The sequence below is a fragment of the Arthrobacter halodurans genome (genome assembly GCF_041877255.1).
GTDB lineage: Bacteria > Actinomycetota > Actinomycetes > Actinomycetales > Micrococcaceae > Arthrobacter_N > Arthrobacter_N halodurans.
Genome location: NZ_JBHDLJ010000016.1, coordinates 1 through 91710 on the forward strand (window position 1 = coordinate 1; position 91710 = coordinate 91710).

A 91710-nucleotide genomic window follows, 5' to 3' on the forward strand; every position below is an offset into this window, starting at 1 on the left:
GATCCGCCATCCCCGGCGGACCCGGCGGTTGCGGCGGAACCGCTACCCCCGGGGGAACCGGACGTTGCGGCGGGCGGGCGGGAACCGGCGGAACCGGCGGAACCGGCGGAACCGGGGCCGGGACGGGAACCGGGAGCGGATCCGGTGCCGGGGCGGCAGCGGGGTCCGGGGCGGCAGCGGGGTCCGGCACGGACGCGGGGACCCCGGGGCCGGCCGGGGCGGCCACGGAACCGGAATCCTCCGCGCCGGGGTAGCCGAGCACGGCGAGCACCGCCGCCCAGCGCAGGATCTCCCCGGCCGTCATGTCCGCCAAGCCCGGCGGGACCGGCGGGGCCGCCGGCCGCGCTGAGATGCGGTCCGACGGCTCCGGGGCGTGATCCGGCCGCACAATGGAGCCCGCTGGCGTCAGTCGCGGCGCCGGCGTGGCCCGCCCTGTGGTGGATTCCTCGTCCATGACCCCACGCTACGCCCAGTCACCGACAGAATGGGAACACATCTTCGAACGGGGAACAGTGCCGGCGAATGGGCCCTGTGGATGGAGAGTCCCGCCCGCCCCTACCCGATATCACGCCGCCGGAATCCGAGAAACGCGACCGCGAGAAGGGCCGCCGCGAGCGCGGTCATCGCGAGCACCGGCCCCGCAACGGAGTCTCCGACGCTGGTGTCCGGGACGTGCCACAGCGGACTCAGGCCCATCACCGCATCGGGGAAGCGCAGCATCGGACCCAGCATGCTGATGACGAAGACGGCGACGAGCGCGAACCACGCCACGGAGCGCAGCGAGGGCAGCGCGCCGGCGAAAGCCAACCCGAGGGAGGCGAGGATCCACACCGCGGGCACGGCGGCCAGCGACTGGAGGACCACGGCCCCGACCCCGGCCTCGCCCCCGTTCGCCCGGTTCGCCACCGCCATCGCCACCCCGGCCCCGATCAGCGCCAGAGCCGGCGCCACCAGCGCGGCCACGGCGTACCAGGCCAGCAGGCCCTCCCGCCGGATGGGCGTGGCCAGCAGCGGATCGAGGCGGCCCTGCTGCTCCTCCCCCACGAGCCGCAGACCGAGCTGCACGCCGTGCACGGCCGCAATGAGCGCGATGATCTCGAGCAGCGTGCGGAGGAATTGGAAGGACAGGTCCCCCGCGTCCAGCCCCTGTGCCGCGATGATCGCCGCCAGCTGTGGACTGCCGAGCAGGATCTCGCCGAGCGACGAGGCGACGAGCCCCATGACGGCGCCCATGACCGTCAGTCCCACGATCCAGCTGATCGCCGCCGTGCGCTGTTGCCGCACCACCAGCCCGGGAAGGGTGGCCACGAACCCGCCCCGCTCGGGCCCCGAACGCGGGGGGATGAACCCCATGCCGAAGTCGCGGCGGCCCTGCAGCACGAAGGCCGCTCCGGCCAGGGCGACGCCGGCCGCGGCGCACAGCCACAGCGGCCACGCTGACGCGTCGCCCACGGGCTCCATCTTCTGCACCCACCCGAACGGGGTCCACCACAGGAGGCCCCGGGCGGCCTCCGAGGTGTCGGCGAACGCCCGCAGCAAATAGGCGGCGCCCAGCGTGGCCACCGACAGGATATTCGCCCCGCGCGCGAACGACGCGAGCTGCGAGGCCACCGCCGCCACCCCGGCGAACACGACGCCGGAGCCCGCGTAGGCGCCGCCGAGCAGCACCATGGGCAGGGGGTCGGCGCCCGCGACGACCGCGAGCCCCGCGGCCAGGACTCCGACGGTCACCGAGGCGCCCCACGCCAGGAGCAGCGCCGCGGCCAGCCGGGCATTGCGGCCGACGGGCGCGGCGGCGACGAGCTCGGCCCGCCCTGTGTCCTCCTGGCCCCGCGCATTGCGCGTCACCGCGAGCACGGCCATCAGCGCGGTGAAGAAGCTGCCGAGGACGAACGAGCGCCAGACGGCGAACCCCTCGGCCGTCGTGATGTCCGGGGCCGGCCCGAACAACACGGAGAACGCGGGATTCGACCCCGCGGAGAAGTTCATCGCCACCAGCGTGGCCGGGTCGTCGCGGAAGAGCGCGTCGAAGCCCCACACGGACGTCGCCGGGAGCAGCGGCAGCAGGAGCACCCACGGAAGTATCAGCTTCCAGTCCTGCCTGAGCTGCGCGGCGGCCACCGTCCACAGGCCGGACGGCCTCATGTCCGCCGCCTCCCGTGGCGCTTTTCGCCGTCGCGGCCGGGGGTGTCCGCCGGGCGGTCTCCGTAGTGCCGCAGGAACAGGTCCTCCAGCGACGGCGGCGAGACCTCGAGCGACGTCATTCCAAGCCGCGTCAGCTCGGACAGCACGGTGGCGAGCCGTTCGCCCTCGACGCTGAACTCGACCACGCCGTCGTCGTGCCGGAGGTCCTCGACGCCCGGCACGCGGCCCATCGACGACGCGTCGCCGGTCACCAGCGCCCGCACCCGGGACCGGGCGTGGGTACGCATCTCGTCCAGCGTTCCGGTGTCGACGATCGCCCCCGCGCGGATGATGCTGATGCGGTCGGCCAGCGCCTCGACCTCGGCCAGGATGTGGCTGGACAGCAGCACGGACCGCCCCTTCCCCCGTTCCGCGCGGACCTCCGCGCGGAATTTCGCCTCCATCAGCGGGTCCAGGCCGGAGGTGGGCTCGTCCAGGATCAGGAGTTCGACGTCGGAGGCCAGGGCGGCGACGATCGCCACCTTCTGCCGGTTGCCCTTCGAATACGCCCTCCCCCGCTTGGTCGTATCGAGTTCGAAGGTCTCCACGAGCTCGCGACGGCGGTCCTCGTTGAGCCCCCCGCGGAGCCGCCCGAGCAGGTCGATCGCCTCGCCGCCGGTGAGCGTGGGCCACAGGCTCACGTCACCCGGCACGTACGCGATCCTGCGGTGCAGCGCCACGACGTCCCGCCAGGGGTCCCCGCCCAACAGGCGCACCGTCCCGGCGTTGGCCCGCAACAGGCCCAGCAGGACGCGGATGGTGGTGGACTTGCCGGCGCCGTTCGGTCCCAGGAACCCGTGGACCTCGCCCGGCGCCACCTGGAGCTCCAGCCCGTCCAAGGCCTTGACGCGGCCGAAGGACTTCTCGAGCCCCCGGATGTCGATGACGCTGTCCATGCGCCTAGGGTAATGCCGGGATCCCGGGCGCGACAGGAGTTCGCGCTCCGACTAGGCTGAGCGCATGGATGCTTCGAGACCGCTTGGATACTGGCTCAAACTGGTGGACTCGCTCATTTCCGAGCAGTTCACTGTTTCCCTCGAGGAACACGGCGTCACGCGCCGTCAGTGGCAGCTGCTGAACGTGTTGGCCAAGGGCCCGGCGACCGGGGGCGAGCTCACGGCCGCCCTCGCCCCGTTCTTCGGCGAGCCGCCGGCCGAGGGCGAGCCCACGAGCCCGTCCGAGCACCTGACCGAGCTCGTGGAGTCCGGTTGGGTGCAGGAGGAGGGCCACAACTTCATGCTCACCGAGCGCGGCGCCACCAGCCTGGACCGGCTGACCTCGATCGTGGACACCATGCGCGAGGAGTCGAGCGCCGGCGTCTCCGCCGAGGACTACGCGACCACCGTCCGGTCGCTGCGCCGCATGGCCCTCAACCTCGGCTGGGAAGACCCCGCCGCGAAGGCCCCGTAGATGGCGAAGCACGAGGCGATTCCCGCGGACGTGACCCCGGACGAGGTCTACCACGGGGCCCCCGAGGCGGAGCGCGACCTCGCCGAGGTCCGCGAGATCACGTCGCCCGAGGCGATCGCGCGCTTCTCCGACCGGTCCGACATCCTCCGTGTCGACGGCCGGTACGCGCTGGTCAACGAGTCGATGACGCCGCACGAGGCGATGGTCGCCGACCTGTTGTTCGTGCGCGCGGTGCTCGAGGACGCCGACCTGCCCTACCTCCTGGTGCGCGGAAACGACGCGCGCCCGGTGATCGCGGTGAACTGGGACCACCGCAAGAAGCTGCGGGCGGCGCTGGTGCGGGCCTGCGAGGACGAGCCCTTCTACTCGATCACCGTCGACACCCGCAAGGACAAGGCCCTGCTGGTCGCCGACGGCCGGCTGGGGACCAGCGGCAAGGCCCGGATGTACCGGCTGTACCGACCGCGTGTGGAGCCGGTCGGCGGCCTGCACTACGGCCAGGGCACCGGCGTCCAGATCGAGCTGTGGCGCTGGGGCACCGACGGGAACATCCAGCTGCCCATCGAGAACTCGCTCACCCGCGCGACGGTGCCGGCCGGCGAGGCCGTGCGCGGAACCGTCAGCCGGTTCGGCCTGGAATGGCCGACCATCGAGAACATGTTCGCCGACCACGCGGCGGACATCGGGTTCCCCATCGACATCGTCTTCTCCTGGGTCGACGGCAACAACCCCGAGTACCGGCGCTACCGCGCCTCCTTCATGGACAACGTCGTCGTGGGCGAGGGGGACGACGCCGAGGCACGCTTCCGCCAGATCGACGAGCTGAAGTACGCCCTGCGGAGCATCCACATGTTCGCCCCGTGGATCCGCCACATCTTCATCTGCACCGACTCCGAGGTCCCGGCGTGGCTCGACGCGGGGCACCCGGACGTGACGATCGTTCGTGCCGCCGACCACTTCCGGGATCCGTCGGTCCTCCCGACCTTCAATTCCCAGGCCGTGGAGTCGCAGCTGCAGCACATCGAGGGTCTCTCCGAACACTTCCTGTACTCCAACGACGACATGTTCTTTGGCCGGCCGCTGGGCCCGGACATGTTCTTCTCCCCCGGCGGCATCACCAAGTTCATCGAGGCGCCGACGCGCATCGGACTGGGCGACAACCACCTGGACCGGTCGGGCTTCGAGAACTCGGCGCGCGTCAACCGCCGCCTGCTGCACGACCGGTTCGGCCGCATCACCACGCGGCACCTCGAACACACGGCCGCGCCGCTGCGGCGCAGCGTGCTGCTCGAGATGGAGGAGCTGTTCGCGCCGGAATTCTCGGCGACGGCGGCCAGTCGCTTCCGCGCGAAGGACAACATCTCGGTCACCAACTCGCTCTACCACTACTACGCGCTGCTCACCGGGCGGGCCGTGGCGAAGGTCGGCGCGAAGGTGAAGTACGTGGACACCACCATGTACTCGGGCCTCGACACGCTGGGCAAGATCCTGGCCAAGCGCAACCAGGACTTCTTCTGCCTCAACGACGGCAGCTTCCCCGAGGTCCCGGCCCAGGAGCGGCAGCAGGTCGTGACGGGGTTCCTCCGCAGGTACTTCCCGATCCCGGGCCCGTGGGAAAAGCCGGTGGCCGCGGCGCGCCCCGGCGAGCCGGAGCACGAGGCGGCCTAGGCCACGCTGCGCGCCGACCGCTGGTCGGGGGCCTGGGCCAGCTGGGCCGAGGCGCTGATGGGAGAGGCGGTGGCAGGCGAGGCCGAACCCACCGCCGGCGCGGGCGGGTAGTCGACGCCGCGGCTCGCCAGCTTGGCCGCGACGTCCGCCGGGTCGAACACCTCGCCGACGGCGGCCCCGCCGGCCGCGGGGACGACCGAGTGCACGACCGTGTCCGGAAACACGTGGATCAGGTTGTAGGCCTGGGCCGCGTCACGCCCGCGGGTGCCCCGCACGCCGGTGTCCGGGTCGACAGTGTGCGCGAGGTCCTGCGTGTAGCAGGTCGCCGAGGCGACGGAGACGGGGATGCCGGCGAACATCGCCGTCGTGGAGTAATGCAGGTGGCCGCCGATGATGGCGCGGACGTCCGTGCCGCGCAACACCTCGGCCAGGGCGGCCTGTCCGCGCAGCTCCACAAGCACCGCCAGGGGCTGGATCGTGGGGACCGGCGGGTGGTGCAGGGCCAGGATGGTGCCCTCCGGGGCCGAGAACGCGAGCTCCTTCCGGAGCCAGTCCAGCTGGTGCGCGGCCAGCGCGCCGTGGTGGGACCCGGGGACGGTCGTGTCCAGGGTGATCACCCGCAGGCCGCCCAGCCAGTAGACGCGGTCCAGCGGCTCGCTGCTGCGCCCCTCCTCGAGCAGGACCTCGCGCAGGTTCTCACGGTCGTCGTGGTTGCCCATGGCCCAGATGACCTGCGCCCCCATGCGCTCCGCCGCGGGCTCCACGATCGCGCGGACGCGGGCGTAGGCGTCGGCGTCGCCCGTGTCGGCGATGTCGCCCGTGAAGATCAGGGCCTCGGGGCGGGCGCCGCTGTCCTGGAGTTCGCGGAACACCGCGCGAAGCCGCTCCTCGCTGTCCAGCGTCCCGTGGAGGGGGCGGTTGCCGCCCATCAGATGCGTGTCGCTCAGGTGTACCAGGAAATGCTCCGGGCGGGGATGCTCGGGCCTGATGGTGTCCATGACCAGCTCTCTCGGTTGGGATAGCTATCACTACAACCTATCCAAGCAGACTATCGGTGAACCGGATATGAATTTCACCGGATTGTTGCGGGACCGCCCATGTCAGGACCGCGCCGCCCGCAATGACCGCGAAACACCGCGGCGGTAGGCTGGCCCCATGCGCGAACTACAGGCGAAGATCATCGGGGAAATGGGCGTCCGGCCGCAGATCGACCCGGCGGAGGAGGTGGCCCGCCGGATCGGTTTCCTGAAGGACTACCTCCGGGCCACCGGAACCGCGGGATTCGTGCTGGGCATCTCGGGCGGGCTCGACTCCTCGCTCGCCGCCCGGCTGGCCCAGCTGGCGGTGGAGGAGCTGGCCGCCGAGGGGGTGGAGGCCTCGTTCGTCGCCGTGCGGCTGCCCTACGGCGTCCAGCACGACGAGCACGACGCCCGCGCGGCCCTGGACTTCGTGGAGGCCGACACGGAGTGGACGTACAACATCAAGCCCGGCGTCGACGGCTTCGAGGCCGAGTACCGCGCCTCCACCGGCACCGGGATCTCCGACTTCGGCAAGGGCAACATCAAGGCCCGCCTGCGGATGGTGGCCCAGTACGCGCTGGCCGGCGAGCGCAATTTCCTGGTGGTCGGCACCGACCACGGGGCCGAGTCCGTCACCGGGTTCTTCACCAAGTTCGGCGACGGCGGCGCGGACATCCTTCCGCTGTTCGGCCTGAACAAGCGGCAGAACCGGCAGCTGCTGGAACACCTCGGGGCCCCGGAGCAGCTGTGGAGCAAGGTGCCGACGGCGGACCTCCTCGACGGCACACCCGGCCGCACCGACGAGGACGAGCTCGGGCTGCGCTACGACGACATCGACGACTACCTCGAGGGCCGCGACGTCCCGGACGAGGTCGCCGCGAAGATCGAGCAGAAGTACCTGCGGACCCGCCACAAGCGCACGGTCCCCGTCACCCTCTTCGACGACTGGTGGAGGTAGCGCCGGGCGCCACCCCGCGTCAGGTTCCGGAACGGCCGCGGATGTCGTTGATGATGCCGGAGAAGTCCTGCCCGGCCCCACCCTCCGCGGCGAACCGCTCGTAGATGCGGGCCGCGAGCGGCCCGAGTTCGGCGGAGACCCCGGAGCTTTCCAACGCGCTCAGGGCGAGCCCCAGGTCCTTGGCCATGAGCGCTCCGGCGAATCCGGGCCGGTAGTCGTGGTTGGCCGGACTCGTCGGTACCGGCCCCGGCACGGGGCAGTTCGTGGTGACGGCCCAGCACTGTCCGGACGCGGTGGAGACGACGTCGTAGAGGGCCTGGTGGCTCAGGCCGAGCCTCTCGCCGAGCACGAACGCCTCGCTCGCCGCGATCATCGTCACGCCGAGGATCATGTTGTTGCAGACCTTCGCGGCCTGGCCGGCCCCGTGGTCGCCGCAGTGCACCAGCCGCCCGCCCATGACGTCCAACAGCGGCCGCGCGGCCTCCAGGTCCGCCGGCTCCGCGCCGACCATGAACGTCAGCGTCCCGTTCTCCGCGCCGACGGTGCCGCCGGAGACGGGCGCGTCGACCGACCGGTGGCCGGCGGCGACGGCGAGCGCAGCGGCCTCGCGGGCCTCGTCGACGTTGATGGTGGAGCAGTCCAGGAACAGAGCGCCGGCCGGGGCGGCGTCGAGCAGGCCGGGTTCGCCGACGCCGCGGTACGCGTCCAGCAGGTGGCGGCCGCTGGGAAACATGGTCAGGACCACCGACGCGCCCGCCGCGGCCTCGCCGGCGGTGGCCGCCGTTGCGACGCCGCGCTCCGCGGCCGCCTCCACCGCCGCCGGCACGACGTCGTAGCCCACGACGTCGTAGCCCGCGGCGACGAGGTTGGCGGCCATGGGCATCCCCATGTGGCCGAGGCCGAGGAAGGCCACGCGCCCCGAAGGCGCCGGCATCTAGCTGCCCTCCGGCATCGCGAAGTCGGCGCCCTCGCGCACGCCGGAGGGCCAGCGCGTCGTGACGGTCTTCGTCTTCGTGTAGAAGCGGAACGCGTCCGCCCCGTGCTGGTTGAGGTCGCCGAACCCCGAGGCCTTCCAGCCGCCGAAGGTGTAGTAGGCGATGGGCACCGGGATCGGCACGTTGATGCCGACCATGCCGACGTCGACCCGGCTGGCGAAGTCGCGGGCGGCGTCGCCGTCGCGGGTGAAGATCGCGACGCCGTTGCCGTACCGGTGCTCGCTGGGCAGGCGGAGCGCCTCCTCGTAGTCCGCGGCGCGGACGACCGAGAGCACCGGGCCGAAGATCTCCTCCCGGTAGATCCGCATGTCGGAGGTGACGTGGTCGAAGAGCGTCGGACCCACCCAGAAGCCGTCCGGGTAGCCCTCGACCGTGTGGCCGCGCCCGTCCACCACCAGGGTGGCCCCCTCCGCGACGCCGGCGGCGATGTAGTCCTCGATCCGCTCCTTCGCGGAGGCCGCGACGACGGGACCGAAGTCGGAGTCCGGGTCCATGGAGGCGCCCACCCGCAGCTTCGCGATGCGTTCCCGCAGCCTGTCCACGAGCGACTCCGCGGTCGCCCGCCCCACCGGGACCGCGACGGAGACGGCCATGCAGCGCTCCCCCGCCGAACCGTAGCCGGCGCCGATCAGGGCGTCCGCCGCCATGTCCAGGTCCGCGTCGGGCATGATGACCATGTGGTTCTTGGCGCCGCCGAAGCACTGGGCTCGCTTGCCGTGCGCCGCCGCCGAGGCGTAGATCGACTGCGCGATCGGGGTGGAGCCGACGAAGCCGATGGCCCGGACGCGCTCGTCCTCCAGCAGCGCGTCGACGGCCTCCTTGTCGCCGTTGACCACGTTGAAGACGCCGGCGGGCAGCCCCGCCTCGGTGAAGAGCTCGGCGAGCCGCAGCGGGACGGAGGGGTCCCGCTCGGAGGGCTTGAGGATGAAGGCGTTGCCGGCCGCGATCGCCGGGCCCGCCTTCCACAGCGGGATCATGGCCGGGAAGTTGAACGGGGTGATGCCGGCGACGACGCCGAGCGGCTGGCGCAGCGAGTGCACGTCGATCCCGGCGCCGGCGCTGTCCGAGAATTCCCCCTTGAGCAGGTGGGGCGCTCCCGTGCAGACCTCGACCACCTCGATGCCGCGCTGGATGTCGCCCTGCGCGTCCGCGAACGTCTTGCCGTGCTCGGAGGAGAGGAGCTCGGCGAGCTCGTCCAGGTGCTCGTTGACGAGGTCGACGAACCGGTGCAGGATGCGCGCCCTCCGCTGCGGGTTCGTGGCGGCCCAGGCCTCCTGCGCCGCCGCCGCGTCCTTGATGGCGGCGAGGACCTCCTCGCGGCCGGCCAGCGGAACGCGCGCCTGGACCCGGCCGGTGCACGGGTCGAACACGTCGGAGAACCGGTCCGAGGCGCCGTCGACGTGCCGGCCGCCGACGTAGTGGGAGAGGGTGCGCACCATGGGGACATGCTCCTTCGGGTCGACGCCGTGCTGCCCGGGTGTGAGCCACGCCACGGTCCCGTCCCAAGTTACCCGCACTTCGGGGTCCGTTCCAGCGCGCCCCTTCCCTGCGCCGCGCCAGTTGATAGGTTGGAGGCGTGAAGATCGCCACCTGGAACGTGAACTCCCTCCGCGCCCGAGCAGACCGCGTGGAGGCCTGGCTGCGCCGCACGGACGTCGACGTGCTGGCCATTCAGGAAACCAAGTGCAAGGACGAGAACTTCCCCTGGGAGCTGTTCGAGAACAACGGCTACGAGGTGTGCCACTTCGGGCTGAGCCAGTGGAACGGCGTGGCGATCGCCTCCCGGGTGGGCCTGGACGACGTCGAGCGCACGTTCGCGGACCAGCCGGCGTTCGGCAAGAACGGCAAGGACCCCCTGCAGGAGGCCCGGGCGATCGCCGCGACCTGCGGCGGGGTGCGTGTGTGGAGCCTGTACGTGCCCAACGGGCGCGCCCTGGACGACGAGCACATGCCGTACAAGCTCGCCTGGTTGGACGGGCTGAAGGACGAGGCCGTGCGCTGGCTCACCGCGGAGCCGCGCGCCGAGGTCGCCCTCATGGGCGACTGGAACATCGCGCCGCAGGACGACGACGTCTGGGACATCGACTACTTCCGCTCCGCGGGGCTCACGCACGTGAGCGAGCCGGAGCGGGCCGCGTTCAACGCCTTCCTCGAGGCCGGCTTCGTCGACGTGGTCCGCCCGTACACGCCGGGCCCCGGCGTCTACACATACTGGGACTACACGCAGTTGCGCTTCCCGAAGAAGGAGGGCATGCGGATCGACTTCGTGCTCGGCTCCCCCGCGCTGGCCGAGCGCGTGACCGGCGCCGGCATCGACCGCGAGGAGCGCAAGGGCAAGGGCGCGTCCGATCACGCCCCGGTGGTCGTCGAGCTCGCGGAGCCGGCCTGACCATGGCCCGGGCGACGGGGACGACGCGCCGGCACCTGCCGCCGACGTCGTTCCTGCGCGTCTTCGAGCCCCTGCGGGCCTTCGACGACGACGACCAGCTGCTCATCGCGGCGCAGCGCGGCCTGCCGCGCGCCGAGTTCGAGGAGCGCGCCGCGGCGGAGGCCCTCGGCCGGATCACCCGGCCGGTCTCGGACCCCTTCCCCCACCACGCGCCGGAGCGGTTCCGCGTCCTTCACTACCCGGGGGCGGACGGGCGGACGACCGCGTACTTCTGCCCGGACCAGTTGGCGCTCCGCGCCACCCTGGCGGCGGAACAGCTCGACGGGAGCATGCGCCCGCAGCTGCTGGAGCTCCTGATCCCCGACGTCGCCCGCGAGGCCAACGCGGGCCGGATCGGGCACGAGGACTTCGCGGAGGGCCTGGCCTCGCTGCACACCCGCAGCGCCACGTGGGGCGTGCCCTTCGGCTGGTTCGTGGTGCTGCGCGAGGACGACCACTGCGAGATCGACGAGGACGTCGACGGCATCAACAGCGTGCGGCTCTCCGCCCCCGCGGTCCAGGTCCTGGAGCGCGTCCGCTACGCCGCGGCGTCGCTGGCGGTGAACGCGCCGGAGCTGGACATGCTCGACGAGCTCACGGCCCTGAGCGAATGGCTGCAGCTCTTCCATCCCGAGTCGGTCGTCGAGCTGGACTACGGCCGCGTCGCCGACCTGGTGTGGCCCGACGACTCCCCGCACGACATCCGGCTGGGCATCGAGTCCCTCGCCGAGGGCGACATGCTCGGGGCCGCGGCCTCCTACCGCCGGCTGGCCTCGCGCTGGCTGCGGATCCGCCAGCTGGCCCGCGCGAGCTGAGTGCCTCCCCCGCTGAAACCGTTTACACTTGCTGGTGCCCGCGCCATCCCCGCCCGAAGGAGCCCCATGCCGAAGCACGCACAGACCGCACCCTGGTGGCAGGACGCCGTCATCTACCAGGTGTACCCGCGCTCGTTCGCCGACGCCGACGGCGACGGCATGGGCGACCTGCGGGGCGTCGCGGCCAAGCTGCCGTATCTGGAGCGGCTCGGGGTGGACGCCCTCTGGCTCTCCCCGTTCTACACCTCCCCGCAGGCCGACGCCGGCTACGACGTCGCCGACTACCGCGACGTCGATCCGCTCTTCGGATCGCTGGGCGACTTCGATGCCATGCTCGCCGCGGCGCACGGGCGCGGCATCAAGATCATCGTCGACCTGGTCCCGAACCACACGTCGGACGAGCACGTCTGGTTCGGGGAGGCCCTGGCCGCTGCGCCGGGCTCCCCCGAGCGCGCCCGCTACATCTTCCGCGACGGCTCCGGCGCCGACGGCGAGGAGCCGCCGAACAACTGGCAGTCGATCTTCGGCGGCCCGGCCTGGACACGGGTGACGGAGCCGGACGGCACGCCCGGCCAGTGGTACCTGCACCTGTTCGACACCAAGCAGCCGGACCTCGACTGGGAGAACCCCGAGGTCCGCGAGGAGATGAAGGACGTGCTTCGCTTCTGGCTGGACCGCGGCGTCGACGGCTTCCGGGTGGACGTCGCCCACGGCATGGTCAAGGCCGAGGGGCTCCCCGACTGGTCCGCCAAGGTCGCCATGGTCGCCGGCAACGAGCCCGCCGGGACCGCCGGTGCGCGGGACGACGTCCTGATCACGGAGCCGTCGCTGGACCTGCCCGAGGAGGACGTGTCCGCGGCGACGCCGCCGTACTTCGACCAGGAGGGCGTGCACGCCATCTACGAGGAGTGGAACGCGGTGCTCTCCGAGTACGACGGCGACCGCATGATGGTCGCCGAGGCCTGGGTGGAGCCGATGTCGCGGATCTTCCGCTACGTCCGCCGCGGCGAGATGCAGCAGGCGTTCAACTTCGGTTTCCTGCTGGCCGGCTGGGACGCGGAACGCATCGCGGACAACGTCGCCGAGACGCTGGCCGAGGCCGCCGTCGTCGACGCGCCACCGACCTGGGTCCTGTCCAACCACGACACCGTCCGCCACTCCACGCGCTACGGCCTGAGCGATCCGACGACCTTCCCGAAGGGGATCTCCGCCGAGGACGAGCAGCCCGACGAACGCCTCGGCTGGGCGCGCGGGCGGGCCGCCGCGATGGTGATGCTGGCGCTGCCGGGCTCGGCGTACGTCTACCAGGGAGACGAGCTGTCCCTGCCCGAGCACACGACGCTGCCGGCGGAGGCGCGCCAGGACCCGAGCTTCTTCCGCACCGGCGGCGAGGAGCGCGGCCGCGACGGCTGCCGCGTCCCCATGCCGTGGGTCGCCGACGCCCCGGGCAACGGGTTCGCGGAGGGCACGGAGGCGGCGGCCCCGTGGCTGCCGCAGCCCGACTCCTACGCCACGTACGCCGCGGACCGGCAGGTCGGGGTCCCGGGCTCCACGTACGAGCTGTACCGGGAGCTGCTGGGGATCCGCGCCGAGCGCGGACTCGGGCACGGCATCCTCGCCTGGTCCGCGGAGCACGCCCCCGCGCACGGCCTGCTCGGCTACGCCAACGGCGAGCTGCTGGTTCTGGCGAACATGGGCGTCGCGCCCGTCGAGCTCCCCGGCGACCACCGCGTCGTCGTCGCGAGCCAGGACGAGGCGGTCTTCGAGGGCCAGCTGGCCGCCGATTCCGCCGTCTGGATGCTCCCGCTCTAGCGGACGCGTTCGGCCCGTGACATCCGGGTGCGGGCCCCGGCGGCCAGGTGGAGGACCACCGGGCCGCCGCGGCCCAGCTCCCGGTCCAGGGCCGAGATGATCCCGGAGACGTCCTCGGCGATCCGCGCCGGGGCGGCGCCCTGGCGCGGCTGCACCTTGATGCGCAGGCCGGCGTCGTGGTCCGCCTCCCACGTGCTCGCCGAGACCGAGACGATGTCCGGCCGGCCCGCCAGGGCCGCCTTCACGGCCTGCTCGGGGACGCCCGCGGCGATCTCGACGACGCCGCGCGCGCCGTTGTCGTGGTATTCGCGGGCGAAGATGCCGGTCCGGCCCTTGCCCTGCACGGCGGCCCACCAGAGCATGAGCAGCACCAGGCCGATCAGCGCGACCGTGACAAGGATCCAGAGCCAGGAGTCGCGCTGGCCGGGCAGGGTGGTGTCTTGCAGCAGGCGCGCCCCCGCCTCGCCGACACGGGCGGCGAGTCCCTGCCAGCCCGCAGCGTAGCCGGGGAAGGAGGAGAGCAGCAGGCCGTGCAGCCCCGCCGCGGTGAGCAGGAGGCCGAGCAGGGTCAGGACCGTGCGGTTCACGGTGCGCGGGGTCTGGTTCACTGGCCCACCACCCCGCTCTCCGACACGCGGACCACGACGCGCGGGGCCGGGTCGATCCGGTTGCGGCGCAGCTCGTCCTCGACGGCCGCGCGGACCGCCTCGGGGTCCACGGGAATGCCCGACGTGGGACGCAGCTGCACCTCGGCGAGCGAGCGGGAGACGATCACCATCACCTGCCCCGGCGCGACGGCGGCCTCGGTGCGGGCGCGGCGGGCCAGGGTCGCGGCGATGACCTCGTTGTCCACGACGACGACGGCGCGCGGGTCGGCGATGGCGTGGCGCGCCCGGCGGCCCGGCAGCACGCCCTGGAGCAGGAAGTAGACGCCGAGGGCCAGGACGGCGAGGCTTCCGACGCCGAGCACCAGGGGGTCGGCCGTCTGGGGCAGCCCAGCGAACCATGTCCACCACTGTTCCGGCGAACGGATCCACACGTCCTGGCCCAGCGATTTCATGGATGCCTCGAACATCAGGTAGAGGCACACCGCCGTCACGACCGCCGCGGCGACAATCGACGCCGCGGACCGCGCGGAGTACAACTCGCGGCGCTCCAGGCGCTCGCGCTCCCGCGCCGTCATCCGATGCTCCGGCTGGGCCGCGGGGCGATGCCCGTCACGCGCACGTCGACCCGGCTCACGCTGGCCCCGGTGAGCCGCACGAAGCGATCGCGGACCGCCGCGCGGGAGTCACGCGCGCGCTCCCACACCGTCGGGCGGCCGTCCGGGTGCGCGCCGTCCGCGGCATGCGAGCGGAGGGTCAGCGGCAGGGGCAGGCTGAGGCTCAGCGCCAGGGAGCCGTACTCGTCGTTCAGGGCCACGCGCACGCTCGCGGCGGGGACGGAGAAGACCTCGGAGGCGACAGCGCGGGCGCAGCCGATCAGGGCCTGCGTGCTGACGCGCGTGTGTCCCGCCAGGCGGCGTTCCGCCACGTCCGGTTCGGCCGTGCTCACGACGACGAGCGCCGTCCGGTCAGGGCGTCGCGCAGGCCGCGCAGGTCCAGCCGGCCCTCCAGGACGCGGCCGGCGAGCGCGCCGACGGCCAGGAACAGCGCCATGAGCAGGAAGCCGCCGAACCCGTGGTCCAGGGCGGCCCAGCCGAGCACCGCGGCGACCGCGAGTCCAATCAGGGTGGGGTTCATCGTGGCTCCAGGTGGCTCGCGGTCGGCGGGTGTCCGGCCCCGGGCGCGGCGGGCGCGGGGGTTTCGGGGGCGCGGGGTCCGGGCGCGGGGGCTTCGGGGGCGGGGAGTTCGGGGGTCTGGGCTTCGGGGAGGTGGACGTCGCCGATCTCCACGTTGACCTCGATGACCCGGAGGCCGGTGAGGGATTCCACGGCGCGGTAGACCTCGGACCGCACGTCGTCGGCGATGTGGTGGAGCGGGCGCCCGAAGGTGGCGGTGAGGACCACGTCGACGGCGGCCTCGGTGGCCCCGACCTCGGCGGTCACGCCGGGCGAGGGTTCCGGGCCCGAACCGACCGCGCCGCGGAGCGCGCCGAACGAGCGCGGGCCGCCCACGCCGAGGGCGTGGACTCCCTCGACGGAGCGCGCGGCGGCGGCCGCCACCTTGGCGACGGCGGCCTCGCCGATCGCGGTGGTGCCCGCCGGGCCGACGGCCGGTGGCGCTGCCGGCTCCGGCGGCAGCGCCGTCGGCGTCGGGTTCTGGTGGTCCATCGATGACTGCCTTTCCTGGGAAGGGGCCTCCGTTGATCCACCCTACCGCCGATCAGACACCGAACGTCTGGTTCTGCCGCGGCACGCGGGCCTCCCAACCGAGGCGGCGCCGCACCAGCTGCCGCATGGCCTCGGAAGCCTCCGGTTCGCCGTGGACAAGGAAGGCGTGCGCCGGCGGTGACCGGAACCCGGAGAGCCATCGCAGCAGTTCCTCCGAGTCGCCGTGCGCCGAAAGCATGGAGAGCTCCTGGACGCGGGCGCGGATCGGCACCCATTCCCCGTGGATGCGGGTGTCCCGCTCGCCGCGCAGCAGCTTCCGGCCGCGGGTGCCGGCCGCCTGGAACCCGGCGAAGAGGATCGTGTTGCGCTCCTGCGGGCCGAAGGCCGCCAGGTGGTGCAGCACCCGGCCGCCCGTGGCCATGCCGCTGGCGGAGACGATGACCTTGGGGCTCTGGTCGGCACTGAGGGTCTTCGACCGCGCCGGTTCGCGCACATAGGTGGCCACCCCGAAGGCGTCGCGGCACTCGGCGGGCGTGAGGCGGTGGTCGGCGGGGTGGTCTGCGAAGAGCTCCGTCGCGTTGATGGACATCGGGCTGTCCAGGTAGACGGGGATGCGCCACGGCACCAGTCCCAGCTTCCGGGCCCGCCAGAGGTGGTAGAGCAGGGCCTGGGCCCGACCGACCGCGAAGGAGGGGATGACCACCGTCCCGGCGCGGGCGACGGTCTCCCGGACGACCTCCGCAAGCACCTCCACGGGATCGCCCCCGCCGTGCAGCCGGTCGCCGTAGGTCGACTCCACGACGACCACGTCGGCGTGCTGGACGTCCTCGGGGTCGTGCATGAGCGGATCGCCGTAGCGGCCGAGGTCCCCGGAGAAAACGAAGGTGCGCCCGCCCCACCGCAGCTCCGCGGTCGCCGCCCCGAGGATGTGCCCGGCCCGCCGGTAGGTCAGCCGGGCGCCGACGGGCAACTCCAGCGGCTCGTGGAACGGCACGGTCTCCAGCAGCGTGATCGCGAACTCCGCATCCAGGTGGTTGTAGAGCGGCTCGGCGGGGCGGTGCCGCGTGTGGCCGTAGCGGTTGGCCAGATCCGCGTCCTGCTCCTGCAGGAAGGCGGCGTCGCGCAGGATGAGCGCCGTGACGTCCCGCGTTCCGGCGGTGCAGTAGATCGGTCCGCGAAACCCCTCGCGCACCAGCCGGGGCAGGTAGCCGGTGTGGTCCAGGTGGGCGTGCGTGAGGACGACGGCGTCGATGTCCCGCGCCCGGACCGGGAGGGACTGCCAGTTCTGCTCGCGCAGGTTCTTCAGACCCTGGAACATCCCGCAGTCCACGAGCAGCCGCCGCCCGTCGGCCTCGACGAGGTGCTTGGAGCCGGTCACGGTCCCGGCACCGCCCAGGCAGGTCAACGAAACCATGGCGTCCTCCGCTTCCTCGCTTCACGGACACCACGAATGTACTCCCGGAAGGGGACGCAGACGAGGGCTGGGAGCGGAGGGATCGCAATGTCGCCACACAGCAGAAGAACCCCCCGTTTCCGGGGGGTTCTTCGTTGGTGGCTCCGACCGGCGTCGATCCGGTGACCTTTCGATTTTCAGTCGAACGCTCTACCAACTGAGCTACAGAGCCTGGCATCATCTAGGCGATGATCACCGTGGTCCCCCGTTGCCGGACAACCAAAGCGACCCTGACGGGACTTGAACCCGCGACCTCCGCCGTGACAGGGCGGCGCGCTAACCAACTGCGCTACAGGGCCTAGTTCGCAAGGTTTTTACCCCCGCTCACAAGACCTAAACTTTAGCAGAGTGAATCCCCGCTTGTGAAATCAGGCCTTGCTTGTACCCCCAACGGGATTCGAACCCGTGCCGCCGCCGTGAAAGGGCGGTGTCCTAGGCCGCTAGACGATGGGGGCCAGTACGCCACGCGGAATCTCTCCCGTGTAGTGGACCTCATCCACTATAGGGTACGGCCACCCAACCGCAAAACGGCCCGGGCGGGCGCCGTCTCGGTAGAGTCGGTGCATGGCCTACAGCATGTCCGAGGACGATTTCGAAGCCGCGGTGGTCCGTGCCCTGGACGGGATCCCTCAACCCCTGCGCGACATGATGGACAACGTGGCGCTGTTCATCGAGGACCGCTACGAGCCACTCCCCCACGAGGACCCGGACACCGTGCTGCTGGGCCTGTACGACGGCGTGCCCCTCACCGAGCGCGACCACCAGTGGGCCGCCGGCGCGATGCCCGACCGGATCATCGTCTTCAAGGACTCGATCCTCGAGATCTGCGACACGCCCGGAGACGTCGTCGAGGAGGTCGGGATCACCGTGGTCCACGAGATCGCCCACCACTTCGGCATCGACGACGCCACCCTGCACGAGCTGGGTTGGGGCTGATGGGCGGGCACGACCACGCCGGCCACGGCCACGGGCTCACGGGCGGCACCGCGACGGGCCGCCACCGCCGCCGACTGGCGCTCGTCGTCGCCATCACCCTCGCCGGGGTGGCCGTCCAGCTCGCCGGCGCGTGGCTCTCCGGCTCGCTCGCGCTGCTCGCCGACGCCGGCCACATGCTTTCCGACGCCGCCGGCGTCTCGATCGCGCTCTTCGCCGCGTGGGTCGCGACCCGGCCGGCCACGGCGAAGCGGTCCTTCGGCTGGCAGCGCGCGGAGGTGCTGGCGGCCCTGGCCAACGCGGCGGCGCTGACCGCCGTCGCGATCGTCATCTTCGTCGAGGCCGTGCGCCGGTTCGGGCAGACCCCCGACATCGACACCCCCACCATGCTCGTCGCGGCCTTGGCCGGCGGCGCCGCGAACCTGGCCTGCCTGCTGATCCTCCACGGCGGCCGCCGCGAGAGCCTGAACGTGCGCGGCGCCTACCTCGAGGTCCTCGGCGACCTGCTCGGGTCGGCCGCGGTGGTCGCCGCCGCGGTCGTCATCCTGCTGACCGGGCAGACCGCGGCGGACCCGATCGCCTCGATCGCGATCGCGCTGATGATCCTGCCGCGGGCGTGGTCGCTGATGCGCGAGGTCGTGGACGTGCTCCTGGAGGCGACGCCCCGCGGGGTGGACCTCGACGAGGTCCGCCGACACATCCTCGAGGTGGACGGGGTCACGGACGTGCACGACCTCCACGCCTGGACGATCACCTCGGGGGTTCCCGTCTGTTCCGCGCACGTGGTCCTGGCGCAGGACTCGTTCACCGCGGAGCGCGCGCATGACGTGCTGGACGCATTGCTCGAGTGCCTGGGCGAGCACTTCGACACCGAGCACTGCACCTTCCAGCTGGAGCCCGAGGGCCATGTGCGGCACGAGTCGGCGGGCCACGCCTGAGGCCCGGCGCGGGCTACTCCTCGTCGGTCGGGTCGAAGTCGGCGCGGTCGGCCAGCCGGGGGTCCTCGGCGTCGGGCACGACCATCACCGGCCCCTTCGCGTGGTGCAGGACACCCTGGCTGGTGGAGCCGAGCAGCATCCCCGCGAATCCGCCGCGCCCGCGGGAGCCGGTGACCAGCAGCCGCGCCGCGGCCGACTCGCGGATCAGCACCTCGATCGGCGGCCCGTCGATGACGTCGGACTCCACGACGAGTCCGGGGAAGTGGCTCCGCAGCCAGTTGGACCCCGCCTCCATCTGGCGGCGCACGTCGAACGTCAGCGCCTCCTGGTCCACCGTCGCGGGCATCCAGGCCAGCGAGCCGCTGACCGGCGGCAGGGCGCAAATGATGCGCAGCGGGACGCCGCGGGCCACGGCCTGCTCGGCGGCGACCAGCACCGCGACGCGCGCGCGCTCGGACCCGTCGACGCCGACGACCACGATCTCGCGGCGCGCCGGGGTGCCCGGCGGCGGTTCGGCGACACACAACGGCACGACGACGGTCGGGCACTTCGCGTGGGCCGGCAGGGCGCTGGAGACGGACCCGAGGAGCCGGCCGACGAAGCCGCCGCGGCCGCGCGTGCCGACCACCACGAGGTCCGCCTCCTCGCTGAGCTCCAGCAGGACCCCGGCGGGATCCCCGGACTCCACGCGGGTGCGCACCTCCAGGTCGGGGTCGGTGACGGTGGCGCGGGCCTGCCGCAGGACCTCCGCCGCACCCTCGCGGATGACCTCGTCGTCCAGCGTGGCGTAGCCGGCGTCCATGCTGGAGGCGGCGAAGACCGGGATCGTGTACGCGGTGACGATGTTCAGCGGAACGGACCGCCGCTTGGCCTCCGCCGCGGCCCAGGACAGGGCGCACAGTCCGGCGTCCGAGCCGTCCACCCCCACCACGACGCCGTCGGCGCGTTCGGCGTCCTGGTCCCTGCCGGTCTGCTCGCTCATCCCTGAACGCTCCTTCGGTGTCGGCGGAGTGAAATTGCTTTCATTGTTCACCCTATCCACCCCCCGGACCATGTGGCGGTCGGGGACGGAATAGGCTTTTCCCATGCTAAAACAGGGAAACGCCGTGGACCGTTACTTTAAGATCACGGAACGCGGTTCCAACCTCTCCCGCGAGGTCCGCGGCGGCTTCGCCACCTTCTTCGCGATGAGCTACATCGTCGTCCTCAACCCGCTCATCCTCTCCGGGGCCGACTCCACGGGGGCCGAGCTCGGGATCGACAGGGTCGCCGCCGTCACCGCGCTGGTCGCCGGGGTCATGACGATCCTCATGGGCGCGTGGGCCAAGCACCCGTTCGCGCTGGCCACCGGGCTGGGCGTGAACGCCTTCGTGGCCATCACCGTTGCCACCAACCCGGGCCTGACCTGGCCGGACGTGATGGGCCTGGTGGTCCTCTCCGGGGTGACGATGCTGGTCCTGGTCCTCACCGGATTCCGGACGGCCGTGTTCAACGCCGTTCCGCCGAGCCTCAAGACGGCGATCGTCGTCGGCATCGGCATGTTCATCGCGCTCATCGGCCTGGTCAACGCCGGCTTCGTGCGCCGCATCCCGGACGCCGCCGGCACCACCGTCCCCGTCGGGCTCGGCTTCGACGGCGCGCTGGTCGGCTGGCCGAGCCTCGTGTTCCTGGCCGGCCTGCTGCTGACCATCGCGCTGGTCGTCCGCAAGGTCAAGGGCGCCATCCTCATCGGCATCGTGGCCTCGGCCGTGCTCGCGAACGTGCTGGAGGCCGTGTTCAGGATCGGCCCGAGCTTCGACGCGGCGACCGGCACGGCCAATCCGCAGGGCTGGTCGCTCGTGGTCCCGTCCATGCCGGACTGGAAGCCGCTGGACCTCAGCCTGATCGGCGAGGCCAACGTCTTCGGCGCCTTCGCCCACCTGGGCACCACGGCCGCCCTGCTGCTGGCCTTCGTGATCCTGCTGTCCATCTTCTTCGACGCGATGGGCACCATGGTGGGCCTGGCGAACGAGGCGGGGACCGTGGACGCGGACGGGAACATCCCCAACGTCGACCGCGTGCTGCTGGTCGACTCGCTCGGCGCCATCGCCGGCGGCGGGGCCTCCGTCTCCTCGAACCAGATCTACGTCGAGTCCGGCGCCGGCATCGGCGAGGGCGCGCGCACGGGCGTCGCCTCCATCGTCACCGGTGTCCTGTTCCTGCTGGCGATGTTCCTGACCCCGCTGATCTACCTGGTGCCCTTCGAGGCCGTGGCCCCCGCGCTGGTGGTCGTGGGCTTCATGATGGTCTCCCAGGTGTCCAAGATCGACTGGGACGACTGGGGCCTGGCGCTCCCGGCGTTCCTGACCTTCGTGCTCATGCCGTTCACGTACTCGATCGCCAACGGGATCGGCGCCGGCTTCGTGGCCTACGTCTTCATCCGCGCCATCCAGGGGCGTGCCCGCGAGGTGCACCCGCTGATGTGGGCCGTCGCGGCGGCGTTCCTGCTGTTCTTCAGCATCGGCGTCATCGAGCAGGCGGCCGGCGTCTAGCGCCGCGCCTGAACGGCCACACGCGACGGCGGACGCGGTCCTCCTCGTCGATGTCGTGCAGGCTGATGCCCTTGGTCTCGCGCATCGCCAGCGCGGCGACAATCGTGATGAGGGACGCGCCCAGCAGGTACAGGTTGACGCCCAGGTAGCTCCCGGTCTCCCGCAGGATCGCGGTCGCGATGATCGGGGCCAGCGAGCCCGCGACGATCGAGGTGACCTGGTAGCCCAGGGACACGCCCGAGTAGCGCATGCGCGTGGGGAACATCTCCGCCATGATGGCCGGCTGTCCCGCGTACATCAGGGCGTGGAAGCCCAGCCCGATCACGATCGCGAGGACGATCAGGACGTTGTCCTTGGTCCCGAACATCGGGAAGGCGAAGAAGCCCCAGGTCGCGCCCAGGACCGCGCCGGTGAGGTAGACCGGACGGCGGCCGACGACGTCCGTCAGGCGCCCGGCCAGCGGGACGAAAATGAAGTGCGCCACGTGGGCGATCGCCAGCAGGCCGAGGATGGAGGCCGTTTCGACGCCGAGGCTGCCCAGGTACACGATCGAGAAGCTCACCACGATGTAATAGAGGATGTTCTCCGCGACGCGCAGGCCCATGGCGGTCAGGATGCCCTTGGGGTAGCGGCGGACGACCTCGCCGAGCCCGTAGGACACGGCCTTCGTCTCCGCCACCTCGCGCTTGGCCTCCTCGAAGATCGGGGCCTCGGAGATGCGGGTGCGGATGAAGTAGCCGACGACCACGACGACGGCGGACAGCCAGAACGCCACGCGCCAGCCCCAGCTCAGGAACGCCTCGTCGCTGAGGATGGTGGACATGACCAGCAGCACGACGGTGGCGAGCAGGTTGCCGATCGGCACGGCCGCCTGCGGCCAGGAGGACCAGAAGCCGCGCGACTCGTTCGGGGAGTGCTCGGCGACCAGCAGGACGGCCCCGCCCCATTCGCCGCCGAGGGCCAGACCCTGGACGAAGCGGAGCAGGACCAGCAGCGCCGGGGCCCAATAGCCGATCTGGCCGAACGTCGGCAGGCAGCCCATGAGCACGGTCGCGACGCCGATGAGGATGATGGTGAGCTGCAGCGTGTACTTGCGTCCCAGCTTGTCGCCGAGGTGGCCGAAGACGATGCCGCCCAGCGGGCGGGCAATGAAGCCGACCGCGTAGGTCAGGAACGCCGCGATCACGCCGTCGAGCGGGTTCCCGGTCTTCGGGAAGAACTGCGTGCCGAACACCAGGGCCGCGGCCGAGGCGAAGAGGAAGAAGTCGTACCACTCGACGACCGTCCCGGCCATCGAGGCGCTGACGATCCGCTTGAGTCCGGACTGCTGGTTCTGGGGGTCGTGCGCTGTGCTGCTGGCGCTCATGGATTCTCCTTGGGGGGTGCGAGTGACAGTGGTCACAGAAGGCTTCCCCGAGTATGGTCTATTGAAAAACGCAGAACAAGGCCGATCGTTGCACGCTCCACCTGCAGAAATGCACATCGCGCCACCCAAAGTGAAAGGTCGTTCATGTCATCGCTGGTCAGCGACGGAAGACCCGGCCCCCGCGCGGACGACCTGCTGATCCTCCGCGCCGTCGCCCAGACCGGCCGGTTCTCGACCGCGGCCGAGGAGCTGGACCTGAACCACACCACCGTCTCGCGGCGGATAGCGGCGCTGGAGGGCGCACTCGGCGCCCGCGTGCTGGTCCGCACGGCCGGCGGGTGGGAACTGACCGAGCTCGGGGGGCGCGCCGTCGAGGCCGCGGAGACCGTCGCCGGGGCGCTCGCCGCGGTCGTGTCCGCGCCGGCCGGGGCCTCGGGAGTCTCCGGCGTGGTGCGGATCAGCGCGACGGACGGCATCAGCGCCTATGTCATCTCCCCCACCGTGGCCCGGCTCCGCCGCGCCCACCCGGGGCTGCGCGTGGAGATCGTGGCCGCGACCCGGCGCGCCTCGCAGATCCGCTCCGGGCTGGACGTGGAGGTCGTGGTGGGCCGCCCGCAGGTCCACCGGGCGCGCGCCCTGAGGCTGGGCGACTACCGGCTGGGGCTGTACGCCTCCCGGGCATGGATCGCGGAACACGGCACCCCGGCGACCATGGAGGAGGTCGTGCGCAACCCGCTGGTCTACTTCATCGACTCCATGCTGCAGGTCGACGACCTGGACACGCCGCGCAGGATGCTCCCGGGCATGCGGGACTCGATCAGCTCCACCAACGTCTTCGTCCACGTGGAGGCCACCCGCGCCGGTGGCGGGATCGGCCTGCTGCCGTGCTTCATGGCGTCCCGGCACCCGGACCTCGTGAGGATCCTCCCGGACTTCGGCGAGCGCCTGGCCTATTGGCTCGTGGCCCGGCACGAGACGCTGCGCCAGCCGGCGGTGGCGCTCGTGGTCGAGGCGCTGCGGCGGGCCGTGGAGGAGGCCGCGGACTTCCTGCTCGGCGAGGGACCGAGCCCGTTCCCGCCGCACGCCCCGCGGGACGCGGCCCCCTAGCGCGCGAACGCCCGCGTCGCCGCGTCGTCCCAGTGGTGCGCCGGCACGCCTCCACCCAGAAGCTCGCGCAGCATCGCGGGCCCGGCCGGAATCGGCGCGTTCGATCCGGCGATGACCATGTTGCCGTAGCGCCGCCCCTTGAGCATCGCCGGGTCCGCGACGATCGCGACGTGCTCGAACTCGGCGCCGATCGTCGCGGCCTCCCGCCGGGCGCCCTCCAACCGGGGGCCGTCCCCGCAATTGACGACGTACAGCCCGCCGTCGGACAGCACGCGGGCGGCCTCGCGGGTGAACGCCGCCGTGGTGAGGTCCTCCGGCGTCTTGTCGCCCGCGAAGACGTCCCGGACGATCAGCTCGCGGGTCGCGGACGTCAGCGACGCGAGCACCTCCCCCGCCTCGCCCACGCGCAGCCGCAGCAACGGGGCCCGGGGCAGGTCGAACCACCCGCGCACCAGCCCGGCCAGCTTCCCGTCCAGCTCGACGACGACCTGCCGGGAGTCCGGGTACGCCGCGCAGACCCAGCGGGCCAGGGAACAGGCGCCGCCCCCGAGGTGCAGGGCGCGCAGGCGGCGGGCGGCGCCGTCGTGTTCGCCGCCGTCGTAGGCGCCGGGGGCGAAGCGGGACCTGACCAGGGCGGCGATCCAGCGCATGTACTCGAAATCGAGGCGGCCCGGGTCGGCGAGGTCGACATGCGAGGACGGGACGCCGTTGACCTTGAGGATCCAGCCGGTGTCGCTGTAGGGGTCCCGCTCGAGGGTAGCCGTGCCGGTGTCGATCGGATAGTCGCCGGGCGCCGGGCCCCCGGCGGGCGCGGGGGCGGCCGGCGCGCGGCGGCCCCTAGCCACGGCGGACCATGCGGATCTCGGTCAGCCCCTCCCACGGCCCGTCCAGGGCCTCGGTCGTCCCATCGGGGGCGAAGCCGTGTTTGCGGTAGAACGCCTGGGCCCGCGGGTTCTCCCGCAGGACCCACACAAGCGCCGGCAGGTCGCCGATGGCGGCCCGCATGAGGCGCAGGCCCAGGCCGGTGCCGTACGCCTCCGCGAGGACGTACAGGATCTGCAGCTCGACGCCGACGCCCGTGTCCGAGTCCTCGTCCAGGCCCGGGGTCGCGCCGGCGCATCCGACCACGCGCCCGGCGGGGTCCTCGGCGAGCCAGAACTCGGCGCCGGCGGCCAGCCCGCGGTGCCACCAGTCGATCAGCTGCTCGCGGCGGTCCCGCTCGGCCCGGAAGAAGGACTCGGGCCGCAGGTCGCCGTAGGCCTCGCGCCAGGCGGCGAGCTTCATGTCCAGGACGGCGGGGACGTCCGCCGCGGCGGCGCGGCGGACGGCGTACGGGGATTCGGGGGTGCTCACCCCAGAAGTTTAGTCGGCCTCCGCGCGGCGCAGGGCGCCCTCGAGCCGCTCCACCTTGCCGTCGAGCTCGCCCGTGCGGCCGGGGCGGATGTCCGCCTTGAGGACCAGCGAGACGCGCGTCCCGTGGGCGGCCACGGCCTCGGTGGCGCGCTTGACGACGTCCATGACCTCGTCCCACTCGCCCTCGAGCTCGGTGAACATCGAGGACGTGCGGTTCGGCAGCCCGGAGTCGCGGACCACGCGGACGGCCGCGGCGACGGCGTCGTGCACCGACCCGTCGTCGGAGGAGGAGTTCGGGGCGACGGAGAAGGCGACGATCATCCCGCCAGCCTGCCACCCGGCGGCGGGCTTGTCACGGCCCGCGTTGTGTCCTCCGACACGAAGTATGGAAAACTTGACGGGGCCTCCCGCACCCCGGCGGGGCCCCTCCCCCACGCCCACACCCAGGCAGGACCATGAACACCACCACCACCGAACACCGCGTCCCGGCGGCCTCGCGGACCGCGCTGGAGCGGAACCTGTCCGTCCGGCACATCCGCTTCATCGCACTCGGCTCCGCCATCGGCACCGGCCTGTTCTACGGCTCGTCCGAGACCATCCAGGCCGCCGGGCCGGCCGTGCTGCTCGCGTACATCCTCGCCGGCGTCGCCGTGTTCATCGTCATGCGCGCCCTCGGCGAGATGGCCGTGCGGCACCCCGTCGCGGGGTCCTTCGCGCAGTACGCCAGCCGCTACCTGGGGCCGCGCGCGGGGTTCCTCACCGGGTGGACGTTCGCGTTCGAGATGATCATCGTCGCGATCGCGGACATGGTCGCCGTGGGCCTGTACATGGGCATGTGGTACCCGGACGCGCCGGGCTGGATCTGGATGCTCGCGGCGATGCTGCTGATCGGGGGGCTGAACCTGCTGCGCGTGCGCGTGTTCGGCGAGCTGGAGTTCTGGTTCACCCTGATCAAGATCGCCACCATCGTCGCGATGATCGCCGGCGGCCTGTACCTGATCGTCTTCGGGGTCAGCGTCGGCGGGTACGAGCCGGGCTTCCACAACCTGTTCGACCACGGCGGGTTCGCGCCGTTCGGCGTCTGGGGCATCGTGATGAGCCTGGGCATCGTGGTGTTCTCCTTCGGCGGGATCGAGACGCTCGGCATGACCGCCGGCGAGTCCGACAACCCGCACGAGGCGATCCCGAAGGCCGTGAACACGGTGCCGGTGCGCATCCTGCTCTTCTACGTGCTGTCCCTGGGCGTCATGCTCTGCCTTTTCCCGTGGAACGAGATCGGCTCCGACGGCAGCCCGTTCGTGCAGGTCTTCGCGGGTCTGGGCATCCCCGGGGCCGAGCACCTGATCAACGCCGTGGTGCTGACCGCGGCGCTCTCGGCGATGAACTCCATCTTCTACGCCGCGACCCGCACCATGTACGGGCTCGCGGAGCAGGGCCACGCCCCGGCGTCGTTCACGCACGTCTCCCGCAACGGCATCCCGATCTGGCCCGTCGGCATCATCGGCGCGTGCCTGGTCGCCGGTCTGGGGCTCTACCTGTGGATCCCGGACCAGCTGTTCCTGGTGGTCGCCTCGATCGCGACGTTCGCGACCGTGTTCACCTGGACGTCGATCCTGCTGTCCCACCACCGCATGCGCCGCGAGATGCTCGACACCGGCGCCGCGCCCGGCTCCTTCTCGCTGCCGGGCTGGCCCGCGCCGACCTACGCCGCGCTCGCGTTCATGGCCGTCGTCGTCGCGATCCTCGGATTCACCGGACCCGGGCGCACGGCCCTGGTGGTCGGCGCGGTCTGGATCGGGCTGCTGCTGGTGGCGTACCGGTTCCTCGTCGGGGAGAAGGGGCGCCGGCGCATCGAGCTGGCCGTCCGGGAGTAGGCCCGCGGGAGGCGGGGCCCGCCGGGAGGAGCCCCGCGACGTGGCACGATGGTGCCAGCACTTCGTTCCCCGTCGCAAAGGAGCACCATGGCCCGCGGCCTGTACGTCAGCGCGTCAACCTCGCACAGCGGGAAGTCGCTGGTCACCTTGGGGCTGGCGGACCTGCTGCACCGCCACGCCGACCGGATCGGCTTCTTCCGCCCCATCGTCGAGGGCCAGGACGCGGCCGGGGATCCCGTCGTCGCGCTGATCCAGGAGCTCTTCGGACTCCCGGCGCGGCACGCCCGCGCCGGGATGACCCGCGCCGAGGCCCGCGAGCTGATCGTCGGCGGGCGGGTCGAGGAGATCTACAGCCGGTCGGTGGCCGCCTACGACGAGATCGCGCGCGACGTGGACGTGGTGATCGTGGAGGGGACCGACCTCACCGGCCACGACTTCGCCGTGGAGTTCGACCTCAACGCCCGCCTCGCCAACAACCTGGGCTGCCACGTGGTCGCCGTGGTCAACGCCGCGGACAAGACGGTCGACGAGGCGGTGGACGCGGTCGACGTGGCGCGCAAGGCGTTCTACGAGGGGAAGGTGTCCCTCCTGTCCATGATCGTCAACCGCGCCGACCCGGACGACGCCGAGCTGATCCGCTCCCAGGTGCGGCCCGGCCTGCATCACCGCAAGGTGTACGTGCTGCCCGAGATCCCCGAGATCGTCCGCCCGACGGTCGGCGAGGTGACGTCGGCGCTCGGGGCCCGGATGCTCGCGGGCCTGCCCGAGCTGGACCGCGACGTGCAGCACGTGATCGTGGCGGCCATGAACGTCGGCTACCTGCTGGAGCGCTACCGGGACGGCGCGTTCGTGATCACGCCGGCGGACCGCTCCGACGTCATGGTCACCGCCGTCGCGACCTCCCGCACCCCCGGTTTCCCGTCGACCTGCGGCATGCTGCTGACCGGCCCGCGGCCGGTCGAGGACTCGGTGCTGCCGCTGCTCGCCGAGGCCCCGTTCCCGGTGTTCGCGGTCCCGGAGGACACCTACACGGCGGCGCACCGCGTGTGGGAGGTCAGCGGCGCCCTGAAGGCGGGGCAGCCCCGCAAGACGGCGGCGGCGCTCGGCACCTGGTACCGCGAGATCGACGAGGCCGAGCTGCTGGAGCGCATCAGCCTCCCCGCACCGGCGACCATGACCCCGCTGCGCTTCCTGCACCAGCTGATCGAGCGGGCGCGCGCCGACCGCCAGCGGATCGTCCTGCCCGAGGGCGAGGACCTGCGCGTCCTGCGCGCCGCGGAGATCATCCGGCGCCGCGACATCTGCGACGTCGTCCTGCTCGGCAAGGCCGCCGACGTCCGCGACCTGGCGGCCGGCCACGGCATCGACCTCGCGGGCATCGAGGTCATCGACCCGGCGCGCAGCGAGCTGCTGGATCCCTTCGCCGCCGAGTACGCCCGGCTCCGGGCGCACAAGGGGGTCACTGCGGACGCCGCGCGCGAGAGGATGCTGGACCGGTCCTACTTCGGCACCATGATGGTCCATCTGGGCCACGTGGACGGCATGGTCTCCGGCGCCGCGCACACCACCGCCAACACCATCCGGCCCTCGCTGGAGTTCATCAAGACCAAGCCCGGGGTCGGGATCGTCTCCTCCGTGTTCCTCATGCTCCTGGAGGACCGCGTGCTGGTCTACGGGGACTGCGCCGTCAACCCGGAGCCCGACGCCGAGCAGCTCGCGGACATCGCGATCGCGTCGGCGGAGACCGCCCGGCAGTTCGGCGTGGAGCCGCGCGTGGCGATGCTCTCCTACTCGACCGGGTCCAGCGGCTCCGGGGGCTCGGTCGACGACGTCCGGGCCGCCACGGAGCTGGTCCGCCGGCGCGCACCGGAGCTCCCCGTCGAGGGGCCCATCCAGTACGACGCCGCGGTGGACGCCTCCATCGGCGCGTCCAAGCTGCCGGGGTCGGACGTCGCCGGCCAGGCCACCGTGTTCGTGTTCCCCGACCTCAACACGGGCAACAACACCTACAAGGCCGTGCAGCAGTCCGCCGGCGCGGTGGCCGTCGGGCCGGTCCTGCAGGGACTGAACCGGGCGGTCAACGACCTCTCCCGCGGATGCACCGTCGAGGACATCGTCAACACCGTCGCCATCACCGCGATCCAGGCCCAGGAGGCATAAGTGCTCGTCCTTGTCATCAACTCCGGTTCCTCCTCGCTGAAGTACCAGGTCCGCGACACCGCGGGCGGCGAGGAGCTCACCAGCGGCCTGGTCGAGCGGATCGGCGACACCGCCGGCGGCCACCCGGCGGACCACCAGGAGGCCATCGACCGCGTCTTCGCGGACCTCGAGGAGGAGCTGGGCGGCCGCGGGATCGACGCGGTCGGTCACCGCGTGGTCCACGGCGGCGAGCGGTTCGCGGAGCCGGTGCTGATCGACTTCGAGATCACGCGGGCGATCGAGCGGCTCTCACCGCTCGCACCGCTGCACAACCCGGCGGCGGTGGCGGGGATCCGGGCCATCCAGGGCCGCTGGCCGAAGACGCCGCAGGTGGCGGTGTTCGACACCGCCTTCCACCGCACGATCCCCGAACACGCCTGGCGCTATGCGGTCCCCGACGCCCTCTACAAGGAGCAGGGGGTCCGCCGCTACGGCTTCCACGGCACCAGCCACGACTTCGTCACGGGCCGCGCGGCCGGGCTGCTGGGGATCGAGCGCGAGCGGTTCCGCGCCGTCGTCGCGCACCTGGGCAACGGGGCGTCGGTGACCGCCGTTCGCGGCGGCCGCAGCGTGGACACGTCCATGGGCTACACGCCGCTGGAGGGCCTGGTCATGGGCACGCGCTCCGGGGACCTGGACCCCTCGATCATCACGCAGCTGATCATGCGCGGCGAATACACCGCGGAGGACCTGGACCGCATCCTCAACCAGGACTCCGGGCTCAAGGGCCTGGCCGGAACCAACGACATGCGCGCGGTCGTCGAGGCGGCCGCCGCCGGGGACGACGCCGCCGAGCTGGCCCTCGCGGTCGCGGCGTACCGGCTGCAGAAGTACATCGGCGGGTACCACGTCGCCGTCGGCGGGGCGCAGGCGATCGTCTTCACCGCGGGCATCGGCGAGAACTCGTGGCAGTTCCGGCTGCGCGTCGCCGAGGGGCTCGGCGCCCTGGGCGTCGCGCTGGACCCGATGGCCAACCTCGCGCGCTCCCGGGAGCCCCGGATCATCTCCGCCCCCGACTCCGCGATCCCCGTCCTCGTGGTCCCCACGGACGAGGAGGCCGAGATCGCCCGGGCCACCGCCGAGCTGGCGGGGCGCGCCGATGGCTGAGCCGGCGCCCGGGCGCCCGGCGCCGCGGCTGGTCGTGTTCTGCGGGCTGCCCGGCGCGGGCAAGTCCGCCGCCGCCGGGGCGCTGGCGGCGCGGCTGGGGCTGACGGTGATCGGCGTCGACCCGCTGGAGGCGGCGATGGTGGGCGCCGGGATCGAGCGGCGCCAGCCCACGGGCCTGGCCGCGTACCTGGCCGCCGAGGTGCTGGCGGAGGCACAGCTACGCCATGGCCTCGGCGTCGTCATCGACGCCGTGAACGACACCGCGGAGGCGCGGGGGCAGTGGATCCGCCTGGCGGCGAGGACCGGGGCGCGGCTGTCCTGGTTCGAGGTCGTGTGCTCGGACCCCACCACCCACCGGATGCGGCTGCAGAAGCGCCGGCGCGCCGAGGACCCGATCATCGGGGCCCCGACGTGGGACTCGCTGAACCGCCGGCGCCGCCAGCTGGCGATCTGGCGGGACCCGCGCGTCGTCCTGGACTCCCTGCACCACACGCCCGAGGAACTGGCCGCCCTCGCCCAGGACGCGATGGACGGCGCCGACGCCGCGGTGTGACGCCCCCTGTGACCGCACTCACTTCGGCCCGACTTTAAGGCAGGATGGTTCCCATGACCGAGACCGACTCCGCCCCGCTGGACATCACCCCCCGGGAGCACGCCTTCCCCGCCTCCGACGACGGGACGCCGTCGCCCCTGCTGGAGGTGACGGACCTCGCCGTCAGCTTCCGCACGATGCACGGCGAGGTGCAGGCCGTGGAGAGCGCGTCGCTGCGGCTGATGGCGGGCCGCACCCTGGCCATCGTCGGCGAGTCCGGGTCCGGCAAGTCCACGACGGCGATGGCCGTGATCGGCCTGCTCCCGGGCAACGGCCGGGTCGCCGGCGGCAGCATCAAGTTCGACGGCCAGGAGCTGGTGGGCCTGCCGGAGAACAGGATGCGCGCGATCCGCGGGCGGCAGATCGGGCTGGTGCCGCAGGATCCCATGTCCAACCTGAACCCGGTCACGAAGATCGGCCAACAGGTCGCCGAGACGCTGCTGGTGCACGGCATGGCCACGGGCAAGGACGTGGACCGCAAGGTCATCGAGACGCTGGAGGCCGCCGGCCTCCCCGATGCGAAGGAGCGCGCCAAGCAGTACCCCCACGAGTTCTCGGGCGGCATGCGCCAGCGCGCGCTGATCGCCATCGGCATGGCGTGCCGCCCGCGCCTGCTCATCGCCGACGAGCCCACGTCCGCGCTGGACGTGACCGTGCAGCAGACGATCCTGGACCAGATCGACCGGATGACCGAGGAACTGGGCACGTCCGTCCTGCTCATCACGCACGACCTCGGGCTCGCCGCCGAGCGCGCGTCGGACCTCGTGGTGATGCACCGCGGCCGGGTCGTCGAGGCCGGGCCGGCCCGCCGGCTGCTCGAGGACCCGCAGCACCCGTACACGCGGTCCCTGGTCCGGGCGGCCCCGTCCGTCGCGGCGGTGCGGCTGCGGCCCGAGGCCTATTCCGGTCCCGCGGCCGACGCGGAACCGGCCGTCCCCGAGGGGGACCCCGGGTCGGGCGCCGTCGTCGTGGCCCGAAAGCCCGAGACGCTCCGCGTGTCCGGGGCGACCGACCGCGACGCGGGCAACATCGTCGAGATCCGCGACCTCAACAAGGTCTACAGGCGGCGCGGCTCCAAGGAGGACTTCTACGCCGTCAAGGACGTCACCCTGGACATCCCGCGCGGCTCCACGGTCGCGATCGTCGGGGAATCCGGGTCCGGCAAGACCACCACCGCGCGGATGCTGCTCAAGCTGATCGAGCCGACAAGCGGCACCATGACCTTCGACGGCATGGACGTGGCCACGCTGTCCAAGACGCAGCTGAGGGACTTCCGGCAGCGCGTGCAGCCCGTCTTCCAGGACCCGTATTCCTCGCTGAATCCGATGTTCACGATCGGCCGGATCGTCGAGGAGCCGCTGGCCACCTACCACCGCGGCAACGGCAGGGAGCGGGCCGCGCGGGTGCGCGAACTGATGGACCAGGTGTCCCTGCCGCACTCGATGCTCCGCCGCTACCCGGCCGAGCTCTCCGGGGGGCAGCGCCAGCGCGTGGCGATTGCCCGCGCCCTGGCGCTAAAGCCGGAGCTGATCGTCTGCGACGAGCCGGTGTCGGCCCTCGACGTGCTGGTCCAGGCCCAGATCCTCAAGCTCCTCGGGGACCTGCAGGCCGAGCTGGGGCTGAGCTACCTCTTCATCTCCCACGACCTGGCGGTGGTGCGCCTGATCTCCGACTACGTCTGCGTCATGAAGGACGGCGAGCTGGTGGAGGCGGCGAGCTCGGAGGAGATCTTCACCAACCCCCGCCACCCGTACACCCGGCGGCTGCTGGCCTCCATCCCGGGCAACGAGCTCGACATCGATCCGGATGCCGCCTAACCGGGGCCCCGCCCCCGCGGACGACGCCGAACCCCCGGAGCCCGAGGGCTTCGGCTTCCGAACCGGCGTGCGCAGCGCGCGCGTGGCGTTCGGCACCGCGGCGTTCCTGCTGGCCATGGCCACGGTCCTGCTGGTGCTCGGCGCCGTCCTGGCGGTGCAGGCCCGGGCGTGGTGGGGACTCGCCGCGCTGGCGCTGCTCGAGCTCTGCTTCGTCGGGGCGTTCGCGGCCCTCGCCGCGCGCGCCCGCGCCCGCCGCGGCCGCCGCGGCCGCTAGGCGGGCCGCTACCGCTGGCGGGACTTGGGGTCCAGCGCCTCGCGCAGCGACTCGCCCAGGAGGGTGAAGCCCAGCGCGGTGATGGCGATGCAGATGCCAGGCAGGAAGGCCAGCTGCGGCGCGATCCCCAGCTCGGCCTGCGCGTAGGTGAGCATGCGTCCCCACTCCGCGGTCTGCGGCAGGCCGCCGCCGAGTCCCAGGAAGGACAGCGCCGCGGCGTCGATGACGGCGGTGGCGAGGGTCAGCGTGGCCTGCACGATGACCGGTCCCACGGAGTTCGGCAGCAGGTGGCTCATGGTGATGGTCCGCCGGCTCAGCCCGAGGGTCTGCGCTGCCAGGATGTAGTCGGCGCCCTTCTGCTGCAGCATCGAGGAACGCAGCAGCCGGGCGAAGATCGGCACCGCCGAGACGCCGATGGCGATCATCACGGCGTAGGTCCCCTGCCCCAGCAGCGCGGCGATGGACACGGCCAGCAGCAGGTTCGGCACGGAGAGCAGGATGTCGACGAAGCGCATGATCACGTTGTCGACCCAGCCGCCGATACCGCCGGCCAGCAGTCCGAGCACCATGCCGCCGACGAGCCCCATGGCCGTGGACACGACGCCGATCGTGAGCGAGGCCTGGGCGCCCCAGATCAGCTTTGAGAGCACGTCGCCGCCGAAGCGGTCCAGCCCCAGCGGATACTCGGGCAGCTCGCCCGGTCCGGGGATGTGGGTCGGGGTGATCTCCGTGCGCCCGGGGAGGTCGTCGCCGCCGTATGGGGCCAGGAACGGCGCCAGCACGGCCACGACGATGAACAGCAGGACGATCACGGCACCCGCGACGGCGGCGGGGTTGCGGCGCAGCCGCGTGAAGGCGTCGCGCCAGACGCTGGTGCCCTTGGCCGCGGGCCCGTCGGCGGGCGTGGGGACGGCGGGGCCGTCGCCCGCGGGGGTCAGGTCGGATCCGCCGGGGGCGGGGGGAAGAGTCATGCTCATTGCACACGCACCCTCGGGTCGATGAAGCCGTAGGACACGTCCACCAGCAGGTTGATCAGCGAATAGAGGATCGCGATGAAGATGATGAAGCCCTGGAGGACGGGATAGTCCAGCGTGAAGATGGCGTCCCGCAGGAACCTCCCGATGCCGTTGAAGGCGAACACCGTCTCGGTGAGCACCGCCCCGGAGATCAGCAGCCCCAGCTGCAGGCCGATCGTGGTGGTCACGGGCAGCATGGCGTTGCGCAGGATGAACCGGTTGCGGATGATCTTCTCGGTCAGCCCCTTGGCCCGCGCCGTGCGCACGTAGTCGGCGTTCATGACCTCCAACACGGAGGCGCGCGTGATGCGCACGATGATCGCCAACGGGATGGTGCCCAGCGCGATGCCGGGCAGGACGAGGTGCATGAAGGCGTCCCACGCCGCGTCCCACTCGCGGGTGAGCAGCCCGTCGAGGACGTAGAAGTCCGTGATGTGGGTGGCGTCGATCCTCGCGCTCTGCCGGCCGTCGGTGGGGAACCACGGGAGCTGGATGGCGAAGAGCCACTTGAGGATGAACGCCAGGAAGAAGACCGGGACGACGATCCCGAGCAGCGAGAGCACCACCGAGGAGTGGTCCTGCCAGCGCCCGAGGTTCCGTGCCGCCCAGTAGCCCATCGGGATGCCGACGCCGATCGCGAAGACCAGGGCGATGACGGCGAGCTCGACGGTGGCCGGGAAGCGCGTGCCGAACTCCTCCAGCACGGAGCGCCCCGTCTGCAGGCTGACGCCGAAGTCGCCGCTGAGGAGCTTGCCCATGTACTGGAAGTACTGCTCGACCAGCGGCCTGTCGAAGCCGTACGCGGCGTTGACCCGCGCCACCGCCTCGGGGGTGGCCTTGTCGCCGAGCAGGGCGGTCGCCGGACCGCCGGGGAGGTTGCGCACCCAGAGGAACAGCAGGATGGACAACCCGATGAGGGTGGGGATCAGCAGCGATATTCGCCGACCGATGACTCTGAGCACAGCGGCCTCTCGTCGGTGGTGGAAAGGGCGCGGCGGCGGGTCCCCACCCGCCGCCGCACCCCTCGGTTTCCTACTTGTTCAGCGTGATCTCGTTGAAGACCTCGTCGTTCACCGGGCTGGTCGGGTAGGAATCGACCCGCTCGTTGAACGCCAGGGACGGGGCCGGGTGGGCCAGCGGGATCGCCGGCACGAACTCGGCGATGTCCGCGTTGATCTCCTCGTACAGCGGGGTCTGCTCCTCGAGGACCGGGACGCCGCGGGCGTCGGCGATCTTCTTGAACAGCTCCGGGTTGTCGAAGCCGTACTCGAGCTTCTCGCCGCCGAAGAAGACGCCGACGAAGTTGTCGGTGTCGTTGTAGTCGCCGGTCCAGCCGAGCAGGTGCAGTCCGTGGTCCTCGCTCCCCTGGATCCGGTCCAGGTAGTCCGGGCTCCACTTGTTCGGCTGCGGGTCGACCTTGATGCCGACCTCGGCGAGCTGGGCGGAGATGTTGGTGAAGATCTGCTCCGGCGTCGGCATGTAGGGGCGCGAGATGCCGGTCGGGTAGTTGAACTGGATCGTGAATCCGTCGGCGTAGCCGGCCTCGGCCAACAGCTCCTTGGCCTTCTCGGGGTCGTAGTCGTAGGTCGCGACGTCCGGGTTGTAGCCGTTGACCGAGTCCGGGATGAACTCGATGGCCTTCTTCGTGCCCTCGGGGAGGGTCTGCTTGATGAGCGCGTCCTTGTCGATCGCGTGGGAGATGGCCTGGCGGACCTTGACGTCCTGGAGCTCCTCCACGGCCTGGTTCAGGCCCAGGTACAGGATGGTGAACGGATCGCGGGCCATGATCTTGTAGCCGGCGTCGGTCAGTGCGGTGGTGTCCGCGGGCGCGACCAGGTCGTAGCCGTCGATCTCGCCGGCCTCGAGCGACTGGCGGCGGGCCACCGGGTCGTCGATCACGCGGAAGATGATCTTGTCGATCTGGCCCTTCTCGCCCCAGTAGTCCTCGTTGTAGGACAGCTCGACCTGCTGGCCGGTCTCCCACTTGTCGAACTTGAACGGTCCGGTGCCCACGGGGTTGCCGGTGGCGTACTCGGAGAGCACGGGGGCCTCGGCGGAGCCGCTGATCTCGTCGGCCTTGAACTTCTCCAGCGCCTCGGGGGACTGCATCGCGAAGGCCGGCAGGGACAGCGCGGCGACGAAGCCGGCGAACGGCTTGGCCAGCTTGATCTGGGCCTCCGTCGGAGACACGGCCTCGCAGGACTCGTAGACCGCGTTCTCCGGCGCGTCCGCGAAGCCCTTGAACAGGTTCCCGTAGTAGTAGGCCACGGTCTCGGCCTGCTGGATGCCCTTGAAGTTGTACCAGCGGTCGAAGTTGAAGCAGACGGCCTCGGCGTTGAATTCCGTCCCGTCGTGGAACTTCACGCCCTCCTTGAGCTTGAAGTCGTAGGTCAGGCCGTCCTCGGAGTTCGTCCAGGACTCGGCCAGCAGCGGCGCGGGGTCCGCGGTGCCGGACTCGGTGCCCACGAGGCCCTCGAAGATCTGGCGGCTGACGCGGAACGACTCGCCGTCGGAGGCGTACGCGGGATCCAGGGACTTCGGGTCGGAGGACGCGGCGAAGATGAAGGTCGGGTTCACGTCGCCGTCCGCGCCCGCGCTGGCGCCGGCGTCGTCGCGCTGGCTCTCGGCGCAGCCGCTGAGGACCAGCGCGCCGATCGCGAACGCGGTGGTGATGGCCGCAAAGCGGCGGGGTGCCGTCCGCTTCGGCTTGCCATTGTGGGTCATGGCTTCTCCTGTGGGTCGAGTGGTGGCACCGGCGGCCGTCTCAGTCGCCACGCTCCCGAGGACGGAAGGCTGGTGCATGTGTGAGCCTAGTCTCATGCAGCGTGTGTTTCACGCATCCACGGGCACGTCACACCCCGTTCGTGTCACGATTCGGTCACGGCCGCCCCTCCCGGCGGGCGCTACCGGGCGCGGCGCGCGGTCCAGGCGAGGTATCCGCCGAGCGCGCCGACCCCGCCGACCCCGGCGCGGAACAGCGCTTGCGGCCAGTGCCGCCACCGCCGCGGCTGGGCCCCCACGAGCTCGCCGACGGCGGTGATGAGCGCGGCCGTGACGACGCCGACGACGATGCGGTTCCCCGTCCGTTCCACCCGGTCCATCAGCCGGTCCAGCTCCGCCGCCCGCAGGTGCACGTCGAACCCTCCGCGCTCGAGCACGTCGCTGAGCCGGCGGATCAGGTCGGGGGCGTCGGACCCCAGCCGCAGGCCCTCCAGGGTCAGCCGCTTGAGCCGCTCCGCGATCGCCGCGGGCGAGTAGGACTCGCGGACGAGCCGGCGGGTGAACGGCGCGAGGGCCTCCGTCAGCTCGAACTCCGGGTTCACCTGCTTCCCCAGGCCGTCGGCCATGACCAGCATCTTCGCCAGCAGGGCCGCGTCCCGCGGCAGCCGCAGCCGGTCGCGGCGCAGCAGCCCCACCACCTCCAGGATCGCGGGGGCCAGGGGGACCTCGGAGAGCGGCCTGCCGACGTAGCGCGCCAGCATCCGGCCCAGCGACCGCTCCAGCTCCTCGAGGTCCGCGGACGCCGACGCCCCGCACATCCGCGCCAGCGACGCAGCGAGCCGGCGCTCGTCGCGCTCCACCACCGCCACGAGCGCCCGGACGAGCTGGGCGCGGAACTCCTCGTCGATGTGGCCGACCATGCCGAAGTCGATCACGCCCAGGCTCCCGCCCGCCTCGACGAAGAAGTTCCCCGGATGCGGGTCGGCGTGGAAGAACCCGTCCTCGAAGACCATCTTCAGCAGGGCCTCGCAGGCACGGGACGCGAGCTCGTCGGTGTCCATCCCGGCGGCGCGCAGCGCCGCGGCGTCGTTGATCTTGATGCCGCGGATCCGCTCGAGCACGAGGACGCGTGACGTGGTGGCCTCCCAGAGGACCCGCGGCACGTGGATGCCGGGCACGTCGGCGAAGTTCTCCGCGAAACGCTCGGCGTTGCGGGCCTCCCGCAGGTAGTCGAGCTCGGCGCGCAGGGTGTCGGAGAACTCCTCGACCAGCGACGCGACGCCGAAGGCCGCGACGGCCGTCGAGGCCCGCTCGGCCCGCTTGGCCAGTTCCGCCAGGACCTCCAGGTCCAGGTTGATCTGTTCCACGACGCCGGGGCGCCGGACCTTCACCACGACGTCGACGCCGCCAAGCCGGGCGAGGTGCGCCTGGCCGATGGAGCCGGTCGCCAGCGGGGACTCGGCCATGGACTCCAGCAGCGGCCCTGCCGCGGCGCCCAGCTCGTCGCGGACCACCGCCCGGAGGTCCTCGACGGCCACGGGCGTCGACGCGTCCTGCAGCTTCGCCAGCTCCGCGGCGTAGGCGGGCGGCAGGAGGTCCGGGCGCGTGGAGACGATCTGGCCGAGCTTGACGTAGACGGCGCCGAGGTCCTCCAGGGCCAGCCGCACCCGCTCCGGCAGGGAGGAGTCCCCGTCCGGCGGCGCGGGGTGGCGGGCCAGCGGGTTCCGCGGCACGTGGTGCTCCAGCTGCAGGTAGGCCAGCGCGAAACCCAGACCGTGCCGCGTCAGCGTCTGCACGATGTCCAGGAAGCGGTCCCGCCGCGCACTCATGCCGCCACCCTACACAACGAGCCGCGCCAGCGCCGCGGCCGCGGCCCCGGCCAGGACGACGACGAGGAACGGCGCGCGGAGCGCCAGCGCGGCTGCGGCCGCGAGCAGGGCCGCCAGCCGCGCGTCCACCGCGAGCGACTGGCCGGCGGCGAACGCGTTGACCGCCGTCAGCGACGCCAGCAGCCCGATGGTCAGCGTGCCTGCCGTCCGCGTCACCCGCGGGTGGTCCAGCACGCGGCCGGGCACGAGGTAGCCGAGCAGCTTCGTCGCGTAGGCGGCCGCGCAGGCGAGCAGAACCCATCCCCAGAGGCTCATCCCCCGCCCTCCCCCGCGGCCGGGGCGTGGCGCCGGGGGTACGGGTCGACGTCGGGCTCCAGCCCCTCGTCCGCGCGCCCGCGCCCGAACCAGCCCCAGAGACCGGCCACGAGGGCGGCGACGAGGATCGGCACCCCGGGAGGGGCCACGGGCACGGCGAGCACGGTCACCACGGCGCAGACGACGGCGATCGCCACCGGCTCGCGGGCGCGCAACCGCGGCCAGAGCAGCGCGAGGAAGGCGGCGACGGCGGCCCCGTCCAGACCCCACGCCCGCGGGTCTCCGAGCGCGTCGCCCAGGAGCGCGCCGGCGACCGTGAAGAGGTTCCACATCGCGAAGACGCCGATGCCGGCGACCCAGAACCCCCGGCGCTGTTCGTCCGGGTCCAGCTGGCCGGAGGCCGTGGCGGCGGACTCGTCGATGGTGAGCTGCGCGGCGACGGGCCGGCGCCACCCGGCGGGCCGGAGCAGCGCGTTGAGCTGCATCCCGTAGACCGCGTTGCGCACCCCCAGCAGCGTGGCGGCGCCGAAGGCCGCCGAGCCCGCGCCTCCGCCCGCGACGACCCCCGACGAGGCGCGGCGCCGCGAGCACCACGCGGCACAGGAGCGCAAGGGCCAGGTCCACTGGACCGACAGCCTGAGTTGGGCCGGCGAGCGCGCGCGCCAGATCCTGCTGCTGCTGGTCCTCGCGGCGGTGCTGGTCTACGGGCTGCTCAAGGTCACGCTCGTGGTCATCCCGGTGTTGCTGGCGCTGATCCTGGCCGCGGCCACCACCCCGCTGGTGCGCTGGTTGCGGCACCGCGGGTGGCGGGAAACGCCGGCGACCACCGGCACGTTCCTGGCGCTCATCGCGGTCTTCGCCGGCGTCGTGGCGGGCGTCGTGCTCACCATCCGCAGCGAATGGTCCACGCTGGCCGAGCGCGCCAGCCGGCGGTTCGACGAACTCGCGGCGGTGCTGCAGGACGGCCCGCTGCCCGTCGACGAGGCATCGCTCGAGAACCTCGGGACCGCCGCGCGGGACTTCGCCACCAGCAGCGCCGCCGGCGGGCGGGCGACCGACAGCCTGTTCGTCGCCACCGAGCTGCTCACCGGCTTCATCCTCATGGCGGTGGTCCTCTTCTTCCTGCTCAAGGACGGGCACCGGATCTGGGCGTTCTGCCTCATCCCCTTCCGCGGCCGGCAGCGCGCCAAGATGCGCCTTGCCGGGATGGCGGGCATCGACGTGCTCGGTGGGTACGTCCGCGGCACCGCGATCGTCGCGCTCGTCGACGCCGTGCTGATCGGCGCCGCGCTCTTCGTCCTCCAGGTCCCGCTGGCCGCGCCGCTCGCCGTCGTCGTGTTCGTCGGCGCGTTCATCCCGCTGATCGGCGCCACGGCGGCGGGCGTCCTGGCGGCGGTCGTCGCTCTCGTCGCCAACGGGCCGGTCGTGGCGCTCATCGTCGCCGCCGTCGTCGTGCTGGTCAACCAGCTGGAGGGCAACCTGCTCCAGCCCGTGGTGATGGGCAAGACCCTGAGCGTCCACCCGCTGGTCATCCTGCTCGCGCTGACGGCCGGCACCGTCCTGGCCGGGATCATCGGCGCCATCCTGTCGGTGCCGCTCACCGCCGTCGCCTGGGCGATCGCGAAGATCTGGATCGGCGACCGCTTCGGTGCGCGCGCGTCGGCCGCGGGCGCGGACGGCTAGGCTACTCCCCAGACGAGGGAGGCCCGATGCGGCGCAACGTGTTCACCCGGACCCGCCAGGCCCTGCGGTCGGAGCTGTGGCCGGTTCCGACGCTGGCCGTCGTGGCCGCGATCGCCCTGGGCGTGGCGTTGCCGCAGCTCGACGCGGCCCTCGACGGCCGGACGGCGGACTCCGTCTCCCGCTACCTCTTCGGCGGCGGGCCGGAGGCGGCCCGCTCGGTCCTCGAGTCGATCGCCGGGTCCCTCATCACCGTCACCTCCCTGACGTTCTCCCTGACCGTCGTGACGCTGCAGCTGGCGAGCAGCCAGTTCTCCCCGCGCCTGCTGCGCACCTTCACGGGCGACCGCTTCGTCCACGTGACGCTGGCCCTGTTCCTGGCCACCTTCTCCTACGCGCTGACGGTCCTGCGCACGGTGCGCACCGCACCGGAGGCCGGGCAGGCCTTCGTCCCCGAGATCTCGGTGACGTTCGCGTTCGTCCTGGCGGTCGCGAGCGTCCTCGCGCTGGTGCTCTTCCTGGCCCACCTGACCCGGGAGATCCGCGTGGAGACCATGATGATGCGCGTCCACGCGGAGACGAATTCCGTGATGCGGCACGCCTACCCCGAGGACGCCGCGTCCGGGCCCGGGCCGGTCCCGTCGCGGCCGCCGGCCGGCACGGACACCATCGAGGCGGAGAAATCCGGCTTCCTCACCTCCGTCGACACCAGCGCGATCCGCTCGGCGGCCCGCGAGGCCGGCGCCGTCGTCGCGGTCGACCGCGGCCCCGGGTCGTCGCTGGTCCGCGGCACGCCCTTCGCCACGTTCTGGCCGGCGGACGGCCGGCTGGCGCTCGCGGCGGACGACGCAGAGCGGTTGCGGCGCGCGGTCAACGCGGCCATCGGCACCGGCCCGGAGCGGACGGCCGCCGAAGACGTCGGATTCGGGCTGCGCCAGCTCGCGGACGTCGCCGCCAAGGCGCTCTCCCCCGGCATCAACGACCCGACGACCGCCGTCCACGCGCTGGGCCACGTCTCGGATCTGCTGTGCCGGCTCGCGGAGCGCCGGGTCGGCCCGCTGCTGGTGGCCGACGACGACGGGGGAGGCGGCGTGCGCGTCGTCGTGTCCCGGCCCGGCTTCGCGGAACTGCTGGATCTCGGCGTCGCGCAGGCCCGGCAGTACGGGATCGACGACCCGGACGTCGCCGCCCGGATCCTGGAGCTGCTGCGCGAGGTCGCCTGGTGCGACCGCTCCGGCTCGCACACGGCGGCCCTGCGGGACCAGCTGGCGCGGACCCGCGAGGCCATGGCCGCCGCCGCGTACGGAAGCGCCGAGCGCGGCCGCCTCGAGGCGCTGGGCGGCGCCGTGGGGGACGCGTTGCGCGGCCCGGGCGCAGGCTCCGCCTAGCCGGCAGGGTCCTCGTGACCGGCAAACTCCGCGTGGGCCGCGTCGTAGCGCACCTTGAGGGCCCCTCGCTTGATCTTGACCTCCAGGACGCGCACGTCGCGCAGCAGCGAGAGATCGCCGACGTGCGTCCCGCCGCAGGGTTCCGCGTTCACGCCCTCGATCGTCACCGTGCGCACGCCTTCGGCATCGGTGCGGCTCGTCACGGCGCCGCCGGCGGCGACGAGACCGTCGACCCGCTCCTGCAGCTGGGCCCTGACGGCCTCGCGCAGCTCCGGCGTCGCGAGTTCCCCGCGCAGCCCGGCCGGGTCGAAGTCGAGGCGGGCCTGGCCGGGGTAGTGGCTGTGCCCGGTGTGCGTCCAGCCCCGCTCCTCGCCGGCGAATCCGAGCAGGTGCCCCGCGGTGTGGAGCGCGGCGTGCAGGAGCCGCGTCGCGGGCTCGACGGCGGTGACGACCCTCGAGCCGACGCGCGCGCTCTCCGCGCCGGGCTCCGCGACCAGCGCGACGAGCCCGCCCTCCCGCCGCTCCGGCGCGACGGCGACGCCGTCGACCCGGCCCTCGTCCGACGGCTGGCCGCCGCCGCGGGGATGGAAGATGTTCGGGCTCACGGCGATCCACGGCGTCCCGTCGGCTCCGGTCCCGGCGGCGAGGACCTCGGCGGCGGTCTCGAAGAGGTACGTGTCCGCGAAATACCGGTGGTCTTGGTGGCTCATCCCAGCGAGTCTAGCGACGCGCGAGGCGCTCCTTCACGTGGGCGGGCCGGTTGCTGGTGAACTCCGACACCCCGAGGTCGGCCAGGAAGTCGATGTCGTCGTCCTCATCCACGGTCCACACGCGCAGGCGGATCCCCGCCGCCAGCCAGCGCCGCGCCGTCTCCGCGTTCTGCCGCACCCACGCGATGCCCGGCCCCGCCAGCCCGGCGCGCCCGGCCTCCAGCTGGCTCACGCCGCCCTCCAGCGCACGCCGCACGATGTACGTGGCCAGCGCCCCTCCGACGGGGCCGAACTCGTCGAGGAGGTCCTCGTCGACGCCGGTCACCAGCTGGCACAAGGCGTGGACCGGGACCTCGCGCGACAGGTGGTCGATGCTGCCGGGGTCGAAGCTCATGAGGGAGACCGTCAGCGTCCCGAGCCGCGAGGTCGCGGGGTCCCATCCGAGCCCCCGCAGTTCCTCCAGGACACGCCGCTCGAGATCGCGGCCGAACGGGCTGGGGTGCTTGAGCTCGATCGCCAGTCCCAGGTCCCGGCCGGACTCCAGCATCAGCCCGACGAGTTCCGCCAGCGTCACCAACTGCTGCGAGCGGGCGCCGAACCGCTCCGGAATCCGCGCCCCCTTCCAGGAGGACACGTCCAGCGCGCGCAACTGCCGGAGCGTGAGTTCCGCGACGTCGCCGGTTCCGGTGGAGGTCCGGTCCACCGTGTCGTCGTGGAGGCACACGACCTCCAGGTCGCGCGTCAGGTGCACGTCGCATTCGATGCCGTCCGCGCCCTCGGCGACGGCCTGCAGGAAGGCCGCCCGGGTGTTCTCGGCGAAGGCCAGGCTGGATCCGCGGTGCGCGTAGACGGTATGCATGCCCCAAAACTACTATCGTGGACCGTCGGGGGCGCGCCGCGCGAGGGAGGACACCGGATGGGCATCACGACCGACGAAGAGCGGGCCGCGGCGCTGCGCCGCATGAAGCGCGTGGCCACCGGGCTGCTCGTGGCCATGGCCGCGGTGTTCTCGGTCGCCTTCGCGCTGCAGGACCGCTACCCGTGGCTCGAGTACGTGCGCGCCGCGGCGGAGGGCGGCATGGTGGGCGCGCTGGCCGACTGGTTCGCCGTCACCGCCCTGTTCCGGCACCCGCTGGGCCTCCGGATCCCGCACACCGCCATCATCGCCCGCAAGAAGGACCAGATCGGCGAGAGCCTCGGCGGGTTCGTCCAGGAGAACTTCCTCTCCGACGCCGTCGTGACCGAGAAGGTGGGCAACCTGCGGTTCGCCGCGGCCGCCGGCGCGTGGCTGGCGCGGCCGGCGGGCGCGGAACGCGTCGCCCGGGAGGGAGCGACCGCGATCCGCGGACTGCTCGACGTCCTCGACGACGAGGACGTCCTGCGGCTCGTCGAGTCGCTCGCGCGCCAGCACATGCTCGCCCCGCAGTGGTCCTCCACGCTGGGACGGATCCTGGAGACGGTGGTCCGCGACGGACACCACCGGCAGCTGGTGGATCTCGTGGCCGACCGCGCCGGCGCGTGGGTCGCCGCGAACCGCGAGACCGTCGTCGGGCTGGTGTCCGACCGCTCGCCCTCGTGGCTCCCCGGCATGCTCGACCACCTCGTGGGCGACCGGGTGCACCGGGAGCTGGGGAAGTTCATCGCGGCCGTGCGCGCCGATCCGGACCACGCGGTGCGCCGCAGCGTGGACGCCTGGCTCGCGGCGTTCGCGGCCGACATGCAGCGCGACCCCGACACCATCCAGAAGGTCGAGCGACTCAAGCACTCCGTCCTCGGCGATCCGCAGCTGCGCGAACTGGCGGCCACCGGCTGGTCCAGCGTGAAGGCCGCGCTGGTGGACGCCGTGGAGAACCCGGAGTCCGAGCTGCGGCGGTCGTTCGTGCGGGCCGTGGCGGACTTCGGTCGCCGGCTCAGCACGGACGAGCGCCTCGCCGGCAAGGTGGACGCCTGGATCGCCGGCGCGGCGACCTACCTGGTGCGCACCTACCGCGGGCAGATCGCGGGCGTGATCCAAGAGACCGTCGCGTTGTGGGACGGTGAGGAGACCAGCCGGAAGATCGAGCTGCAGGTCGGCCGCGACCTCCAGTTCATCCGGATCAACGGCACCGTCGTCGGCGCGCTGGCCGGCCTGGCGATCTACACGACGGCGAGCGCGCTCCTCGCGTGAGCGGCGGCACCGCGCGCGTCGTCCCCGGCCCCGCGCCCGCTACAGCAGGCCCCCGACGACGTTCGCGATCCGTGGCGACGGGCTCACGCCGAACTCGGCCTTGAGCCGCTCGGAGAAGTCCTCGTACACGCGGATCATCTTGGCCTGGTCGCCCTCGGCCCGGTAGGTCTCGAGCAGGAGCCGGTGCGCGTTCTCCCGCCACGGGTCGATGTCGACGGCGCGGAGGGCGGCCTCCTTGGCCCGCTCGATCTCCCCCGCCGCGAGGCATTCCGCGGAGAGCCGTTCGAGGACGGTCAGCCGCATGCGTTCCCAGCGGTCCTGCTCCGCCAGCACCCAGTCCTCGTACCAGCCCGGCAACAGTTCGGCGTCGCTCAGCAGCGCCAGCAGCTCGCCGCGTTCGCGGGATCCCCGGGAGACGTCCGCGGCATGGGCGCGACGGCGGATGTCGTCGGCGTCCACCACGACGTCGGCGGACAGGGCCATCGGCTGCATCCCGCCGCCGGGGACCAGGCCGCCGGAAAGGAGCCCCGGCAGCTGGTGGTTGATGGTCCAAATGGTCTCCCGCAGGCTGCCCGTGGCCTGCTTCTCCGTGCTGTTGGGCCAGAGGAGCCCGGCCAGGAGGGCCCGCGGCTGTGGTCCCCGCAGCGCGAGGGCCGTGATCAGGCGCTGCTGCCGAAGTGTGACCTTGACGGGTTTGCGGCGGTGCAGCAGGCGCCACGTGCCGACGATCTCGACGTCCCAAGACTGTGTGTTCATCATTCAATGCCCCAAGCGATATCCAGCGTCGTCCTGCCAGCCGTCCGGCGCGCGCTCCCCAGGCGCCCGTGGAGGTAGAAATTTCCCGCTCATCCTTCACCATCCAGCATTGGCAGGGACCGGACCAAAGTCAACAGTTGTGAAGGCCGTGACGCAACACGCGGGTAATAACGCACGGATAACAGCCGTGTAACGGGAGAGAGGTTCAACTGCAAGTGCATTGACAAGCATTAAACACGGGGACCAGGAGATAGCCATGCCGTACATCGCCCACTCAAGCAGTTCCGGGCCTACGGCCCACCCTCTCGGCGCTGCGGAGGGCACGCTTCCCCTGGGCCGGGCGAGCATCGTGGTGCAGAAGTTCGGCGGGTCGTCCGTCGCCGACGCGACGGCGATCCGGCGCGTCGCCCGGAGGGTGCTCCAGACCCACCAGTCCGGCCACCCGGTCGTCGTCGTCGTCTCCGCCATGGGCGACACCACCGACGAGCTGCTGGACCTGGCGGCGCGCGTGACCGACACGCCGAAGGCCCGCGAGCTCGACCTGCTGCTCTCCAGCGGCGAGCACGTCTCCGCTTCCCTGCTCGCCCTCGCGCTCGCGGACCTGGGCGCGCGGGCGCGGACCTTCACGGGGGCCGACACGGGCCTGCTCACGGACGACACGCACGGCACGGCCCACGTGGTCTCCGTCGACCCGCGCCGCATCCGGGCCGCGATCGAGCGCGGCGAGATCCCGATCGTCGCCGGATTCCAGGGGAGGTCCCGGAGGACACGCGAGGTCACCACGCTCGGCCGCGGGGGGTCCGACATCACGGCCATCGCCCTCGCCGCCGCCCTCAACGCCTCGGTGTGCGAGATCTTCACGGACGTCGACGGGGTGTTCACCGCGGATCCCCGCGTGGTCCCCACGGCCCGCAAGATCGACACGATCTCCAGCGAGGCGATGCTCGAGCTCGCGGCCTGCGGGGCCAAGATCCTGCACGTGCGCTGCGTCGAGTACGCGCGGCGCTTCGGGGTCACCCTCCACGTCCGCTCCTCGTTCACGCCGGGCGAGGGCACGGTGGTCCTTCCCGGCGCACCGGCGGTCCTGGTCGATCCGACGGGCAAGGCGCCCGAGGACGGGATCGTGTCCGCCATCGCCGTGGAGCGCTCGACGGCGAAGATCACCCTCGGCGGCGTCCCCGACGTCACCGCGGCCGCTGCCCTGCTGGCGGGCGTGGCCGCCCGGGCGAGGCTGCGGATCGACATGGTCGTCCAGCGACCCGCCGCCGGGGACGGGGACCACGCGAGCATCGCCTTCACCGTTCCCGCGGCGGACGGGCGGCACGTCATGGACGAGCTGGCCACGCGCCGGCCGGTCGCGCGCTTCCGGTCGCTGCACTACGACGACCGCGTGGGGATCCTGTCGCTCGTGGGCCACGGCATCCGCCACGACGCCGCACTCTCGTCCCGCTTCTTCCGCTCGCTCGCGGAGGCCGGTGTCAACATCGACGTAATTTCCGCATGCGAGTCGCGCGTCAGCGTGATGGTCGATGAGGGTTCGCTGGACGTCGCCTGCGAGGCGCTGGCGCGGGCCTTCCCCGGCGGCCCGCCGAGGGACCGCCAGCCGGGACGCGCCCCGTCCCACGCGGCGGGCCGCATCCACGCGCCGGCGGCCGGTTAGGCGGGCGCCCGGAACCAACGCACCGATAACGCCGCAATAACGCCGCCGTCCATCAAATGAAGGCTTGGCGGTCCGTCCCCGGGGAGGGGCGAACCGCTCGGCAGCTCCAGCCAGCGTCGAAGGAAGTCGGGGGAAACCCGACGCAAGGAGGAAACCACCATGACCGCACAACCCGAAGTCGCCACCCTGGCCGGCCTCACGGCCCCGGACGTCTCGGGCCCCGTGCCCGGGCCGAAGTCCGCGCAGATGCTCGCGCGGCAGGCGGCGCGCGAATCGAACGCGCGCAGCTACCCGCGGCGCCTGCCCATCGCCATCGACGAGGCGCACGGGAGCTTCGTGCGCGACGTCGACGGCAACGTCTTCATCGACTTCCTTGCCGGTGCCGGCGTGCTGTCCCTCGGGCACAACCATCCCGAACTCGTGGCCGTCGCCACGGAACAGCTCGGCAGGCTCACCCACGGGTTGGACTTCCCCACGCCGGCAAAGGAGGCGTTCACCGACGCCCAACTGTCGATGCTGCCCGCGGCCATGCGCGAACGCACGAAGATCCACTTCTGCGGCCCGACCGGCGCCAACGCCGTCGACGCCGCGGTCAAGCTCTGCAAGACGGCCACCGGACGGGGCGACATCGTGGCGTTCCGGGGTGGCTTCCACGGGGCCAGCGCCGTCGGCATGGCCCTCACCGGGCTGGTCGAGCAGAAGGCCCCGGTCCCCAACGGCGTTCCCGGCGTGCACTTCTTCCCGTTCCCGTATGCCGCCCGCCCCCCGTTCGGCGGGACCCCGGAGGATTGCGGCCGGCTTTGCGCCGACTACTTCGAAAACGCGCTGCGGGACGACCATGGCGGGGTGGCCCTGCCCGCCGCGGTGATCCTTGAACTGGTCCAGGGCGAAGGCGGCGTCATCCCCGCCCCCGTGGAATTCGTCCAGCGCGTCAGGGCCGTGACCCGGGAGCTGGGGATTCCGCTGATCGTCGACGAGGTGCAGACCGGCTGCGGGCGCACCGGCACCTGGTTCGCGTTCGAGCAGTACGGGATCGAACCGGACGTCATCGTGGCCTCCAAGGCCCTCAGCGGCCTCGGAACACCGGTCGCGCTGATCATGTACGACAAGTCGTTGGACGTCTGGGCCCCCGGCGCGCACACCGGAACGTTCCGCGGCAACCAGCTGGCCTTCGCCGCGGGCGCCGAGGCCGTGCGGATCTTCCGGCGCGACCGCGTGCTGGAGAACGTGCGGGAACAGGGCGAGCGCATCGGCGGGCTCTTCGGCGCCCTCCGCGACCTGCCGTGGGTCCTCGAGGTGCGCGGCCGGGGCATGATGTGGGGCATCGAACTGGTCGACCCGCTCGACGGGCAGCCCGACGGCGCGCTGGCCCGCGCGGTCCAGGACCGCCTGTTGCAGGAGGGCCTCATCCTGGAGACCGGTGGCCGCGGCGGCGGCGTGGTGCGCCTCCTGCCGCCCCTGAACTCCAGCTCCGAGGTGGTCGAGACGGCCTGCCGGCTGATCATCGACGCCGTGACGGAGCTCGGGGCGGAGCGGGCGGTCGCGCCATGACGATGCTCGCCGGTGGCCCCGGGGACCAGCTCCAGGGGACCGTCCTGGGGGCCCCGGAGGCCGACGACGCGATCCGGTGGAGGCCGGGGCAACGTCTGGACACACTCTTCGAGGAGCGGTGCGACGCCCTGGCGGCCGCGGGGAGGTCCGCGCAGCTCGCCGTCGACTCCCCGGACGCCACCCTCACGTACGGCGAGCTGGACGCGGCGGCCAACCGGCTGGCCCGCTACCTCGCGGCGCAAGGCGCGGGTCCCGGCACGAGGGTCGCGCTGCTCTTCGACCAGCCCGTCCGCTCCTACGTGGCGCTCCTGGCCGTGCTGAAGACGGGCGCGGCCTACGTCCCGCTCGACGCGGGCTTCCCGGAGGACCGGCTCGCCTACATCGTCGGGGACGCGGGCGTCAGCCTGGTGCTGACACTGTCCCACCTCCGTGCGAAGCTGCCGCGGATCGCCGCGCGGACGCTGTGCCTGGACGAGGAGGACCCGGCGGTCGCCCGCCAGGATCCCTCCCGGCCGGCGCGGGAGGCCGTCGGTGCGACCGCCGGCGAGCTCGCCTACATCATCTACACCTCCGGGTCCACGGGACGCCCCAAGGGGGTCGCCGTGGACCACCCGAGCATCTGCAACTTCGTGCTCGTGGCCGCGGAAACCTACGGCTACGAACCCGGGGACCGCGTCTACCAAGGCATGACGATCGCGTTCGACTTCTCGGTCGAGGAGATCTGGGTGCCGTGGATGGTGGGGGCCACGCTGGTGCCCAAGCCCGGGGGCTCCGCGCTCCTGGGCATGGACTTGAGCGACTACCTGCAGGAGCGCCGCATCACCGCCATGTGCTGCGTCCCGACGCTGCTGGCCACCCTGGACGAGGACCTCCCCGGGCTGCGCTTCCTGCTGGTCTCCGGCGAAGCCTGCCCGAAGGACCTGGTCACGCGCTGGCACCGGCCGGGGCGCCGCTTCCTGAACGTCTACGGCCCCACCGAGGCCACGGTGACCGCGACGTGGGACGTGGTCCATCCGGACAAGCCCGTCACGCTCGGCGTGCCGCTGCCGACGTACTCCGCCGTGATCCTGGACCCCGAGGAGGCGCGAGCGCTGCCCGCGGGCGAGCTCGGGGAGATCGGCATCGCCGGGATCGGCCTCGCCCGGGGCTACGTCAACCGCGACGATCTCACCGAGCGGGCGTTCATCCCCGACTTCCTCGGGATCGAGAACAACCCGTCGGGGAGGATCTACCGCACCGGCGACCTGGGGCGGTTCACGCCCGAGGGCACCATCGAGTACCTCGGCCGGATCGACACGCAGGTGAAGATCCGCGGCTACCGGATCGAGCTGTCGGAGATCGAGTCGGTGCTCCTCGAGCACCCCGCGATCGCCCTCGCCGTCGTGGACACCCACAGCCCGGCGCCCGGCGTCGTCGAGCTCGCCGCCTACTACACCCTGCGCGGGGACGCCGCGGGGCTGGACGAGGCCGAGCTGGACCGCGCGCTCCGCGAGCGACTGCCCGCGTACATGGTGCCCGCCTACCTCGACCGGCTCGACACCATCCCCCTGATGCCCAGCGGCAAGGCGGACCGGAAGAACCTTCCGGCCCCGACCGCCCGGCGCGCGGGCGGCAACGCGGCCGCGTACGTGCCCCCGGAGACGGATGCCGAACGCGCGCTGGCCGAGCAGCTGGGCGCCGTCCTGGGCCTAGAGCGGCCCTCGGTCGACGCGCACTTCTTCGACGACCTCGGGGCCAACTCGCTGCTGATGGCCCACTTCTGCGCCGGGATCCGCAGGCACACGGATCTTCCCTCGGCGGCCATGCAGGACGTGTACCAGCAGCCCACGCTCCGGCGCCTCGCGGCGATGCTGGAGGCCGAGCGGATGGCCGCCGAGCTCGCGTCCGCGGGCGCGGAACCGGCCGCGCCTCCCGCCCCCCGGCCGGCCCCGAGCTCGCTCAAATACACGCTCACGGGCGCGGCGCAGCTGCTGTTCTTCCTCGGCTACACCACCTACGCGGCGCTCCTGCTGGTCTTCTCCTTCACGTGGGTCTCCGCGGCCCCGACGCTGTTCGAGCTCTGGCTGCGCAGCATCGCGTTCGGCGCCGGCATGTTCGTGGTCCTGACGATCACGCCCGTGCTGTTCAAGTGGGCCCTTGTGGGGCGCATGAAGCAACAGGTGATCCCACTCTGGGGGCTGGGCTACCTGAGGTTCTGGATCGTCCGGCTGGTGACCCGGGCCAGCCCCATGGCCGCGTTCGTCGGATCCCCGCTCTATGTCGTCTACCTCCGAATGCTCGGCGCCAGGATCGGCAAGGGCGTCTCCATCTTCTCCCGCATCGTGCCCGCCTGCCCCGACCTCATCAGCATCGGCGAGGGCACCGTCATCCACAAGAACGCCGTTATGCTCGGCTACCGCGTCCGCCGCGGCGTGATCGAGACGGGCCCGGTCACGATCGGCAACAACGTCCTGGTGTCCCAGAAGACGGTCTTCGACATCGGCACCGCCATGGGCGACGACTCGCAACTGGGCCACGCGTCCGCGCTGCACGAGGGGCAGTCGGTGCCCGCCGGCGAGGTCTGGCACGGATCGCCCGCCGTCCCCGCGGCCACGAGCTACGCGCGGATCCGGCCCCGGCGCTGCGGGACCCGCCGCCGCGTGGTCTTCAGCGCCTTCCAGCTCTTCAACCGGCTGGTGCTGGTCGTGCCCGGCGGCCTAATCCTGCTGGCCGGGCTGCTGCCGGGCTACCTTGAGACGGGGCACCTCGAACCCACGAACCCGCTGTTCTACCTCGACGCGGCGCTCCTGTCGCTGGCGCTCTTCATCGGCGGCATGGTCAGCGGCCTAGTCGCCGTGCTCACGGTCCCGCGGCTGCTCAACCTCGCGACGCCGGCCGAGACCACCTTCCCGCTCTACGGGATCCGCTACGCGCTCCACCGCATGGTCCTGGCGCTGACAAACATCAAGCCGTACCTGACACTCTTCGGGGACAGCTCGTACATCGTCCACTACCTCAAGGCGTTGGGGTGGGACCTCGGCAAGAAGATCGACCAAACGGGGTCCAACTTCGGTCCCGGCGTGGCCCACGACTCCCCGTACCTCAGCAAGGTCGGCTACGGCACCATGGTCTCCGACGGCCTGAACATGATGAACGCGGAGTACACGAGCACGTCGTTCCGGCTCTCGGTCGTGGAGATCGGCGACCGCAACTTCCTGGGCAACGACATCACCTGGCCCATCGCGTCCCGGGTCGGCGAGAACTGCCTCCTGGGCACCAAGGTCCTCGTGCCCATCGACGGGCCGGTCCGCCGCGACGTCGGGCTCCTCGGCTCGCCGGCGTTCGAGATCCCCCGCTCCGTCCAGCGTGACAGCCAGTTCGACGACCTGAAGCTGGAGGACGCCAAGAGCCGGCTGCTCCCGGCCAAGAACCGGCACAACATCGGTTCCATGGCCCTGTATCTGGCCCTGCGCTGGTTCCAGCTCTTCTCGGCGACCGTCATCGGCGCGCTCTCCGTCGCGCTCTACGACGTGCTGGGCGTGCTCGCCGTCGGCGCCGGGACGCTCATCTTCCTGGTCTATGGCATCCTCCTGTCCGCCTTCGCGGAGCGGGCGGTGCTGGGGTTCGGGCGGCTCGAGCCGCGGTTCTGCTCCATCTACGACCCCTACTTCTGGCACCACGAGCGCCTGTGGAAGCTGCTCGGCGGGGCGCCGTTCACGGGGACCCCCTTCCGGCCCATGGTGTGGCGCCTCTTCGGCGTGAAGGTCGGCAAGCGCCTCTACGACGGCGGAGGCGGCCTGGTGGAAAAGACCCTGGTCTCGATCGGCGACGACTGCGAGCTGAACGAGGCGTCCATCCTGCAGGGGCACTCCCTGGAGGACGGAACCTTCAAGTCGGGCCACATCACGCTCGGGAACGGCTGCACGATCGGGGTCGCCGCCTTCATCCACTACGGGGTGAACCTGCAGGACGGCGCGGAAGTGGCGGCTGACTCGTTCCTGATGAAGGGCGAGGACCTGCCGGTGGACAGCCTCTTCGGCGGCAACCCGGCCCGCGAGCTGGATCCGGCCCGGCAGCTGCGGCGCGTGGCGGCGACCGCCTAGTCGTCCGTCCCGGCCTCGCCCAAGGCAAGTGTCGCGTGCATGAGGGCGTCCGCCATCGTCTCCAGGACCTCCGGGTCGACGTTGCCCAACGTGTCGCAACTGCGGTGGTAGCAGGAGTCGTACTTGTCGCCGGGCGTACCGCCGAACGCCGCGGCCTCGGGGTCGGACTTGGACCCCTCGTCCCCCGTGAAGAGGCCGCCGGACGGGATGTCCCGGTCCAGGAAGGCCTGGTAGTCGGACCCGCCGTCGAACTCCGTGGGTCCCGCCAGGACGCCCGCGGCGGAGAAGTGGTCCAGGAACACCCGCTCGATCTCCCCGGAGCCGTTCGGGAGGCGGCCGCCATAGTCCGACCCGTCGCCGTCGTAGACCAGGACGACGCCGTTCGGCGAGCCCACCATGTCCAGGTTCAGGTACGCCAGGTGCTGTTCGGCCTGCTCGTCGGAGAGCCCGTCGACATAGTGCTCCGAGCCGTACAGGCCGTCCTCCTCGCCACCCCAGAAGGCGAAGCGGATCCTGTTGGGCGGGACCGTGCCCGATGCGGCCAGCCGCACGGCCACCTCCAGCACCGCCGCGACCCCGCTGCCGTTGTCGTTGATGCCCGGGCCCCGCGCCACCGAGTCCAAGTGCGCCCCGAGGACGACCGTGCGGGAGGCGTCGCCGGCCGTGTCGGCGACGATGTTGAACGTCTCGATGTCCCTGTCGCGCCGGCCCTCGTGGCTGAATCCCTGGCGCACCGGGTCGTAGCCGGCGCCGCGCAGGCGGTCCTCCACGTACGCCGCCGAGGCCTCGTAGCCTCCGGTGCCCGACGCCCGGTTCCCGCCGTTGGCGTCGGCCGCCTCCTGCAGGGCCTCGAGATGCGCGCGCAGCCCCGCTTCGCCCACGCCGGCCCGCAGCTCCGCGCTGTCCGGGGCCGTGCCGATCTCGATCCCGGGCCGGGACGAGCACCCGGTCAGCACGAGTGACGCCGTCGCGGCGGCGGCGAGCCAGGGGGCGGCGGCGTGCCAGGGGGCGGCGGCGTGCCAGGGGGCGGCGGGGGCGCGGCGGCGTGTCGACCGTCGGTGGGTGGGGCGGCGTGTCATCGGGGCTCCGCGGATCGGCGTGGTGTCGCTCGTGCTGCGGTCACCCTATGCGGCCGGACGGCCCTTGGAAACACCGGGTGTTGACGGCGGCCGTCGCCGCGGTACGCCTCACGGTGCATGCGAAGATCATCCGCAAGTGTCATTCCCCGCGGGGCCCTCCTCGCTAGGCTCGGTTGAACGGACGGGGACCAGGCCCTCCCCTTCACGCCACCCGAGAGGAACCCCCATGATCGACGCGCTGCAGGACTTCACCTCGTCGCTGGCCCCCGTGTTGCAGTGGGCGGGGGTGATGCTGGTGGCCGCGATCCCGTTCGTCGAGTCCTACTTCGGTTCGGTGATCGGCGTGCTCGCCGGAATGAACCCCGCGATAGCGATCGTCGCGGCCATCGTGGGCAACGTGGCCTCGATGCTGGTCTTCGTGCAGAGCGCGCACGGCGTGCGGTCCAAGGTGGTTGGCGGCAAGGAGCCCCGCGAACCCTCCGCCCGTCGGCAGAAGCTGCGCGCGCAGTTCGACAAGTACGGGGTTGCCGGCGTGAGCCTCCTGGGCCAGACCATCCTGCCCAGCCAGATCACCTCGGCCGCGATGGTCTCTTTCGGGGCGTCGAAAAACTCCGTGATCCTGTGGCAGTGCATTTCCATCGTGATCTGGGGCGTTGCCTTCGGCGTCCTCGCCGTCCTCGGCGTCTCGCTCGTCGGCTGATCGGCCGACCGCGCCGCGGGCGCGCGGACTTGCTAGGGTCGAGACCGTAGTCCCCGCCCGGCACCAGCCGACGGGCGGTCCCACCAGCGGAAGGGCGAGCATGGACGCGGTCGCCGATCTCAGCGATCCGGCACTGGTCGCCCGGGCCCAATCGGGCGATCTCGACGCCTTCGAGGAACTCGTGCGCAGGTACCAGCGCGGGATCCTGCGGTTCTGCCGCGGCATGTTGGGCAACGGGCCGGACGCGGAGGACGCCGTCCAGGACGTCCTGCTCACCGCGTGGCGACGGTTACCGACCCTACGCGCGACGGAGGCGGCCTCCACCTGGCTCTACCGGATCGCCTCCCACCGCTGCATCGACGCCCTCAGGAAGCGGCGGCCCGACGGCGGCGACCCCGCCGAGCGCGAGGCGTCGCAGACCGGCAGCGAGGCCAGCCGACGCCTCCCCGCGGGGCCCGAGGGCGCGGCGGAAACACGGCTGGCCCTCGACGCGTTGCGCGGGCATCTCGCCGCACTGCCCGACACCCAGCGCGAAGCCTGGACCCTGCGCGAGGTCCAGGGAATGAGCTATCAGGACATCGCGCGGATCACCGGAGAACCACTAGCCACCGTGCGCGGGCGCATCGCCCGCGCACGCACGGCCCTGGCCGAAAGGATGGACTCGTGGAAATGACCACAGGACCCCGGGGCGTGCCGGCGTGCGACCGGTCCGAGGAAGACGTCTGGGAACGCCTCGATCTCCCGCCCGACGGGCACGAGGCCTCCTGCCCGCACTGCCAGGAGCAGCGACGGCGCCTGCAGCCGCTCCTCCAGGCCACGCGGGGGCTGCGGGGCACCCCCGAGCAGGAGACCGAGGAGGACGCCGTGCTCGAGCGGGTCCGCCGCTCGGTCATGGACGGCATCCGCGCCGAGATCCGCCGCGGCCGCCGCATCCGCGTGCGGCTCACCCCGCGCGGCCCCGTCGACGTCAGCGTCTACGTGCTGAACGAGGTCATCCGCCGCGCCGCCGACACGATCGACGGGATCGAACTGCGCCGCCACGGCGCCACCGAAACCACGGACCGGGACGGGGGCCCGGCCGTCGCCTGCCAGGTCAACGTGCAGCTTCGCCCCGGCGAGCGCGCCATGGAGGCGGCCGAGCGGCTGCGCGCCGTCGTCACCGCGTCCCTCGCCGACGAGCTCGGCGTCACCCCGGTATCCGTGGACGTCTCCGTGGAGGACATCATCGATGAGTAGCCCGACCCAGAACCCGTCGATTGACGAGGCTGCGCGCGCCGACGCCGTCGCCCAGGTGTTGGCGCTCGACGGCGTCGCCGCCGTGTTCCCGCCGACCAGCGCCGTCGTGCGCTCCCTGGCCACGCGCACGGCCGCGCCGCACGAGTCCCTCCGCGTCGCGCGCCCCGGCGGTCGCTTCGAGGCGCGCATCGACATCGGGGTGGAGGCCGGGCACCGCGCCACCGACGTCGCCGTCGCCGTGCAGGAACTCGTGCACCGGGTGTTCGGCGGGCACGGCGTCGAACTGGACTGCGTGGCCGTCACGGTGCTCGAGCACGGGGCCGGCCGGAACCCCTGACGCCGGTCAGGCGAAAAGTTTTTCCGGCTTTTCCGTGACGAATGCTCCCCCACCCCCGTCTGTAGTGGCGTACGACGAAATGCCGCCAGACGAAATGGAGAGCACCATGGCCGAGAACGCCACGCACCGACTTCCGAAGACCACCGAGGAGACGCGCGCCGCCGAGTCCGCCTCGACGTCTGCGGTCGAGCGCCGCCCGGAGGGCCCGCTGCACACCGAGCACGGCTCCACCACCATCGCCGACACCGTGGTGCAGAAGCTCGCCGGCATCGCCGCCCGCGAGGTTCCGGGCGTGTACGCCATGGGCAACGCGGCGCGCCGCGCCCTGTCCACCCTGACCGAGCGCATCCCCGGCTCGCAGACCAACGTCAGCGGAGGCGTCAGCGTCGAGAAGGGCGAGCGCCAGGCCGCGATCGACGTCAACATCGTCGTGGAGTACGGCGTCGCGATCGCCGAGGTCGCAGAGGACATCCGCCGTTCCATCATCCAGGCCGTCGAGCACGGGACCTCGCTGGACGTCATCGAGGTCAACGTGAACGTCACCGACGTGCACCTCCCCGAGGACGACGACGCAGCCGCCTCCGACCGCTCCGATCGCCTGGAGTAGGCCGTGACGAGCGCACGTTTCTGCGTCGCGGTGGGACTGGCCCTGGGCACCGTGTGGGCCTTCGGCGGATTCTGGCGGGTGCTCCTGGTGGCCGTCGTGGCCGCGGTGGCCTTCGGGGTCGGGCGCGTGCTGGACGGACGCGTGGACCTGCAGGACCTCGCGGGCCGCATCCAGGGTCGGCGCTGAGATGGCCCGTCCCGAACCCGTCGGGCCGGCGGCCCCGGGCGACCGCGGGCGGCTGACCATCAGCGAGCGCGCGGTCGGCCGCCTGGCGGCCAAGTCCGCGGCATCGCATCCCGCCGTGGGCGCCCGCACCGGCGGCGTGCTCGGGATCGGATCCGACACGGACTTCGCCTCCCTGCCGCCCGCCTCCTGCACCGTCGCGGGGAACACCGCGTCGGTCTCCGTCCGGATCGGCCTGCGCTTCCCCGCGGACATCCGCGGCGCCACGGACGAGGTCCGCCGCGGCATCGTCGAGGACCTTCGCCGGTTCGCCGGCGTCACCGCGGCGCCCGTCGACATCCAGGTGGAGTGGCTCGAGGCCGCACCGCCCGTGAGGAGGGTCCTATGACGAACACATCCCTGCGGCGGCGGCCCGCCCGCGTGGTTCCGGCCACGATCGCGGCCCTCGCCGTCACCGCCATCGGCGCGGCGCTGGCCGTCCTCGGCGTCCTGCGCCTGCAGGACGGCCGGTGGCTCGCCGCCGCGGCGTCCCTGTCCGGCGCCGGGAAACTCCCGTGGGGCGCGCCGGGCGTGGCCGCGGTGGGCGGCGTGGCCGCGCTGCTCGGCCTGGTCCTGCTCCTGAGCGGGCTGCTTCCGGGCCGCACCGGCAACGTGCCGACGCCGGTTCCGGCGGCCGACGCCGTGGAGTCGGCCGAGGCCGTGGTCACGCGGCGCGGCGTCGAGCAGCTGGTGGAAAACCGGATCCGCGGACTCGACGGCGTGGGGCGGTCCAGGGCCCGGCTGCGGGGAAACCGTCTGCGGCTGAGCGTCGGGACGCCGCTGCGCGAGCACCGCGAACTGGCCGGAACCGTCACCGAGGCGGCCGACGGCATCCTGCGCGCCAACCTCGACGGCAGGGTCCCCACGACAAGTGTCAGGATGGTGAGTTCCTCGTGAGGACCTTCCCCGCGGCGTTGAACCGCACGCTGCTGATCGCGATGGGCCTCGTGCTCCTGGCCGGCGGCCTCTGGGCCGTGTGGCCGTGGGCGCAGGCGACCGCCGGGTGGACGACCCCGGCCGGGGCCACCGGCCTCGTGGCCGACCCGGAAGCGGGAGTCGCCCCCGGCGCGGCCGGTGCGCTGGAGCAGCCGTGGCTGCCCGCCGCCGTGATCGGCGCCGGCGTCGTCCTGGTTTTCCTCGGGCTGGCCTGGCTGGGGCGCCAGGTTCCGCGGACCGGGCGGGCCGGGCCCCTGCGCTTCACCGAGGACCCGGGCGCCGGATCGACCACGATGGAGCCGAAGGTGCTCGAGGCCGCGGCCTCGGACGCCGCCGCGGCGCTGCCCGGCGTCGACGCGGCCAGGGCCGTGCTACGCGGCAGCATCGGCGCGCCGGTGCTGGTGCTCCACGTGCACGCCGAGCCGAACACCCGCCTGGCCGATCTCACGGAGAAGCTGACGGCGGGGGTCGCGTCCGACGTCGTGCGGTGCCTGGGCACGCCGCTGCGGCACCTCGCGATCGAGTATTCGGTCGCCAAGAAGTAGCCGGACCACGCCGGGCGAGGCCCGGCGCCACCCCACCCACCCATCGGAGGAACCACATGAGGAACAAGATCATCGCGGCCATCGCCACGGCGGCGGCGGGCTGGCTCAAGGGCCGGAGGGGACGCCGGGGGCGCGGACCCGCGGCGCCGACCCACTAGGAACCGCATCACCGTGTGCCCGGGAGATCCCGGGCGCCCGCCAAGGAAAACCCACTCAAAGGAGCAGAACATGGGACTCGGAGACAAGATCAGCAACAACGCGCAGGAAGCCACCGGCAAGGCCAAGGAGGCCTTCGGGGACGCGACCAACAACGAGAGCCTGCAGGCGGAGGGCGCCGCCGACCAGGCGGCCGCCAAGTCCAAGCAGGCCGGCGAGCACGTCAAGGACGCCGCCAAGGACGCCTTCGGCAAGTAGGATCCCGCGTCCCGGCACCCCCCGGTGCCGGTGCCGCCGAAGTGCCCCGGCCGCCCCGGCCGGGGCACTTCGCCGTCTCAGCCGTCCGTGCACCGCCCGCCGGGCCGCGGCCCGCCCCTGCCCGGTCCAGACTCGCCCCGCACCGGTTCGCCCCCGTCCAGCCAGCCCTCGAGCACGCGGTTGAAAGAAGCCGGGTGGGACAGCGGAGCGTCGTGGCCCGCGCCGCGGATGAGTTCGAGTTCGCACCCGGGACGCAGGGCACGGACCCGCTCCATGCCCGCGAGAACGGGGCGCCGCTCGCGGGATCCGGCCACCAGCAGCGCCGGGCGGCGGGATCGGAGGAACTCCGGGGGCACCGCGAACGAGAAGTTGGAGTACAGGAGGCACCGCATCGACCGCGCGGTCATCGAGCGCGAGACCGCGAAGTAGTCCTCGAAGTCCTCCGCGCCGATGCCCAGCTCCCGCGCCTGCCACCACGCGAATACTCGAATCCGGGCCAGGGGGGCGGCGGCCGAGGACACGGTGGCCAGGGCGCGCGCCCCCCTCCATGGCGACAGCAGGGCACTGGCGACGACCGTGCCCGTCACGACGCTGGGATACGCCGTCGCTAGCTCGATGGCGATCTGCCCGCCGACCGAGAAGCCGACCACAGTCACGGGACCCCGCAGCCGCCCGAGTCCGACATCCTCGGCCACGACCGCCGCGGCGTGCGCGTGGGAACGGTACGCGTCGCGTTTCTCTCCCCGGTGTCCGGGCAGCGTGGGGGTGTGGACGGTGAACCGGTCCCCGAAGTGCTCTTCCTGGGCCCGCCACATCCACGGCCCGGCTCCCCCGCCATGGACGAAGACGAGGTGGCGTCGCCGGGCGGGCCCGGGCTTCTCTTCCATGTCAGGATCCTCGCAGGGGCGGCGCCCGAACCCCATCGACGCGTGTGGTGTGATGGACGCATGAGCCACAAACCGAGGAACGCGACGCCGTGGGCCGTCTGGGGATGGTCTGCCGTCGTCGTGGGAGGCGCGGCCGGCGTCGTGCTGTTCCTGCAGCCTTGGCGGTCGTGTGTGGAGGACGACGCCCCGGCGGGCTGCCCCGCGACCGCGCTGGATACGAACCTCCTGTGGCTGGCCATGCTGCTGTGCGTGGCCGGCCTCGCGCTGGTGTTCTTCGCGGCGCTGCGCCGCCGCGTCGTGCCGTCCCGCCGCGCCTGACCGCGGAGGGACCACAGGGGCCGCGCGCACCCGCGGCGGGACCGCACGCGCCGGGACCGGCCGGGCGGGGGCGGCACGCCGCGCGGCGTGCCGCCCCGGAACCGGCGGGCTGCTACCAGCGCGTGGTGCCGTCCGGATTCACGGTGGGGACCTCGTCGGCGGGACGGACGGGCCGCTCCGCTGCGACGTCCGCGTCGGTGATGACGACCTCGTCCGCCAGGGGCGCCGGCTCCGTGACGGGCGACGGCTCGGTTCCGACCGCCGGCGCGACCGGCGTCACGGCCGGCTCCGCGACGATCGGATCGTCGTCGGACTTCTTCGCGCCCGAGGCTGCCACGACCCCGGCGGCTGCGGCCGCGGCGACGCCGATCCCCGCGGCGACCGACTTGCCGGACAGGCCGGCCTTGCCGCTGTCGCCGCGCGACGAGGCGGCATCGTCCACGTCCGGTGTGCCGCCGGAAGCGCCTCCGACCACCGTGCCGCGCCAGGCGCCGGTGGCATAGCCCTCGGCCTCGACGAACTCCTTGAAGCGGGCCAGGTCGCCCTCCGCCTGCCGCTCCACCACGTTGAGCTTGTCGCCGATCTTCTCGACGATTCCCTCGGGTTCGTAGTCCAGCGACAGCCTCACGGACGTCTGTCCTCCGCCGACGTCCTCGAAGGTCACGGCGCCGGCGTTGGTCGCACCCTCCGTGGCGGCCCACGCGACCTTCCGGTCCGGGACCTGCTCCAGGATCCGCGCCTCCCACTGCCGGCGGACCCCGCCGATCTCGGCGACCCACTCCAGGCGGTCGTCGCCGAGCTGGGTCACCTGCTGGACCCCGCCCATGAAGTGCGGGAATTCCTCGAATTGCGTCCACTGGTTGTAGACCGTGCTCACCGGCACGTTCACCATGATCTGCTTCTCGATCCTCGTGCTCACAGCGTCTCCTTCGACTAGGTCAGGGGAACGACGGCGCCTCGGGGGGAGCGCGTCGTGTTGCCTACGCTACATCGGCCTTACACGTGAAGCCAGTGCCCGCCGGCCGGGGGGTCAGGAACCCGCCGGACGCGCGGCGGGCACCGGACGGCACGGAAAAACGCCCCGCCGATCCATCCGGCGGGGCGTTTCACTCGGGTTCGCGTCACACTCACCACGACGATCCGGACGTGTTGGGGGGAACCGCCCGGATCATTCGCAACGATACCCTGCCATCTGTCAAAAACAAGTAAAGGTTCTGGCGCCCGGTCACGCGCCACCGGGCCGCCCGCCGCGGGCCGGAGCGCGTATGGATCCCCGCGCATCCAGTGTGCCCGCGCGGGTCCGCCGAGGCACTGCGCCAGATCGGTTCCGTGGAAGGCGCTGTCGCGGATTTTGGCCACGGTGGTGCATCCGGCGTCGTCCAGCTCGGGGAGCATCCCGGCCTGCGCCGTCCCGGCCAACGCGAACCCCTGGCCGTCCTCGACGGACGCCCGCTGCATGTCAAACACGAGTACTCCCGCAGGCGGCACACGCTGGCGGGCGCGGGCATGCGGGGCAACGGCCGGGCGGACCTTCACCCGATACGATGGAGGAACCGCCGGTTTCGGCCGCGGCACAACCGCATACGCCGTCGAACCGCGGCGGGAGAGCCCGCACGGCACAGCCGTCGGGCGCCGTAGGAGCAATTTCCTCCCCGGGAAACTCTCAGGCCCCCGTACCGCCGCGAAGAGGCACCTCTGGAAAGCAGTCCGGCGTGCCCGGGCTCACCGAAGGAGCAAGCCCCCCGCGTCCGGGGGCGGAAACTCTCAGGTTGGGATACAGAGCGGGGAGGGACCCACGATGACGCGCGGCCCGGCCGCCCAACGATCCGGAGTTCCCCCATGACCCACCACGCATCCCCGCGCAACCGCGCCGCGGCGCGCCCCCACCTCTCCGCGCGCAGGACGCTGGTGCGCATGCTGTTCCTGTCGACCGGTGCCGCCCTCGCGGTGGTCGTCGTCGCCGCCGTCGCGTTGGCGGCCCTGGCGGCGACCGTTTGGCTGGTCCTCTAGCCCCCGGGGCCACCCGCCGGCCTAGTTCCCCAGGCGCCGCCGCAACTCGGCCTCGATGCTCCGCTCGACCTCGGCCTCGGCGCGGCGGCGGGATTCGTCGTCGCCGGCGTCGTTCCGCGGCCGCTCGGCCACAATGTCCCCGGGAATCACCATCGGGAGCGGCCCGAAGGCCAATCCGGCCGCCTCGATGACCTTCTTGCCGAGATAGCGGTTGCCGACGCCGCCGATCGCGGCCCCGATCCCGAACGGGATGGCACGGCCGAACATCGACGCTCCCTGCGTCGCCAGCATCCTGCGGAGGAACCGGCGCTGGATGTCCTTGGTGATCCCGCCCCACAGGCCCTTCTGGCTGCTGGCGCCGAAGACGGCGCCCCAGCCCTGGACGGGCCCGGCGCCACGGCCGGCCGCCTGGTGGGTCAGCGCGGAGATCATGGAGCTGCCCTCGTCGCCCATCAGGATAGCCATGACCAGCGCGCGGGCCTTTTCCGGATCCTCGGTGGTGATGCCGTGCAGTTCCGCGAGCGACTGCGCGTAGAGGGCGCTGGCCTCGAGAAAGCCCATGGTCGCGGCCGCGGAGAGGCCGAGCGAGGCGGCCGTCCCGACGCCGGGCACGGCGGCCGTCGCGCCGACGGCCGCGCCACCGCCGGTCACCGCGAGCAGGTAGTCGCGCTCGATGAGCCTCACGAGCTCCGCGCTCGTGTGGCGCGGGTTCCTCCGGCGCAGGCGGCTCAGGTAGGCGAGCACGAGGGGCCGCTGAACCCCGATCGCCTTGAGGATGGCGTTCTGGACGCCGGGCACCGGTTTGCCGTCGGGGCCGAGGACCGTGGAGGTGAGTTTGTCTTTCATAGGAGCCCTACTCTAGGCGCGGCGCGGCCCGTCGGCGAGCGCCGGCTCCGCGGCGTGCGGTAGCTTGGGCCGAGGCGTGGCGCCCGTCACGCCGACAGCACATCCACAGGGGGCACATCATGCGCATCGGACTTTCCATCTTCTTGCTGGCGCTGGGGGCCATCCTGGCCTTCGCCGTCAGGGACGCCGTCCCGGGCGTCAGCCTCACCATGGTCGGCTACATCCTGATGGGCGCGGGGGTCCTGACGCTGATCATCTCGCTGGTCGTCGGCATGCCGCGCTCCAGCCGCCGCGTGAGCGAGTCCCGGTCCGTCGTGGACCCGGGCACGGGCGAGCAGGTGACCCGGAACGAGACCCGCGACGTCCTCTAGGCCGTCGCCGGGAGGTAGTGCCGCAGGAACACCGCGACGTCGCGCAGCTCGTCGGCGCCGACCCCGTGGCCCATACCTGGGTACGTCCTCGACGTCAGCCGCGTGTGGCCCTCGAGCCACGCCGCGCCGTGCGCCACGGCGTCGGAGTTGATCACCGGGTCCCGCGGGTCGCGTCCCCAGAAGAACGGGACGCGGGCCGCGGGGTCGGCGGGCGGGGACTCGGAGAGCTCGAGCAGGTCGTTCCGCAGGACGAACCCGCTCAGGCCGACGGCCGCGCGGTAGGCGCCGGGCCGCAACCGCATCAGGGTCGTGGCCATGGCCATCCCCTGCGAGTACCCGAGCAGGCTCACGGACGCGTAGCCGTCCGCGTGGGCGTCCTGCCAGTCGAGGACGCGCTGCGCCGAGGCGACGACCTCGGCGAAGTCGTGGGTCAGGAGGTAGTCCAGGAGGAACCAGCCGCGCTCTCCGCCGACGTCCAGGGGGCCGCTCAGCGCGGCGCCGGTGACGTGCTCCGGCAACGCCGGGAAAAGGGAGGCCATGGCGGCCGCCGAGGATCCGTAGCCGTGGAGCATCACCAGCAGGTGGGTCCCGGCCCGCTCCGCCGCGGGTCGGGAAAACAGCGCCTCGGACATGGGACCATCCTAGGCCGGGGCGCCTAGGCTGGGCCCATGCCCTCCTCCCACCCCGACAGCCGCTACGATCCCGTGTACCAGCGTCCGGTCCCCGGCGTCGCGCGCGCCGGCCAATCCCGCCCCGGACACTCCGGGACGACCTCCGCCGAACCGAGCCGCCCGTCGCGCGCGCCGGCCTCCGCCGCGGACGGCGCCGCCGGCGCGGACGGCACCGCCGGCGCGCGGGAGATCGACGCGGGCGCGGCCCAGACCGAATCGGGCCGGTCCGCTCCGGACGCGGGACTCGGGTGGTCGGGCGTCCCCGGCCCCGCGCCCTCGGGGATCGTGCCCTCGGCGACGGCGCCCTCGGGATCGGCGGACCCGGAGACGGACCCGCTGGGCCCCGACGACGAGCCCCGGCGCGTCAACCCGTTCCTTGTGCTGCTCTGGCTGGCGGCCGGGTCGTTCGCGGCGGCCGCGTTCTGGGCGACCACGGAGATGGCCAGCGCCTACGCGGCCACGTTCTTCGGCGTCACGATGGATCCCGGGGGCGGAGAGACCACCGACGGACTGACCCCCGAGCGCATGGCGCGGCTGCAGTACCTGCCCTCGATCGCCACGGGCCTGTACGTCGCGGCCGGCGTGGCGCTGACCGGCGCGCTGTCCGTCCACGCGCTGCTGTGGGATCGGGCGCGCCGGGCCTAGTGCCCGCGGGTGGCCCCGCCCGCGGCGGACGGCAGTTCCACGTCGACCCATACGAGGCGGTGGTCGCTGGTGCGGGGAGGATCGCCGGCCACGAGGTCGGCTCCGTCCTCCCCCTCGGCCGGCCAGAACACCCCGGACCCGGAGACCGTCAGGTTGCGCGAGGGCAGGACGTAGTCCACGCGCAGCGGCCCGGTGCCCCGGCCGCGGAAGTCCGCGGTCCGGAGCCGCGCGGCCGCGCCGGTCCGGTCCGCGGGCGCCGGGGGCGACAGGGGGTCGATGAAGGAGCCGAAGCCGGCCGGGAGGTGGCCGGCGGCGCCGGTCGATTCGGGCCGGGGGTCCGTCACCCGCGGGCTCGACAGGAGCTGCGAGATCGCGGCCGGGTGCGACTCGCCGCGCCGGGGATCGGCGTTCAGGTCGCCCAGCACGACGAAACGCTCGTCGGGGCGCAGCCCGCCGCGGGCGCCGTCGTCGTCGTAGATGTAGGAGGCGGACTGGCCGCCGGAGATGTAGTCGGCCCAGAACCGGATCTCGTCGTGGTTCCGCCGCATGTTGCGGCGCTCGGGACCGTCGAAGACGGGCGGCGTGGGGTGCGACGCCAGCACGTGGACGGTCTCGCCGCCGACGCGGACGGGCACGTCCCAGTGGGACTTGCTGCTCAGCCGCAGGACGTTCGAGACCAGCGGGCCGTAGTAGTCCCGCGGCATCATGTTGCCGGGCATGTCCTTCCACCGGAACGTCTGGAAGGTGCGGATCTCCTCCTCGACCAAGGGGTGCTTGGAGTACAGCACCATGCCGTACTGCCCGGCGAAGTCGCCGAAGCCGAACGAGTCGGCGGCGCCGCCGACCGTGCCGTCCTTGTCAAGGTCGGCGCCGATGGGCACCCCCGTGTTGGACGGCGCCGCGTAGACGTACGGATAGTCGATCCCGTCCTGGCCGTTCTGTCCCGCGGCCAGGTAGTTGGAGCGAAACGAGTCCGCGGCCTCGTGGGCCTCGTCGTAGTCGAACTCGTTGAGGAGCACCACGTCGGGTGCCGTGCGCTGGATGACCTCCGCGACGGCCTGCGCCTGCGCGTTGTTCGGACTTGCGAGGTCGGAGACCAGGTCCCCCGCGGCGCCGCGGTTGAGCGAGACGTTGTACGTGGCCACCCGCAGACCCGCGGCGCGGTTCGTGGCGGATGCGTCCGCCCACGGGACGGACGGGCCGGGACGCCCGCTCACCACGGGCTCGTGGGTGGCGGGAACGACGGCGGCGTGCGCGGGCACGAACGAGCCCGCCGCCAGGGCGGCGGCGAAGACGGCGGCCTGGGCCGCCCGGGCCATCGGACGCATTCCCCCAGCGTAAGCCGTTCCCGGGGACCGCGGGGAGCGCCGGCGGCGCCCGGGGGGCGTTCCCCCGGCCGGGCGCCCCGGCCGCCGGGCCGGCCGGCGGAGGGCGTCCTTCGCCCGCATGCCGCGGATTCCGAGTCCTTGGGGCCGAGGGGGTCCGCGCGCCCGGGCCGGCGGCCGCGGGCCGGGCATCGTTGCGGGATTGAGATGCGCGGGCCCGCCGCGCAGCCACGCCTCAGCATGCGCGCGATCCGGTCTTCCTGCCGTGCTCGAACGTCCGCACGTCGAGGGGTTCGCCCTCCGCGGTGAAGCGCTCCCACTCGCCGTGCTGCTTCCCGCCGACGAACGTTCCGCGCTGCAGCAGCTTCCCGTTTTCCCGGTACCAGACCCACGGACCGGACAGCGTGCCGGCGTCGTACGCGCCCTCGGCCTTCAGCCGCCCGTTGCGGTGGTAGTACCGCCAGACGCCGTGCTTCGCGGTCCCCCGGTGGGCGCCCTCCGCGGAAACGGACCCGTCACTGAAAAGCTCGTTCATGTGGACAGCCTACGGCGGGCCCCGTGCCGGGCCGCCGCGGACGCAGAAAAGCCCCCGCGCCGGCTCTCGGCCGGGCGGGGGCGGATTCGCCGGTGGGCCCTGCGGGGATCGAACCCGCGACCAGCGGATTAAAAGTCCGATGCTCTACCAGCTGAGCTAAAGGCCCGTGGCCGCGGAACGGCCCGTGACCATGCTAGCGCAAGCGCGGCGGGCGCCGCGGACCCGCGAAAGGGGCGCCGGCACCCCCGCTTCCTTCGGGGCCCGCCAACCGGAGTATCGTCGTGGGCATGTACGGAGATACCCCGTCCGGGGCCGGCTCCCCGGTCCCGCGGCACCACAAGCCCAAGCCCTTTGCGCCGGTCGACTTCGAGCCGTTCGTCGGCGGCGCCGATCCCGCGCGGATCTCCGAGGCCGCGCACCTGGCCGCCCAGGCACTGGTCCACCACGGCCGCGCCAACGAGGACCCGGAGGTCACGGAACGGCTGGTCCGGCTCGCGGACAAGGAGGGCCTGGAGGCCATCGCCGAACTGTGGGCCGAAAGCCCGGCGCGCTCCCTGCCCGGGGCGCTGTGGCGCCTCTACGCGCTGCGGACCGCGACGCTGCAGAACCCCGACCGCATGTCCGCGTTCTTCACGGCCGGCCGGCAGATCGCCCAGGTCGACCACGCCGTGGCGGGCGTGGCGGAGCCGCCCGGCGCCGAGGAGCTGCGCACCATGGCGGACTCGATCCTCTCGGGGGCGTTCGACGGCGACTTCGACGTGGCCCTGGAGCGCACGGCCGCCTTCTGCCGGGTGATCGCGCTGGGGCAGGCGCACCACGCGGACGCGGCGGAGACGTCGAACGAGTCCCACGCGAGCCGGCTGACGAAGAGCTCGCACTTGCTGGTGAAGACTGCGGAGGACCTCGAGGCCTCCGCGCACGCGTGGCGGCGGGGCGAGCTGACCTGACGCTGAGGGCCCGTGTTGACAGGACCCTCCGCCGGGGAGAAAACTGAGACGCGGTGTCGGGCCGCGGTAACCCCGGGCTCCAACATATAGCCGCTACGAGCGGCCTTCCGCCGAGAGGCGTTCCCGGTTCGGCACCGCAAACCTCACCGCCGCGTCGCCCCGAGCCGGGGCCGCGGCCGGCGCCCGCGCCGGCGCGGCCCTGCGTAGACTGGTGGCCAGTTCCCCTCTTCGCTACGTCCGGGCGGTCACCACGTGAAATTCAGCTTTTTCCCGCAGGAGACGCGCGGCCTGGAGCTGCTGAAGGACCTCGGTTCCGAGGTGCAGCGGTGCGTCCAGATCCTCGCGCAGATGCTCGGCGGAATCTCCGAGCGGCAGCCCGAGCTGATCGCCGAGCTGGACCGCGCCGAGGTCCGCGCCACCGACCTGCACTACGCGCTGATGACCCACCTGCGCAGCAGCTTCGTCAACCCGCTCCCCCGCGAGGACCTCTACACCCTGTCGCGGCTGCTGCACGAGTCCGTCGGCGAACTCTGCGGGGCCGGCGAGCTCATGGACCAGTCCGGCGTCACCTGGCTGTCGCAGCGGGCCTCGGAGCAGCTCGAGATGCTGGGGCGCCAGGCCGAGCTCACGCTCACGGCCCTCGGCGAGCTGCAGCGCCTCGACGACCTCGAGGACACCTGGCTGCAGATGATCCGGCTCACCAAGCGCGCCAACCGGACGCACCGCGTGTGGGTCGGCGAGCTGAGCGACATGCAGAAGGCGTCGACGATCATCCGCCACCGCGGGGTCGCCGAGCAGCTCCTGTCCTCGGTCCAGGCCCTGCGCGCCGTGGCCGACCACCTGGGCCGGGTCCTGGTCAAGGAGTCCTGAGCGCCCCCATGGTCGCCCTCCTCCTGCCCCTTGTCCTGGCCGCCACCTGCGCGTTCGCCTTCCTGAACGGGTTCCGCGACGTCTCCAACTCCGTGGCGTCGGCGGTGCGCACGCGCGCCCTGACGCCCACCGCCGCCGTGCTCGCGGCGGCCTTCTTCACCTTCACCGGGACCATGCTCAGCACGAGCTTCGGCACCTACCTGGTCTCCGCCGTCGAGCTCAACGTCCCCGACGCCGCGCTCGGTCTGGGCATCCTGCTCGCGGCGCTCGTCGCCGCGGGCGGCTGGGGGCTGTTCTGCTGGTGGCGCGGCGTGCCCACGTCCTCCACGCACGCGGTCATCTCGGCGCTGGCCGGGGCCAGCGGAGCGTCCGCGCTGCTGGGCGGCGACGGCGTGCGCGGGGCCGCGACGATGCTCCTGCTCGGCGTCGCGCTCCCGCTGCTCGTCACGCCGCTGCTCGCCTACGGCGTCTCCTACCTCCTGGTGTTCCCGGCCACCTGGCTGCTGCGCCATTCCACGTCCGGCGACGGGAACCGGATCGGCCGCGCGGGGCAGGCGATCAGCGCGTGCGCCGTGTCCCTGGGCCACGGCCTGCAGGACGGGCAACGCACGGGCGCGCTGATCACGCTCGCCCTGGTCACCGCCCACGCCACGGCCCCCGGGGAGATTCCGTTCTGGGCCCAGCTGACGGCCGCGGCCTTCCTGGCCGCCGGCACGCTGGGCGGGGGCTGGCGGATCGCCCACACCCTCGCCTACCGCCTGGTCACCATCGATCCGCTGCGCGGCATGACCGCTCAGACCGTGTCCGCGAGCATGCTGTTCGTCGGCGCCATGCTCCTGCACCTGCCGCTGTCCACGACCCAGGCGGTCACCGGGGCGATCGTCGGCTCCGGGGCGAACCAGCGCTTCGAGACCGTGATGTGGCGCAACGTCCTGGCCGTCGTCACGTATTGGATCGCGGCCCCCGTGGTCTGCGCCGTGCTCGCCGGGGTGCTTTTCCTCTCCCTCCACCCCCTGCTGGTCTAGCGCGGACGGCGGCCCCCGACGACGGCGGACGCGCGCCAAGGCGGCCCCACACCAACAAGGGAACGGCGGGCCTCGGCCCTCCGGCCGGCGCCCGCCGTCGATCCCCTCAAGATCCCCTGAAGATCCCCCTTCAGGGCCGTCCCGCCGCGCTGACGGCGGCGGGAGAACTCGGCCTAGCCGAAGCGGCCGGAGACGTAGTCCTCGGTCGCCTTGACCGAGGGGTTGCTGAAGATCGTCGTCGTCTCGTCGTACTCGATGAGCTTGCCGGGCTTGCCCGTTCCGGCGATGTTGAAGAAGGCCGTCTTGTCGGAGACGCGCGCCGCCTGCTGCATGTTGTGCGTGACGATGACCACCGTGTAGTCGTTCTTCATCTCGTTGATGAGGTCCTCGATCGCCAGCGTCGAGATCGGGTCCAGCGCCGAACAGGGCTCGTCCATCAGGATCACACCGGGCTTCACCGCGATCGTGCGGGCGATGCACAGGCGCTGCTGCTGGCCTCCGGACAGGCCGGAACCGGGCTTGTCGAGCCGGTCCTTGACCTCGTTCCACAGGTTCGCCCCGCGCAGGGAGCCCTCGACGAGGTCGTCGGCATCTCCCTTGCTGATGCGCTTGGCATTGAGCTTCACGCCGGCGAGCACGTTGTCGCGGATCGACATGGTCGGGAACGGGTTGGGCCGCTGGAACACCATGCCGATCTGGCTGCGGACCGTGACCGGGTCGACCCCGGACTCGTAGAGGTTGTCGCCGTCCAGCAGGACCTCGCCCTCGACGCGGGCTCCGGGGATCACCTCGTGCATGCGGTTCAGCGTGCGGAGAAAGGTGGACTTGCCGCAGCCGGACGGGCCGATGAAGGCGGTCACGGACTTGGCGTCGATCTTGATGGAGACGTCCTCGACGGCCTTGAAGTTGCCGTAGAAGACGTTGAGGTCATTGACGTCGATGCGCTTGGACATGGGGATATTCCTTAGCTGAATTCTTCGGGGCCTAGCGGCCGGTCTTGGGGGCGAACATGCGGGCGATCAGGCGGGCGCCGAGGTTGAGCACCATGACCATGGCGATCAACAGCAGGGCGGCGGCCCAGGCGCGCTGCGCGCTGGGGTCGATGTTGGTCGGCGACGTCGGCGTCAGGATCTGGTAGTAGATGAACGTCGGCAGGGTCGCCATCCAGCCGTCGAAGACGTCCCAGTTGATGCTGTCCGCCAGCCCCGCCGTGACGAGGATCGGCGCCGTCTCGCCGATGACGCGGGCGATCGCCAGGGTGACGCCCGAGGCGATGCCGGAGATCGCCGTCGGGATGACGACCTTGGTGATCGTGCGCCACTTGCGCACGCCCAGCGCGTACGCGGCCTCGCGCAGCTCGTTCGGCACGATCTTGAGCATTTCCTCCGTCGAACGGACGACCGTGGGGATCATCAGGACGGACAGCGCGACGGCGGCGACGATCCCCATGCGCGTGCTGGGACCGAACAGGATGCCGAACAGCGCGGCGGCGAAGAGGCCCGCGACGATGGACGGGATCCCGGTCATCACGTCCACGAAGAACGTGATGCCCCGGGAGAGCGGGCCGTTCTTGCCGTACTCGACGAGGTAGACGGCCGTCAGCATGCCGATCGGAACGGAGATCACGGTGGACCACAGCGTGATCAGCAGTGTTCCGACGACGGCGTGGTACGCGCCGCCGAGCACGGGCGTGCCGTTCGCCACGGACGCGTTGTCGACCGCCCCGGTCATGCCGTTCATCGAGGTGAACAGGAAGTCGGAGGTCAGGCCCGGGAGCCCGCGCTCGAGCACGGTCCAGATGACGGAGATCAACGGGACGAGTGCCACCAGGAACGCGCCGTAGACGAGGTAGGTCGCAAAGGCGTTCCGGCCTTGCCGGCCCCCCTCCATGAGCACGGTGGTCGCCGTCGCGGCGACGACGAAGACGATGGCCGCGAAGATCAGGAACGTGGCGACGCTGAAGCCCACGATGGATGAAAGCGCCGCCCCCAGAACCAGGGAGCCCACGCCGACCGCGGGAATGGCCCAGGCCGGCAGTCGGCCCTTGGAGAGCCGGTTGCGCCGCGAGGGGGTCGTTTCGGGAAGGGTGGTTGTTGGGTTGCTCATCAGTTGGCTCCCGAGAATTCCTTGTGCCGGGCGATGATCCAGCGGGCGATCATGTTGACGGCGAGTGTGATGACGAACAGCACCAGACCCGCGGCGATGAGCTCGGCCAGGCGGAGGCCGAAGGCCTCGGGGAAGTTCAAGGCGATTTCCGCGGCGATGGTCTGGTTGCCGGTCTTGATCAGCGACGGAATCAGGCTGCCGGTGGAGAGCACAAGGGCCACGGCCATGGTCTCCCCGAGCGCGCGGCCCAGTCCCAACATCACGGCGGAAATGATGCCCGGGCGGGCGAAGGGCAGCACCGCCATGCTGATCATTTCCCAGCGCGTCGCGCCCAGGGCCAGCGCGGCCTCTTCGTGCAGGCTCGGCGTCTGGAGGAAGATCTCGCGGCTCAGCGACGTGATGATCGGCAGGACCATCACCGCCAGGACGATGCCGGCGGTCAGAATGGTCTTTCCCGTCTGGCTTGCCGGCCCCTCGAACAGGGGAATGAAGCCCAGGTTCTCGGCGAGCCACTCGTAGGCGGGCACGAGGGCGGGCGCCAGCACCATGTAGCCCCACGCGCCGTAGATGACCGAGGGAATCGCGGCCAGGAGGTCGACCAGGTAGCCCAGGCCCGCGGCGAACCTGCGTGGCGCGTAATGGGAGATGAACAAGGCCACACCGATGCCGATCGGCGTCGCGAGGAGGATCGCGATCGCGGCCGCGATGACCGTGCCGATGACGATGGGCCAGATGTAGGAGAAGAAGCCTTCGCCGCCGCTGATGTCCGCGGGATCCGCCTCGAACACGGGCAGCGCTTGGATGAACAGGAACAGGGCAACGGCGAAGAGTGTCGCGAGAATGAGGATGCCGGCGCCCATGGAGGCGCGGGAGAAGACCTTGTCTCCGGCCTGTCCCGACTTCTCGCTGCGTGTCAGCGCGCTGGTGGTCATGACGACCTTTCGGTCTGGCTGGGTGGCCGTCGCCTGGCGGGGGGATCCGGCGGGCGGCCGTTTGCTTGAGGGGGGTGTCGCGGCGGATCCCGCTCCGCTTTCGACGGAACGGGACCCTGCCGCAACATTACGTTAGTACGCGGATCATGCCGAGCCGTCCGCTAGGACGCGACCTCGATGCTCGCGATCGCCTCGAGGGCGCGCTCGCGCAGGCCCTCGGACATCGGCGCCGATCCGGCCGAGTCCGCCGCGAGGTTCTGCCCCTCCTCGGAGACCACGAACTCGCCGAAGGCCTTGACCAGGTCGACGGTCTCCTGGTCGGCGTACGAGGTGCAGAAGAGCTCGTAGGACACGAGGACGATCGGGTAGGCGCCCGACTCGGTGGTGTCGCGCTCCAGCTCCAGCGACATGTCCAGGGCCGGGCGGCCCTCGACGGGCTGGGAGGCCTCCACGGCCTTCGCCGCGGCCTCGGCCGACAGCTCGGTGTACTCCTCGCCGACCTTCACGTGGACCTGGCCGAGTCCGCCCGTGGCGGAGGCGTCGGCGTAGGTGATGGCCCCGGGGGTCGACGTCGTGGTCGAGACGACGCCGGAGGTGCCCTTGGCGTTCTCGGACTGCAGGTCCGCCGGCCAGTCGCCCGAGACGTCGTAGGTCCAAACGTCCTGCGCGGCCGCGGCGAGGTACTCGACGAAGTTCTCCGTGGTGCCGGACTCGTCGCTGCGGTGGACCACGGTGATGGCCGTGTCCGGCAGTTCGACGCCCTCGTTCTGGGCCGCGATCGCCGGGTCGTTCCACGCGGTGATCTCCTTCTTGAAGACCTTCGCGATGGTCTCCGCGTCCATCTGCAGGGACTCGACGCCCTCGAGGTTGAACGCGACCGAGATCGGGGAGATGTAGGCGGGGATGTTCAACGCGCCGTCGGGGCCGCAGATGTCCTTGGCAGCCTCCATCTCGTCGTCCTTGAGGTAGGCGTCCGAGCCGCCGAACTGCGCGCCGCCGGCCAGGAACGCCTGGCGTCCGGCGCCCGATCCGTCCGGGGAGTACTGCACGGTCGCATCCGGGTTGGCTTCCTGGAAGCCCACCTTCCAGGCCTCCATGGCCGAGTTCTGCGCGGACGAGCCGCTGCCGGTCAGCGTCCCGGAGACCGCGGCGCCGGAGGCTCCGGCGGCCGGGGTGCTGGAGTCCGGGGTGCCGGTGGCGTTGTCCGAGCCGCAGGCGGTCAGGGACAGCGCCGCGACGGAGAGAAGTGCGGCCGCTTGGCCGATGCGGGAAACCTTCACGGAAATTCCTTCTTCGAACGATCAGGGGATGTGGTCCCGGTGACGTGGCTGCCGCGCACCCAAGTGCCCGGACGGGCGCATCCGCCGGGGCGGCCTGCGCTTCACTATCGAAGTTAGGCAGGCGAGGTGAAGGATTGTTCCGGCCAAGGTGAACGGACGGTGAACAACAGCGGCACTTCGGGCGGCGCCGCACCTATTGCCCTTGTCCGGCGCGCGGGATGGGGCTATTGGGGCCGCGGTGAGATCCGCGTCACTTCGCGGCCGCGTGCGAAACTGTATCCATGAAGCAGGCGAACCCCCTCCGGCGTGCCGCGGGGTTCACCCGACGGCGGACCCGCGTGGGACTCCTGCGCGTCAGGTCCTCGCTGCTGAAGATCGTGCAGATCACGGTCTGCGCGGTCAGCGCCTACTGGTTCGCCGAGTTCGTGCTCGGCCACGAGGGACCGCTGTTCGCCGCCACCTCCGCGATGATTGCCCTCGGTTTCGGCCGCGATACCCGGATGCGCCGCACGCTGGAGGTCGCACTCGGCTGCACGCTCGGGATCCTCATCGGCGACATCCTGCTGTCCGTGTTGGGGACCGGGCCGTGGCAGGCCGCCGTCGTCGTCTTCATCTCGCTGGTCATCGCGCGCTTCCTGGACAGCGGGACGATCTTCAGCACCCAGCTGGGCCTCCAGTCGCTGTTGGTGGTCCTGCTCCCGGCGCCGAGCGACGGCGTGTTCGCGCGCAGCGCGGACGCGATCGTGGGCGGCGTGATCGCCCTGGTCATTACCGTCCTCACCCCGCGGGACCCCCGCCGGGAACCCGCGAGCGACCTGCGGGAACTGTTCCGCGAGCTCTCCGGGGTGCTGCGCGAGTGCTCCCTGGCGCTGCGCGAGTCGGATTCCACCCGCGCCTGGCACGCGCTGGTGCGGGCGCGGGGGACGCAACAGCTCATGGACGCCATCCCGGCGGCCCTGCGCGGCGCGCGGGAGATCGCCACCGTCTCGCCCGCTTTCCGGCGCCAGCGCGGCGAGCTCGAGCGGCTGCGCCGTCTGTCCACCCAGGCCGACCTGGCGATGCGCAACTCCCGCGTCTTCTCCCGCCGGTTGGCCTCCGTGATCACCCACGCCGCGCTGGCCGACGAGGCGATCGGGCCGCTGTCTCAGTTCCTGGACGAGCTGGCCGACGCGGTCGACGAGCTGGGCCGGTCCGTCGCGGAGCCCCAGCAGGCGGCGCGCGACCGCGCCGAGCACGTGGCGCGCACGGAGCTCGCCGCGTGCGCCTCGCAGTTGAGCCCGCGCACCTTCGGAGTGACCGGTCTGCAGGGCGAGGGGCTGATCCTGCTGTTGCGTCCGATGCTCGTGGACCTAATGGAGGGCGCCGGGATCGACCACGACGAGGCGGCCCGCTACCTACCCCGGCTCTGACCCCTCCGCACGGACCGGCCAACCTGTCGGGGCCCCGGGATAGGATCCTTGTCCATGGCCACCAAGACCTCCGCCCGCCCCAAGTCGACCCCCGCATACCGCTGTTCCGAGTGCGGCTGGACGACCGCCAAGTGGGTCGGCCGCTGCGGCGAATGCCAGGCGTGGGGAAGCGTCGCCGAGATCGGCCAGGTCAGCGCAAAGACGACGGCGGCCGCCACCATCTCGCGCCCCGCGCAGGCCATCGCCGACGTCGACGCGTCCGCCGCGTCCTACCGCCCCACGGGCGTCGGCGAGCTGGACCGGGTCCTCGGCGGCGGGCTGGTCCCGGGCGCCGTGATCCTGTTGGCCGGCGAGCCGGGTGTCGGCAAGTCCACCCTGCTGCTCGACGTCGCGGCGCGCACGGCCCGCGGCAACCGGCGCGTCCTCTACATCACGGGCGAGGAGTCGGCGGCCCAGGTCAAGATGCGCGCCGAGCGGATCGACGCGGTGGCCGAGACGCTCTACCTCACCGCCGAGACGGACCTCGGGATAGCGCTCGGCCAGATCGAGCTGCTGGACCCCGACCTGCTGATCGTGGACTCCGTGCAGACCCTGTCCTCGGCCGAGGCCGACGGCTCGGCCGGCGGCGTGACCCAGGTGCGGGAGGTCGCCGCATCGCTGATCAACGCCGCGAAGAAGCGCCACATGACCACGCTGCTCGTGGGCCACGTGACAAAGGACGGGTCGATCGCCGGGCCGCGGCTGCTCGAGCACCTCGTCGACGTCGTCTGCCAGTTCGACGGCGAGCGGCACTCCCGGCTCCGGCTGCTGCGGGCCATCAAGAACCGCTACGGCCCCACCGACGAGGTCGGCTGCTTCGACCTGACCGAGACGGGGATCGAGGGCCTCGCCGATCCCAGCGGACTGTTCGTCACGCGCACCAAGGACCCCGTGTCCGGCACGTGCGTCACCGTCACCCTGGAGGGGCGCCGGCCGCTGGTGGCCGAGGTGCAGTCGCTGCTCGCCAAGACAGCCAACTCCCAGCCGCGGCGGGCGACCAGCGGGTTGGATTCGGCCCGCACGGCCATGATCCTGGCCGTCCTGCAGAGCCGCGCCGGGCTGGACCTGTCCACGCTGGACTCCTACGTGGCGACGGTCGGCGGGGTGCGCCTGAGCGAGCCGGCCGTGGACCTCGCCGCGGCCCTCGCCATCGCCGGCGCGAAACTCGACCGGCCGCTGCCCTCCCAGTTCATCGCCTTCGGCGAGGTCGGCCTCGCGGGCGAGGTGCGCCCCGTACCGGACATCGCCCGGCGCATCACCGAGGCCGAGCGGCTGGGGTTCCGCTACGCCGTCGTCCCCGCCTCCCCCAACGGGCCCGGCGCGGTCCCCCCGGGGTTCCGCGTGTGGCAGGTGAGCACCCTGACCGAGGCGCTGGAGGTCGCGTTCCGCGCCGAAGGGTAACGAACGCATACCGGAGGCCGCCGCCCGCGGCCCCCGGCGCACGCCGCCGCGCGGCGGCACCCTACGATGGACATAGCCGCCGGAAGGAACCCCCATGCCCAAGAGTCCCGAAGAAGCCCTCCGGGTCACCCTCGCGCGCGTCGCTCCCGGCACCGCGCTGCGCGACGGGCTGGAGCGGATCCTTCGTGGGCGCACGGGCGCCCTGATCGTCCTCGGCACGGACCGCGTCGTCGACAGCATCTGCTCCGGCGGGTTCGACATCGACATCGTCTTCGCGCCGACGCGCCTGCGCGAGCTCGCGAAGATGGACGGGGCGATCCTCTGCGACCGCGACGCCTCCAACATCCTCAAGGCCGCCGTGCAGCTGGTGCCGGACCACACGATCCCGACGCAGGAGTCCGGCACGCGGCACCGGACCGCCGAGCGCGTGGCGATCCAGACCGGCTTCCCCGTCATCTCGGTGTCCCAGTCGATGCAGATCATCGCGATCTACGTGCAGGGCATCCGCCACGTGCTGGAGGGCTCGGAGCGCGTGCTCGCCCGGGCGAACCAGGCGCTGGCCACGCTCGAGCGCTACCGCACCCGGCTGGACCAGGTCACGGGGTCGCTCTCGGCGCTGGAGATCGAGGCCATGGTCACCGTGCGCGACGTCGCGGTGGTGCTGCAGCGCCAGGAGATGGTCCGGCGCATCTCCGAGGAGATCTCGCAGTACGTCCTGGAGCTCGGCGTCGACGGGCGGCTGCTGGCGCTGCAGCTCGACGAGCTCAGCGCCGGCCTGGGCCCCGGCAGCGACATGCTGCTCAAGGACTATTCCGAGCTGGGCATGGAACCCCACGAGATCGAGGCCGCCCTCGCGCGGCTCCAGGGGTTCTCCTCCGCCGACATGATCGACCTGGGGAAGATCTCCACGGTGCTGGGCTTCACGCCGGGCACCGACTCGCTCGACGCCATCGTCCATCCGCAGGGCTACCGCCTGCTGGCCGGCATCAAGTCCGTCCCGCGGGCCGTGGCCGACCGGCTGGTCGCGAACTTCGGCGGGCTCCAGCGGCTGATGGCCGCGAACATCGACGACCTCATGGCCGTGGACGGCATCGGCGAGCAGCGCGCCCGCACGGTCCGGGAGGGCCTGTCGCGGATCGCCGAGTCGAGCCTGCTCGACCGCTTCATGTAGCGGGATGCCCGGCCCTACTTGAGGGTGAAGGACGCCTTGTTGCTGGCGACGTCGCCCAGCTTCGCGGTGAAGACGTAGGTGCCGGGCCGCGGCTTGGCCGCGACCTCCTTGCAGCCCGGCGCGCTGCGCACGCGCTCCCACGTGAACCGCGCCGTCTCGCGCTGTCCCGGCCCGACGGCGACGCCCACGTCGGTCGCCCCGGCCAGGCAGTCGCTGGTGGAGAAGATGCGGTCGGAACCGCTGACGATCGTGAACTCCTGCTGCGAGGTGCCGACGTTCAGGGCGCAGGAGGCGTCGCCGGTGTTGACGATCGTCATCTCCAGCACCGGGTTCTCCTGCGCGCCGTAGGAGGACTGGTCGGTCCGGGCCTCGACCGTCACGTCGCCGGGAGGGCAGCCCGCGGCGGATCCCTCGTCCGGGGAGCCTTCCGCGTCCCCGTCGCCGTCCCCGCCGTCCGCGGGCGGCGCGGGGGACTCCGGCGCGGCCGGCGCCGACGCCCCCGGTTCGGGCGGGGTCGTGCCGGACGCCGAACGGTCTCCGCCCAGGAGGCCGGCGAGCGCCGCGATCCCCCAGATCACCAGGGCCGCGACCACGACCAGCGCCACGGCGGCCGCGATGCGGCGCCGCCGGTAGACCTCCGCACCGGGACGGTGTGCCCCCGAACGGGGGTGCTGGTGTTCCATGCCTCAAGGCTAGGGATCACGCGCCCCGCGGGCGTGTTCCCACGCCGCGCACTAGAGTATTGGTGCCCGGGGATTCTCCCGGGTCCCGCGCCGATCCCGAGGAGCGCCGTGCCGCGCAGCCTGGCCAGTCCCCCGCAGCTCCGGCCCGACGGCGCCGCCGGGCTCCACGGGCGCGTCACCGCGTGGTACGCGTCGAACGCGCGCGACCTGCCCTGGCGGGCCCCCGACCGCACCCCCTGGGGGGTGATGGTCAGCGAGTTCATGCTCCAGCAGACGCCGGTGGTGCGCGTGCTCCCCGTCTGGCGGGAGTGGATGGAGCGCTGGCCCGAACCCGCGGGACTCGCCGCCGAGCCCGCCGGTGAGGCGCTTCGGGCGTGGGGCCGCCTCGGCTACCCGCGCCGCGCCCTGCGGCTCCACGCGGCGGCCCAGCGGATCGTCGAGAACCACGGCGGCCGGGTCCCGGCGTCGCACGGTGACCTACTCGCGCTGCCCGGCGTCGGGGGCTACACCGCCGCGGCGATCTCCAGCTTCGCGTTCGGCAACCCGGAGACCGTGGTGGACACGAACATCCGCCGCGTACACGCGCGGCTGGTCGGCGGCAGCGCGCTTCCCGAACCCGCCTACACCGCGGCGGAGGCCCGGCGGGCCGCCGAACTCATGCCGGACCCGGGGCCGGACGGCGGGGCGCTGGCGAACGCGTGGAACGCCGCGGTCATGGAGCTCGGCGCCCTGGTGTGCACGGCGCGGGCCCCGCGCTGCGGCGAGTGCCCGGTCCTGGACGCGTGCGCCTGGGTGGCGGCCGGCCGGCCGGAGCCCCACTACGTCCCCAAGGGCCAGGCGTGGGCCGGCACGGACCGCCAGGTGCGGGGGGCCCTGATGGGCGTGCTGCGCGCGTCCGACGACCCCGTGCCGCGGGACGCCCTGCTGTCGGTACCCGGCGCGGTGCCAGCGGGCGGGAGCCCGCTCCCCCCGGGCGGACCGGACGGCTCGGCCGGACGGGACGGCTCCACCGGCCCGGACCGACCCTCGTGGCCGGCCGGCACGTCTCCCGAAGCGGCGCCGGCCTGGGCGCGGCTGGCCGAACTGCCCGCCGGGGGCGAGCAGCGACGTCGCTGCCTGGAGGGCCTCCTCGCCGACGGGCTCGCCCACGAGGGCCCGGCCGGGGTCGCGCTGCCGCACTAGCGACCGGCGGAGACCGTGGCGCCCGCCGGTCCGCGGCCCGGGCTGACGCGGACGGGGGCGCGAACTACGCTGGTGGCATGGAGATCCCGCGTGCCATCCCGGCGTCAGGCGCCGTGGCCCTCGCCGTACTGCTCGGCGGTTGCGGCGCGGACTCGCCGCCGCGGGAGTGCCCCGAGATCGCGCTGATGGAAGGTTTCACCCTGGTGGTCGAGGCGGACTCGGTCCCCGATATCCCGCCGGAGAGCGTGGCGCTGCAGGTCTGCCAGGAGAACATGTGCCGCGAGTCGGAGGTGCGTCTGTCGCCGGGCTCGGCGAGCGTGGACCTGGGTTGCTCGGGCACCGCGCCGGACGCCGCCTGCTCGGCGTCTGCGTCGCGCGACGGATCGCTGGTCGGCTCGTGGCCCACCGACGACTTCTTTCCCGGCCCGCTGACCGCCACGGTCTCGGGCGAGGCCTTCGGCCCGTTCAGCGCGGACCTGGCGGGCGTCGAGAGGACGTCCGGCGCGGGCGCGTGCGCGCACACGGCCTTCCAGACGGCCCTGCGGGTCGGCGGCGGGAAGCTGTCGGCCGACGACGCCGCGGACGGCTGAGCGCCTGCGGCCGCGCGGCCCCGGCTAGTGCCGGTCGGCCGGCGGGACCGGCGGCGCGGGCGGCTCGCCCTCCCCCGGCACGTCGCCGAGGTGCCGCTCCTGGGCCTTGTCCACGAGGTCGTTGACACGGTCCGAGTGCTGCCCCAGCTTGGAGCCGTGCTGCTCCTGGGCGTTGTCCACGAAGTCGTTGATCTTGTCGCCGTGCTCGTTCTTGAGCTTGTTCAGCTGCTCACCGAGTCCGCCGAGGCTGTCTCCGATACCCATTGCCGTGCCTACTTTCGTCGGTGGTGCCATGGTCGTCCCCCACACGATAGCCACACGGCGGGCGCGGAGTCCATCGGCGCGCCGGCCGCGGCGCGGGGGCCCGGGGACCCTAGGAGCCGAAGTGCGCGATCATGCGCGTGTTGCCGAGCGTGTTGGGCTTAACCCGGGCCAGGTCCAGGAACTCGGCCACGCCCTCGTCCGTGGAGCGCAGCAGCTCCGAGTACACGACGGGGTCCACCACCGACTGGTCGGCCATGACCTCGAAGCCGTGCCTGCGGAAGAAGTCGACCTCGAAGGTCAGGCAGAAGACCCGTTCGACGCCGATGTCCCGCGCCTCGTCCATCAGGCGGGCCAGCAGGGCCGCGCCGACGCCGCGTCCGCGCCAGTCCGCCGAGGTGGCCAGCGTGCGCACCTCCGCGATGTCCTCCCACATCACGTGCAGCGCCCCGCAGCCCACGATGGCGCCGTCCCGGTCCTCCGCGACGAAGAACTCCTGGAGGTTCTCGTAGTAGGCGACGGCCTCCTTCTCAAGCAGCACGCGTTGGTCGGCCAGCGGCTTGACGAGCAGGCGGATGCCCGCCACGTCCGGGGTGCGGGCCCTGCGGATGGCGAAGGAAGTCATGCGCCCCATCTTAGGCAGGACGCGCCCGTGTTACGGCACAGGCCCGTCCCGCGCTGGCGCGGGACGGGCCTGTGGACGCCGTGGGACCGGGCCTAGCCGGCGTTTCCGGCGCGGCTCTCGAGCGCGGCCGGCGTCGGCTCGCCCTCGAGCTCCGGGGTCTCGGCGTGGCCGACGAACGTGAACTTCGCGGTGTCGCCCTCGCCGTCGACGTCCACGGTGACCGTCTGACCGGACATGATCTCCCCGAAGAGGATCTTCTCGGAGAGCTGGTCCTCGATCTCCCGCTGGATGGTGCGGCGTAGCGGGCGGGCGCCCATGGCGGGGTCGTAGCCGCGGTTCGCGAGCAGGACCTTCGCCGCCGGCGTCAGGGTCACGTGCATGCCCTTGTTGACCATGCGCTTCTCCAGTCGCGCCACGAACAGGTCGACGATCTTCACGATCTCGTCCTGCGTCAGCTGCGGGAAGACCACCACGTCGTCGACGCGGTTCAGGAACTCCGGGCGGAAGTGCTGGCGCAGCTCCTCCTGGACCTTGGCCTGCATGCGGTCGTAGCCCGTCTTGGTGTCGGTGGCGGACTGGAAGCCCGTCATGACGCCCTTGGAGATGTCGCGCGTGCCGAGGTTGGTCGTCATGATGATCACGGTGTTCTTGAAGTCCACCACGCGGCCCTGCGAGTCGGTCAGGCGGCCGTCCTCGAGGATCTGCAGGAGCGAGTTGAAGAGGTCGGCGTGCGCCTTCTCCACCTCGTCGAACAGCACCACGGAGAACGGACGGCGGCGCACCTTCTCGGTGAGCTGCCCGCCCTCCTCATAGCCCACGTAGCCCGGAGGGGCTCCGAAGAGCCGGGACACGGTGTGCTTCTCCGAGTACTCGGACATGTCCAGCGTGATCAGCGCGTCTTCCTCGCCGAACAGGAACTCCGCCAGCGCCTTGGCCAGCTCGGTCTTGCCGACGCCGGTCGGTCCCGCGAAGATGAACGAGCCGCCCGGGCGGTTGGGGTCCTTCAGGCCCGCGCGGGTGCGCCGGATCGCCTGCGAGATCGCCTTGATCGCCTGGTCCTGACCGATGACGCGCTTGTGGAGCTCGTCCTCCATGTGCAGAAGCCGGCTGGACTCCTCCTCGGTGAGCTTGATGACCGGGATGCCCGTGGAGTTCGCCAGGACCTCGGCGATCAGCTCCTCGTCGACCTCGGCGATCTCGTCCATGTCGCCGTTCTTCCAGGCCCGCTCCTTCTCGGCCCGGGCCTCCTGCAGCTTCTGCTCCTTGTCGCGCAGGGACGCGGCGCCCTCGAAGTCCTGCGAATCGATCGCCGCCTCCTTCTCGCGGCGGACGTTCGCGATCTCCTCGTCCATCTGCTTCAGCGCCGGGGGCGCGGTCATGCGGCGGATGCGCAGGCGGGCGCCGGCCTCGTCGATCAGGTCGATCGCCTTGTCCGGCAGGAAGCGGTCCGACACGTACCGGTGCGCCAGCTGGGCCGCGGCCTCGAGGGCCCCGTCCGTGATGGACACGCGGTGGTGCGCCTCGTAGCGGTCGCGCAGGCCCCGGAGGATCTGCGTGGTCAGCTCGACGGAGGGCTCCTTGACCTGGATCGGCTGGAAGCGGCGCTCCAGCGCGGCGTCCTTCTCGATGTGCTTGCGGTACTCGTCCAGCGTCGTCGCGCCGATCGTCTGCAGCTCGCCGCGGGCGAGCATCGGCTTGAGGATCGACGCGGCGTCGATCGCGCCCTCGGCCGCGCCGGCGCCGACGAGGGTGTGGATCTCGTCGATGAAGAGGATGATGTCCCCGCGCGTGCGGATCTCCTTGAGCACCTTCTTCAGGCGCTCCTCGAAGTCGCCGCGGTACCGGGATCCGGCCACCAGCGACCCGAGGTCCAGCGTGTACAGCTGCTTGTCCCGGATGGTCTCCGGCACGTCGCCGCGCACGATCGACTGGGCCAGGCCCTCGACGACGGCGGTCTTGCCGACGCCGGGCTCGCCGATGAGGACGGGGTTGTTCTTGGTGCGGCGCGAGAGGACCTGCATCACGCGCTCCATCTCGAACTCGCGGCCGATGACCGGGTCCAGCTTGCCCTCGCGGGCCGCGGCGGTCAGGTTGCGGCCGAACTGGTCAAGAACCACCGAGCCCGCCGGGGTGCCCTCCTGCTGGCCCTGACCGACGCCGGCGCCAGCGGTCTCCTTGCCGCCCTGGTAGCCGGAGAGGAGCTGGATCACCTGCTGGCGCACGCGGTTCAGGTCCGCGCCGAGCTTCACGAGCACCTGGGCGGCGACGCCCTCGCCCTCGCGGATCAGGCCGAGCAGGATGTGCTCGGTGCCGATGTAGTTGTGCCCGAGCTGGAGGGCCTCGCGCAGCGACAGCTCGAGGACCTTCTTGGCGCGCGGCGTGAAGGGGATGTGGCCCGAGGGGGCCTGCTGGCCCTGTCCGATGATCTCCTGGACCTGCTCGCGCACGGCGCCCAGGGAGATGTTCAGCGACTCGAGCGCCTTGGCGGCGACCCCTTCGCCCTCGTGGATCAGGCCGAGCAGGATGTGCTCGGTTCCGATGTAGTTGTGGTTGAGCATGCGCGCCTCTTCTTGGGCGAGCACGACAACGCGACGGGCACGGTCGGTGAATCTCTCAAACATGCGGCACACTCCTAGCTAACGCGTACCTCGATGCTACGCACCTCGGACCGCCTTGGCGCGCTTGTTCGCCGTAGGGATAACGCGGGGCCGGTCCTACGGGTGCGCCGCGCGGTAGGCGTCGATGACGTCCGAGTGCAGCCGCCCGCGCTCGCTGACCTGGAACCCGTGCTCGGAGGCCCAGGCGCGGATGGCCGGGGCCTCCGCGGCCGAGTACGCGTTGGAGCGCCGGGCCGAGTCGATGTAGGGGGCCAGGAGCCGCCGCAGGCGGGCCCCGTTGTCCTCGGAGAGGTCGATCTCGTAGTGGTTCCCGTCGAGGCCGAAGTGCACGGTCTCGGACGCGGGCGAGCCGTCGAGGTCGTCGACCAGCGTGATGTGGACTTTCCGTGCCACCGGAGGACTCCTTGGGGTCTGGTGTGGTCGCCTGCCGCGCGGCGCGCGGGTGCCGCCTCGCGGCGCGGCCGCTCGGGCCCGACGCTGGCCAGTCTATGCACTTCCCGGGCGCCGCAACCAGCCTCGCCGCCCGCGCGGGCTCAACGTCCGGCGTCGTCCCCGGGGTTGTCCGGGCCCGCGGGCCGCGCCGGAGGCCCCGGCGTGGAGCCGTGCGTGCCGGCGGCACGCGCGTCCGCCTCCGCCTCCGCGCGGCGCTCGTTCCGGTCCACCCGGAAGAGCGAGCGGACGACGAACCAGAAGATCAGCGCGACGACGACGGTCGGGGCCAGGACCTCAACGTACTCCACGGCGGCCTAGGCCTCCGGCTTCAGGAGCGGGAACAGGATGGTCTCGCGGATGCCCACGTCGGTGAAGAGCATGACGAGGCGGTCGATGCCCAGGCCGATGCCGCCCATGGGCGGCGCGCCGTATTCCAGCGCGCGGAGGAAGTCCTCGTCCAGCTGCATCGCCTCGTGGTCGCCGCCGGCGGCGAGCCGCGACTGCTCCACCAGGCGCTCGCGCTGGATGACCGGGTCGATGAGTTCGGAGAACGCCGTGCCGCGCTCCATCCCGCCGATGATCAGGTCCCAGGCCTCGATGATCCCGGGCTCGGAGCGGTGCGGGCGGGCCAGCGGCTGCGCCGCCGGCGGGTAGTCGAAGACGAACGTCGGATCGATCAGCGTGGGCTCGACGATCTCGCCGAAGAGCTCGACGACGAGCTTCTCCGGGTTCCACTTCGGGTCCGTCTTGACCCCGTGGCGCTCGGCGATCCCGCGCAGCACCGTTCCGGAGGTCTCCGGGGTGATCTGCTCGCCGACGGCCTCCGACAAACCCGGGTACACGCCCAGCCAGCGCCACTCGCCGTCGAGGTTGATGGTGCCCTTGGCCGTCTCGATCGTCCGGCCGGCGCCGATGGCGTCGGCGGCGTTGAGGATGATCTGCTGCATCCGCTCGGCCATGACGAACTGGTCGGCGTAGACCTCGTAGCACTCCAGGGTGGTGAATTCCGGGGAGTGGGTGGAGTCGACGCCCTCGTTGCGGAAGAGCCGGCCGATCTCGAACACGCGCGGGATGCCGCCGACCACGGTGCGCTTGAGGTAGAGCTCGGTGGCGATGCGCAGCGTCATGTTCTGGTCGAACGCGTTCAGGTGCGTGTGGAACGGACGCGCCGCGGCGCCGCCGTGGATCAGCTGCAGCATCGGCGTCTCCACCTCGACGTAGCCGTGCCCGTAGAGCGTGTCGCGGACCGCGCGGGTGACGGCGTCGCGCGTGTAGACCATCTCCCGGGCCTCGTCCCGGACGATCAGGTCCGCGTAGCGCTGGCGGACCCTGGTCTCCTCGTTGAGGTCCGCGTGCAGCACCGGCATCGGGCGCAGCGCCTTGGAGGCCATCTGCCACTCCTGGGCCATGATGGACAGCTCGCCGCGGCGGGAGGAGATCACGGTCCCGCGGATGAAGACGTGGTCGCCGAGGTCCACGAGGCGCTTCCAGTCCGCCAGCGCCTCCTCGCCGACGCTGGCCAGCGAGATCATGGCCTGCAGGCGGACGGCCGAGCCGGTCGGGCCGGACTCCTGGAGTGTCGCGAAGCAAAGCTTGCCGGTGTTGCGCTGGAACACCACGCGGCCGACGACGCCGACCTCGTCCGCGGTCTCCTCGCCCGCCACGAGGTGCGCCCAGCGCTCGCGGACCTCCTGCAGCGAGTGGGTGCGCGCCACCGTCACGGGGTACGCCTCGCGGCCGGAGGCGAGCAGCTCCGCGCGCTTGTCCAGGCGCACCTGGCGCTGGTCGCTGGAGTCCGCCGACGCGTGGGCGGGGGCGGAAGGGGCGGCGGTGGGGTTATCGGCAGTCACGGTACCCAATTCTACGTGCTGCCGCGCGGTCCGCCCCGCCGCAGTCCCGGGGGCCGCGCGCGGCTCCCTAGGATGGGGGGACCATGAGAGAACGCATCGTCCCGGCCTCCGACGCCGGCCGGCTGTCCCTGCACACCTACGGCGCGGCCGACGCCGTCGGCGAACGCCGGGTCCTGGTGGTCGGCGGCGCGTTCCTCACGGCGCTGATCTACCGCCCGTTCGCGCTCGCGCTGAGCCGCAGGCTGGGCGCCGAGTGGGCGGTCGACGTCTACGACCGCCGCGGGCGCGGCGGATCCACCGCGCAGCCCGCCGGCTACTCCATGGAGACCGAGATCGCCGACGTCGCGGCCATGCTGCGCGCCACCGGCGCCCGGAACCTCTTCGGGCATTCGCTGGGCGCCGCCGTCGTGCTCAACGCCGTGCAGGCGTTCCAGGGCGACGACGCCGGGCACGGCGCGTTCGCGGACCCCGCGCTGGTCCCGGACCGGCTGGCCGTGTACGACCCCATGGTCAACCTCGACGGGAACCTCGACACGGCCTGGCTGGACGGCTTCTCCCGCGCGGTCGACGCCGGGGACTACGGCCGCGCGGTGGCGCGGCTGCGGCGCGGCGCCAAGACCTCGCCCGCGGTCGCGCGCGTCCCGGAACCGGTCCTGGTGGCCCTGGCCGCGGCCACGTCGGGCACCCGCGCCGGAAGGGCCCTGCGCGCCGCGCTGCCCACCGGCGTCGGCGAGCTGACCGCGGCGCTGGGCGAGGCCGAGGACGCCGCGGGGTTCGCGCGCCTGCCGCGCAACACCCACTTCATGGCCGGGTCGCGGAGCCCGCGCTATTTCCGCGACACCGCGCTCCGGCTCCACGACGTCGTCGCCGGGTCCGGCTACGAGGAGTCCCCCCGGGGGATCCACGCCTCGGTGCCGGCCGCGGTCGGCGAACTCATCGACGACGTCGCGGAGTACTTCCAGGGCTAGGCGCTACCAGATCTCCACCCGGTCCTCCGGGTCCAGCCACATGCCGTCGCCGGGCCGCGTGCCGAACGCCTCGTGGAAGGCCGCCATGTTCCTGGGCACCTGGTTGCAGCGGAACTCCCCCGGCGAGTGCGGGTCGGTGGTGATGCGGGTGACCATGGTCTCGGGCCGCGTCAGCGTGCGCCAGCACTCGGCCCAGGAGTGGAAGAACCGCTGGTCTCCGTTCAGGCCGCCGATGACCTCGTCGTTCTCGAGCCCGCGCTCGGCGAGGTCGATCCGGTAGGCCTTGTAGGCGATCCCGAGCCCGCCGAGGTCCCCGATGTTCTCGCCGAGCGTCAGCCGCCCGTTGACGTGGTGCTCCGGCGCCTCCGGCGGCACCAGCGCGTCGTACTGCGCCACGAGCTTGCCCGTCAGGGCGTCGAACGCCGCGCGGTCCTCGTCGGTCCACCAGTTCCGCAGCTCCCCCGTGCCGTCGAACTGCGAGCCCTGGTCGTCGAAGCCGTGCCCGATCTCGTGCCCGATCACGGCGCCGATGGCGCCGTAGTTCGACGCGGCGTCGCGGTCGGCGTCGAAGAACGGCGGACGCAGGATGCCCGCCGGGAAGCCGATCTCGTTCAGCAGCGGGTGGTAGTACGCGTTGACGGTCTGCGGGTACATGAACCAGAGGTCCTTGTCCACGCCGTCGTCGATCTTCTGCAGCTCCCGCGCGAATTCGAAGGCGTTGGCGCTGGCGACGTTCGCGATGAGGTCCGCCGGGTCCGCCTCGATGGCCGAGTAGTCGATCCACTTGACCGGGTAGCCGATCTTGGGGCGGAACATGGACAGCTTCTCGAGGGCCTTCTCGATGGTCGCCTCCCCCATCCAGGGCAGAGAGGTGATGGAGCGCCGGTAGGCTTCGGTGAGGTTCGCGACGAGCCCCTCCATGAGGTCCTTGCTGCGCTGCGGGAAGTGCCGCGCGATGTACAGCTGGCCGATGTCCTCGCCCACCGCCCCCTCGGTGAACGCGACCCCGCGCTTCCAGCGCTCCTTCAGCTCCTGGGTTCCGGCGAGCTTGGCCGAGTAGAAGGAGAAGTTCTCCAGGACGAAGGCCCTGGACAGGTAGGGGGCGTTGCTGCGCACGAGCTGCACGGCGAGCCAGTGGCGCCACGCGTCGAGCGGCTGCTCGGCAAGCACCGCCTCCACGCCCCGCAGGTAGCTGGGCTGCCACACGTCGACCTCGGCGAAGTACCTGTCCTCGATGCCCGCGCCCTCGAGCCACAGCCGCAGCGCCGGGTGGAGGGCGAACAGCTCCTCCGCGGTCAGCAGGTTGTAGCGCGCCTGGGCGTCGCGGCACTTCACTCGGTCCCAGTGGTGCGCCGCGAGGGCCGTCTCCAGGCGCACGACGGCGTCCGCCGCCGCCCCGGCGTCGGGCACCTCGGCGAGGGCCAGCAGGCGGCCCAAGTGCGCGCGGTACTCGGCCAGGAGCTCGGCGAACTGCTCCTCGCGGTAGTACGACTCGTCCGGCAGTCCGAGACCGGACTGGATCAGCGTCAGCAGGTTCCGCTCGGGGTTGCCGGCGTCGCTGTTCGCCCCGGCCTGGTAGAGGCCGGAGACGCCACGGCGCTGCAGGCTGCCCGTCAGTCGGACGAGGCCACCGAGGTCACCGACCGCGTAGATGGACGCGAGGTCGGCGCGGAGCGGATCCATGCCGCGGGCCTCGATGGCCTCCTCGTCCATGAAACTGGCGTAGAGCGCGCCGATCCGCGCGGACCGCGGATCCGCCGCCCCGTCCCCGGACAGCGCGGCGGCCTGCGCCTCCTCGATGATCTCGCGCACGGCCGCCTCCGACTCGTCGCGGAGCTTCATGAAGGAGCCGTAGCTGCCCTGGTCGGCCGGGATCTCCGCGGTCGCCAGCCAACCGCCGTTGACGTGGCGGTACAGGTCGTCCTGCGGGCGGACGGACCGGTCCCCGTGGTCCGGCGTCGCGTCGATGGGCAGTTCGGTCGGTTCGGCGGTCATGTTTCCCCGTTGCTCGTCTCGGCGCACGCCCTCCCCAGGGTGTGCCGTGGATTACAGTCTGAAGGACTCACTTTACTGGGACAGGACGCGTTTGGGCAGGGCGCGGGCCGCCGTTCCCCTGACCGCGAACGCGGGCGCCGGACTAGAGCGTCCACGCGTCGATGTCCGGATCGTCCTCCCCGTGCTCGCGGGTGTACGCGCGGGCGCGGACCAGCCTCTCCTCGTAGCGCGCCCGCAGCCCGGGTCGCCGCTCCTCCACGCCCGGGACGCGGTCCAGCACGTCCAGCGCCAGGTGGAAGCGGTCGATCCGGTTGAGCATGGCCATGTCGAACGGCGTCGTGGTGGTGCCCTCTTCGATGTAGCCGCGGACGTGCAGGTTCGGGTGGTTGGTGTGGCGGTAGGCCAGCCGGTGGATCAGCCACGGATAGCCGTGGTACGCGAAGACGATGGGCCTGTCAGTCGTGAAGTAGGCGTCGAAGGCCTCGTGCGTTAGCCCGTGCGGGTGCTCCCTGTCGTCCTGCAGGCGCATCAAGTCGATCACATTGACCACGCGGATGCGCAGCCCGGGATCGTCGGCGCGCAGCATGGCGGCGGCGGCGACGACCTCGGTCGTCGGCACGTCGCCGGCGCAGCCGAGCACCACGTCCGGTTCCTCCCCGGCCACCTCGCTGCCGGCGAAGTCCCAGATGCCGAGGCCCTCGGCGCAGTGCGCGGCGGCCGCCTCCGGCCCCAACCACTGCAGTGACGGCGCCTTGCCGGCGACCACCACGTTGACGTAGTCCCGGGTGCGCAGCACCTGGTCCATGGTGCAGACCAGCGTGTTCGCGTCCACGGGAAGGTAGACGCGGACCACCTCGGCCTTCTTGTTCACGACGTGGTCGATGAAGCCGGGGTCCTGGTGGGAGAAGCCGTTGTGGTCCTGCTGCCAGACGTGGGAGGACAGCAGGTAGTTCAGGCTGGCGACGGGCAGGCGCCAGGGCAGCTCGCGATGCACCTTCAGCCACTTCGCGTGCTGGTTGAACATGGAGTCGACGATGTGGATGAAGGCCTCGTAGCTGTTGAGCACACCGTGGCGGCCGCTCAGCAGGTAGCCTTCCAGCCAGCCCTGGCACAGGTGCTCGCTGAGCACCTCCATGACGCGTCCGGCGCGGGCGAGGTGCTCGTCGACGTCGAGCAGCTGCGCCTGCCAGACCTTGTCGGTCGCCTCGTAGACCGCGGAGAGCCGGTTCGACGCCGTCTCGTCCGGCCCGAAGAGCCGGAAGTTCTCCGGGTTGAGGCGGATGACCTCGCGCAGCCAGACGCCGAGGTTGGCCATCGCGCCCGCTCGCTCGACGCCCGGGGACGCCACGGGAATCAGGTGGTCCCGCGGGTCCGGGAGGTCCAGCGGCCGGAGCAGGCGCCCGCCGTTGGCGTGCGCCGTGGCGCTCATGCGCAGCTCACCCTGCGGAGCCAGCCCCACCACGTCGGCGCGCGGGACCCCCGCGTCGTCGAACAGCTCGCCGGGCGCGTAGGACAGGAGCCACTCCTCGAGCTGGGCCAGGTGCTCGGGGTTCTCGTGGATGCCGGAAAGCGGCACCTGATGCGCGCGCCACGTCCCCTCGACCGGCAGACCGTCCACGACGCGCGGCCCGGTCCAGCCCTTGGGCGAGCGCAGCACGATCATGGGCCACGCGGGCTGCCCGTCCCCGTCGGCCGGGACCGTCCCCGCCTTGGACCGCGCGCGGGCCAGCCCCTGCACCTCGCGGATGGCGTCGAGACAGTCGTCGAGGGCGCCCGCGAAGCGCCGGTGGGCCTCCGCGTGGTCCCGGGGGTCCGCGACGTCGACGAAGCGCGGCGCGTAGCCGAGCCCCTCGAAGTACTTCCGCAGGCGCTCCTCGGGCATGCGCGCCAGCACGGTGGGGTTGGCGATCTTGTAGCCGTTGAGGTGGAGGATGGGGAGCACGGCGCCGTCGTGCACGGGGTCGATGAAGGCCGTGGACTGCCAGGATCCGGCCAGCGGGCCGGTCTCCGCCTCGCCGTCGCCGACGACGCAGGCGACCACCAGGTCGGGATTGTCGAACGCCGCGCCGTAGGCGTGGGCCAGCGAATAGCCCAGCTCGCCGCCCTCGCTGATCGAGCCCGGCGTCTCGGGCGCCGCGTGGCTGGGAACCCCGCCGGGGTAGGAGAACTGCCGGAACAGCCGAGCGAGGCCCTCCTCGTCCCGGGTGATGTCTGGGTAGATCTCCGTATAGGTGCCCTCGAGGTAGGCGTTGGCGACGTTGGCGGGCCCGCCGTGCCCAGGCCCTGTGACGAAGAGCATCTGCTGACGACGCTCCCGGATGGCCCGGTTGAGGTGCGCGTACATGAAGTTCAGGCCCGCGGTGGTCCCCCAGTGGCCGAGCAGCCGCGACTTCACGTGACCGGCCTCCAGCGGCACGCGGAGCAGGGGGTTGGCGCGCAGGTAGATCTGCCCGACGGAGAGGTAGTTCGCCGCGCGCCACCACTGCTCGAGCGCGTCGACGTCCTCGTCCGGGAGGTGGTCGGGGGACATGGCGCCGCCGGCGCCTGCGATGGAGTCCATAGCCCGAAGCGTACCCGGGCCCGGAGCCGGGGCGGCAGGCGGCGTCCGGTCCTGTTCGTCGTTAAGCGCCGGGACCCCCGACCAGGGGTGGTCGGGGGTCCC

General features: G+C 72.1%; 89 protein-coding genes, 4 tRNA genes, 1 pseudogene and 1 riboswitch. Of the genes and pseudogenes, 45 read left to right on the forward strand and 49 right to left on the reverse strand.

Translation table 11 applies throughout. The annotated features are described in order from the left end of the window. Positions 1-555: 555 nt before the first annotated feature. Both ACETWP_RS15130 and ACETWP_RS15135 read right to left on the reverse strand, forming a co-directional pair. Complete coding sequence (locus tag ACETWP_RS15130) at positions 556-2145, reverse strand: ABC transporter permease (protein WP_373973103.1); 1590 nt, start codon at positions 2143-2145, stop codon at positions 556-558. Further along, a complete protein-coding gene (locus tag ACETWP_RS15135) occupies positions 2142-3080 on the reverse strand; it encodes an ABC transporter ATP-binding protein (protein ID WP_373973104.1) in 939 nt (312 codons plus the stop codon). The genes ACETWP_RS15130 and ACETWP_RS15135 overlap by 4 nt, the downstream gene beginning before the upstream one ends. Positions 3081-3144: 64 nt before the next feature. On the opposite strand from ACETWP_RS15135, the gene ACETWP_RS15140 reads away from it, so the two are divergent. Together ACETWP_RS15140 and ACETWP_RS15145 are read left to right on the forward strand one after the other, a co-directional pair. Beyond that, positions 3145-3594 (forward strand): MarR family winged helix-turn-helix transcriptional regulator, encoded by a 450-nt coding sequence (locus ACETWP_RS15140; RefSeq protein WP_373973105.1) that lies wholly within the window; start codon positions 3145-3147, stop codon positions 3592-3594. After that, a complete protein-coding gene (locus ACETWP_RS15145) occupies positions 3595-5262 on the forward strand; it encodes a stealth family protein (protein WP_373973106.1) in 1668 nt (555 codons plus the stop codon). Here the strand turns inward: ACETWP_RS15145 and ACETWP_RS15150 are convergent. Then, positions 5259-6260 carry a phosphodiesterase gene (locus ACETWP_RS15150; protein WP_373973107.1) on the reverse strand — a complete coding sequence of 334 codons (1002 nt, stop codon included), beginning with the start codon at positions 6258-6260 and terminating at the stop codon, positions 5259-5261. The two genes, ACETWP_RS15145 and ACETWP_RS15150, sit on opposite strands and share 4 nt — an antisense overlap. A 157-nt stretch (positions 6261-6417) precedes the next feature. On the opposite strand from ACETWP_RS15150, the gene nadE reads away from it, so the two are divergent. Further along, entirely contained in the window at positions 6418-7239 is an 822-nt protein-coding gene (nadE, locus tag ACETWP_RS15155) for an NAD(+) synthase (protein ID WP_373973108.1), read from the forward strand. A gap of 19 nt (positions 7240-7258) precedes the next feature. Here the strand turns inward: nadE and mmsB are convergent, their stop codons facing one another. Further along, the gene (gene mmsB / locus ACETWP_RS15160; protein WP_373973109.1) at positions 7259-8173 is read right to left on the reverse strand and encodes a 3-hydroxyisobutyrate dehydrogenase; all 915 of its coding nucleotides are present in this window, start codon (positions 8171-8173) and stop codon (positions 7259-7261) included. Continuing rightward, positions 8174-9673 carry a CoA-acylating methylmalonate-semialdehyde dehydrogenase gene (locus tag ACETWP_RS15165; protein WP_373973110.1) on the reverse strand — a complete coding sequence of 500 codons (1500 nt, stop codon included), beginning with the start codon at positions 9671-9673 and terminating at the stop codon, positions 8174-8176. Between the two features lie 137 nt (positions 9674-9810). Here ACETWP_RS15165 and ACETWP_RS15170 point away from each other — a divergent pair, with 137 nt between their 5' ends. From ACETWP_RS15170 to ACETWP_RS15180, 3 genes are all read left to right on the forward strand, one after another. Continuing rightward, complete coding sequence (locus tag ACETWP_RS15170; protein ID WP_373973111.1) at positions 9811-10623, forward strand: exodeoxyribonuclease III; 813 nt, start codon at positions 9811-9813, stop codon at positions 10621-10623. Positions 10624-10625: 2 nt separating this feature from the next. After that, positions 10626-11477, forward strand: coding sequence for a DUF8083 family protein (locus tag ACETWP_RS15175; RefSeq protein WP_373973112.1), 852 nt, complete (start codon positions 10626-10628; stop codon positions 11475-11477). Between the two features lie 66 nt (positions 11478-11543). Beyond that, a complete protein-coding gene (locus ACETWP_RS15180; protein WP_373973113.1) occupies positions 11544-13289 on the forward strand; it encodes a glycoside hydrolase family 13 protein in 1746 nt (581 codons plus the stop codon). Here the strand turns inward: ACETWP_RS15180 and ACETWP_RS15185 are convergent. The 9 genes from ACETWP_RS15185 to ACETWP_RS15225 form a co-directional block, all read right to left on the reverse strand. After that, positions 13286-13897, reverse strand: a complete 612-nt coding sequence (locus ACETWP_RS15185; RefSeq protein ID WP_373973114.1) for a hypothetical protein — start codon at positions 13895-13897, stop codon at positions 13286-13288. The genes ACETWP_RS15180 and ACETWP_RS15185 overlap by 4 nt on opposite strands. Continuing rightward, positions 13894-14472 carry an Asp23/Gls24 family envelope stress response protein gene (locus ACETWP_RS15190; protein ID WP_373973115.1) on the reverse strand — a complete coding sequence of 193 codons (579 nt, stop codon included), beginning with the start codon at positions 14470-14472 and terminating at the stop codon, positions 13894-13896. The genes ACETWP_RS15185 and ACETWP_RS15190 overlap by 4 nt, the downstream gene beginning before the upstream one ends. Beyond that, complete coding sequence (locus ACETWP_RS15195) at positions 14469-14843, reverse strand: hypothetical protein (protein WP_373973116.1); 375 nt, start codon at positions 14841-14843, stop codon at positions 14469-14471. The genes ACETWP_RS15190 and ACETWP_RS15195 overlap by 4 nt, the downstream gene beginning before the upstream one ends. Then, positions 14840-15031, reverse strand: a complete 192-nt coding sequence (locus ACETWP_RS15200; protein WP_373973117.1) for a hypothetical protein — start codon at positions 15029-15031, stop codon at positions 14840-14842. The genes ACETWP_RS15195 and ACETWP_RS15200 overlap by 4 nt, the downstream gene beginning before the upstream one ends. Next, on the reverse strand, positions 15028-15561 hold the full coding sequence (locus ACETWP_RS15205; protein ID WP_373973118.1) for an Asp23/Gls24 family envelope stress response protein: 534 nt from the start codon (positions 15559-15561) through the stop codon (positions 15028-15030). Before ACETWP_RS15205 ends, ACETWP_RS15200 begins: the two co-directional genes overlap by 4 nt. Before the next feature lie 52 nt (positions 15562-15613). Beyond that, a complete protein-coding gene (locus tag ACETWP_RS15210; protein WP_373973119.1) occupies positions 15614-16975 on the reverse strand; it encodes an MBL fold metallo-hydrolase RNA specificity domain-containing protein in 1362 nt (453 codons plus the stop codon). Between the two features lie 135 nt (positions 16976-17110). After that, a tRNA-Phe gene (locus ACETWP_RS15215) sits at positions 17111-17186 on the reverse strand. A gap of 53 nt (positions 17187-17239) precedes the next feature. Beyond that, a tRNA-Asp gene (locus tag ACETWP_RS15220) sits at positions 17240-17313 on the reverse strand. Positions 17314-17396: 83 nt separating this feature from the next. Continuing rightward, positions 17397-17469 (reverse strand) — tRNA-Glu (locus tag ACETWP_RS15225). Positions 17470-17578: 109 nt separating this feature from the next. Between ACETWP_RS15225 and ACETWP_RS15230 the strand changes: the two genes are divergently transcribed. Next, positions 17579-17950 carry a metallopeptidase family protein gene (locus ACETWP_RS15230; protein ID WP_373973120.1) on the forward strand — a complete coding sequence of 124 codons (372 nt, stop codon included), beginning with the start codon at positions 17579-17581 and terminating at the stop codon, positions 17948-17950. Beyond that, positions 17950-18885, forward strand: coding sequence for a cation diffusion facilitator family transporter (locus tag ACETWP_RS15235; protein ID WP_373973121.1), 936 nt, complete (start codon positions 17950-17952; stop codon positions 18883-18885). Before ACETWP_RS15230 ends, ACETWP_RS15235 begins: the two co-directional genes overlap by 1 nt. 13 nt (positions 18886-18898) lie before the next feature. Here the strand turns inward: ACETWP_RS15235 and ACETWP_RS15240 are convergent, their stop codons facing one another. Further along, positions 18899-19867 carry a universal stress protein gene (locus ACETWP_RS15240; protein WP_373973122.1) on the reverse strand — a complete coding sequence of 323 codons (969 nt, stop codon included), beginning with the start codon at positions 19865-19867 and terminating at the stop codon, positions 18899-18901. 103 nt (positions 19868-19970) lie between these two features. Here ACETWP_RS15240 and ACETWP_RS15245 point away from each other — a divergent pair, with 103 nt between their 5' ends. Continuing rightward, positions 19971-21416 (forward strand): NCS2 family permease, encoded by a 1446-nt coding sequence (locus ACETWP_RS15245; protein WP_373973123.1) that lies wholly within the window; start codon positions 19971-19973, stop codon positions 21414-21416. Here the strand turns inward: ACETWP_RS15245 and ACETWP_RS15250 are convergent. Beyond that, positions 21391-22782 carry an MFS transporter gene (locus ACETWP_RS15250; protein ID WP_373973124.1) on the reverse strand — a complete coding sequence of 464 codons (1392 nt, stop codon included), beginning with the start codon at positions 22780-22782 and terminating at the stop codon, positions 21391-21393. The two genes, ACETWP_RS15245 and ACETWP_RS15250, sit on opposite strands and share 26 nt — an antisense overlap. A gap of 144 nt (positions 22783-22926) precedes the next feature. On the opposite strand from ACETWP_RS15250, the gene ACETWP_RS15255 reads away from it, so the two are divergent. Continuing rightward, positions 22927-23889, forward strand: coding sequence for a LysR family transcriptional regulator (locus ACETWP_RS15255; RefSeq protein ID WP_373973125.1), 963 nt, complete (start codon positions 22927-22929; stop codon positions 23887-23889). Here the strand turns inward: ACETWP_RS15255 and ACETWP_RS15260 are convergent. Genes ACETWP_RS15260 through ACETWP_RS15270 form a run of 3 tightly spaced genes read right to left on the reverse strand, consistent with a single transcriptional unit; the run spans position 23886 to position 25563 of the window. Continuing rightward, a complete protein-coding gene (locus ACETWP_RS15260) occupies positions 23886-24734 on the reverse strand; it encodes a spermidine synthase (protein WP_373973126.1) in 849 nt (282 codons plus the stop codon). The two genes, ACETWP_RS15255 and ACETWP_RS15260, sit on opposite strands and share 4 nt — an antisense overlap. After that, the gene (locus tag ACETWP_RS15265; RefSeq protein WP_373973127.1) at positions 24727-25242 is read right to left on the reverse strand and encodes a GNAT family N-acetyltransferase; all 516 of its coding nucleotides are present in this window, start codon (positions 25240-25242) and stop codon (positions 24727-24729) included. The genes ACETWP_RS15260 and ACETWP_RS15265 overlap by 8 nt, the downstream gene beginning before the upstream one ends. Before the next feature lie 9 nt (positions 25243-25251). After that, positions 25252-25563, reverse strand: coding sequence for a thiamine-binding protein (locus ACETWP_RS15270; protein WP_373973128.1), 312 nt, complete (start codon positions 25561-25563; stop codon positions 25252-25254). A gap of 134 nt (positions 25564-25697) precedes the next feature. On the opposite strand from ACETWP_RS15270, the gene ACETWP_RS15275 reads away from it, so the two are divergent. The 6 genes from ACETWP_RS15275 to ACETWP_RS15300 all read left to right on the forward strand — a co-directional run bounded on the left by ACETWP_RS15275 (position 25698) and on the right by ACETWP_RS15300 (position 33105). Continuing rightward, positions 25698-27116 (forward strand): amino acid permease, encoded by a 1419-nt coding sequence (locus ACETWP_RS15275; protein WP_373973129.1) that lies wholly within the window; start codon positions 25698-25700, stop codon positions 27114-27116. Between the two features lie 87 nt (positions 27117-27203). Continuing rightward, positions 27204-29276 (forward strand): phosphate acetyltransferase, encoded by a 2073-nt coding sequence (pta, locus tag ACETWP_RS15280; RefSeq protein ID WP_373973130.1) that lies wholly within the window; start codon positions 27204-27206, stop codon positions 29274-29276. Further along, a complete protein-coding gene (locus ACETWP_RS15285; RefSeq protein WP_373973131.1) occupies positions 29277-30422 on the forward strand; it encodes an acetate kinase in 1146 nt (381 codons plus the stop codon). Then, positions 30415-30975 carry a P-loop nucleotide/nucleoside kinase family protein gene (locus ACETWP_RS15290; protein WP_373973132.1) on the forward strand — a complete coding sequence of 187 codons (561 nt, stop codon included), beginning with the start codon at positions 30415-30417 and terminating at the stop codon, positions 30973-30975. The genes ACETWP_RS15285 and ACETWP_RS15290 overlap by 8 nt, the downstream gene beginning before the upstream one ends. Positions 30976-31151: 176 nt before the next feature. Further along, positions 31152-32831: a dipeptide ABC transporter ATP-binding protein gene (locus ACETWP_RS15295; RefSeq protein WP_373973191.1), complete on the forward strand. Its 1680-nt coding sequence runs from the start codon at positions 31152-31154 to the stop codon at positions 32829-32831. Next, positions 32821-33105, forward strand: coding sequence for a hypothetical protein (locus ACETWP_RS15300; RefSeq protein WP_373973133.1), 285 nt, complete (start codon positions 32821-32823; stop codon positions 33103-33105). The genes ACETWP_RS15295 and ACETWP_RS15300 overlap by 11 nt, the downstream gene beginning before the upstream one ends. An 8-nt stretch (positions 33106-33113) precedes the next feature. Here the strand turns inward: ACETWP_RS15300 and ACETWP_RS15305 are convergent, their stop codons facing one another. The 6 genes and pseudogenes from ACETWP_RS15305 to ACETWP_RS15330 all read right to left on the reverse strand — a co-directional run. Beyond that, positions 33114-34082 carry an ABC transporter permease gene (locus ACETWP_RS15305; RefSeq protein ID WP_373973134.1) on the reverse strand — a complete coding sequence of 323 codons (969 nt, stop codon included), beginning with the start codon at positions 34080-34082 and terminating at the stop codon, positions 33114-33116. Continuing rightward, positions 34079-35083, reverse strand: a complete 1005-nt coding sequence (locus ACETWP_RS15310) for an ABC transporter permease (RefSeq protein ID WP_373973135.1) — start codon at positions 35081-35083, stop codon at positions 34079-34081. Before ACETWP_RS15310 ends, ACETWP_RS15305 begins: the two co-directional genes overlap by 4 nt. A 70-nt stretch (positions 35084-35153) precedes the next feature. Continuing rightward, complete coding sequence (locus ACETWP_RS15315; protein ID WP_373973136.1) at positions 35154-36845, reverse strand: ABC transporter substrate-binding protein; 1692 nt, start codon at positions 36843-36845, stop codon at positions 35154-35156. A 179-nt stretch (positions 36846-37024) separates the two neighbouring features. Then, entirely contained in the window at positions 37025-38671 is a 1647-nt protein-coding gene (locus ACETWP_RS15320; protein WP_373973137.1) for an ABC1 kinase family protein, read from the reverse strand. A 9-nt stretch (positions 38672-38680) separates the two neighbouring features. Then, positions 38681-38986: an AzlD domain-containing protein gene (locus ACETWP_RS15325; RefSeq protein WP_373973138.1), complete on the reverse strand. Its 306-nt coding sequence runs from the start codon at positions 38984-38986 to the stop codon at positions 38681-38683. Beyond that, positions 38983-39552 (reverse strand): annotated as a pseudogene (locus ACETWP_RS15330) (AzlC family ABC transporter permease); the annotation flags it as partial. The gene ACETWP_RS15325 and the pseudogene ACETWP_RS15330, both read right to left, overlap by 4 nt. Between ACETWP_RS15330 and ACETWP_RS15335 the strand changes: the two are divergent. Together ACETWP_RS15335 and ACETWP_RS15340 are read left to right on the forward strand one after the other, a co-directional pair. Next, on the forward strand, positions 39485-40669 hold the full coding sequence (locus ACETWP_RS15335) for an AI-2E family transporter (RefSeq protein WP_373973139.1): 1185 nt from the start codon (positions 39485-39487) through the stop codon (positions 40667-40669). The pseudogene ACETWP_RS15330 and the gene ACETWP_RS15335 sit on opposite strands and share 68 nt — an antisense overlap. Positions 40670-40695: 26 nt before the next feature. Continuing rightward, on the forward strand, positions 40696-42054 hold the full coding sequence (locus tag ACETWP_RS15340) for a DUF2254 domain-containing protein (protein WP_373973140.1): 1359 nt from the start codon (positions 40696-40698) through the stop codon (positions 42052-42054). Here ACETWP_RS15340 and ACETWP_RS15345 read toward each other — a convergent pair. Together ACETWP_RS15345 and ACETWP_RS15350 are read right to left on the reverse strand one after the other, a co-directional pair. Next, entirely contained in the window at positions 42051-42764 is a 714-nt protein-coding gene (locus ACETWP_RS15345; protein ID WP_373973141.1) for an alanyl-tRNA editing protein, read from the reverse strand. The two genes, ACETWP_RS15340 and ACETWP_RS15345, sit on opposite strands and share 4 nt — an antisense overlap. Positions 42765-42774: 10 nt before the next feature. Then, complete coding sequence (locus ACETWP_RS15350; RefSeq protein WP_373973142.1) at positions 42775-43623, reverse strand: glycerophosphodiester phosphodiesterase; 849 nt, start codon at positions 43621-43623, stop codon at positions 42775-42777. 57 nt (positions 43624-43680) lie between these two features. On the opposite strand from ACETWP_RS15350, the gene ACETWP_RS15355 reads away from it, so the two are divergent. Continuing rightward, positions 43681-44931: a DUF445 domain-containing protein gene (locus ACETWP_RS15355; protein WP_373973143.1), complete on the forward strand. Its 1251-nt coding sequence runs from the start codon at positions 43681-43683 to the stop codon at positions 44929-44931. A 39-nt stretch (positions 44932-44970) separates the two neighbouring features. On the opposite strand, the gene ACETWP_RS15360 is transcribed toward ACETWP_RS15355, so the two are convergent. Beyond that, positions 44971-45690, reverse strand: a complete 720-nt coding sequence (locus ACETWP_RS15360; protein ID WP_373973144.1) for an AfsR/SARP family transcriptional regulator — start codon at positions 45688-45690, stop codon at positions 44971-44973. 253 nt (positions 45691-45943) lie between these two features. On the opposite strand from ACETWP_RS15360, the gene ACETWP_RS15365 reads away from it, so the two are divergent. The 3 genes from ACETWP_RS15365 to ACETWP_RS15375 all read left to right on the forward strand — a co-directional run bounded on the left by ACETWP_RS15365 (position 45944) and on the right by ACETWP_RS15375 (position 52980). After that, positions 45944-47347 (forward strand): aspartate kinase, encoded by a 1404-nt coding sequence (locus ACETWP_RS15365; protein ID WP_373973145.1) that lies wholly within the window; start codon positions 45944-45946, stop codon positions 47345-47347. Positions 47348-47506: 159 nt separating this feature from the next. Continuing rightward, a complete protein-coding gene (locus ACETWP_RS15370) occupies positions 47507-48898 on the forward strand; it encodes a diaminobutyrate--2-oxoglutarate transaminase family protein (protein WP_373973146.1) in 1392 nt (463 codons plus the stop codon). Continuing rightward, complete coding sequence (locus tag ACETWP_RS15375; protein ID WP_373973147.1) at positions 48895-52980, forward strand: Pls/PosA family non-ribosomal peptide synthetase; 4086 nt, start codon at positions 48895-48897, stop codon at positions 52978-52980. The genes ACETWP_RS15370 and ACETWP_RS15375 overlap by 4 nt, the downstream gene beginning before the upstream one ends. Here ACETWP_RS15375 and ACETWP_RS15380 read toward each other — a convergent pair. Next, complete coding sequence (locus ACETWP_RS15380) at positions 52977-54059, reverse strand: M20/M25/M40 family metallo-hydrolase (protein ID WP_373973148.1); 1083 nt, start codon at positions 54057-54059, stop codon at positions 52977-52979. The two genes, ACETWP_RS15375 and ACETWP_RS15380, sit on opposite strands and share 4 nt — an antisense overlap. 226 nt (positions 54060-54285) lie before the next feature. Here ACETWP_RS15380 and ACETWP_RS15385 point away from each other — a divergent pair, with 226 nt between their 5' ends. From ACETWP_RS15385 to ACETWP_RS15430, 10 genes are all read left to right on the forward strand, one after another. After that, complete coding sequence (locus ACETWP_RS15385; protein ID WP_373973149.1) at positions 54286-54759, forward strand: hypothetical protein; 474 nt, start codon at positions 54286-54288, stop codon at positions 54757-54759. A gap of 100 nt (positions 54760-54859) precedes the next feature. Next, positions 54860-55432 carry an RNA polymerase sigma factor gene (locus tag ACETWP_RS15390; RefSeq protein WP_373973150.1) on the forward strand — a complete coding sequence of 191 codons (573 nt, stop codon included), beginning with the start codon at positions 54860-54862 and terminating at the stop codon, positions 55430-55432. Then, positions 55423-55995: a hypothetical protein gene (locus ACETWP_RS15395; protein ID WP_373973151.1), complete on the forward strand. Its 573-nt coding sequence runs from the start codon at positions 55423-55425 to the stop codon at positions 55993-55995. Before ACETWP_RS15390 ends, ACETWP_RS15395 begins: the two co-directional genes overlap by 10 nt. Next, entirely contained in the window at positions 55988-56332 is a 345-nt protein-coding gene (locus ACETWP_RS15400) for a hypothetical protein (protein WP_373973152.1), read from the forward strand. Before ACETWP_RS15395 ends, ACETWP_RS15400 begins: the two co-directional genes overlap by 8 nt. A 106-nt stretch (positions 56333-56438) precedes the next feature. Further along, positions 56439-56939: an Asp23/Gls24 family envelope stress response protein gene (locus ACETWP_RS15405; RefSeq protein ID WP_373973153.1), complete on the forward strand. Its 501-nt coding sequence runs from the start codon at positions 56439-56441 to the stop codon at positions 56937-56939. Between the two features lie 3 nt (positions 56940-56942). Then, positions 56943-57125 (forward strand): hypothetical protein, encoded by a 183-nt coding sequence (locus ACETWP_RS15410; RefSeq protein ID WP_373973154.1) that lies wholly within the window; start codon positions 56943-56945, stop codon positions 57123-57125. Between the two features lies 1 nt (position 57126). Continuing rightward, on the forward strand, positions 57127-57510 hold the full coding sequence (locus ACETWP_RS15415) for an Asp23/Gls24 family envelope stress response protein (RefSeq protein ID WP_373973155.1): 384 nt from the start codon (positions 57127-57129) through the stop codon (positions 57508-57510). Then, positions 57507-58058 (forward strand): DUF6286 domain-containing protein, encoded by a 552-nt coding sequence (locus ACETWP_RS15420; RefSeq protein WP_373973156.1) that lies wholly within the window; start codon positions 57507-57509, stop codon positions 58056-58058. The genes ACETWP_RS15415 and ACETWP_RS15420 overlap by 4 nt, the downstream gene beginning before the upstream one ends. Continuing rightward, positions 58055-58642: an Asp23/Gls24 family envelope stress response protein gene (locus ACETWP_RS15425; RefSeq protein WP_373973157.1), complete on the forward strand. Its 588-nt coding sequence runs from the start codon at positions 58055-58057 to the stop codon at positions 58640-58642. The genes ACETWP_RS15420 and ACETWP_RS15425 overlap by 4 nt, the downstream gene beginning before the upstream one ends. Positions 58643-58870: 228 nt before the next feature. Continuing rightward, entirely contained in the window at positions 58871-59056 is a 186-nt protein-coding gene (locus ACETWP_RS15430) for a CsbD family protein (protein WP_373973158.1), read from the forward strand. 77 nt (positions 59057-59133) lie between these two features. Here the strand turns inward: ACETWP_RS15430 and ACETWP_RS15435 are convergent, their stop codons facing one another. Further along, complete coding sequence (locus tag ACETWP_RS15435) at positions 59134-59943, reverse strand: alpha/beta fold hydrolase (protein ID WP_373973159.1); 810 nt, start codon at positions 59941-59943, stop codon at positions 59134-59136. 60 nt (positions 59944-60003) lie between these two features. On the opposite strand from ACETWP_RS15435, the gene ACETWP_RS15440 reads away from it, so the two are divergent. Then, a complete protein-coding gene (locus tag ACETWP_RS15440) occupies positions 60004-60261 on the forward strand; it encodes a hypothetical protein (protein ID WP_373973160.1) in 258 nt (85 codons plus the stop codon). 112 nt (positions 60262-60373) lie between these two features. Here ACETWP_RS15440 and ACETWP_RS15445 read toward each other — a convergent pair whose 3' ends face one another. Next, the gene (locus ACETWP_RS15445) at positions 60374-61180 is read right to left on the reverse strand and encodes an SRPBCC family protein (RefSeq protein ID WP_373973161.1); all 807 of its coding nucleotides are present in this window, start codon (positions 61178-61180) and stop codon (positions 60374-60376) included. Positions 61181-61851: 671 nt separating this feature from the next. Further along, positions 61852-61950, forward strand: a riboswitch (glycine riboswitch). Positions 61951-62100: 150 nt separating this feature from the next. Between ACETWP_RS15445 and ACETWP_RS15450 the strand changes: the two genes are divergently transcribed. After that, entirely contained in the window at positions 62101-62271 is a 171-nt protein-coding gene (locus tag ACETWP_RS15450) for a hypothetical protein (protein WP_373973162.1), read from the forward strand. Positions 62272-62292: 21 nt separating this feature from the next. On the opposite strand, the gene ACETWP_RS15455 is transcribed toward ACETWP_RS15450, so the two are convergent. Next, the gene (locus ACETWP_RS15455; RefSeq protein WP_373973163.1) at positions 62293-63117 is read right to left on the reverse strand and encodes a hypothetical protein; all 825 of its coding nucleotides are present in this window, start codon (positions 63115-63117) and stop codon (positions 62293-62295) included. Between the two features lie 119 nt (positions 63118-63236). Here ACETWP_RS15455 and ACETWP_RS15460 point away from each other — a divergent pair, with 119 nt between their 5' ends. Further along, on the forward strand, positions 63237-63488 hold the full coding sequence (locus tag ACETWP_RS15460; protein WP_373973164.1) for a DUF6458 family protein: 252 nt from the start codon (positions 63237-63239) through the stop codon (positions 63486-63488). On the opposite strand, the gene ACETWP_RS15465 is transcribed toward ACETWP_RS15460, so the two are convergent. Continuing rightward, positions 63485-64120: an alpha/beta hydrolase gene (locus ACETWP_RS15465; protein ID WP_373973165.1), complete on the reverse strand. Its 636-nt coding sequence runs from the start codon at positions 64118-64120 to the stop codon at positions 63485-63487. The two genes, ACETWP_RS15460 and ACETWP_RS15465, sit on opposite strands and share 4 nt — an antisense overlap. Before the next feature lie 36 nt (positions 64121-64156). Between ACETWP_RS15465 and ACETWP_RS15470 the strand changes: the two genes are divergently transcribed. Beyond that, on the forward strand, positions 64157-64804 hold the full coding sequence (locus tag ACETWP_RS15470) for a hypothetical protein (RefSeq protein WP_373973166.1): 648 nt from the start codon (positions 64157-64159) through the stop codon (positions 64802-64804). Here the strand turns inward: ACETWP_RS15470 and ACETWP_RS15475 are convergent. The 3 genes from ACETWP_RS15475 to ACETWP_RS15485 form a co-directional block, all read right to left on the reverse strand. After that, positions 64801-66132 carry an endonuclease/exonuclease/phosphatase family protein gene (locus ACETWP_RS15475; protein ID WP_373973167.1) on the reverse strand — a complete coding sequence of 444 codons (1332 nt, stop codon included), beginning with the start codon at positions 66130-66132 and terminating at the stop codon, positions 64801-64803. The genes ACETWP_RS15470 and ACETWP_RS15475 overlap by 4 nt on opposite strands. Positions 66133-66364: 232 nt before the next feature. Further along, positions 66365-66664, reverse strand: coding sequence for a toxin-antitoxin system YwqK family antitoxin (locus tag ACETWP_RS15480; protein ID WP_373973168.1), 300 nt, complete (start codon positions 66662-66664; stop codon positions 66365-66367). A 93-nt stretch (positions 66665-66757) separates the two neighbouring features. After that, positions 66758-66830: transfer RNA gene (locus tag ACETWP_RS15485), tRNA-Lys, on the reverse strand. 121 nt (positions 66831-66951) lie between these two features. Between ACETWP_RS15485 and ACETWP_RS15490 the strand changes: the two genes are divergently transcribed. The 3 genes from ACETWP_RS15490 to ACETWP_RS15500 all read left to right on the forward strand — a co-directional run bounded on the left by ACETWP_RS15490 (position 66952) and on the right by ACETWP_RS15500 (position 69506). Further along, positions 66952-67611, forward strand: coding sequence for a hypothetical protein (locus tag ACETWP_RS15490; protein ID WP_373973169.1), 660 nt, complete (start codon positions 66952-66954; stop codon positions 67609-67611). Between the two features lie 252 nt (positions 67612-67863). Beyond that, a complete protein-coding gene (locus ACETWP_RS15495; protein WP_373973170.1) occupies positions 67864-68481 on the forward strand; it encodes a hypothetical protein in 618 nt (205 codons plus the stop codon). A gap of 8 nt (positions 68482-68489) precedes the next feature. Further along, positions 68490-69506: an inorganic phosphate transporter gene (locus ACETWP_RS15500; RefSeq protein WP_373973171.1), complete on the forward strand. Its 1017-nt coding sequence runs from the start codon at positions 68490-68492 to the stop codon at positions 69504-69506. 173 nt (positions 69507-69679) lie between these two features. Here the strand turns inward: ACETWP_RS15500 and pstB are convergent, their stop codons facing one another. The 4 genes from pstB to pstS all read right to left on the reverse strand — a co-directional run bounded on the left by pstB (position 69680) and on the right by pstS (position 73824). Continuing rightward, the gene (gene pstB / locus ACETWP_RS15505; RefSeq protein ID WP_373973172.1) at positions 69680-70459 is read right to left on the reverse strand and encodes a phosphate ABC transporter ATP-binding protein PstB; all 780 of its coding nucleotides are present in this window, start codon (positions 70457-70459) and stop codon (positions 69680-69682) included. A 31-nt stretch (positions 70460-70490) separates the two neighbouring features. Then, positions 70491-71612: a phosphate ABC transporter permease PstA gene (pstA, locus tag ACETWP_RS15510; RefSeq protein WP_373973173.1), complete on the reverse strand. Its 1122-nt coding sequence runs from the start codon at positions 71610-71612 to the stop codon at positions 70491-70493. Beyond that, positions 71612-72544 carry a phosphate ABC transporter permease subunit PstC gene (gene pstC, locus ACETWP_RS15515; protein ID WP_373973174.1) on the reverse strand — a complete coding sequence of 311 codons (933 nt, stop codon included), beginning with the start codon at positions 72542-72544 and terminating at the stop codon, positions 71612-71614. The genes pstA and pstC overlap by 1 nt, the downstream gene beginning before the upstream one ends. 161 nt (positions 72545-72705) lie before the next feature. After that, complete coding sequence (gene pstS, locus ACETWP_RS15520) at positions 72706-73824, reverse strand: phosphate ABC transporter substrate-binding protein PstS (protein WP_373973175.1); 1119 nt, start codon at positions 73822-73824, stop codon at positions 72706-72708. 281 nt (positions 73825-74105) lie between these two features. Between pstS and ACETWP_RS15525 the strand changes: the two genes are divergently transcribed. The 3 genes from ACETWP_RS15525 to disA all read left to right on the forward strand — a co-directional run bounded on the left by ACETWP_RS15525 (position 74106) and on the right by disA (position 77844). Further along, positions 74106-75233, forward strand: a complete 1128-nt coding sequence (locus ACETWP_RS15525; protein WP_373973176.1) for an FUSC family protein — start codon at positions 74106-74108, stop codon at positions 75231-75233. Positions 75234-75287: 54 nt separating this feature from the next. Further along, positions 75288-76673 (forward strand): DNA repair protein RadA, encoded by a 1386-nt coding sequence (radA, locus tag ACETWP_RS15530; protein ID WP_373973177.1) that lies wholly within the window; start codon positions 75288-75290, stop codon positions 76671-76673. 94 nt (positions 76674-76767) lie between these two features. Continuing rightward, positions 76768-77844: a DNA integrity scanning diadenylate cyclase DisA gene (gene disA, locus ACETWP_RS15535; protein ID WP_373973178.1), complete on the forward strand. Its 1077-nt coding sequence runs from the start codon at positions 76768-76770 to the stop codon at positions 77842-77844. A gap of 14 nt (positions 77845-77858) precedes the next feature. On the opposite strand, the gene ACETWP_RS15540 is transcribed toward disA, so the two are convergent. Next, on the reverse strand, positions 77859-78527 hold the full coding sequence (locus ACETWP_RS15540) for a hypothetical protein (RefSeq protein ID WP_373973179.1): 669 nt from the start codon (positions 78525-78527) through the stop codon (positions 77859-77861). A gap of 108 nt (positions 78528-78635) precedes the next feature. Here ACETWP_RS15540 and ACETWP_RS15545 point away from each other — a divergent pair, with 108 nt between their 5' ends. Together ACETWP_RS15545 and ACETWP_RS15550 are read left to right on the forward strand one after the other, a co-directional pair. Beyond that, a complete protein-coding gene (locus ACETWP_RS15545) occupies positions 78636-79709 on the forward strand; it encodes an iron-sulfur binding domain-containing protein (protein ID WP_373973180.1) in 1074 nt (357 codons plus the stop codon). 77 nt (positions 79710-79786) lie between these two features. Next, on the forward strand, positions 79787-80299 hold the full coding sequence (locus tag ACETWP_RS15550) for a hypothetical protein (protein WP_373973181.1): 513 nt from the start codon (positions 79787-79789) through the stop codon (positions 80297-80299). Positions 80300-80323: 24 nt separating this feature from the next. On the opposite strand, the gene ACETWP_RS15555 is transcribed toward ACETWP_RS15550, so the two are convergent. The 6 genes from ACETWP_RS15555 to lysS all read right to left on the reverse strand — a co-directional run bounded on the left by ACETWP_RS15555 (position 80324) and on the right by lysS (position 86085). After that, on the reverse strand, positions 80324-80563 hold the full coding sequence (locus tag ACETWP_RS15555; RefSeq protein ID WP_373973182.1) for a hypothetical protein: 240 nt from the start codon (positions 80561-80563) through the stop codon (positions 80324-80326). A 109-nt stretch (positions 80564-80672) separates the two neighbouring features. Further along, the gene (locus ACETWP_RS15560) at positions 80673-81185 is read right to left on the reverse strand and encodes an amino-acid N-acetyltransferase (RefSeq protein ID WP_373973183.1); all 513 of its coding nucleotides are present in this window, start codon (positions 81183-81185) and stop codon (positions 80673-80675) included. Between the two features lie 92 nt (positions 81186-81277). Further along, positions 81278-83806, reverse strand: a complete 2529-nt coding sequence (locus ACETWP_RS15565; RefSeq protein ID WP_373973184.1) for an ATP-dependent Clp protease ATP-binding subunit — start codon at positions 83804-83806, stop codon at positions 81278-81280. A gap of 93 nt (positions 83807-83899) precedes the next feature. Further along, positions 83900-84196 (reverse strand): histone-like nucleoid-structuring protein Lsr2, encoded by a 297-nt coding sequence (locus ACETWP_RS15570; protein ID WP_373973185.1) that lies wholly within the window; start codon positions 84194-84196, stop codon positions 83900-83902. Positions 84197-84336: 140 nt separating this feature from the next. Then, positions 84337-84543 carry a hypothetical protein gene (locus ACETWP_RS15575; protein ID WP_373973186.1) on the reverse strand — a complete coding sequence of 69 codons (207 nt, stop codon included), beginning with the start codon at positions 84541-84543 and terminating at the stop codon, positions 84337-84339. 6 nt (positions 84544-84549) lie between these two features. Continuing rightward, positions 84550-86085, reverse strand: a complete 1536-nt coding sequence (gene lysS / locus ACETWP_RS15580) for a lysine--tRNA ligase (protein ID WP_373973187.1) — start codon at positions 86083-86085, stop codon at positions 84550-84552. 83 nt (positions 86086-86168) lie between these two features. On the opposite strand from lysS, the gene ACETWP_RS15585 reads away from it, so the two are divergent. Further along, positions 86169-87053 carry an alpha/beta fold hydrolase gene (locus tag ACETWP_RS15585; RefSeq protein WP_373973188.1) on the forward strand — a complete coding sequence of 295 codons (885 nt, stop codon included), beginning with the start codon at positions 86169-86171 and terminating at the stop codon, positions 87051-87053. Between the two features lie 3 nt (positions 87054-87056). Here the strand turns inward: ACETWP_RS15585 and ACETWP_RS15590 are convergent, their stop codons facing one another. Beyond that, on the reverse strand, positions 87057-89048 hold the full coding sequence (locus ACETWP_RS15590) for a M13 family metallopeptidase (protein WP_373973189.1): 1992 nt from the start codon (positions 89046-89048) through the stop codon (positions 87057-87059). A gap of 142 nt (positions 89049-89190) precedes the next feature. Further along, positions 89191-91608 (reverse strand): phosphoketolase family protein, encoded by a 2418-nt coding sequence (locus ACETWP_RS15595; protein WP_373973190.1) that lies wholly within the window; start codon positions 91606-91608, stop codon positions 89191-89193. Between the last annotated feature and the right edge of the window lie 102 nt (positions 91609-91710).

Bases quoted from the DNA above. Each gene is read 5' to 3' on its own strand.
- ACETWP_RS15130 (WP_373973103.1), bottom strand. From the start codon at position 2,145: ATGAGGCCGTCCGGCCTGTGGACGGTGGCCGCCGCGCAGCTCAGGCAG.
- ACETWP_RS15405 (WP_373973153.1), top strand. From the start codon at position 56,439: ATGGCCGAGAACGCCACGCACCGACTTCCGAAGACCACCGAGGAGACG.
- nadE (WP_373973108.1), top strand. From the start codon at position 6,418: ATGCGCGAACTACAGGCGAAGATCATCGGGGAAATGGGCGTCCGGCCG.
- ACETWP_RS15595 (WP_373973190.1), bottom strand. From the start codon at position 91,608: ATGGACTCCATCGCAGGCGCCGGCGGCGCCATGTCCCCCGACCACCTC.
- ACETWP_RS15475 (WP_373973167.1), bottom strand. From the start codon at position 66,132: ATGCGTCCGATGGCCCGGGCGGCCCAGGCCGCCGTCTTCGCCGCCGCC.
- ACETWP_RS15560 (WP_373973183.1), bottom strand. From the start codon at position 81,185: ATGACTTCCTTCGCCATCCGCAGGGCCCGCACCCCGGACGTGGCGGGC.
- ACETWP_RS15370 (WP_373973146.1), top strand. From the start codon at position 47,507: ATGACCGCACAACCCGAAGTCGCCACCCTGGCCGGCCTCACGGCCCCG.
- ACETWP_RS15230 (WP_373973120.1), top strand. From the start codon at position 17,579: ATGGCCTACAGCATGTCCGAGGACGATTTCGAAGCCGCGGTGGTCCGT.
- ACETWP_RS15355 (WP_373973143.1), top strand. From the start codon at position 43,681: ATGGGCATCACGACCGACGAAGAGCGGGCCGCGGCGCTGCGCCGCATG.
- ACETWP_RS15365 (WP_373973145.1), top strand. From the start codon at position 45,944: ATGCCGTACATCGCCCACTCAAGCAGTTCCGGGCCTACGGCCCACCCT.
- ACETWP_RS15555 (WP_373973182.1), bottom strand. From the start codon at position 80,563: ATGGGTATCGGAGACAGCCTCGGCGGACTCGGTGAGCAGCTGAACAAG.
- ACETWP_RS15235 (WP_373973121.1), top strand. From the start codon at position 17,950: ATGGGCGGGCACGACCACGCCGGCCACGGCCACGGGCTCACGGGCGGC.
- ACETWP_RS15340 (WP_373973140.1), top strand. From the start codon at position 40,696: ATGCGGCGCAACGTGTTCACCCGGACCCGCCAGGCCCTGCGGTCGGAG.
- ACETWP_RS15455 (WP_373973163.1), bottom strand. From the start codon at position 63,117: ATGAAAGACAAACTCACCTCCACGGTCCTCGGCCCCGACGGCAAACCG.
- ACETWP_RS15420 (WP_373973156.1), top strand. From the start codon at position 57,507: ATGACGAACACATCCCTGCGGCGGCGGCCCGCCCGCGTGGTTCCGGCC.
- ACETWP_RS15500 (WP_373973171.1), top strand. From the start codon at position 68,490: ATGGTCGCCCTCCTCCTGCCCCTTGTCCTGGCCGCCACCTGCGCGTTC.
- ACETWP_RS15460 (WP_373973164.1), top strand. From the start codon at position 63,237: ATGCGCATCGGACTTTCCATCTTCTTGCTGGCGCTGGGGGCCATCCTG.
- ACETWP_RS15415 (WP_373973155.1), top strand. From the start codon at position 57,127: ATGGCCCGTCCCGAACCCGTCGGGCCGGCGGCCCCGGGCGACCGCGGG.
- ACETWP_RS15315 (WP_373973136.1), bottom strand. From the start codon at position 36,845: ATGACCCACAATGGCAAGCCGAAGCGGACGGCACCCCGCCGCTTTGCG.
- ACETWP_RS15275 (WP_373973129.1), top strand. From the start codon at position 25,698: ATGAACACCACCACCACCGAACACCGCGTCCCGGCGGCCTCGCGGACC.
- ACETWP_RS15300 (WP_373973133.1), top strand. From the start codon at position 32,821: ATGCCGCCTAACCGGGGCCCCGCCCCCGCGGACGACGCCGAACCCCCG.
- pta (WP_373973130.1), top strand. From the start codon at position 27,204: ATGGCCCGCGGCCTGTACGTCAGCGCGTCAACCTCGCACAGCGGGAAG.
- ACETWP_RS15470 (WP_373973166.1), top strand. From the start codon at position 64,157: ATGCCCTCCTCCCACCCCGACAGCCGCTACGATCCCGTGTACCAGCGT.
- ACETWP_RS15180 (WP_373973113.1), top strand. From the start codon at position 11,544: ATGCCGAAGCACGCACAGACCGCACCCTGGTGGCAGGACGCCGTCATC.
- ACETWP_RS15255 (WP_373973125.1), top strand. From the start codon at position 22,927: ATGTCATCGCTGGTCAGCGACGGAAGACCCGGCCCCCGCGCGGACGAC.
- ACETWP_RS15135 (WP_373973104.1), bottom strand. From the start codon at position 3,080: ATGGACAGCGTCATCGACATCCGGGGGCTCGAGAAGTCCTTCGGCCGC.
- ACETWP_RS15590 (WP_373973189.1), bottom strand. From the start codon at position 89,048: ATGACCGCCGAACCGACCGAACTGCCCATCGACGCGACGCCGGACCAC.
- ACETWP_RS15145 (WP_373973106.1), top strand. From the start codon at position 3,595: ATGGCGAAGCACGAGGCGATTCCCGCGGACGTGACCCCGGACGAGGTC.
- ACETWP_RS15490 (WP_373973169.1), top strand. From the start codon at position 66,952: ATGTACGGAGATACCCCGTCCGGGGCCGGCTCCCCGGTCCCGCGGCAC.
- pstA (WP_373973173.1), bottom strand. From the start codon at position 71,612: ATGAGCAACCCAACAACCACCCTTCCCGAAACGACCCCCTCGCGGCGC.
- ACETWP_RS15540 (WP_373973179.1), bottom strand. From the start codon at position 78,527: ATGGAACACCAGCACCCCCGTTCGGGGGCACACCGTCCCGGTGCGGAG.
- ACETWP_RS15210 (WP_373973119.1), bottom strand. From the start codon at position 16,975: ATGGTTTCGTTGACCTGCCTGGGCGGTGCCGGGACCGTGACCGGCTCC.
- ACETWP_RS15380 (WP_373973148.1), bottom strand. From the start codon at position 54,059: ATGACACGCCGCCCCACCCACCGACGGTCGACACGCCGCCGCGCCCCC.
- ACETWP_RS15430 (WP_373973158.1), top strand. From the start codon at position 58,871: ATGGGACTCGGAGACAAGATCAGCAACAACGCGCAGGAAGCCACCGGC.
- pstC (WP_373973174.1), bottom strand. From the start codon at position 72,544: ATGACCACCAGCGCGCTGACACGCAGCGAGAAGTCGGGACAGGCCGGA.
- ACETWP_RS15290 (WP_373973132.1), top strand. From the start codon at position 30,415: ATGGCTGAGCCGGCGCCCGGGCGCCCGGCGCCGCGGCTGGTCGTGTTC.
- ACETWP_RS15465 (WP_373973165.1), bottom strand. From the start codon at position 64,120: ATGTCCGAGGCGCTGTTTTCCCGACCCGCGGCGGAGCGGGCCGGGACC.
- ACETWP_RS15440 (WP_373973160.1), top strand. From the start codon at position 60,004: ATGAGCCACAAACCGAGGAACGCGACGCCGTGGGCCGTCTGGGGATGG.
- ACETWP_RS15325 (WP_373973138.1), bottom strand. From the start codon at position 38,986: ATGAGCCTCTGGGGATGGGTTCTGCTCGCCTGCGCGGCCGCCTACGCG.
- ACETWP_RS15400 (WP_373973152.1), top strand. From the start codon at position 55,988: ATGAGTAGCCCGACCCAGAACCCGTCGATTGACGAGGCTGCGCGCGCC.
- ACETWP_RS15165 (WP_373973110.1), bottom strand. From the start codon at position 9,673: ATGGTGCGCACCCTCTCCCACTACGTCGGCGGCCGGCACGTCGACGGC.
- ACETWP_RS15525 (WP_373973176.1), top strand. From the start codon at position 74,106: ATGAAGCAGGCGAACCCCCTCCGGCGTGCCGCGGGGTTCACCCGACGG.
- ACETWP_RS15240 (WP_373973122.1), bottom strand. From the start codon at position 19,867: ATGAGCGAGCAGACCGGCAGGGACCAGGACGCCGAACGCGCCGACGGC.
- pstB (WP_373973172.1), bottom strand. From the start codon at position 70,459: ATGTCCAAGCGCATCGACGTCAATGACCTCAACGTCTTCTACGGCAAC.
- ACETWP_RS15385 (WP_373973149.1), top strand. From the start codon at position 54,286: ATGATCGACGCGCTGCAGGACTTCACCTCGTCGCTGGCCCCCGTGTTG.
- ACETWP_RS15345 (WP_373973141.1), bottom strand. From the start codon at position 42,764: ATGAGCCACCAAGACCACCGGTATTTCGCGGACACGTACCTCTTCGAG.
- ACETWP_RS15295 (WP_373973191.1), top strand. From the start codon at position 31,152: ATGCACGGCGAGGTGCAGGCCGTGGAGAGCGCGTCGCTGCGGCTGATG.
- ACETWP_RS15205 (WP_373973118.1), bottom strand. From the start codon at position 15,561: ATGGACCACCAGAACCCGACGCCGACGGCGCTGCCGCCGGAGCCGGCA.
- ACETWP_RS15175 (WP_373973112.1), top strand. From the start codon at position 10,626: ATGGCCCGGGCGACGGGGACGACGCGCCGGCACCTGCCGCCGACGTCG.
- ACETWP_RS15350 (WP_373973142.1), bottom strand. From the start codon at position 43,623: ATGCATACCGTCTACGCGCACCGCGGATCCAGCCTGGCCTTCGCCGAG.
- ACETWP_RS15140 (WP_373973105.1), top strand. From the start codon at position 3,145: ATGGATGCTTCGAGACCGCTTGGATACTGGCTCAAACTGGTGGACTCG.
- radA (WP_373973177.1), top strand. From the start codon at position 75,288: ATGGCCACCAAGACCTCCGCCCGCCCCAAGTCGACCCCCGCATACCGC.
- ACETWP_RS15305 (WP_373973134.1), bottom strand. From the start codon at position 34,082: ATGAGCATGACTCTTCCCCCCGCCCCCGGCGGATCCGACCTGACCCCC.
- ACETWP_RS15250 (WP_373973124.1), bottom strand. From the start codon at position 22,782: ATGAGCGCCAGCAGCACAGCGCACGACCCCCAGAACCAGCAGTCCGGA.
- ACETWP_RS15375 (WP_373973147.1), top strand. From the start codon at position 48,895: ATGACGATGCTCGCCGGTGGCCCCGGGGACCAGCTCCAGGGGACCGTC.
- ACETWP_RS15270 (WP_373973128.1), bottom strand. From the start codon at position 25,563: ATGATCGTCGCCTTCTCCGTCGCCCCGAACTCCTCCTCCGACGACGGG.
- ACETWP_RS15190 (WP_373973115.1), bottom strand. From the start codon at position 14,472: ATGACGGCGCGGGAGCGCGAGCGCCTGGAGCGCCGCGAGTTGTACTCC.
- ACETWP_RS15150 (WP_373973107.1), bottom strand. From the start codon at position 6,260: ATGGACACCATCAGGCCCGAGCATCCCCGCCCGGAGCATTTCCTGGTA.
- ACETWP_RS15320 (WP_373973137.1), bottom strand. From the start codon at position 38,671: ATGAGTGCGCGGCGGGACCGCTTCCTGGACATCGTGCAGACGCTGACG.
- ACETWP_RS15550 (WP_373973181.1), top strand. From the start codon at position 79,787: ATGGAGATCCCGCGTGCCATCCCGGCGTCAGGCGCCGTGGCCCTCGCC.
- ACETWP_RS15360 (WP_373973144.1), bottom strand. From the start codon at position 45,690: ATGATGAACACACAGTCTTGGGACGTCGAGATCGTCGGCACGTGGCGC.
- ACETWP_RS15390 (WP_373973150.1), top strand. From the start codon at position 54,860: ATGGACGCGGTCGCCGATCTCAGCGATCCGGCACTGGTCGCCCGGGCC.
- ACETWP_RS15480 (WP_373973168.1), bottom strand. From the start codon at position 66,664: ATGAACGAGCTTTTCAGTGACGGGTCCGTTTCCGCGGAGGGCGCCCAC.
- ACETWP_RS15565 (WP_373973184.1), bottom strand. From the start codon at position 83,806: ATGTTTGAGAGATTCACCGACCGTGCCCGTCGCGTTGTCGTGCTCGCC.
- ACETWP_RS15450 (WP_373973162.1), top strand. From the start codon at position 62,101: ATGACCCACCACGCATCCCCGCGCAACCGCGCCGCGGCGCGCCCCCAC.
- ACETWP_RS15245 (WP_373973123.1), top strand. From the start codon at position 19,971: ATGCTAAAACAGGGAAACGCCGTGGACCGTTACTTTAAGATCACGGAA.
- ACETWP_RS15435 (WP_373973159.1), bottom strand. From the start codon at position 59,943: ATGGAAGAGAAGCCCGGGCCCGCCCGGCGACGCCACCTCGTCTTCGTC.
- mmsB (WP_373973109.1), bottom strand. From the start codon at position 8,173: ATGCCGGCGCCTTCGGGGCGCGTGGCCTTCCTCGGCCTCGGCCACATG.
- ACETWP_RS15585 (WP_373973188.1), top strand. From the start codon at position 86,169: ATGAGAGAACGCATCGTCCCGGCCTCCGACGCCGGCCGGCTGTCCCTG.
- disA (WP_373973178.1), top strand. From the start codon at position 76,768: ATGCCCAAGAGTCCCGAAGAAGCCCTCCGGGTCACCCTCGCGCGCGTC.
- ACETWP_RS15200 (WP_373973117.1), bottom strand. From the start codon at position 15,031: ATGAACCCCACCCTGATTGGACTCGCGGTCGCCGCGGTGCTCGGCTGG.